The organism is Candidatus Brocadia sp. (assembly GCA_021646415.1).
In the GTDB taxonomy this organism is placed as follows: domain Bacteria; phylum Planctomycetota; class Brocadiia; order Brocadiales; family Brocadiaceae; genus Brocadia.
The window spans coordinates 1-115,343 of the sequence record SOEU01000011.1 but is presented as its reverse complement, the minus strand read 5'-3'; the positions used below and the strand labels follow the sequence as shown (position 1 = coordinate 115,343).

Genomic DNA, 115,343 nt, shown 5'->3' with positions numbered 1-115,343 from the left:
TGTTTGTCAGCCCTTTTCGATCTGATAATTAGAAGAATGATCAGGCGGATAATATGCAATAAAAGCGCCAATTATATGAGGTGTAAAATTACACAATGATTCCTGTTTCGGCAATTGTTGGATCTTCCTTTAATGCCTTTTTAAACTTGTGTTCCTTGTGCCAGGCATTCAGGCAGGGGATGATGAATACACTGACCAACGCCATGGCCATACCTCCGATGGAGGGAATCGCCATGGGTTTGGCCACCTCTGCACCGGCGCCTGTTGACCATAGGATGGGCATGAGCCCGATAAATGTGGTGGCAGCCGTCATCATACAGGGCCTGATTCTCCGTGTGCCCGCCATCAATATCGTGTCCCGTATATCCTGCACGCTTTTCATCCTTCTTTGACCAAACAAATCATTGATATAGGTGGTAATAAGAACGGAATCGTCATCCACAATGCCAAAGATGGAGATAAAACCTACCCAAACAGCGACACTAAAGTTATAACCAAACAGGTATTGAAGCCATACACCGCCTGCTATAGCCGTTGGAATCCCGGCAAAAAGGATAAACATCGTTTGTGGAAATGATTTAAATGCTATAAAAATCAGGATAAAGCCAACAAACATGGATAAAGGCACAAGGATTTGTAATCTCTTTCTTGCCCTGATCTGATTTTCGAACTGACCACTCCATTGGATAAAGTACCCATGGGGTAACATGACTTTTTGCGATACAACCCTGGATGCCTCTTCTACAAAACTCATGGGGTCTCTGCCACGGACGTTCATAAGGACGTATGCCCTCAGAAGGGCATTTTCGCTGCTGATCATGGCCGGTCCCATCACGTAACGGATATCAGCTACCTGTGTAATAGGGATAAGCTGACCAGTAGAGCTGGGGATATAAATCCTTTTCAGTGCATCAAAGTTATCCCGGAGTTCCCGAACATATCTGACCCGTACGGGGTAGCGTTCCCTGCCTTCTACCGTTGTCGTGATATTTTCACCTCCGATGGCTGTCTCAATAATATCCTGCACATCCCTGATGTTGACGCCGTAGCGGGCGATTTCCTCCCGTTTGATCTTATATTCCAGATAAGGTTTTCCTGTGATCCTCTCTGCATAGAGGTCTGCAACACCAGGGACATCACGAAGCGCCTTTTCCACATCAAGGGCTAATTGCTGTAATACGTTCAGGTCCGTTCCAAATATCTTGACTCCGACTGATGTACGAATTCCCGTTGCCAGCATGTCAATTCGGTTCACAATCGGCTGTGTCCATATGTTTGCAACACCAGGTATTCTTAATGCCTCATCCATTTCCCTGATGAGTTCCTGTTTGGTAATCATCCGTTCATCAGGCAAAACCCAATGAAAGACAGGATGAAGGAAGGATGGCACATAGTTTAAAAATTTGTATTCGATCTTCTTTTTACGCCATTCTTCTTTCGGTTTTAAATTAACAACAGTCTCAAACATCTCGACGGGTGCCGGATCTGTGGGGGTTTCCGCTCTCCCTAATTTCCCAACTACCATATCTATTTCTGGAAAGGATTTTATGATCATATCCTGTTTTTGCATGACCTTGAAGGCGTCCGTTAAGGCCACGCTGGGTAACATCACTGGCATAAACAGGATAGAACCTTCGTCCAGGGGTGGCATAAATTCCCTCCCGATCCTTTTTGCTACAAAGATGGATGAGATAACTATGACAAGCGGAATGGCGAGGAATGTCTTCTTATGATCAAGCACCCATTTGAGAACGGGCTGATAGCCCCGTAACAACGTCCTGGAAGTAAAATTATCTTCCATAGGTCTTAATTTGCCTTTGATCAGAAAGGTACAGAGTAAAGGTACCAGGGTAATTGCCATGACGACCGATGCCCCAATGGCAAAGGTCTTTGTCCACGCCAGCGGTTTAAAGAGCTTTCCTTCCTGCCCTGTGAGTCCAAATACCGGGAAGAACATAAAAACGGTGGTTAATGCTGCAAAGAAAATAGAACTACCGACCTCTTTAGAGGCATCAAGGATGATCTGTGGCCTGCTTTTCTTGCCCTTTTGTTCAATGAGGTTCCGGAAGATATTCTCCGTCATTATGATAGACATGTCGCTCACCTCACCAATGGCAATGGCAATACCCGTGAGTGACATAATATTTGAATCAATGCCCATAAAATACATACCCAGGAAGGAGATAAGTATCGATACAGGGAATCCAAGACAGCAGATAATGATACTCCGGACATGCAACAGAAATAACACTACCACAACAGAAGTGATGATAATTTCTTCAATCAGCGCCTCTCTCAGGGTGTCGATAACCCGATAGATAAGTCCTTCCCTGTCATAAAAGGGTACGATCTTTACACCCGGCGGCAACCCTGGTTCGATCTCTTTGATCTTATTTTTTATTCTTTTAATCACCTCTAAGGGATTTTGCCCCTGCCGCATGATAACAATGCCACCGGCAACCTCAGCACCTTCCTTATCCAGCGCCCCGCGTCTGAAATCTCCCCCCACTTGAACAACACCTATATTTTTGACAAATATGGGCACACCGTTATAACTGCCCACCGTAATGTTTTCAATATCGGTAACGTTCTTTATAAATCCAAGGCCACGGATGATAAACTCCATATTATTACTTTCCACGACCTTGGCACCCACATCAATGTTACTCTTCCGGACCGCTTCGTACACGTTTCCTACCGTTAAATTGTATGCAAGCAGTTTATTGGGATCGACATCGACCTGGTATTGTCTGACAAAACCACCTACCCCGGCTACTTCTGAGACGCCCTCAACGGCATTGAGCTGGTAGCGGACAAACCAGTCCTGAATGGACCGAAGTTGTCCCAGATCGTATCCTTCGCCTTCCACGGTATACCAGAAAATCTGGCCGAGTCCTGTGGCATCGGGACCCAACCTGGGTATAACGTCTTTTGGGAGTAGTGCCTGTACAAAATTTAATCTCTCCAGTACACGGGAACGCGCCCAGTAAAAATCGATCTTTTCCTGGAAGATGATAAAGATCATAGAAAAGCCAAATCCCGATTGGGAGCGTATGACCTTTACGCCGGGTACACCGAGGAGATTAACCGTTAGGGGGTAAGTGACCTGATCTTCAACATCCTGAGGGCTACGTCCCGGCCAATCGGTAAAGACGATGCACTGGTTTTCCCCAACATCCGGGATGACGTCCATGTTGATGTTCTTTAAACCAAAGACGCCACCAAATATTACCAGAAGGTAGAAACAAATGACGAGAAACCGGTTTCTGAGGCAGAGTTCAATGAGTTTGTTGATCATATTTATTTAAGTAATAGAAACCACAGATTTCACAGATTACACAGATTATTTCTTTTGTCTTCAAATCTCTTGAATTTGTTTTAATAATATTTAATTTTTAAACCTTCTATAACGAAGAGATTCCTCACCAAAATTTATAAGCAATCCTGTGCTATGGTGACTAATAATAAGACTATTTATTAACTGTGCTTCATCGACCTTCAATAAGGAGTGCTCTGCTTTTATTTCGACTAAAACTTCATTGTAAACAATGAAATCAGGAACATAGTATTTTTGTAATTTATGTTCTTTATCTGTGTAATCTGTGAAATCTGTGGTTTCGAAGCTTTTGTAGTCTATTTTTCTTCCTTAAACTCCATTGCCCCTCCATACAAGGCGCTTGCCCCACCGGTGAGCTGGCTCTGGGAATCGATGAGGAAGTTGGCGGATGTAACCACTTTGTCTCCTTCTTCAAGTCCTTCCAGGACAGGGTAATAATCACCTGCCTTGGGGCCGAGAGCGACCTCTTTCCCCACATATTGCCCGTTACCTTTATCGATATAGACAATCTTTCGTATCCCGGTATCCAATACCGCGGTAGCTGGTATGGCGAGTACCTGCATGGTTGTTTCAAGATTCATCCCACATTTGTTGCAATTCCCTGGTTTATCAGAAACAACCTCCGGATGCATGGGGCAGGCATAAGCACTGCGTTTCTTCGGTTCCATCTTTTTTACCTTTATACCCAGACCTTCTTTAACCTCCCATCGCCCCATTTGTCTTTTGCAATCAGGACACTCACCTGGCTTGTCTGAGGTCATACAAGCCATGGGGCACATGTATACAAATTTCTGTTTCTTTTCACCTGTAGGTGATGTTATCGTCACGCTTTTTTGTAATAACATGCCGCACATAGGACATTCCCTGGGTGCCGTAGCCGGATCCCATTCCTGGGGACAAATACACGTCAACTTTTCACCAGAAACTTCAACAGGGATCTCTTTTTTTTCGAGCTTCATACCACATTTCGGGCAATTCCCGGGTTCTTTTGCGCTATGACATCCCATGGGACATGCGTATTCATACTCAATTTCTCCTTGCGGTGAAGTTATACTGCTGGCAGCATCTAGCTCAATTTGAGTACGGGGTTTCTTCGCAAAGGGGATATTATCCTCAGGGCATATGCCCGGTCTGCTGGATTTTATTTCCGGATGATTGGGACAGAAGTAATCCAGTCCGCTCACGTAACGCCCATCTTCCTTTTCAAGTTCTTCAACAGGTATCCGTATGCGGGCATTGACATACATGGATGGTTTGAGTTTGAGTTGTTGATTAGGGATATCACAGCGAATCCTTACCGAGCGTGTCTTATCATCAAGGAACGGTTCTATAAAGGCTACTCTTCCTATAAAGGCCTCTCCCGGATATGCAGGGGTCGTGACTTCTACTTCCTGTCCAACCTTAACCCAGGCCATTTCATATTCGTAAATATTGGCCTTCATCCATACGTTCGAGAGGTCGGCAACCGTGTATATCATCTCACCTAGCATAACGTATTGGCCTTCCAGCGCCTTTTTCTCTATAACGATGCCACTGATAGGAGCGTATATAATTGTGTGTTGCTTTACCTTTTTATCTTTCGAAAGTCCTTCAATCTGTTTTTCCGTAACACCCCACCATAATAATCTCCTTCTGGAAGCATCAACGAGTGATTTTGCACCACTTATTACTTCAGGAAAAGGGCTTTCCTTTACTTTTTCAAGGGTTTCCCATGCCAAGAGATATTCTTCCTGTGTGGACACTAATTCAGGGCTGTATATCCAGACCATGGATTCACCTTTAACAACCTGCGTTCCGGTAAAATCGACAAAGAGTTTGTCAATTCTGCCTGGAACCCATGCCGAGACAAAGGCCTTGAGTCTTTCGTCATATTCAATTAACCCTACCGTATAAATATCCTTTGTTAATGAACGAAAACCAATGGTATCTGTTCTGACCTGGGCCAGTTTACGGGCGCGCTCACTCAGTTCAATAGTGGCCAATGCACCTTCTTCCTCAATACCCACCCCTTTTTCATAAACCGGAACAAGGTCCATGGCACAAATAGGACATTTCCCGGGTTTATCCATCTTCACAGAGGGATGCATACCACATGTCCAGTAGAGTATCTTCTTTTCTTTTGCTTCCTCAGCACTTGCGGAAGAAACAAGGCTGAATACGCCTTGTAGTGGCAAGGCGCGCCTTGCCACTACGCTATTCTGTACATAAATACTAAGAAGAATGCCAAGGATAACAAGCATGGGTCGAATCAGGTTATGCCATCGGCAACTATTTCTACTTGTATGTAGTGGCAATTCATGAATTGCCACTACAAGATTGAAATTTTTGTACTTGTAAAGAAGTTGTTTAAAGGACATAAATCACTCCATTCATAATTGATTGTGAAAGAAAGGAGAATGGTTGAGGACGGAGAAGTGGAGAAAAGAGTAAATTGTTACTTTTATTCAATTTCTCCATTTCTCCTTAATTTGTTTTCATATTCATTCGCGTAAATTCGTGACTGATTGCTGATAACAAAAGCTAACCGCTGGTTTATTGCGTCAGTTGCATACCCACAGCCTTTTCCATGTTTGCCAGGTTTTGTTCAAAATCAGTGAGTGCCCTGTAGTAAAGCAGTCTTGAGTTTAAAAGAACCCTCTGGCTATCAATCAGGGTAAGAAAATCCACCCGGTCTGCCTCGTATCCAATACGCGCGGCCTTTAAGGATTGTTCGGCCTGGGGGATTACGCCGGTCTTATAAAGATTTATTGTACTTTCTGAGGATTGTGTCTTGACCAGAAAATCTTTGACCTCAAAGAATGCCTTGTTGTTCATAAAACGGTAATCTGACTTGGCGGCACTTAGATCTTCTTTTGACTCTTTAACTTTTGACCGGTTCTTGGGCCAAAGCCAGGGGACGTTGATCGTGATGGCCGATGCCCATGTATCGGGTCGTCCATCCTCCTGCATATATTCCACCATCGGTTCAAAGTCAGAATAGTAAGAATCCTTTTTTGAAAGTTTTAAGTTTGCCTCATTCCGTTTAATGGCGTGGTCGAACCTTTTAAGCTCAGGCCGATTTTTCATAGCAAGGTCTTCCAATTCTTTTATTGTCAAATTGAGGGTGTGTTTCTCAAAGGGAGGTGGTTTGCCCAAGGGGGTCTGTGTAGGTCTGTTTAATAAGATATTTATTCGGGCAATAACGGATTCCCTTTCCTTGGTTAAAACAATCAGATTATTCGCTAACGTAGATAATTCGACCTGTGCTGCAAGCACATCTCTTTGAGTAGCTCTGCCTACGGAATATTTTGTTTCTGCGATCCTGGAAAATTTGCGCAGCAAATCCCTATTTTCCTCTGTAATGTCAATGGCACGGTCAATGTAATGGAGTTCATAAAAAGCCGATTTTACCAGAGCTATAATCTCTTGTATTTTAGACTGAAGTTCTTTTTCTACCATGTTGGACTCTTCAATGGCTATCTCACCTCTGAGACGCAGTTTTCCAGGGAAAGGTATTTTTTGTGAAACACTATATCGCTGCTGGAGCATCTCTGTTTGACCATTAATATTGATTGGATTATTGGACATATCATACGAACCGGCACGAATGGAAGGGTCGTCCAATGACTTAGCCTGAGAAATCTTTGCTTTTGCGGCATTTAAGCGTTTTTGAGCTGCAATGATCTCAGGATTGTGCTCCAGAGCCTCCTTGATTAACCATTTTAAATCCAAAGGGGCATCTGTCTCATTCATTTCAAGAACAACATCTTTGCCGTTCCTTTGTTTCTGTAATTTGCTGTCATCTTTTTCTCCCGCCATGATAGTGGCACCAGAAGAAATAAGAATGACGGAGAAGAATAAGAATTGTTTTAATGGTATTCTGTCCATGATAAACTCCGTTAGTTCTCTGGAATACGTGAATGTTCAGAATTGCTGCGTTATGGTTATCCGCATTGAACCATGTGACATACCCTTGTCTTACACCCGATTCTATCACTAGATGTAAAAACCTGATAAAACAAGGAAAGGCAAATTGTTACAACAATGAAAAGCGATAAAAGGCACGAAAGATACGAAGAAGTCCTGCCCAAATAGGGGGGTGCTGCCTGTGGTTCCAACAAACGCATAATTCGGTCCTCTGTAATCCTTTGCCCTCTGCTGGAAAACGGCACGGTGGAATACAGAGCAGCCAGGGTGTGGGAACTGGATAATTTCAGGAGTGCACTTGCAAGCTCTAGTGGCTCTCCGGAGATACTTGCCGCGGCATCATCTGCCGCCTTTTCACATACAGAAGAATACAGATTTAACAAACAACGATTGATTGGTAGAAAGAAATTGAGTACGCAAAGTATTTGTAAAACAAAATGCTTCAAAGGTGCATTATTCCTTATATGATGTGTTTCATGAAGGATTACGGTCCGAAGTTCCTTTGCAGTTAAATACGAACAAATGCCCGTGGATAAGTATATTTTCGGGTTCCAAAGACCTGATGTAAAGGCATACCGTAGCTCGCCGTTATCAAAAAGTACAAGTTGATTATAAAGATGTGAGTGAAACAGAACTTTATTTAATTCAGAGCGATTCTCAATGGATAGGGGGGTGATGGAACTTATAAAACGGTAATTCCAGGATAGCATGAGAAATACCTTGTGAATAGCCATACATATCCCGGTAAAAAGTATTGCAATGCAGATCCAGGGAAGCGCCGTAGCAAGGGTTCGTAGGGTAAAAAAACATCTTGAACAGACACTTCCACAACAGGTAACAGCTTCGTAGGCGAATTTAGTATCAGAGATATACCCTTTTATGCCAATAGCGACGCCTGTAACGATTACAAAAAAGATTATAAGGTTAATAAACACTATCAACAGAAAATATAATTGTGCCTTTCCCTGTTGACTTTTGATTACGTGCTTCATGTTTTCTTTGTATTCTTAGCGTTTTTTTACCAATGGTTGTCTCTTAGATTCAATCAATTTGGAAAAGTATTCGATTTTTTCCGGGTCCATTTGTGACATGTAATCCACAAAGTGCACCATTGCCGATTTGAGTGAAAATCCAGAAATTCCTTCTACGACTTTTTTTGATACAATTTCAAAAAATTGCTCTCTATCATAAATAGGGTTATAAAAGTAAGCCTTTCCCACCTTTCTTTTCTTTAGGAGCCCTTTCTTGGTCATTCGATTGGTAACAGTAATCACTGCAGAATATGAAATATTCCTGTCGGCGGGGAAAGTATCCAAAATGTCCTTTACCGATGACTCTCCACGCTTCCACAATACCTCCATAATATCTTTCTCCAATGTCCCTAAGACATGGTTCAATCCTTCTTTGAAAGGATTGAAATTGAACTTTAATTCTTTACTCATGTTCTCCCTTTATTTCGAAAATACACAATATCTTTTACTCTTATCCATTTAAAACAACTTTGTTGCACACGACTGTTGCATCAAAGCAGAATAGAATTTTGATAACAGTTTAGTTTTTTGAAAACGTCAAGAGTTATAAAAGGTCTTTGTGACAGTATGGAGTTGCAATTCATGAATTGCAACTCCAGTGCATAATAATCACATTATTGCTGGAATTTTTCAAAAAGCTAAACTGTTACCGAATTTGTTATTTTATTATATTCTACATATTGTAGAATTTGCAAGTCTAATTTATCGTTTATACTTGTTGATTCATAAAATATTTATGCTAAAATAAGAAAGCTTTTTTCCCTGGTTTGTTGTGTTTCAATTTTCTTCGATTCTATAAGTATTTTCATGTCATTCAAGGAAAATAAGGAAATTAATGAATAATTCTGATACCATCATTGTTACAGGAGGCGCCGGTTACATCGGTTCTCACACCATTATTGAACTTCTTGAACAAACGGATTTTAAGGTAATTTCCCTGGATAATTATTCCAACTCCACCGAAGACACCTACAGAAGAATACAGGAAATAACGGACAGGGGAAATCGCCTGATGTGGTTCAAAGTTGACCTTTGCAATAAAGAGGAACTGATCTACATTCTCAAACAAGAAGAGTCAATAAAGGGCATCATTCATTTTGCTGCATGTAAGTCTGTACCGGAAAGTGTGGCTGATCCCCTGTTGTATTACCATAATAACCTGGAGAGCCTTGTAAACATACTTTACCTGTGCAGGGAGAAAAAAATCAGGAATTTCATTTTTTCTTCCTCCTGTGCTGTGTACGGCAACATTAAAACACTGCCGGTTACAGAAAAAAGTGAACTGCCCGAAGCTGAATCGCCATACGCCCATACCAAACAGATGGGTGAAGAAATGGTGAAATCATTCACGAAATACACTCCGGAATTCAAATCTGTTTTACTCCGCTATTTTAATCCTGCCGGCGCTCATCCGAGCGCAAAAATCGGTGAACTGCCGCTGGGACCTCCTACAAGCCTGGTGCCTGTGATTACCCGAACCGCTGCAGGACTTATCCCTAAAATGTACGTCCACGGCGGTGATTATGAAACCAGAGACGGCTCCTGCATCAGGGATTACATACATGTCAGCGATATTGCAGATGCACACATTAAAGCGCTTGATTTTGTGCTGAAGGATAAAAATCCGGAGGCTTGCAGCATATTCAACCTTGGCACCGGAAACGGCATTACGGTTTTTGAAGCAATCAAATCCTTTGAAAAAGTATCGGGGAAAAAGCTGAATTACGAGGTTGGACCAAGAAGAAGCGGGGACGTCATGGCAATTTATGCCAATAACGATCTCGCGAGGAAGGAACTCGGCTGGCAACCTAAGTACGGATTAGACGACATGATGCTTTCGGCCTGGAAATGGCAGCAGAATATTTCAACAATTAGCGAAAAGCCGTGACCTCCTCGGTTGGCCTTTTCTAAAATATTCCCATATGTTTACAAAATTACAAAATGGCTTGTTCAATGTAGCTGATAAAATAAATAAATCCTGCACTTTTCTTTGTTTTTGCTAAACTAACCCCCCATAATGGGAAAAGGCAGTTTCCCATCATCAACTTACATAGTTTTCAGTAATGATGCTTGGACGAAGGGCTTTTTTATTTAAGGAATTTATTCTGGAGGGATAGGAGATGAAGAAGATTTTAAAGAGTGTGTTGTGTATCGGCGTGATTGTGCTGGCATGCATGATGCCGAAGGTGTTTGCACTTGAAGATACCGCTGAAAAAATGCTTAGACCCACTGTGAGCAAAGACCAACGCAAGGAAATTGAGGCACTTATGGCTCCTATACGCCAGCAATTGGATAAGGCTTTGGAAAAAAAAGACCCAGCTTTGTACAAATCCTATTTGGCAGACCAAAAAAAACTCTTAAAAATCACAGACCCTAAGGAACTAACAAAAGCCATAAAAGCTATGGATGCTAAATATTTGGCTTTTGTAACCAAAGTTTATAAGGCGGCAAAAATTGATGAAAAGGCATTTCAAAATAAAGCCAAAAGTATTTTAGGTATATCTGCAGGCAAATTTAGATTTGGCGATTTTATGTCAATCATTGGCACAAATGTTACGACCTTTTCCCCTTCAGATGATTCGGGATGTGAGGAATATGTTTGCCCTTTTGAGGTAACAAAAACGACAAGTAGTGGTAGTCTTATTGACTTTGGATCTGCTTTTATTGATACTGACAAATGTGGTGGTTTTCTACGTGGATTTACTACATTAGCCGGGGGAGGAGAAAAAACCATACGATTGGGCAAAACGGTAAGCGTTCCTGCGAATATGAGTAGAGTGGATATTACCCTTGAAGAGGACTATAGCATGGATGGTAAAATATATTCTGTGATAGGGGGCGGATATGGCGAAAGCCAAATAGCTATTTCTCTGAAAGGTCCTGGTGGATTAGATAAGGTAAGCAACAAAATCACACAATGGGCAATAGCACCCGTAATTTGGTACACTTATTATGAATCAACGGCAGAACATGAGGTACTTACTGCTTCATTTACACCTCAAAGTTCAGGGGGAGATTATACTATCCAAGCCTTTGCAAAAGTCTATGAATTTACTGCAGCGCTTGTTTCTGGGACATTTGTCAGTTCTAGTATAGATAACATTCACAAAATGAAAATCTGTTTTGTGAAATAAAACAGGAGAAAGAAAGGAATGATAGTTGTAGCCCGAAACAGCGTTTCGGGCTACATTTGTTATTACATATTCATTCGGTACCGCCCGCCCACTTGATACCAAGCACTTGTAATTTGTCTCAAACAAAGCAATTTCACACCAGACGAACAACCGCTTGATGAAACTGAAACTTTTTGCAAGATGAATTACCTTTTGACATAGGGATTGTTTGTCTATCTTCTGCCATTTCTTGTGGACTCTTAATATACTTCATTCGTTTCGATGTATTTTCATGGAAATGATTTTGTATTGATTTGTTCCTGTAAAGTGCTATCATACTTTGCCAGTTACCCTTGAAAAGGGGTTTCCCTGTCTCTATTACAAACCAATTGTATCGCATATTCACCGTAATCATGGTAAATTGATAATCAAGAACGGAAAGATCCTTCAGTTAAACACATTGTGTATCTTCCGATATACATGTGTTATTTTTAAAGTATTTTTAATCTTCACCAACAAGATGCTTATGATAAGAGAATAAAAGAATGGCCATAAAAAAATCTGAACTGTACAGTTCACTCTGGGCGAGTTGTGACGAACTCCGCGGAGGTATGGATGCCTCTCAATACAAAGACTATGTGCTGGTACTTTTGTTCATCAAATACATCTCTGACAAATATGCCGGAGTGCCCTATGCGCCCATTACTGTGCCCAAAGGCGCCAGCTTTAAAGACATGGTTGCCCTTAAAGGTAAGCCCACTATTGGCGATGACATTAACAAAAAAATCATCGGGAAAATTGCCGAAGCCAACAAACTTACCGGCACTATCGATGTCGCCGACTTCAACAGCGCCGATAAACTGGGCAGCGGCAAAGAGATGGTTGACCGCCTCTCCAATCTCATCGCCATTTTTGAAAACCCGGCGCTCGATTTCAGTAAAAACAGGGCAGAAGGGGATGATATCCTTGGCGATGCTTACGAATACCTGATGCGGCACTTTGCCACTGAGAGTGGGAAGAGCAAAGGACAATTCTATACCCCTGCCGAGGTAAGCCGTGTTATGGCTAAGATCATCACCTTTCACTCGAAAACAAATCCCTCAACAACGGTGTATGACCCCACGTGCGGCTCAGGGTCATTACTCCTCAAAGTGGCTGATGAATCCGAGTCGGGCATGTCCATCTACGGCCAGGAAAAAGAGGTGGCAACGGCGGCGTTGGCAAGAATGAATATGATTTTGCACAACAACCCTACCGCAGAGATCAGGAAAGGACAAAGTACCCTTTCCGATCCGTTGTTTCTGGACGAAAGAGGCAGGCTCAAAACCTTTGACTTTGTGGTGGCAAATCCTCCCTTCTCATACAAGGCGTGGAGCAGCGGTTTTGCCGTTCAGGAGGGAACCATATCCGATATCCACGATCGTTTCAAAGATTACGGTATACCCCCGAAGAAAAATGGAGACTATGCCTTTCTTTTGCACATCATCCGTTCCTTAAAAAGCAAAGGCAAGGGCGCCGTGATCCTTCCGCACGGGGTATTGTTTCGCGGAAATGTCGAAGGGGAAATCCGGAAAAATATCATTCGCAGGGGATACATGAAAGGCATCATCAGCCTGCCTCCCAACCTGTTTTACGGCACCGGCATTCCCGCCTGCATTATTGTGCTGGATAAGGAAGGCGCCGAACACCGCAAAGGCATTTTTATGATTGATGCCAGCAGGGGTTTTGAGAAAGACGGCAACAAAAACCGCCTGCGTGAACAGGATATACACAAGATAGTAGATGTATTCAACAAACATCTGGAAATGGAAAAATACAGCCGCATGGTGCCGGTAACGGAGATCGAGGCCAATGAGTTTAACCTGAACATTCCCCGCTACATTGATAGCCAGGATGCCGAGGACATTCAGGATATCGAGGCGCATTTGCTGGGCGATATACCCAATGACGATATTGACGCCTTGCACCCGTATTGGGACGTTTATCCAGCCCTGAGAAAAACATTATTCACGACGGGAAACCGTGTCAATTACAGCAAGCTGCTTATTGCCCATGATGCCGTAAAACCCGCCATTTTTTCTCACCCGGAGTTTACTGCTTACAGCAAAAAAGTAGATACCGTATTTAGCCAATGGAAAGCCAAAAACATGCCAAAACTGAAAGGCATTGCCGTTGGTGATAAACCCAAAAAACTGATACACGAAATATCGGAAGATTTATTGCAAGCCTTTTCCAGCTTAAAGCTGATCGACAAATATGATGTCTACCAGCATCTCATGATTTACTGGTCTGAAACCATACAGGATGACGTGTATGCTTTGGTAAGCGATGGGTGGGAAGCAGGAAAGGAAATAGAAAGAGATAAAAAACAATGGGAAGGACGCCTCATACCCAAAGGGCTTATCATTGCCCGCTATTTTGTGACAGAGCAAAAGGCCATTGAAAATTTAGAGGCCGACCGCGATGCGATTGTCAGGCAAATGGAGGAGTTGGAAGAAGAACACGGCGGGGAAGAAGGGCTAATGGCAGATGCCAAAAATGATAAGGATAAGATTACCAAAACAAGTGTGAAGGATCGCCTTAAAGAGATACAAAACGAAAAGGAATCGGCAGATGAGAGAAAAGTGTTGCAGGATTGTTTGAAACTGACAAAACAGGAAGCAGAAGTCAGCAAGAAAATAAAAGATGCGCAGGCTGCTCTGAAGAAAAAGGTCTTGGAAAAATACAAAGCCCTTACCGAAGCCGAAATAAAAATTCTAATGGTGGAAGATAAATGGATGGCCACACTGGAAAGAGATATCAGAACAGAGATGGAGCGTATCAGTCAGCGGCTTACGGGACGCATTAAAGAACTGGCAGAACGCTATGAAGCTCCATTGCCTGCTATTACTGCCGAAGTGGATGCATTAGAGAAAAAGGTACACGGGCACCTGAAGAAAATGGGGTTGGTATGGAGATAGTAAAAAAAGGTTACAAAAAAACTGAGGTAGGTATAATTCCAGAGGATTGGAATGTTCAAGCAGTTTCTCAATTTGGAGAAGTAAAACGAGGCGCTGGATCACAATATATTAGGTATGTAAACAGTAATGGAATAAGGTTAATCAGGATCAATGATTTCTTCGAAGACAATCCAGTATTTGTATCACCAACTGATGAGATAATGAGGTATGCAATTAACGAACAAGATGTGCTATTTGCTGGAACAGGTGCATCAGCAGGAGCATCATATATTCCTAAAAACGCTTGGATTGGCTTGCCACACAGCTATAATGCTCCAAGAATCAGAGTTTATAAAAATCAGTTTAAAGAATATTTACTTTATTCTTTGCAATCTGAATATGTCGCCAAACAACAAAAAGCATGGTTCGTGGGCGCAGCCCAACCCTTTCTTGATACTACCGCGATATCAAATTTTAAAATCGCTACTCCCCCCACCAAAGCCGAACAAACCGCCATTGCTGCTGTATTAAGTGATGCCGATGCACTCATTACCCAATTAGAAAAGCTCATTGCCAAAAAGCGGAACATCAAACAAGGGGCTATGCAACAACTCCTTACCGGCAAAAAACGCCTGCCGGGGTTTAACGGGATGTGGGAAGTGAAGAAATTGGGAGAAGTTTTAAAAGTCAGACATGGAAAAAGTCAAAAAGAAATTGTTGATGAAAATGGTGAATTTCCAATTTTGGCAACTAGTGGCGTTGTTGGGAGAACAAGAACATTTATATACAACAAGCCATCAGTTTTAATTGGTAGAAAAGGAACAATTGATGTTCCTCAATACATGGACACACCATTTTGGGCAATTGATACAATCTTCTATACAGAAATTATGGACAACGCTTTTCCAAAATTCATTTTCTATAAATTCAATTTGATTGATTGGTATTCTCACAATGAAGCTTCTGGAGTTCCGAGTTTAAATGCTAAGTCAATTGAAAAAATAGAATTGCTATTTCCTCCAACAAAAGAGGAACAAACCCTTATTGCCCAAATTCTTTACGATATGGATGCCGAAATAGAAGCCCTGGAAAAGAAGTTGGAGAAATACAAAATGATAAAACAGGGGATGATGCAGAATTTATTAACCGGGAAAATCAGGTTGGTATAATGGAAAAATTCAAAAATAGATACCGCATACCATCGGCACGGGCGCCGTGGTGGGATTATTCATGGCGCGGGTGTTATTTCATCACCATTTGTACCGCACATCATGAATGTGTCTTTGGCAAAATTCGCGACGGACAAATGCAACCATCGCCCATGGGCGAAATCGTTTTGCGGGAATGGGAACAATCGTTTCAAATTCGGGCGGAATTATTTTGCGATGCATTTGTATTGATGCCCAACCATCTGCACGCCATTGTGCGAATTGAAAATTCCGACCCAACCACATCCGTACAGACGCACGGCCGTGCGTCTCTACAAACGCCCACGAACACGGGAATTGCCCATCGTTCGATCCGATCCATTTCATCATTTGGGGGGGGATTCAAATCATCTGCAACCAAACGCATCAACGAATTTCGTAATACGCCCAAAATACCTGTGTGGCAATCCCGTTTTCATGACCACATCATCCGCGACGAGGATGAATACCACCGAATTGCAAATTATATCAGAACCAATCCCGAAAAATGGGAAAAAGATACATTCTTTAAACAGGAAATACCATGAGCAACATCGGCAAAAAAGAACGTGAAACCCAAAACAGGATAATTGCCTTGTTCCATAAAGAATTGGGCTATAACTACCTGGGCAATTGGGAAGACCGCCAGAACAACAGCAATATTGAAGAAGCAATCCTTCGTAAATATTTACGTGAGAGAAAACGCTACAATAATACCCTTATCAACAAAGCCTTATATGAACTCGGCAAGGCGGCTAATAACCTGAACGATGGTCTATACAGCGCCAATAAAAAGGTATATCAACTGCTGCGTTACGGCGTAAAAGTCAAGGCAGAAGCCGGTGAAAACTATGAGACCGTTGAACTTATTGACTGGAAGCACCCGCTTGAAAACGAATTTGCCATTGCCGAAGAGGTTACTATCCGGGGCAATCACGAAAAACGCCCTGATATTGTGCTCTACGTAAACGGCGTAGCACTTGGGGTGCTGGAACTGAAACGAAGCACGATTTCCATAGGCGACGGTATCCGGCAGAATATTGTCAACCAGCAGAAAGAATTCATCCAGTCCTTCTTTACCACCATTCAATGGGTGTTTGCCGGGAATGATACCCAGGGGCTCCGCTATGGTACTATTGGGACACCTGAAAAATATTTTCTGACGTGGAAGGAAGAAGGCGAGGGAGAAAATCTCTTCGATAAATACCTTGTAAAACTGTGCGATAAAAGAAGGTTTCTTGAAATCATCTACGACTTTACCCTGTTTGACGGCGGCATGAAAAAATTGTGCCGTCCGCATCAATACTTTGGCGTCAAGGCCGCACAGGAGCATGCGAAAAGGCGAGAGGGTGGAATTATCTGGCATACGCAGGGCAGCGGTAAAAGCCTGGTAATGGTGTGGCTTGCCAAATGGATTCTTGAAAACAACCCCCATGCACGCGTGGTAATTATTACCGACCGTGACGAGTTGGATAAACAGATAGAACGCATATTTACCGATGTTGGGGAAAGCATGGTGCGTACCCGCAATGGTAAAGACCTGATGGACCAACTGGGCAAGGCATTGCCCCGCATGCTGTGTTCGCTGGTGCATAAATTTGGCAGGAAGGGAGTCGATAATTTTGATGCATTCATTGAAGAATTAAAAAGGAGTCCCATCCATACCGTTGGTGAATTATTTATCTTTGTAGATGAGTGTCACCGTACCCAATCGGGCAAGCTGCACAAAACGATGAAGGCAATTTTAAAAAATGCCATCTTTATTGGCTTTACCGGAACCCCACTCTTAAAACAAGATAAGCAAACCAGTCTTGAGGTATTTGGTAAATACATTCATACCTATAAGTTCAACGAGGCGGTTGCGGATGAAGTGGTGCTTGATTTGGTGTACGAAGCCCGTGATATCGACCAGAAAATATCATCATCTCAAAAGATAGATGAATGGTTTGAAGCCAAGACCCGTGGTTTGAACGACTTTCAAAAATCTGAGCTCAAGAAGAAATGGGGTACGATGCAGAAGGTGCTGAGTTCCCGTTCCAGACTGGAAAAGATCGTAAGCGACATCGTGTTTGATTTTAATGTAAAACCGCGTTTGAACTCGGACAGGGGAAATGCCATTCTGGTGGCATCAAGTATTTATGAAGCATGCAGGTATTTTGAACTGTTTCAAACTACCGAGTTGAAAGGCAAATGCGCCATTGTTACCTCATACAATCCATCAACAAGGGATATAACAACGGAAGATACCGGCGCAAATACAGAGACGGAAAAGGAATATATCTATAACATCTATAAATCGTTGCTGGGAAACAAGCCCACCGAGAAATACGAAGATGAGGCGAAGGAAAAGTTTATAAAAGAGCCGTCAAATATGAAACTGCTTGTCGTGGTTGATAAACTCCTTACCGGTTTTGATGCGCCACCCTGCACCTATCTCTATATCGACAAAAGCATGCAGGATCATGGCTTATTCCAGGCTATTTGCAGGGTCAACCGGCTGGACAGCGATGACAAGGAGTTTGGTTACATTGTTGATTATAAAGACCTGTTCAGAAAGGTTGAAAATGCCGTTGCTGTGTACACGTCGGAACTGGATTATGATACGTTTGAGAAAGGGGACGTGGATGTGTTATTAAAAGACCGCCTGGAGAAAGGCAGGGAACGGCTGGATAATGCCTTGGAAGAAATGGCCTTATTATGCGAACCGGTAGCGCCGCCAAAAGACTCACTGGCGTACATCCGCTACTTCTGTGGTGATCCGGAAAACGAAGAAGACCTGAAGTCCAATGAGGTAAAGAGAACGTCTCTTTATAAACAAACGGTGGCACTCATAAGGGCTTATGCCAATATCGCGGCGGAAATGGAAGAAGCAGGCTATACCCAGGCAGAGATTGCAGATATCAAAAAGAAAGTGGATTATTATTTGAAACTCAGGGAAGAGATCAGGAATGCCAGCGGCGAAACGCTCGATATGAAGACCTACGAAGCTGATATGCGGCATTTAATTGACACTTACATACAGGCGGAGGAACCCAGGACAATTTCTCCTTTTGCGAATATGTCGTTGCTGGATTTACTCGTTAATTCCGGCATTGCTGATGCCATCAACAGTTTGCCCGAAGGGATTAAACGCAATAAAGAAGCAGTGGCGGAAACTATTGAAAACAACGTGCGGAAGAAAATCATACAGGAGCATTTGATAGACCCTGCTTACTTTGAAGAAATGTCAAAGCTTTTACATGAAATTGTTAAAGAGAGAAAGACAAATGCCATCAATTATGAAGCATATTTAAAGAAGATCGCTGAATTGGCAAAGAAGGTAAATAATCCCGCAAGAGATAATTTGCCGGCAAGTATAAAAAACAGTAACGCCAGACGGGCATTATACAACAACCTCAATCACGATGAGGAATTGGCCGTTGTAATGGATGAAGCCGTCAGATATGTAAAGAAGGCTGACTGGCGTGGTAATGATGCTAAGGAAAGAGAAATTAAAAAAGCGCTTTATGATATTTTAAAGGATGCCAATGAAGTTGAGCGTATTTTTCCGATCATAAAACAGCAGAATGAGTATTGATATGCAGCAAATCCAATTGAGTAATTTACCTATTGATGTAATTCAAAAGGATATTAAGAATATTCATCTGGGTGTTTATCCGCCAATAGGGAGGGTAAGAATTTCCGCTCCCTTACGCATGGACCTTGAAACTATTAGGGTTTTCGCTCTATCAAAATTAAGTTGGATAAAGAAACAGCAGCAAAAACTGCTCAGTCAGGAACGAGAAACCCCAAGGGAATTTTTAACACAGGAAAGTCATTACTATCTGGGCAAGCGATACCTGCTGAAAGTTTTTGAGCATAACGCTGCTCCAAAAGTTATATTAAAGCACAGCGTTCTTGAATTGTATGTAAGACCTGGCGCAAGCATAGAAAAAAAACGGGTTGTTTTGGAAGAATGGTATCGCCAGAAACTGAAGGAAATTGTTCCCGAATATATTGCTTGTTGGAAGAAAAAGATGAGACTGGACGGTGTTGAGTATGCCATAAAAAAGATGAAGACGAAATGGGGTACGTGTAACAGAGAGGCAAAAAGGATCTGGTTAAATCTTGAACTGGCCAAAAAATCAAAAGAATGTATTGAATATATCATTGTGCATGAAATGGTGCATCTGTTAGAACGTCATCATAATGAAAGATTTATCGCCTACATGGATACGTATTTGCTAAAGTGGAGATTTTACAAAGAGGAGTTGAATAAAAGTCCTTTGCGCCACGAGAATTGGAGTTACTAGCCACAATGAGAAACCGCCACCAAATTGAGCAGTGTAGTGAGAGGGAAGCGGGGGATTTTAGAATTTGCCTATGCTATGTAAAATAGCAATTTTAGAATCAAAAAGAAATAAAAGGAACCGACAACAGTTATAGTCAACGACAAAAGTAAGTTGTCATTCCTGCGAAAGCAGGAATCCAGTCTTTCTGCTATTCTTCTGGATTCCCACTTGCGTGGGAATGACATGAAGTGATAATAATATCAACTTCTTTAAGACGCTCACTATAGTCTTAAACACCGGGGGGAAAATTGAAGGAAAGAAAAAGAGAAAAGATTTCTGAAATGGTTGCAGATTTTGCAAGGGAATATCTTGCTCTCGGCGAAGATAGGGAGCATAAGCAACAACTCTTAAATAGCGCTGTTTCCGCATAGAATATAGCAAGTTTAAACGAAAAGGTTTTCGATAGATCAAAGTATGGACATCAGGCCTTCCTTTTCCCGACTGGGTGGGCAACATTTATCCTGCCAATGTTAAAATGGGGGATATCTATAATCTGAGATGGGATAAGGAAATTCAGATAAGGAATATACTAAAAAGGTAGGGTTTTGAAGAATAACCAATTAGAGAGGGGTGAAAAATCCCCTCTCTAGGCAAGCTCCACGATCATCGCGATGGTGTCAATCGGGGATACTTGCCCGACATCTGAGGATTTATGATGGTCTGGTACAGGGAAAATACCCTATTCGTATAGGGTCTGCAACCTTAACTTTATTGAGATTTTTCAAAAAACTAAGTGAATACGGAAAACAAAAAATTATCGTTTTGTCCACTGGAAGCTCTTTCTTGCTCCCTTTTTGCCATATTTTTTCCGTTCTTTCATTCTGCTGTCTCTTGTTAAGAAACCACCCTCACGCAAACTATCAATAAAGGAAGGGTCCGATTTGGAAAGCGCACGTGCAATGCCAAGGGATATTGCACCTGCCTGTCCGGTTAAACCTCCTCCCTGTACGGTTATCAATACGTCAAATTCCCCTAATGTTTTCGTGGTCTTCAGGGGAACCTGTACCATACCTCTCTCCCGGTCTATAGGAAAGTAAGTGTCCAGATCCTTATTATTGACCAGGATTTTCCCCAATCCCTTTTTTATTCTTACCCTTGCAATAGATGATTTACGCCTGCCTGTACCCCATATATATTGTTCTTCTGCCACTTTCTCCTCCTTGAATTAATTACGAATAACCAACTCTTTGGGTTGTTGTGCCTGATGCGGATGCTCTGCACCTGCATAAATCTTTAATTTTCTCAACATATCCTTTCCCAGCCTCGATCTGGGCAACATTCTTCTTACTGATCGGCTAAGTATCTTTTCTGGCGCAGTTTCCAAGGTTTTCCCAACCATTCGTTTTCGCAGACCACTTTGAAAACCAGTGACATAATAGTGAACCTTCTCCTGCATCTTTTTCCCAGTAAGCTTTACCTTACTCGCATTGGTAATAATAACAAAATCCCCTACGTCAACGTGAGGCGTATATTCAGGTTTATGCTTACCTTGAAGAACCCTGGAAACTGTGGTTAACATTCGCCCCAATATTTTATCGTTGGCGTCTACTATGTACCAATTTCTTTTCACATTCTCTTTTTTTGCCATAAAAGTATTCATTGCATTGTATTCCTTAAACGATGAAAATCAAAAAGCGCCTTATCATATAAGGCGCTTTTTGAGTTATAAAACCATTAAATTAAAAATTTTAGGATTCTTAGTGTTTACAAATACAAGGATCCGTTTTCCCCTTTTCACAACCCTCTTTACACTTTATATCTTCTGGGCAACCACAAGGCGCAGCGTAAATTGTAGTGACACATGCACCGATCATTAATGCACCCACAAAAGCCATCGTAATACCAATCTTCTTTAACATTTTCAATCTCCTTTCGGATCATTTAAGGTAATGAGCTTGTGTACGGTACTTAATTATTTGCAACAACAATCCTTGGCTTTGTTTAAACAATGACCGCACGGGCAACCTTCCGAGCACTGGCATGTACCAGCAATTACTGATTTTATAAGAGTCGGTACATTTACTAAGCCGATTCCAAACGTTAGCGTACCAAATACCATAAGTGAAACATATAATTTTTTCACTAGCATCACCTCCTTGTTGCAAACATTGCAAAAAACTAAATGCTACCCACGAGGCCACCAAGAATTTTTCTCCAAAACAGACACTGTTAAGTTTTATATCAAAATATATTGTAGTTGTCAATTATATTTTTTGCTGAATGTTTTTCTTGCTCTATGAGATTTTCATTGACACGATAACGAATCATTATTAATATTTTGAATCAAACAAAATAGTGTGCTTTATTTGCCGGTTTTTACAAATAATTTTCTCGTGTATCATATGCCACAGGACATTTTAACTGATTTAAACAATTTGGATTTAAATAAACCGACAGTGGGTATCGAGGCTATTCGTGCCGTCATACCGCACCGATATGAGATGGAACAATTGAGCGGCATTATAAAATTTGATCCTGAAAATAAAATTATAATAGGTTATAAAGACATTTCGAATAGTGAATTTTGGGTGCAGGGACACATTCCTGGCCGTCCCCTGATGCCTGGGGTAATTATGCTTGAAGCGGCCGCACAGTTATGTACCTATTATTACAAAAAAACCACACAGGACGACCGCTTCCTTGGCTTTGGTGGTATCGATAAAGTAAAATTCCGTGGAAAAGTTATCCCTGGCGACAAACTTATTCTCATTGCAAAAAACAAGGAATTGCGTTCACGCAGGGCCGTCTTTGATACTCAAGGTGTGGTAAATGGAAAACTCGTATTTGAAGGAGTCATTATTGGGATGGTAGTGTAGTAATAGGTCTCCTTAAAATACGCTAAATAGGTAAACAATTCATGATTTTTAATTCTAAAAGGTCTTTAATATGTTTGATAGAATAATCAGGTTTGATGTATTTAGAAGGCTCTTCTAGATATGCTTCAAAATGTCTTCCGTGTTTCAACATCACTGTAATCATCCCCAAGGACTTGCTAGCGGTTAATTCATCATCTATCTTATCTCCCACGCAGATAATTTCTTCAGGATTCAAATTATGTCGCTGCATGATTTCCCGGAAGCAATCCTTTTTTGCCTGTCCATTATTTCTATCCGTAATCAGAATCTCATCAAAGTAACCGTTATTTAAACCCAGCAGATCGATCTTCGTTCTTTGTATTTGTTTCTCCCCGGAAGTAACGAGAATGAGTTTGTAGCCTTGCACTTTCAGTTGTATCAGGGCGTCTGTTACGCCAGAAAAGAGGGTAATATTGGAGATATCTACATGAATAAATTCTTCTAACAATTCTTTTGCGTATGCATATGGAAGATTGTAATGTGATACAATATTTTCGTAGATGCTATCTTTCTTTCCATACGTTTTCTCCATTTTCAATTGCAGGTTATATGCTTCGTCTTCAGAGCAGTTGATTATCCTGGCAATCGTTTTAGCAACCTGCCTTCGACCCCGTAATACAAGTGTACCGCTGCAGTCATAAAGGGTATCATCCAGATCAAGGATGATTGCTTTAATTTTTCGGGAATTTTTTTGCATACGTTTATCTGCAAACGATCGGGAGTGGTGACGGCAAATTGAATGCTGACTACTGTTAACTGAACACTTCCATCTATCTTATATAGGCTTCAGTCACATACCGGCGCATCATGCGATGGGTATTAAAATAATATGCAATTTTACCAATAGAATTTTTCATAATCTTTATCCACTGATTTTTGTCTTTATAATACATCGGAATAATGATATTTTCCAATTTGTTATACAAATCCTCAGCGTCTGTCATATCGTTAACATTTGTAAGAGACGATTCTAATGGCTTGGGACCAATAGACCACCCGGTAATTCCCTCAATGTGCCCCTCAATCCACCAACCATCCAGGATACTAAAATTGATTACACCATTATGAGCTGCTTTCATGCCGCTAGTACCTGATGCCTCGCGCGGGCGTAAAGGTGTATTAAGCCAGACATCCACTCCGGAGACTAATTTTAGGGCTTTTTCTATATTGTAATCCTTTAAAAATACAATTTTTATTTTATCATCAATTTTTTTTGCAAGTTCAATAATTTTTTTTATGATGTCTTTGCCAGGAATATCTTTTGGGTGAGCCTTTCCTGCATAAATAATTTGAAACTTTTCCTTTTCGCTCACTTTTAAAAGCCGTTCCAGATTTAAAAATAGTAAATCGGCCCTCTTGTATGAAGTAAATCTCCTTGCAAATCCAATGGTTAAAATATCCGGACTTAACTCGATAGCAGTTACCTCCTTTACATAGTTAACTAAGTCCTTTTTAGCGCGAAAATGAGCATCCCACAGTTCATCATCGGGAATATTTTCGGCACGAACAAATAACTCTGGTTCATTGGCCCAGCTGGGGATGTATTTGTCGTACAATTGCTTAAAACTTTCACACGTCCATGTAAATGAATGGACACCATTGGTAATGGCATTGATCTCGTAACCAGGGAATAAGGTTTTAGAAACTTCACCGTGCTTTTTGGCAACGCCATTAACATATTTACTCAGGTTCAATGCAAGGAGCGTCATATTCAGATAGTGTTCACCTCCAAGTCTTTTCAATAGCTCTAATGGGACAATATCGCCCAGAACTTTATTTACGAGGTCATAAGAAAACCGATCATGACCTGCTTCGATGGGGGTATGGGTCGTGAACACACACAAGTCTTTCACGGTATCTGTATCCCAGATCCATCGTTCGTCCCAAACACTTTCAACATCTTTCTTGTGCATCAAAAGCAATTCCAGAACCAATAAGCTGGCGTGCCCTTCGTTCATATGGTATTTTTTGATATGGAATCCAAGGGCATGGAGCATGCGCACCCCTCCAATGCCGAGTACGACCTCCTGTTTAAGCCGGTAGTGCACATCGCCTCCGTATAAAAAGGCGGTAATCTCTCTGTCTTCTTTTACGTTCTCCTCAATATCTGTATCGAGATAGAGGACATCCACTTCTCCGCCAGTAATACTTCGCACACGGTAGCACCAGGCTTGAACAAAAACGTTGCGATCTTCAATTTGAACCTTAACTTTTTTAGGCAGCCGTACCATAAACTTAGATGGATCCCAATCTATAGGAGATTCAATTTGTTTTCCGTCGCTGGCGATGTCTTGACGAAAGTATCCTTTTTTTGAGATCAGCGTGACGGCAACAAGTGGTATCTTGAGATCGGCACTTGATTTTATGGTATCTCCGGCAAGGACACCCAGGCCGCCGCTGTAAGTTGGTATGTCATTGGAGAGGCCGATTTCCATGGAAAAATAGGCAATCTTTGCTTCATTATTCATTGTAATGGTTTCTTATTTATAAATGTATTGGTTTATCAACAACTGCATGGGCAGCTTCTGAAATGGCCTCGGAGAGAGTGGGGTGGGGAAATATAGTATTCCTTAACTCAATGGCCGTCCCTTCCAGAATAGTTGCAAGTGACATACCCCACATCAATTCACCCACGTTTGGTCCTATGGCATGCATTCCTAATATCTCACCGTATTTTTCATCAGAAACGATTTTTACAAATCCATCTTCATATTCACCGTCAATAATGGCTTTACTGTTAGCAATGAGTGGAAATTTTCCTACTCTTATTTTGTATTCTCTTTTTTCTGCCTCTTCTTGTGTGAGTCCTATACTTGCTACCTGTGGAAGGCAGTACGTCACTCTCGGTATATTCTGATAATTTATCGGGGTGGTTTCTTTGCCAGCGATGTGAGAAACAGCCAGTACCCCTTCGTGCGAAGCCTTGTGGGCAAGAAGGGGGGGGCCTTTAATGTCTCCAATAGCAAAGAGTCCGCTTAGATTGGTTTCCATAACCTCATTGGTTTGCAGATATTTTCCTTTAAAATGTAATGACAATTTTTCTATCCCAATATCTGCAAAGGCAGGCATTCTGCCCAATGAGAGGAGTAAACGATCCGCTTTTATAAATTCTTTATTTTCAGTTTTCGCAGGGGGGGGAGATGTATTGTTTTTTCTGCTTATTTTTACACGAACGCCATTATCGATTATGACTGTTTCTAAAGAGGTATTTGTCAGGACATCGATGCCTCTCTTATTGAAAATTTTTCTTAAAGTGGTACTAATTTCCTTATCTTCGGCAGGAAGGATATCATCCAGGAGTTCTATAATGGTTACCTTAGTTCCAAGGCTATTAAAAAGGTGGGCGAATTCCACTCCGACAGCACCGCCACCTGCAATGATAATAGATTTCGGGATTTCTTCCCATAGTAAAACATCATCACTGGTAAGCACGTATTTTCCGTCGCATGGGATATTAACCGGAATGAGCGGAACCGACCCCGTAGCTACGATAACATTTTTTGTAGTTATTTTACCAACGTCCGTTCCATTTTTTTTGATTAAGACGTTGTTTGATGATGTGAGCTGTCCTTCACCAGAAAAAACTTCTACACCATTTTTTTTGAGGAGAAATTGCGTCCCTTGAAATAGTCGTTTAACAACTGCTTCCTTTCGCCGATGAAATTGTGGATAATTAATTCCTATTTTATCAACGACGATCCCGAATTCATTTGCCTTGAGAAATTGCATGTAAAGGTCCGCGGAATGGAGGAGTACCTTTGTTGGAATGCAACCCTTATGTAAACACGTACCACCAACCTTATCCCTTTCGACGAGAGCGGTTTTTATTCCTAGCTGAGCAGCTTTTATAGCCGCTACATAACCACCTGGCCCGCCACCAATGATTGTAAGATCAAAGGTAGAGTTTCCTTCAGGCAATTACCCCTCCTTTTTCCAGGTAAATAGAATAACGAATATAAGTGCGATGGCGATAACCATAATCGCTTTTGGGCTAATATCCGGGATAACTGATTTTTCCATAGACAGAGATAATAATTTACCTATCATGACTTTTACCTCCTTTTTGAGCTAAATTTTGTTATGCAAATTTAATATAGTTCCTTTAATTTTATTGAAACTCCAGCAACCAACTCAAACTCTTCATCAAAGCTATAATATCCAGCTTCCCTTCTGCCATGATGACAGACTGTAACGATTTCTGTAAATGGATCAATAAGTATCACTCTTTTTCAAATTCCTATAAAGATCCATTACTTAAAAGATACTTATCAGAATGTGTTACTCTATGTAGTTCCATAATATTTATTATCTTTATCTTTAGTTGATACTCTTCTTGCGGATATTCTTTTTCAACCATTTCTAACTCAGGTGCGTAACCATTCAAAACAGCAACGACACTCTTTGAAATTGCCTTACCAATAATTTGGTAACCCGTATCAGACTTTGCATCATAAATGGCAATGGATATATTCGGGTTTTTTTGAATATTTTCAATCGTTTTTTTGCAAAACCACGCCTTAAAAGCTATGTGTTCCGTATCAGGTAAAAAAATCAAATCCTTCGCTACAGCAAGATGTACCTCTCCCTTTTGATTAGAAGTTGCCACATAAAAGAGTTCTACTCGTTTGACAAAATTTTTAATTCGGTCCAGAATATCTTTCACTCAATTCCCCACCGAACATAAAATCCATAACACAAAGGCACATCAAATGCATAAAAATTGATGTGCCTTTGTAAACTTCTTATTCAGGAATACATAATTTGTTTGTATTATGTAGTAACTGCTTCCATTATGGGTTTTGAAACAGGTACCGCACTTGATTTGTAATAATCTTTATAATAATCACCTGAGTCATACAACTCTTTTAAATTCTGCAAGACCTGTTCAAAGACCTGTTTCCAGTCAGAACCTACCCTGAATGCAAACATGGAATTTCTCGGATTTTTCGTTGTCTTAATAGAATTTCTGAAACGTGTTCTTAGGTTATCACCTGCGTAAACATGATCATAAACATATTGCATACCTTCGATAAAGCCTTCTAACGTCATGTCTACGAAACGATGAACCACATGAGCAGTATCATAGTATTGCCAATCTTCTGGATAATTTTTCCTGAAGATCCTCTTTTCTGAATCCAGTCTGGCATAAAGTTGAGTCTTGGGGAATGGGCAGTTAATACCAAAGGTAAGAATATCAATATTATTTTCCAATATGAACTCAGTCATTCTTTTAAAGGAGTCTTTATCATCTCCATCGGCTCCAAACACTACTGATCCCCAAACAACCAGGCCGGCATCGTGTATCTTTTGGATACAATCAAAGTAACTATCTGTACCCAGCTTAAGGTTTACCCGCTTATTCATCTTCTGTAAAACGGCCTCATTGGTAGATTCGATACCGATAAGCATACCAAAGCAGCCACTCTTTGCCATATAATTTAATGTCTCAGGATCCTGAGAAATATTTAAAGCAGTAAATCCTAGCCAATCTTTGTGGATGCCGCGCTCCACCATGCCCTTAAAAAGATCCCGTGCCCTCTCGTTTGACTTTTTCCCATGACCGTAAAAATTATCCTCTGCCAGCATCAAACCCTTATAATCTGTTGCGGCCATCTCTGCGAGAACATCTTCATAAGGTCTCTCCCTGAATTTTCTTCCCTGGAATGTGGGGACGCTGCAGAAATCGCAATAGTTCGGGCATCCCTTCGTTGTGACAATGGAAGAAAATTTATAGTCATATTTTTTCTTCATGAGCTCCCGATTAGGATATACCTTTTTCATCAGGCTGAGGGGAGGCAATCCTCCCTGATAAATCTTCTTGAGCTTTCCGTCTTCAAAATCTTTGATTACCTGTGGCCATACTTCCTCTGCCTCACCCACAAAAACAGCATCGACGTACTTTATGGCTTCCTCAGGCATTACAGACGCATGTATTCCACCCATGATTACGGTCATACCCTTTTTCCTACAGGCAGTAGCAATCGTGTAGGCCCTGGGAGATTGATAGGTAACTGCTGTTATACACACAAGATCTACGGGTTTAAAGGTAATTTCACCGTTATCATCTATTGCCAATTCGAGATTTTCGTCAATAACGTCAAATTCCCAATCGCCTGGCGTAAGGGCGGCAACATAAGCAAGATTCAAAGGCATCTGGACGATTACGGTAATACTCTCTTCGCCATGCCTACCCGGCTTGTGTGGGTTAATCAACATCATTTTTCTTTTCATAAATTTACCTCCAATTCTCCTTCTCCATAATTAAATTTGCTACACCCCATCCAGAAGAAACAACAGCACAAATTCCAGGACCAGGCCTTGTCCAATGACCAGTCAAATACAGATTATCAATCGGCGTCTGATGGGGAAGTCTATTATCCCATATTTGATCCACACTGACCTCCCAGCCGTAAGCGGCTCCATTGGTATTTAACGTGTACCGCTCCAGAGTTTTCGGGGTAGCCGCATCTTTTACTTCGATATGTTTTTTTATATCAGGGACGTATTCTTCCAGTCGATTTATTGTACCTGATATCATACTTTCTTTAAAAGATTTCCAATCAGTAATATCATTATATTTTTCTTTCTCCATGTAAACAACCGCAGAGATTATCTGCTTGTTTGGCGGGGCAAGTGCAGGGCTTATCTTCGTTGGAACCGACACATACATCCACTCGTCATTTACATATCTTGCATCTGTGGCAGTATGATAAAATCCTCTTTTTAATTCACTTAAATCTATGCCTTCACCTACTCCCAAGTATAAAAGGCAAAAGGAACAACTTTCCTTCATTTCTCTAATTCTTTGAAGGAATGGTGTATCTGATTTACCTTCTAATAATCCGAAAAAGGTCTGCCGGGCATCAATGTTTGAAACAACAACGTCCGAGGATATCTCTTTCCCTTCCTGCAATTTTACACCAACGGCGGTTTTGCCGGTACATAAAATTTTTTCGGCTTTGGATGATAGCATAATATGCCCACCAAAATCAATAAATTTCTTAAAAATTGCATTAGCAAACTCTTGCGTACCACCCGCAGGAAAAAAGGCGCCGTCTTTGAGATAATTGATCATCATCTGGCACATGCCTATAGCAGAAGCTTGGGTAGGGGGGAGCCCTATATAACCCCATTGACCAGAAAGTATCATCTTGAGCTCGTCATTTTTCAAAAAAGCATTCAACATTTCAATATACGTCTGATTTTTATATTTATCTATAATTTGGCTTTTCTCATTATTGAATGTAGCGCGATAGAGCTTTAAAAAATCCTGAAAGAAATGCTTGACGCTATCCTTTTCCGATGGGTAGCGACCCTGTAAACGTATGATATATTCGTCCAAATCGGCTGGAATTTCTATGGTAAGGTTGGGGAAAATCAAATGGTCCATTGGATCGAGAGGATAAAAATCCAGCTCTATCTCCAGAATTTTAAGGCAACGCCCTACAATACCCCATTTTCCACAACCCCCAATATGGTGAACTGCCGCATCGAAATTGAAACCTTTCCTTTTAAATGAAGTGCAATAACCGCCAGGGATGGAATGCTGCTCCACAATGAGTACCTTTTTCCCGATCCTGGCGAGGAATGCACCGCAAACCAGACCAGCAATACCTGCACCAATCACAATTGCATCATAAGAAGGATAAAGACTATCCTTTTTAGTGGATTGAATGCACCGGTTGGAAGATATCATGAATTACTGCTTGTATTTGGAGATAATTAAGGCCGAATTATTTCCCAATCGTGAAAAGGTGTTGATTAGGACATTTTTGACTGGTAAGACCCTGGCGATATTGGCAACATAATCTAAATCACACTCAGGGTCACGTTCCTTAAGGTTAATTGTCGGTGGAACTGTGTGTGTGTTCATGGACATTGCTGCGGCTATTGTCTGCAATGCTCCCGAGGCATCATAACATTCACCTGTCATAGATTTTATTGCGGTAACAGGAATAAGATTTGCTCTCATGCCGAAGACTTCTTTAATAACTCTGGTTTCCATTGCATCGCCATAAACACCAGAATAAGCATTGGCAGATATGTAAGAAATATCATTCAACGTCAGACTGGCATCATGAATGGCACCCATGATAGCCCTTTTGTTGCCGTCTATCTGATAATCCCTGCTAACAGCCATTTCAGGGTCAAATGCGGTTCCGTAACCCTTGATTTCTGCATAAATATGTGCATTTCTCCGGAGCGCATCTTCTAAGGTTTCGAGGATGACTAATGCCGATGCTTCACCAATGACCATCCCATTGCGTCTTTTGTCAAAGGGTGCACAAATTTCCTGAGTCCCATCCTTACTTCCCGATAATATTTTAGAATTATGTGCTCCCCAAAAGATGTCATGAGTTAATCCATGCACGCCTCCGGCAACTACAGCCTTTACCCGACCCATCCGAAGGAAATCAGAGGCATAAATAATCGCATCGATGCTGCTTGTTACACCATTTGAAATGGTTGTATTCAGCCCTGTTGCCTTACAAAAAATAGAGGCACGGCTTGCTGGTGCATTCAGCACGGTATTAGGAAAATCCATGGGATTCACATAATTAGGACCTTCACGCAAAGACTGGAAATCGAAAGAACTGATACTATCAATACTGCCATACGTAGAACCAACGACAATACCTAATTCATCACCACTGTAGGTATTATTCTCTAAATTGGCATCCTTAATGGCAAGAACCGTCGCAGATGATACAAGAAGGGATGTCCTATCAATATGGCGGATTCCCTTTTGGCCAAGGTAGACCTTTGCGTCAAAATCAGAAATCTCACCGGCTTGTTTACTATGAAATTTACTTACATCAAACAAGGTAATGGGTTTAATGCCTGATACACCATTGGTTAAATTATTCCAAAAAACTTCCTTATTACTTCCAATGGATGAAATAACCGAAACACCGGTAACAACTATCCTCGTTTTTTCCATTACAAACCTCTGTTATAGGCGCCTAATTCAGTTCCGGAGAACTGTTTGTTTTTTCACGTTCTGCCTGTAAATTTTTTAACGACTAAACAGCTATTATTGCCACCAAATGCATGAGCGTTATTCAGTGCGATATTTACCTTTTGTTTTCTTGCTACATTAGGTACATAATCCAGATCACATTCAGGATCCGGTGTTTCATAATTAATCGTCGGGGGAATGATATCGTTTTGGACAACCAATGCACAGGTAATGGCTTCTATTGCACTGGCAGCACCCATGGTATGACCAATCATTGATTTTATTGAACTAATTGCGAGATGCTCAGGTTTATCCCCAAATACCTTTTTAATAGAGATCGTTTCGGCTTTGTCATTAGCAGGAGTTCCTGTTCCATGGGCACTGACATACTGGACGTCTTCTGGTTTTAGATTTGCGCATTTTAAGGCTTTTTTCATAGCGGAGATAACGCCTTCCCCATCGGGATGAGGGATAGTTATATGATAGGCGTCACAGCTAAGGCCGTAACCAATGATTTCGGCATAAATATTTGCATTCCTCTCCATCGCATGATCAAGTGATTCTAAGAGAAGCATGCCTGCGCCTTCACCAACCATCATGCCTTTTCTGTTTTTGTCAAATGGTTGACATATCTCTGGAGCGATGGCGCCCAATCTGGCAAATCCTGTATAGGCAACTTTCGAAAAAGGGTCTGAACCGCCAGCAACCATCATAGCCACCCGTCCGAACTTAATCAAATCATAAGCATACCCAATTGCATAATTACCCGCTGCGCACGCTGTGGGAATAATAGTATTGGGACCTTTGAAACCAAACTCAATGGCAATGTTAGCAGGAATATTATTACATGGATGCATGAGAAACAAATCGGGGTCTACTTTATCTTCTCCCTCTTTGTGTCGTATATAATTGACTTTTTCCAGGATTTGTATTTCTCCCGCAGTAGTTCCAACAGAAACTCCAAGCCTTTCTAAGTCAACGGCACGGATGTTAAGCTTGGCATCATCCAGAGCAAGCTTTGTTGCCGCAATCGCAAATTGCGAACCTTTACCAATTTTTTTAAGGATGCCATTTTTTATATAATCGGAATACTTGAAGTTTTTTACTTCGCATCCTTTATGTACCTTATATCCGGAAGTGTCAATACACGTCACATCATCAACACCAGATACCCCAGTAATTAGGGCACTCCAGAATGTGTCCTTTCCCGATCCGATAGGGGTGATCATACCTACGCCTGTTATAACCACACGTTTATTCATAAATATAATTTTATCAACTCGATATTAATGCGCTTTTATCTGCAATTCCAAAAGTCAGCGTTGCCTTAGCAACCGCTTTTTCATCAGCCGTTACTGCAGCTTGAACAATAGCTCCCTTAGACACAATTTTTTCTACAATGATTTCTATGAAGAGTTGGTCGCCAGGAAAGACGGGTTTTGTAAACCGAGCGTTATTTACTGATGCCAATAAAAAAACCGTATCCCTGTCATTTTTTGGGGGAAGGCTCTTCTTGAACAGGACGATAGAAGCCTGTGCCATTGCCTCGATGATTAAAACCCCGGGCATAATGGCAAAGTCAGGGAAATGTCCGACAAAGACTGGTTCATTACCTGAGACATTTTTTACACAAACAATTCTTTTTCCTTCTTCAAACTCAATAGCTTTATCTATAAATAAAAAAGGATATTTTTGAGGAAGAAGAGATCGGATTTCCTCAAAAAGCATCATTTACTGTAGCCCATCGTCTCGTTAATCAGAATAATATTACCTAACACAATATACAATTCTCACCCTGTTATTTGGAGCTTTAAGATGAAAGTTTTCCGCTTTCTGCCAAAACAGATTTTGTTAAATCAATGGTGGCACTTAGGGATGTAATATCAACAAGCTTTTCTTCGGGGATTTGCACCTTGAATTTCTTCTCAATAAGCGCAAGAATTTCTAAGGCCAAAAGGGAATCAATCTCGAGGTCTTTAAAGAAATTTGCATCTCTTTTATCCCAAATTTCTTTTTCATCTAATTCTGTAACCTCAGCGACTATCGCGGTTACACCTTTTTCAATTTCTTCAGCGTTCAAAATCGTCATCCTCCATAATAAACTGCTCAAAACAATAAAACAACCATCGTTGCTAAAACTCAGGGCAACATAGTAGCAGACGTAATTTCTATTGTCAATAATATTTTGTCAATAAATTTACAACGTCTGATAATGTATATTATGTTACAATATCAAAAATCCTCCCAATATTTTCCCATTCACGATTATTTAGCCCTTCTCAGCGTCCTCTTCTCTTGTCTCGCCTCTCGTCGTCTATATTTAGACAATTCTCTCAATGCCTTATATATTTGCATTTCTAACATTGTTTCATATTTAGATAATTCAGCGATTCTGTTTTTGTTTTCGATAATTTTTAATGCCTTTAATTGTATCAGTTCTTTGCCAGTCCTTTTCCTGGTTCTAAAAAATCCTTGCTCATATTCCTGAATGCATGACGTCTCATACTCCATCATCTGGCTTTCAATTTTCAAGCATCGTTTTAATCGCCAGACACTTGAAACGATACGATCCACAATAATTGATTCTATTTCATCTGAGGGTTTCAATTCTTTTAGAAGCCTGCTCCTAACCTCATCGAGGTCGGACTTGTTTTCGCCTTCTATCAATATTTCACTGCTAAAGAGATATTGTTTTCCAGCACCTTCCATTTCCGTTGGTTTTATTGATTCTGATGCTACCTTACTTTCTACACTCTCCATTTTTGCATGATGTGGTGCCTCTATTGACTCAACTATGGTATCCATTATTTTATCTACTTTTTCTTTACCGGAGGTTTCCTTATTTTTCCCCCGCAAAATATCTTCTTTTAATATTGCAGTCATTGTTCTTCCCTTTCTTCTCTAAAAAATCTTTCCTGTTTCATTATCTAAGAAACAAGATATTCATCCACGTACCTTTCTCTCTTTTTTCTCCGTAAGAAAATGAATCCCTAAAAATTACCACGACGGTGTAACCTGTACTTCCGGCGTTGTTACTTTTCAGGCGTTGCCTCTTCTTTTGGAGTTGCAATTTCTTTTGGTGTCGCCTCTTCTGGTTGTGTTATCTCTGCCGTTACTGGTATAACTTTTACGTTGAGGTATGCTTTAAGGTCTTCAGTCATAAACCTAATAGTAGCTGGCTCTTTTTTGGTTTCCTGAATACCCGCTACGGTAAAGACCGCCTTACCACTTGCGTCGGTTAATTCTGCGGACGGCGAAAGGTCTATCTTACCACTGCCAACCTGGACGATTGCATCCACTTTGGCATCCACAGCAGGGCTACCGTCTTCGCATATCACCTTTACCGTGACCTGCTTACTCTTTCCCTGTTCAAGTACTACCTTCTGATCGGGTTCTATCTTCATTCTTCCTGGCTTACATTCGGTTCTTCTGACCTTTACCGCCAATTTTGCGGCAAGCTTCTCTGCCGTAAATTTAATCTCTGCAAGTTCCTCTTCTGTTTTTCTGTTGCCCGTAATGGTAAAAACTGCTTTGCCATCTTTGTCTGTTACAGCACTTACAGGAGAAAGTTCTATGGCCTTTTTCCCTTTCAGTGTAGCTGCTTCAACGGTAACGCCGGCAGCAGGAATGTTACCTTTGCCCATCACCTTTACAACGACATTGACATCTTTTCCTCTTGCAACCGTCACCTCCTGCCCTGGAATAGTTTGTATTGCCTTTGGCACTAACTGTGTCGTTTCTGTGCCTTCCTCTCCTGCAACTGATTTGACTTTTACATCCACTTCCGCTTTAAGGTCTCCGGTCATAAACCTGATTGAGGCAGACCCTTTTTTGGTCTCCTGAATACCCGTTACGGTAAAGACCGCCTTCCCGCTTGCGTCGGTTAATTCTGCCGATGATGAAATGTCTAACTTATCGCTGCCAACCTGAACAAGTGCATCTACCTTGGCATCCACAGCAGGGCTACCGTTTTCGCATATCACCTTTACCGTGATCTGACTGCTTTTCCCGGGCTCAAGTACCAATTCCTTCGCGGGTTCTATTTTGATATTTCCAGGTTTACATTCGGTTCTTCTGACCTTTACCGCCAATTTTGTGGCAAGCTTCTCTGCCGTAAATTTAATCTCTGCAAGTTCCTCTTCTGTTTTTCTGTTGCCTGTAATGGTGAAAACTGCTTTGCCATCTTTGTCTGTTACAGCACTTATAGGAGAAAGTTCAATGACCTTTTTCCCTTTCAATGTAGCAGCTTCAACCGTAACGCCTGCGGCAGGAATATCACCTTTGCATTTCACCACTACCGTAACATTAACACCCTTCCCCCTTTCGACTACTAACTCCTGCCCAGGAATGGTCGTTATTTTCTTTAACACGCATTCTGCCGTTACAGTGCTTTTTTTATCCTTGTTTTTTTTCTCCTTTGCAATCACACCATGGGGAATAGCTACTATGGTAAAGCCGCATAAAATTAAAGTTGTCAAATAAAACGGATGCTTAAAATTCAACCATTTCATGTATATTTCTCCTTAATTTTCATGAGGGTCTTTTAAAATACAGAGACTCTATCATAATCTTCTGCATTATTAGTCTCACGCGGTATTATAAATTTTATATTTCAAAATACAACTCTAAAGTAATTATTATGACGCAAGGTTGTGCCCTGAAACCAGGAACCTGTCTTAGATCTTTCACCGGTTTTTCAGTAATAGTTTTCCTTGCATTAAATCCCGGAAATTATTTAGAATTATGTATAAATCACAACCAAATAAAATCGGGAAGTATCGATGCGCCATATTTCAGAAAAGTATTTAAAAGAGTTTGTTGCTGCCTGCCATCGGGTGGCGTCCCATGGATTGGCACGTTGTAGCAGCGGGAACTTATCCTGGCGGGTAAATGAAGAATATATGCTTATTACTGCAACCTGCTCATGGATGGCAGAGATGAGCAGAGAGCAGATTGCAATTTGCCGGATTTCAGATGGCACTGTCCTGAACGAAAAGAGACCTTCTGCAGAGAATGATTTCCACTTTGGCATATTCCGTGAACGTTCTGATGTTAATGTGGTTCTGCACTTTCAGTCTCCCTTTGCCACAGCGGTCGCCTGCAATAGCAGGAATCCTGAGAATTTTTTTGTTATTCCAGAAATTCCTTACTATATTGGCTCAATTGCGGTTGTACCTTACCTGAATCCCGGATCAAATGATCTTGCAAAAGAAGTCATTTCTGCCGCGAAGGGACACGATCTAGTGATTTTGAAGAACCACGGTCAGGTCACCGTGGGAAGAAGTTTTGATGACGCAATTCAAAAGGCAAGTTTCTTTGAATTGGCTTGTGAGATTATCCTTTATGCAGGCAACCAAATTCAATTTCTTTCTCCGGATGCTATTGCCTATCTGCGTCCGCAAGAAGGCAAAAAACAGCCTCGTACCGTATAACAAGGGCGTAGTATCTTCCAAAGATAATTTTGACATTTTAGCAAAAACATGAATAAAATTCATAAGGGTAGTTTCAGACATTCACTGGCTCTTTTAGCACTTACGCGGGTTTTTGACTTGTGGAATGGAAGGCCTTAGGAAAATTGCAGGGATATCACGTGAAATGTAGAATAGGATGTGGCGCCTGTTGTGTTGCACTATCAATTTCATCTCCAATTCCCGGTATGCCGAATGGTAAACCGGCCGGTATTCAATGCCAGCAACTCAGTTCGGATAACCGCTGCCTCCTCTTTGGCAAACCGGAAAGGCCGGCAGTTTGTTTGAGCCTTCAACCCTCGGAAGAGATGTGCGGACAAACGGCTGAAGAAGCATACGCATATCTAGAATTTCTCGAACGATGTACTGCCCCTCTGCTCTTCAAATTACAAGCTTCTGAATAAGTTGGTCAATCATAATGGGTTTTCAAATTTCAAACAGATAATTTCCAAATTGACAGGAGGCTCGTTGAAATGCTATAAGAAGTATCATATAAAGAATATTTGGACATTTTTAGCAAAAATATGAATAAAACTAACCCTGTCAGGGTTGACTCACAAATTTCGTGCTTCGGTTTTTGTCTTTTTCCGACTCGTTCGAACCAGGTAAATATGACTAATATTTTTACCTTGTATTATGTATTTTCATAAACTTAATCAATTTTATAAGGAGGCAAGATGAAGACTGTTCAATATATTTTTTTAACGTCTGCTTTTGTGTTCCTTTCCTTTATTGCAGCAACATCTTTGTTCGCTGGCGTTGGTGAGCACATTCCTTCCGACCATTGGGATTACGAAGGTGAACAGGGTCCCGATCATTGGGGTGAACTAAAACGAGAATATTGCAAGTGCAAAACCGGAGACATGCAATCACCGATCGGTATTTCTATAACCGAAAAGGCCAAAATGGAAAACATAATTTTTCATTATTACCCAACTCCGTTAAAAATCATAAATAACGGTCATACTATTCAGGTCAATTATGGGAAAGGAAGCTCAATATCAATAGGCCATAAAAGGTTCGAACTTATACAGTTTCACTTTCATACGCCGAGTGAACATATAATACATGGAAAACATTACGATATGGAAGCGCATCTCGTGCATAAAGGGGAGCATGGAGAAATAGCAGTTGTTGCTGTACTCATTGAGGCAGGTAAAGAAAACGCATTCATAAAAACCCTGTGGAGTAACTTCCCAAAAGATGTGGGTAAAGAGCATATAGTCTCTGATATAAGGATATGTGCAAGCCAACTCCTTCCAAAGAATGCCACAGGATATTATAACTACACTGGTTCACTTACCACCCCCCCTTGCAATGAAATTGTGAATTGGTTTATTTTAAAGACGCCGATTGAGGTATCAAAAGCAGGGGTGGGTAAATTTAGTTCAATATTCAAGTATGATGCAAGGCCGATTCAACCAGTCCATGGTCGGGTTGTCAAGGAAAGTTACTAAGCCGGTTGCCTTCTGTAGTTTTTTGTTATAAACCAGACGCTGAGCCACAAAGAAAAAATTAGTGCCCGGTAAGAAATAATTGCATGGCCAAACTAAAACTCGATCTACACGACATCTGTAAAAAAGGGGATTTAATCGAAAAAGAACTCAATCGTGTTATCTTTGAAGCCGTCGAGAAAAGGATTGCGATGGTGGAAATCATTCCCGGAAAAGGAAGTGGGCAGTTAAAGAAGACCGTCTTGCGTTTTCTCAACCGTCCTGACATCAAAAAGTTATATCATCGTATAGATAAAGACAGTGAAAATTTTGGAAGACTCTTTGTACGTTTCCGGCACTAGCAATGATTGTAGAGTATTGACACGAAAATACCCCTCACCCAGACTCTGCCCGAAAGGAGCATGGGAACACTCCTCCACTTGAAGACGGGTTTGGGTTTAACATAGCAACAATGTAGTTGTTAAGAAAAGAAAGGCATAGAGAATGATTAATATATTCCGAAAAGGTACGGTATCAGATGAGACCAGAGATAAAACTGAAGAAATGATCGAACCAGGAAAGGAGACTGAAATGAGTGGAGAAAATATAACGAATTTAACATCGGATGTTGAAATCAAAGGTACAATCAAGTTTAGCAGTATCATGAAAATTGACGGAAAGTTTGAAGGGGAAATGATAACAGATGACGGAGAGCTCGTTGTTGGCAAAACGGGTAGTATTAAAGCAAATGTTAAGGTGAAAAATGCCATTATTGAAGGTCATGTGGATGGAAACGTTATTGCAACCGAAAAAGTTGAACTCAGAAAACTGGCACAACTCATCGGTGATCTCAAAGCACGAACCCTGGTTATCGAAGAAGGGGTTGTTTTTGTCGGAAATTGCAATGTGAATCCGGATGGATTCAAAACAGAAACCACAAATTCAAAGGAATGGAAAAAGGAACCAAAAAAGAATCTGGAATAATTTTTCATCGAGGTCACGTTATAATAGAATTGATTTATGAATTCGAAAGCAAACGAACTGCATGGAACCAGAGATATTGTATGTCCTTATTGCCAGCATAATCTCACCGTATCGGTCCATTGTATTTCGATACCATGCCGTCATTGTAATCGGTATATCGATGTTAAAGCGATTCTCTCACCACCCGAAGAAAAGAAAAAACCTTCGAGGGGAGACCGGCGGATTCTTTGTTACAAGTGTGGAAAAGAAATTTTTACAAATGCGAAGGCTCAGGCGGTAACATGTTGTTATTGCTATCACCACAATGACCTGAGTGATTATAAGATAAAAGCCGTTTTGGGGAAAAATATTGAGACACACGGCACATTGTATTTAAAAAGAAAAGGTGTCATAGAAATCTCAAGTATTCGGGTTGGGAATGCTATTATAAAAGGCAAAATTCATGGTGACCTTTATGCAATGGGGACTGTTGAGATTTTAAAGCCGGGTGAAATCTGCGGTAAAATTACGTGCCGTAAACTAATCGTAAAAAAGGGTGGGATATTTAACGGGAGTGTACAGATGCTAAAATCAAACCCACATTTTTCATAAACCGCACGATACTGTCTGGCACATCTTTGAAAGATGGGGTAATTGAAAAATTCAATCTTTTTTTAATTTTCGTTTATATTTTCCAACGGTAGAATGAAAGTGAATTGTTCTCTATCGCCCATTTCTTCAGCACGATGGTCTGGACATAGATGTCTTCCTTCATCGACAATGTGCCCTGAGCGCCCTTTTTCTCCATCTCCGACTCAAACAGGTCGATGAATTTTCTGACGACATCCTTTTTCAGATGGAGACCCCTTTCCGTCTCAACAAAATCGTCCCGACCAACAACCTTCAGATTGATCAGACGTATGATAAACCGGTCAATCCTCGCCCTGAACAGCTCTTCAATATCGCACACAAGGGATTCATAATTATCCTGCGGATTGTGCAAAAAGCCCAGGTAGGGATTCAGGCCAACCGCCCTCACCGTGGCATTGATGCGGGAGAAGAGGAGGTAATATCCAAAATTTAACAGGGCGTTCATGCGGTCTGGGCTCCGCCTGTCCCGCTTCAGAATACGAAAGGCATCGTCATCGATAAAGTTATTCAGCCTCTGATAAATCTTCTTTGCCGCCGCACCTTCCAGGCCGCGCACCTGCGCAACGTCACCTGCCTGATGCATCTGGCAGATCACCCCCTCCAGTTCATCGATAAACCGGTACTGCTCCTTAAGAAATCTCTGCTGAAAAAGAGCAATGTAATTTTGTATCTTGCCTGCAGCAAATTCCTTTGCAATACAGAGCACTTCGGTCTCAGAGAGTGAATAATACTTCTTCCCGTGTTCGTAAGAGACATCATAGTATTTTTTTGAATCCGGCTTCACCGTTGTGATGTAATACCCGGAGCCCAGAGCAATGGTGAGCGGGATATTGTCCTCCGTGCATTTCCTCAGAAGGGCGGTGGAAAAAACGGACTCCATTTTTGTTTGGATAATCATCATGATTCCACTCTTTATCATCTTTTAAAGAGCCATCTTTTAATCTCATGGAAAAACATCCCTGCCCAGTTCCTGCACTTCCAAAAATCTTATCCTCCTATGTTGGAGAATCAGGCTTTCCCGACTCAACTGCTTTCAATGGTTTTTGGGCCTGCCAAGTGGAATCTTTAGGGGAATGGGGACAGCGCTATTTCCCATCCCTGCAACTACGTAATTCGGTAATGGGTTTGTGCCGATGAGAAGAACCAGGTTTGTGAAGGTATTCATTGATGATTCCTTTGCGTTAGGTGGTATGCAGTAATGAACGCATACATCAATTCCCCGAATCTATTGTCGAATTCTATATCTATTGTGACAAAAAAACAAAACAAAAATCGATAAATACCTTTTCTTCATTAAAAAGACCTCATTTTCATTATCCCGGAAATCCCTTCCACAGATTACGTTTGACATCTTATTCAAACATGTGATACCTTAAGACTTACTATTTTCTAAAGAAAGATAGCCGGGTATTTGTTTTGACAGAGCGGATCGTGTATGTTCGCAAAAAGACATCTGTTGATAATGGGCACTTTAAGTGCTATTTTCATGTCTTGTTCCTGTGGGTCATGGGCATCCACCCCGGTTAATCAAAATCCCCTGCCTTCATACTCTGCAGGTGAATTAACAAGAATTTTAGGGCAACAGAACACTTCTGGTGATACAGCGAAAATAAATTGTCAGGGCTTCCCCTCCATCCGATGAGTTTTATCTGCCTAACAACAAATTTAATGGAAAATCACTTGGAAAGTTTTGAAAAGGAGTAGAGAAATGAAGTACAAGAATATATTCATCACCGCCGTTCTGTTTCTTTTCTGTTTTATTATGCCAGTTGGATTGAATTACACGAATATTTATGGAGATTATAGTCGGGACAATCATGGTGATCATGATGACCATGGCAATACGCATGGCAGGGGTAAAACCGGAATACGAGGTGTGGTAAGCTCGGTTTCCGGGTCAACAATCTCAGTCCTCGGCATGGATATAGATGCAAGTGCCGCAGAAATAGTATTAAGGGATTGCGATTCCTCACTGAGCGTTGACGACATTATAGAAGGCGATATGATTGAGGGAAAAGGGAATATAAAGGATGGATCGTTTGTTGCCAGTATAATTAAAATAGAGGGAGCCGGGAAGCTGGAGGGAATTGTGGAGGCAGTGGACAACGATTCTATCACACTCCTGGGCAAAGAGATTGATATTACTTCTGCCAGATGCATCAAAGGAAAACCCACGGTAGGGAAAAAGGCCAGGGTTTACGTGAGAAATTCGGATTCTGGTTTAACAGCCCTTGTCGTCAAAGCTACTGGGATGATGGGACGCTAATAATGGATTATATGTTTTTCGCTAAGAAATTCCCTGGTTTTATTGTTGTAACACAGTAAGTAAAGGGTTAGAGGCATTGTTACCTGGAAACAGAAAGGAAGAATACAAAGGGAAAGGTTACTACTTCTGCGCGGAACATTGTAAAAAGATCTTCAAAAAAGCCCCCCTGCATCTTATAGAAAAGAAAAACAATAATCTGGTGAAAATTCAGATAGAGTAAATAAGCCTGGCAAAACGAGTATAGTGTAAGGGTTAAAATTTTTTTCTAAGGACAACGTATAATGGTTGATATATCATGGCATACGATGCGGGCTGAAGAGATCATAGAGAATCTCGGTACCAATACCGACAGCGGACTCAGTCATGTTGAGGCAGAAAACAGGCTTATAAAATACGGATACAACCAGCTGGAGGAAAAGGAAGGTGTCTCCCCCCTCATACTCTTTTTGGGGCAGTTTAATGACTTTATCGTCTGGATACTGATTGTTGCGGCTATAGTCTCCGGATTTTTGGGAGAATGGATCGATGCATTGGCCATTGTTGCCATCGTTATCATCAATGCCATTATTGGATTCATTCAGGAATACCGTGCCGAGAAATCCCTTGATGCCTTACAAAAAATGACAACACCTTTTTCAAGGGTGTTGCGTAACAGTGAGGTCCATTCCATTCCATCCCGAAATATTGTGCCGGGTGATATTGTGCTGCTTGAGGCTGGAGATTGTGTCCCTGCGGATGGCAGATTATACTCTTCTTTTGGTCTGAAAACCCAGGAGGCCTCTCTTACGGGAGAATCAACACCGGTCAGCAAATCCACAGAACCACTCCAAAATCCCTTATTACCAATAGGCGACAGGGAAAATATGGTATTTATGGGCACCTCAGTAACAAGTGGCAAAGGGATATGTGTTGTTATATCAACCGGAATGCACACTGAGTTGGGAAAGATTGCAGGTCTCATTCAGGAATCGGGAAAAGAAGAGACCCCCCTGCAGCGTAAGCTCGAGGTGTTTGGAAAAAAATTGGTCTATCTGTGCTTAGGAATCGTGGCAATCGTATTTCTTTTAGAGTTATGGCGGAAAGACCCGTTATTGGAAGCATTCCTTATGTCGGTGAGCCTTGCCGTTGCCGCTATCCCGGAAGGTTTGCCTGCGATAGTAACTATTGCCCTGGCTTTGGGGGTGCAACGCATGGTGAAACGCCATGTATTGATTCGAAAACTGCCGGCGGTAGAGACACTTGGATGTACAACGGTCATTTGCTCAGACAAGACAGGTACTCTAACCCAGAACGAGATGACTGTGAGAAAGATATTTGTCAACGGAAAAACTATTGACATCTCAGGAACAGGTTATGCCCCGGAGGGAAATTTCACTTTCAATAACACGCCTCTTTCAGAAATTGATAAGCGGATGGTGACGTTTGTTCTGGGTATAGGTGTATTATGTAACAATGCCCATTTGAAAAGAGATAATACTACGTGGAAGATTCTTGGCGATCCTACCGAGGGTGCCATTTTGAGCGCTGCTGCCAAAGCAGGTATCTGGAAAGAAGGTTTACAGAAAAAATTTCCCCTTGCTTCTGAGATCCCCTTTGATTCTGACCGGAAGAAGATGTCCACTATCAGGAAAACACCGTATTCAGTTCAGCTTGTTTGTGAAAAAGGAGCAGCGGATGTTATCGTAAAGGATTGTACGAGGATCTCTATTGGCGGAGAACTGCGGGACCTGACAGAGGATGATATTCGCGTTATAGTAAACGAAAACAACAAGATGGCTGATGCTGCCCTGCGTGTGATCGGTATAGCATTCAAACCCGTTGACATTGAAACTATCAACCCTGATCCCGATAGTCTAGAAAGAGATTTAATTTTTGCGGGTTTATTGGCCATGATTGATCCACCCAGACCCGAAGTCAAAGATGCCGTTGCGACCTGTCACAAAGCAGGGATAAAGACCGTTATGATTACCGGGGACCATAAGAATACGGCCAGGGCTATTGGGGAAGAATTGGGATTTCTTCGTAACGATAGAAAGGCTATCGATGGGATGGAACTGGATACACTCCCTGATGAAATTTTAGAAAAGGAGGTATCAAAGATAGCCGTATATGCACGCGTTTCAGCTGAACACAAGCTCAGGATAGTGAAGGCATGGAAGAAACAGGGCGAGGTTGTAGCCATGACCGGAGACGGTGTAAACGATGCACCCGCCGTAAAGGAAGCAAGTATCGGCGTATCAATGGGTATAACGGGTACGGATGTTACAAAAGAGGCCTCCGATATGATCATAACGGATGACAATTTCGCCTCCATAGAAGCGGCTGTCGAAGAAGGAAGGGGAATTTATGATAATATAAAAAAATCAATTCACTACCTTCTTTCGTGTAATGCCGGTGAGATTTTTACGATGCTCTTTGCCTCAATATTCAACCTCCCATTGCCATTATTCCCTATACAGATATTATGGATTAATATCGCAACGGACGGATTGCCGGCGCTGGCGCTGGGTGTTGATGCTGTAGATCCGGATATCATGAAAAGGCCAGCCCGAAGGTCAACTGAACAGATTATAGACAGAAATCTTGGCTCACTGATCGTTTTTCAGGGTTTCCTCATAGCCTTGAGCACGTTGCTGGCTTATTTGTATGTTTTATACTATACAAGCAGCGTGAAACCCGGTTATTTACATTATTGGTTTCTGAATAAATTGATACCCTGCTGCTTCGGTGGCCCTCTCAGTGGCGATCTTGAGAGGGCAAGGACGGTTGCCTTTAGTGTAATGGTTATTTCCCAATTGTTTCACTCTTTTAACTGCCGAAATGCTCATCGTTCATTATTCATGATCGGTGTTTTCACTAATAAAAAACTCCTGCTGGCAACTGGATTTTCTTTAGCCATGCAAGTAGCCATAGTCTATATCCCTTACTCTGAAAATATCTTTAAGGTGATACCTTTAGAATTAAAGGACTGGATTGCTATCTTTGGATTTTCCACTCTCGTTTTTATTATTATGGAAATAATCAAGTGTTTTAAGAAATCTTAGAGGAATATAAAAAAGGATGTTAGTCTCGGTGACCGTGACGGTAATTGAGATACTAATTGGTTAATCATAAATGCAAAGGAGGTATCTTCGATGAAGTTACTACTTGTTTCCCTGTTTTACTTTATCTCAATGGGTATTTTTGTTGCGGAAATACTTGCGGAAGAAGAACGGCCAGACACTATGCCGGCGATCATCAGCGAGCAGACACAACTCTGTGTATTGTGTCATAAAAAATACACTCCGGGAATCGTAGAAGACTGGTTTACAAGTAGGCATTCAAAAGTCACACCGGAAATGGCTTTGGCAAAACCTGCTCTTGAAAGAAGGATTTCAAGCGATACAATTCCGGAGACCTTCATATACGTTGTTGTTGGCTGTTTTGAATGCCACGGCCAGAACGCACCAGCTCACAAGGATAACTTCGAGCACTTTGGATTTAAGATCAATGTTATTGTTTCACCAAACGATTGTAAGACATGTCATCCTGTAGAAACGGAACAATATTCTGTGAGTAAAAAAGCCCATGCCCTGGACATTCTGCAAAAAAATCCTTTATATCATACCTTTGTCGAAACGGTTCAAGGTTTAAAAGAGATCAAAGATGATAAAATAATTCCTCTCAATGCATCAGATAATTCAAAATCTGAAACATGTTATGCCTGCCATGGCACTCGTGTTACGGTGAACGGAAAGAAAAAAATATCAACCGATATTGGAGTTATTGAAGTTCCTGACCTCTCCAACTGGCCAAATCAGGGGGTGGGAAGGATTAATCCCGATGGAAGCCTCGGCGCCTGCACCCCATGTCATGCAAGACATAGCTTTTCTATCGAGATCGCCAGGAAACCATACACATGTTCCCAATGTCATCTCGAACCAGATGTGCCGGCATTTAATGTGTACAATGAAAGTAAACACGGAAACATTTTTTTTTCAAAACAACATGAATGGAACTGGACGAATGTCCCCTGGAGGGTTGGCAAGGATTTTCAGACACCAACCTGTGCCACCTGCCATAACAGCCTTTTAACTACTCCCGATGGAGAGGTTATCGCACCAAGAACTCACGATTTCGGGTCAAGATTGTGGGTCAGATTGTTCGGACTCATTTACTCGCATCCTCAACCTAAGGATGCAAGAACATATCTGATCAAAAACAAAGACGACCTTCCCCTTCCAACTGCTTTTACCGGCGAGCTGGCCTCTGAGTACCTGATCGACAAAGACGAACAAATGCGGCGTCAAAATGAAATGAAGAAGATATGCCGCGGCTGTCACAACATTGACTGGGTTAATAAGCATTTTACCAGGCTTGATGCCACTATAGCAGAAACAGATAAGATGAGCCTGACCGCTACCCAGCTTATTTTGAAAGCATGGAATGAGGGATTGGCGGATCCGTCAAATCCTTTTGATGAAATGATCGAACATAAATGGATAAAGCAGTGGTTTTTCTATGCCAACTCGATTCGGTATGCATCTGCTATGGGTGGTCCTGATTATGCCACATTCAAGAATGGGTGGTGGTATTTAACAACAAATTTACATGAAATGCTGGATTTAACAAAAGTTCAAAGAGATAGGAAGTACTGATAAGCATTGATTAATAATTAAGTGAAAATAAATTCATTGACAATTTTGATAGGAAGGGTTAATAATATGTTTTACGTACGCTAAAAGTTTTTATTACCGAGGGTCTTCGGTTCTTTCAAATTAAATCTTTGATTACACTTCGATTTTGCTTGTGACGAAGTCATTCTGGCGGAGGATACAAGATACATTTAAACTTTTTTACTTTTTGAAAGGAGGTAGGGAAATATGTTGCATAGGAAATTTTTAGGAGTGGTTTCTGGTATAACTTTCATTGGCTTGATGGTATGCACGAATAATTTTATTTATGCCGGAGAAGAGGTGCGCAAACAAGAGACACACAAACATAGCGAAAAGGCATTGGCACCGGTACATCCAAGTGTTGATGAATTTGTTTGTCCCTCTTGTAAGGAGGTACGTGTGAGTCCGGAAAAGGGAAGGACGCTTGCTACCATGAAAATGGTTTGTCCTGATTGTAAAAATGAAATAAAAGAATTCGCAGTTCATCATTGTGATAAGTGTGGAAAAGATGTCCTTGTATGTATGATGTGCCAAGAGGCCTCTGCTAAGTTGAAAGCTGCAACGATGGAAGGAAAGTGTCCCAAATGTAAGCAAGTAAGAAGAAGACCTGTCAAGGGAAAGGCCTTGGCAGGATGGGAAATGAAATGCCCTGAATGTAAGAAAAAGACAGAGGAATGGCTCGTTCAGCATTGTGATGAATGTGGAACAGAATTCTTGTCGTGTCCAATTTGTTTGAAGGAACAGGAAAAAGCAAAATAATAAATCAGATAGTATAGGAAAAAAACAACTCTCTTTTAACGGAATTTTTCAGTTAAATTTTTATAGAAGAGAATAAATATTGTAGGGGCGAACAGTCGTTCGCCCCTACGGAAAAGATTTTGTATTTTTCTCTAAGAATACTGTAGTTAGAGATTTATCTTAATGTGAAGAAGCCGCACCATGGGGTGGGTACATGCTTTTGCCTGCCTCATATTTTTTAAATTGGTTGAATTCCTCTTCTGCCTCGGCGCTCATTCCTTTTAACAAATAGACGACACCGAGATAATTATGTGCTGTTCCTAGCTTGGGATCCAACTCCAGTGCTTTTTTGTGTGCATCTATGGCCTCGTCTAATTTTTTCTGCTTGCAATACGTTAGCCCAAGTTCGTTATAAGCGTTGGCAAGGTTGGGATTTAAAGACAAGGCCTTCGTCTGCATCTTGACTGCATCTTCAAATTGTTCATTCATACGGTAGACAACGCCCAGGCTATAATATACCATTGGATCATCTGGCTTCAATTCCAGTTCTTTCCGATAGATCTCTCCAGCTTTATCAAATTTTCCTTGTGTGTAATATGCTTTTCCAAGCTTTTCATAAGCATTGATCATCGTTGGTTCGAGTTCCAGTGCTTTTTGCCATGCTGCAATCGCTTCTTCAAAACCGCTTTTTTTGATACTTTCCAATCCGTAGTTATAATATTCTGCTGCAGTCATTTTTTCTGGCAGAACGACCTCATTCTTGACTTCCGTGGTATCAGTGCTTTCTTCATGTACGACATCCCTATTCGCGACTTCGGCATTTTCATATGCCTCTTTTTTGCCACAACTATATAAGAATAAACATACTATTGCACCTGCAACTGTTATTATCGGTAAATTTTTTCCAATTATTCCCATCTTCTTTCATCTTCTCCCACATAACCATAGTTACTATAGAGTCAATAATGAATACGTAATTTACACAATACTATCAAAAACCCCGAAAATCCTTATCAAGACATCCGCTGTGCCATGAAAGATGCGATCTCTTTGAATACCATTTTGTTTTCTACAGGAATCTCGTCAATTGTTTTATAAGCCTGTTTTACCAAATCTTCCGCATAATCCTGGGCATATTTTACGGCATGATATTTTTTATATGCATCCAGCACCCATTGTATATCGCTATCTGTTGTTTCGCCCCTGGGTTTTAACATGATCTCGCGCAAATGTTTCTTATCTTCCACGCATGCAACCTGTAATGTGTATGAATATAAAAAGCTTGCTTTGCCTTCTTTCACATCGGAACCGATTACCCCCCCACGTCCCTTACCATGGGTCAAATCGATTAAATCATCACGGATCTGAAACGCTGGTCCCATTGTCTTTCCAAGCGTCCATATTTTTTCCACAACCTGTTCCGAAACACCAGATACAATAGCCCCACCAACCATTCCACAGGCAAGATAGTATCCTGTTTTCAACTCCACCATCTTCATATATTTATCGACTGAAAAATCTTCAGCAGCCCTTGCGTTAATGTCAAGCGCCTGGCCTTCCACGGTTTTTTCGTAGGTTGACGTAAGCACCTGTAATAATTTTATCTTCTTTTCCAGTGATATTGGGCTTGCCAATGTAGTTTTATAGGCACACGCAAGGAGATAATCTCCTGCATTAATCGCATTCGCGGTACCATATTTTACCCATACCGTAGGTTGATCACGTCTTACCGTGTCACCGTCCTCAATGTCATCATGGATAAGGAACATATTGTGCAAGGTCTCCACGGCAAGGGCAAAATATATAGCCTCATCAGGATTTCCCCCTAACGCCTCGCAGGTAATCAAACAGAGTGCTGGCCTCACCCTTTTCCCCCCCGTCTGCATGTGATGCCATATAGGTTCACTCAAATAATCCTTTCTATAGGGTGGAATAAGTTCTTTTAACAGTTCATCTATCTTTGCACCGTAATTCTTAATAGATTCCTCTATGCGCATATCTGCCCCTCTTATAACACGGCATGGCCGCAATCAAAAAATAATAGGTAGTAGGTAATAGGCAGTTGACAGTAGGCAATTGGCAATGGAAATTTATCTCCTTCTGCCAACTGCTTGCTGCTAACTGATACCTATTCCCTGCCAAGAAACTCACCTGTTCTCGTATCTACCTTGATTACCTCGCCATTATTGATGAACAGAGGAACCTTTACAACAAGCCCTGTCTCCATTTTTGCAGGCTTATAAACATTCACTACGGTATCTCCCTTCATGCCCGGATCTGTTTCGATAATTTTTAAGGCAACCGACGATGGTAATTCCACCGAAATCGCCTTACCCTCATAAAAGGCTATCTTCGCCTGACTGTTTAAGGTCATATAAGGGATGGCATCTGCGACAGCCTCTTTCGGCAATAATACTTGCTCATAATTTTCTGTATCCATAAAGCAATAATTATCTCCCTCCTTATAGAGGTACTCCATCACCCGGTGTTCCAAGAATACATCCTCTACTTTGTCAGTAGACCGGAATCGCTTCTGAACTACACTTCCTTGTTTCAGGCTCTTCAGCTTTGCCTGTACCATGCCTCGCCAGTTTCCCGGTGTCACATGTTGATAATCAACCACCAAATACAATTCGCCATCCATTTTTATAACGGTACCCCTTTTAATTTCTGTAGCACTTACCAATTTCATAACTCCTCAATAAAATTTTAAAAACATAATCTTATACAAATTCCGTCATTACCGTGTCTGCAATGAATAAGCCTTTTTCTGTAAGCTTCAGCCTTTCGTCTTCATAACTGACGAGACCATCCTTTACTAATCTGTTTATTTGATTTCCAAATTGTTCATCCAGCTTGTAACCAAATCGTTTGTAGAAATCGGTATTTGATATGCCTTTACGTAACCGCAAAGACATAACTACCGTTTCTGATGCAAACTGTTCAGGTTGTAAGCATTCACCAAAAGATTGTACATTTTTGTTTTCATGTATCCCGGTGATGTATTGAACCACGTCTCTTGTGTTCGAAGTCCTGCGGCCATCAATAAAGGAAAATGCCCCCGCCCCTACCCCTGTATAACCCTTGTTTTCCCAGTAAACATGGTTATGAGAACACTCATATCCAGCCTTTGCAAAATTTGATATCTCATAGTGATTATAACCAGCACCTGTTAAATGACATATGGCTGTTTTATACATCTCTAATTCAACGGATTCATCTAGTTTGTGAATAACCTCATTCTCTAAATCCACCGTGAGTGGTGTCCCTTCTTCATACATGAGGGAGTATGTTGATATATGTTCCGGATTCAATTCAATCACTATCCTCAAATCCTTTTCCCAGTCATCGGGAGACTGGGTCGGACACCCGAATATTAAATCAATATTAATATTTTCAAAACCGCTCGTCCTTAATAAAACGAAGGCATTTCTGGCCTCATCACCAGAATGAATACGCCCAAGAAGTTTTAATTGACTATCCTGAAACGACTGAACACCCAAACTGATGCGGTTCACAAAATATTCTTTTAACAATGCAACCTTGTTTCCGGTCAGTGTGCCGGGATTTACTTCAACGGTATACTCCTGTATCTCTGAAGCCGGGATATAATGAACAACGCTGTGAAGCAGTTTTTTTAACTGAGTTTCGGTCAGTATGCTTGGCGTCCCTCCTCCAATATAAACCGTTTTAAATACATATCGCCGTTGCAGAGCACGTAATTCCTTTTCAAGGGCATGAAGATAGTGGTCAACTATTTTTGTTCCCGAGACAATCGAATTGAAATCGCAGTAATTACACTTTCTTGTACAAAAAGGGATATGGATGTAAAGGGCATGGGGAAGAGCATCTTTTTTTACTATCATTGTACAACTATAAAAACTTTAAAAATATCAATACCTTACGGTTTTCTTTGTTCTGCGCACAGCGACATTCTTTTGTTCCGTATCTGCAAGCTCTTTTCGTATAATATTTTTATAATACAACAGCCTTGTTTCCGGGTCTTCCAAAACACCTGCAAAATGTTTTGTGAGATCGTTATAGATTAGTTTAACAGGTATTTCCCTCACCCGCAATCCCCTCTTCCATGCCTGTATCCATAATTGCAGTGGCATACCATATCCATATTCCGTCACATGCAATGCCTTCAATTTTTCGACCTTATACGCCTTAAAACCACAAAAAGAATCCGTTAAACCAAAACCAGTTATGCGATTTAAAATACCGGTAATCCTTTTATTAATAAGATACCGTTCTATCGGTACGTCTGCGCCTACTCTGATGGGGAAAAGGTATCTCGACCCCGATATGATGTCATAATCATAAAAGGGAATTTCTCTTAAAAACAGAGAAATCTCTTCGGGTTCATGTTGCCCGTCTCCATCAATTGTTAATAGGTAATCATATCTATTTTTCATTGCATACGTGAATGCATCTATGATCGCTTTGCCATAGCCAAGATTTCTCGGATGTACGATCATACGAATGTTTTCGACGTTTATTAACCCCTTGCGAAGACTATAGGTTGAACCATCATCTATTACTAATACATCAAGAGAAAAATTTTTAACCCTTTGAATAATGTTATACACGGCGATTTCATTGAAGACTGGTATGGCAATAAGGATATTATTTCTGTGCATAGCGGCTAAATATTTGTGTAAGATAGTTGTGCAAAGAATGAAAAAGAACAAGTCTTGTTCTTCATTTACAATCCGATTATTATAGAAAAACTGATAATTATATAGCAAGGAAAAACCCCTTCAGCCTGATATTTTCAGTTGACATTAAAATATTGACATCACTCATTATAACTGCTAGAATTAGCCACAATTGATAAGAATAAAAAGAGGTTAATGCAGAGGCACGCCCGAAAGCAAAGCATGGCAAGCCATAGTCAAATAGATTTTTACCATATTGAGACAGCTCAATTATCTCAGGTAGTTCAGGTAGTTATTGTCAAGAACAAACGTTCGTTCCCCCCCACTGGAGTTTTTCATGATAAAGTTCCGAGGTAACTATTGAGAGTAAAAGTCGCTAAAACAGCTGGGTTTTGTATGGGTGTCAGGCGGGCTATGGACATCCTTTTGGACGCGGCAAACGAAAAAAACGAGGATGGTAGAGTATTCACTGATGGGCCACTGATTCATAATCCACAGGTACTTGAATATTTAGAAAAGCGGGGAATCCATGTCGTTAACGGACAAACCGATCTTTCTAAGAGCACCGTCGTTATCAGGGCACACGGTGTTACACCTACCCGCAGAAAAGAAATTGAAAGTACGGGTGCAAAGGTCTGTGATGCCACTTGCCCCCACGTAATGAGAGTTCAATCCATTATTAAAAAATATGCCGCACAAGGATACTCAACCGTGATCGTGGGTGATAAAGGGCACGCAGAGGTTATAGGCCTATTAGGGTATGCGGAAGGTAAGGGACACGTTGTGCAGGAACTGGAAGAAATAGACCAACTTCCCCCGATGGACAAAGTGTGTATTGTCGCTCAAACAACACAAGACAGGCGTCTGTTTAAGGAGGCTATCCAGAGGCTTAAAAAACGGTATTCAAACTGCGAATCATTTGAAACTATTTGCAGTTCCACTTACAAACGACAGGATGAGGTCATAAGTCTCAGCAAATCCGTGGATGCCATGATTGTTGTTGGCGGACGGGGAAGCGCCAATACCACCAGACTGGTTAAGATATGCGAGTCTCAGGGAACGCCAACATTCCTTGTTGAAACGGATGCCGAGTTAGACCTCAGTAAGCTCAGAGATTATGATACGATTGGTGTAACCGCGGGCGCTTCTACCCCCAACTGGATGATCAAAAGGGTTGTTGAAAAGGTACATTCTTATAAAGTAAACAGATACGGAAGGCTTTTCTTTGGTTTAAAAAATATCGCTAGTTTTTTCATTGGAAGTTGTATGTATGCGGGCTTAGGGGCAGCGAGTTTAAGTTATGCATGCGCTGTATTGCTGGGAGTTCAACCCCGGTTAAGCTTTTGTCTGATTGCCGCACTCTTTATATTTTCGATGCAGGTTCTGAATCACTTTGCAAATAAAGAAGCCGTGGCGCTCAATGAACCGGCAAGGGCTAAATTCTATGAAAGGAAACAAACCCTCTTCATTGGTCTTGGTATTACCGGAGCGATGGCATCCTTTATTCTGGGATTTATCCTGAGTAAATCCATTTTTTTCTGCATCTTCCTCGCCAGTCTCTTTGGCATTTTTTATCGATTAGAGATCATACCAAAGGGTATGTCCCGTGTGATCCGTTATAGAAGTCTTGAACAAATACCTGGCTCAAAAGAGATCTTTTATAGCATTGCGTGGGCCGTCAGTACTGCGTTAATACCTTTCCTCGGGACCAGAAAAAGTTTTATGCCGTCGCTTGCCATTGCAATTGCCTTTGCATCCAGCCTCGCATTTATCAGGGCGGTGGTCCTTGATATACGTGATATTCAGGGTGACCGTATTTTAGGGAAAGAAACGATCCCTATTGCGATTGGAAAGGAACGAACAAAGACAATTCTTATTATCATCACTGCATTAATCGCTGTTCTGTTGTCCGTAAGTCCGTTCCTTGGATGGACAAACTCATTGGGATATTATCTTCTCCCCTGCATTGCTTATGCCTGTGGGTATCAATATCTGTTCCAGAAAAAAATTATATCAGAAGGTCTCTTACCTGAAACTGTTGCTGATTTTAACTTTATATTTGCCGGTATAATGGCCTTTGTTTGGAAATCAAGCTACTTTTAGACTGGTGATAGTTTATGGAAGAAAAAAGGTACGGAGTGTTCACTCATTTTAAAAAAGACGTCAGAAAAAGGATGTTGACAGGCCTGTTATTAATCCTGCCTGTCTATGTAACCTTTTTTGTTGTAAAATTTCTCTTCAGCTTCGTTGGCGGCACGCTCGCTCCAGTTATCAAAAAGTTCTTGCAATTCTTAGGTGTTGCCCTGCCAAAGACCTCCCTTGATGAATTTATTATTACCTTTTTGGGGCTTATTCTCACATTCCTCGCATTGTACTTTATTGGCATATTTGCAGCCAACTTTGTTGGTAAGGCCATTATTAATTATTTTGAAAACCTCTTAACAAAAACCCCCGTTATTAGAAACATATATTCGTCCGTAAAACAGATCATTAATGCAGTAAGCTTACCTGGCAAGCAGTCTTTTAAGCGTGTGGTTTTCATAGATTTCCCAAAAGAAGGTACAAAATCTATTGGGTTTGTAACAGGTGCGACGCAGTATAATAATGAACACAAATTTATCAGCGTATTTATACCAACCACACCGAATCCAACAACAGGATTTTTAATCTATACCACTGAAGATGCTGTTATCGATACGAATCTTACGGTAGAAGAGGCATTTAGAACACTCCTTTCAGGTGGCGTTCTGACGCCTAAGGATATCAAATCGCCATTCAAGACCGTTGGTACATAAAATTTTGAATTGGCGTGAGTCCCAAAAATATCGCCGTACCTTTGGCTAAAAGCAGTACGAAATAGTGTGGGAGTGCATGTCGGCTGGTGTCGGCGACGGACTTCAAATCCGGTCTGTCCCGCTTTTAGCGGGATAGGTGGGTTCGATTCCCACACGCTCCCGCCACTATATTTTATATATCAAATATTTAGGACTTTTGATACCCCTAAAAAATCGTCCCCGATTTATTATTGGAGAGATAAATCATGAAAGTTGCGATAACTGGTCTGACAGGGTTTCTGGGTCATTATGTAGCAAAAAAACTCTTTGAGAGAGATGTTTCCATTCAGGCCCTTATACGAAATACCAGCAACACCTTACACCTTCAAGATTATCAGAAAAAGATCACTTTTCTACAGGGTGACATGACCGATAAAAAGACTTTGAAAAAATTTGTACAAGGCGCCGATGTGGTCATCCATATGGCCTATGAAAGGGATGGGGCTTCTTTTCGTGAAGCAGCCAATAAGGACATCAAACGATTTGTAGAGGCTAATCTGTTGGGCAGTATAGAACTTCTGGACGCCTCTAAACAGGCAGGTATCAAACAATTTATCTTTATCAGTTCCTGTGCGGTATACGGGTACATTTTTCCCCGTATCAGGCTGGATGAATTACATCCTCTCATACCCGATTCAAATTATGGCGCCTATAAGGCATCCGTTGAGGCATTTTGTCATCCATATTACTTGACAAAGATCTTTGATACAACCATCTTTCGTCCCGTAGGTATGTATGGCATAAATCCACACCTGGCCCACTCTGCCTGGTATAATATCGTGAAGGACATTAAACAGGGCATAAACGTTGAAGTTTCAGGTGGCGGAAAGGTTGTACATGTAGAAGATGTAGTTCAGGCAATAGACTTAGCAATGAGCAACAAAGAGGCCTCAGGGAAAATTTACAATCTGGTGGACTTTTATGCTGATAACATGACAGTAGCACAAATAACCAAAGAACTCTGTGCTTCTCAATCCAACATCAGTGGCACTCCCAAACAATCCATCCACACCATAGATAATACTCAATCTAAGTCCTTAGGCCTACGTTACGCCGGGATTGAGGGTTTAAAACGATATATTCGAGAATTACTAAACCTCACTTAACAAAACCTTCACACATCTTTTTTCCGACAAAATTGCTTTTTAGAGACGAATGCTCCGCTAGCCAGTCCGTATCCCTGACTCGGTTTCCTGATTTGGCATTTAGCAACGCTCTCATATACAGATTGAAAATCCTCCAAACAGACCCTACCAATTATTTGAATAATAGCTTCTGCGATCATTCTCTGTAAATGGCAGAAACTTATTCCTGCCGGGGACCGCACCTCGAATAATTCACGCCATTTCTTTATTGATCAAACGCAAGGCAGGGGCTTATCACTCATTCAGACCTTTTCTACGCCGACCTCTCACCCAGTCATGCTAGTCTTCTTCGTAAAAAATACTAAATACCTTCTAAATTTATTTTTTATTATTCCGATAATCCGAGGTAACAAATGCAATGAAAAGGCAATATATGCAAAGAGGTAAACGTTTATGCAAAACCCTAATATCATGACAATAAAACAAGTCGCAGAATATCTTAAAATAAGTCCCCGCACAGTATATAAGTTAGTGAAGGAAGGGGCAATCCCTTCCTTTAAGATAATGAATATGTGGCGATTTGAGCAGTCTAAAATTGATCAGTGGATACAAGAAAAAAGTGAAATTAATAACTTCAACGTAAACGGAGGTAAGGAACATGCCAAAAGTGCTCATAATTGATGATTCGGCGGTCATGAGAAAGATTATTCAGAGAAACATCCAACAATCTGGCCTGATCGTGGATGAATTTGTCGAGGCAGGAGACGGAAGGGAAGGTCTTGAAAAAGCCATTTCCAATAATATCGACTTAATCCTCTGTGACTGGAACATGCCAAACATGACAGGAATAGATTTTGTCAAGGCCTTCAGGGGGTCGGGCCAAAAGAGCAATGTTCCAATTGTAATGGTGACCACAGAAGGCAGCGAGACAAAGATTGAAGAGGCAAAAAACAGCGGTGCAAATGGTTATCTGACAAAACCGTTCACACCGGAACAATTGAAGTCCAAATTAGGAAATTTCTTACTCGTAAAATAGTAGCCACATCGCTTTTTATGCGTACTTTGAAAGTTTAAAAACTCAGATAAAGAAAAGGAGAAAATATATCATGGCGTTAGAAAGTATGATGGAAACCATCGCATCGGATATTACCGAGTCTACAAAGACACTATTTGAAACGATGATTATGATGGATTTGAAGTATGACGAGGCCTCATTGGTAGACGATACACAAATAAAAACGGATGTTATCGGCATGGTAAGCTTCACCGGTAAATATCACGGTGTTATTGCCCTGTTTTGCTCAAAAAGGTTCGCATTAAAGGTCGCATCAACTATGTTGATGACAGAACTGACCGAATTTTCGGGCGAGGTTAAAGATGCCATCGGTGAAGTATCAAACATGATCGCAGGAAATGTAAAGACAAAACTGGCGGCCCAATATGGTGACATGCATCTCTCCATACCAATTGTAATCGCAGGAGAAGGTCTTTCTATCACCGCTGTAAACAATCACCCTGTTGTAGCTGACACAACACTTTCCTGCTTCAGTAAAGATCCCTGGCTCATGACACCCTTTATCTCCAACAACGAAAAGTTTAACATCGGCTTATTGCTCAAAGAATCAAACAAATAGATATTCAATAGTAATAAAAAATGGAAAAATCCCCAAACAAAAAGACATCTTCTAAATTAGAGGAAACTCTCGTAAGTACATTTCCGCGGATTTGTACCGATTGTGGCAAGCTGACGAACAAACAGTTTTTCCTGACAAATCCCATGCTACAGAATACAACGCTAAACTCATTTATTAAAAAGATCAATACAAGTCATGTAATGGCAAAGCTGGCAATAGAAGAGTTTTACGAAGGAGAATTGTATTTAATCTTTGCGGTAAAGGAGGCTATTACCATTGGAAGTCTCTTGTTAACCCTTGAAGATGCTGTAATCAGAGATAATGCAAACAAAGGTCTTTTTGACAGTGATTGCGCGGACGCATTTAAAGAATTTACAAATCAGGTCTGCGGTATGCTGGATAATGAATTAAGACCGAAACTACCCAAACCCATCCATCTGAAATTAACAAGTACAGTTCTCATGGACAAAGAAAACGCAAGCACCGGGCTCAGTGAAGAAGCCTTGAATGAAGAATGTCTTATTCTGACGGCAACGATGCGCATTCTGGGTTTTGATGACGGTCAATTCATACTAAGCGTGTCAAAACTGGTCGGCGAAGAGTTTTTTTGCGAGGTAATCGAAGAGAACAAAAAGCAGTTCAAGGGTACTATACTTGCCGTAGACGATTCAAACACAGATTTACGAATTATCCGGAAACTTTTAAGCAGTGAATATAAAGTATTGGTCACTGACAATCCAAATAGCGCTCTCTCTCTGCTTCAAAAAGACCATGTCGACCTTGTGCTGATGGATATTTATATGAACGGTGTTGATGGGATAACACTCTGTGAACGTATTAAAAGAAACGCCATGTCCAGCACGATACCGATCATTATGTGTTCCTCTGCTCCAACACAGAATAATGTAATACAAGCCATCCGCGCAGGTGCAGTAGATTTTCTTGTAAAACCTTTTACAAGACAAAAATTAATTGAAAAGATCAATAAACACATAGTTGACAATAACATACTTTTAAATTCCTCGTAAGTTATTACTTTAACCTGATGAAAATACGGATACCACAGATTCCACAGATGATTCTGTGATTTCCTTTAAAACTTGATTTATGAGGATACAGAATATGGAAGACAATATAAATTTTATGGACGATGTTGAAATTGTTAAAGAATTTCTTGCCGAATCTTGTGATCACCTGGAGGATGTTGAATCTAAGATACTGCAGTTAGAAGAAAACCCGGAAGATATGGATATTATTAACGGTATATTCCGTCCTATTCATAGTATGAAGGGCAGCGCGGGCTTCCTGGGTCTGAAAGATATCGGTAAAGTAAGCCATGAATTAGAAACCCTTTTGGACGAAGCAAGAAAGGCAAAAATAAAAATCACATCAGAAATTATTGAAATCCTGTATGAAGGCGTAGACATATTAAAAAAACTGAGAGAAACTATAGCAAATAAAGTAGATAACAAAGATACTTCAACAGAGGTAATTGACTACCAACCACTTTTATCAAAGATATCCGCTATTTTAGGGGGGAATCAAAATTCATCTTCACAAAAAGATAATGATACTCATTTTCCAAAAGAAAAGCATATCGGTGAAATATTACTTGAAACCGGTGATATTAGCAAAGATCAGTTGGAACAGGCATTAGAAGAACAGAGATGTAGAAAAAAACTGGGTGAAATATTACTCGAAAAAGGGATAACCACACCTGAGAAGATTACCAACGCACTTAAGATTCAGTCGGTAATTGGCAAGCCATCGTCTGAAACCGTTAAAGTGGATACCCAAAAGTTGGATAATCTTGTTAACCTTGTGGGCGAACTGGTAATTGCTAACGCCCTCATCAGTGAGACATTTGGTAACACCAGCAATGGCACAAATAAAAATCTTTCCCACCTTAACAAGATCGTCAAGGACATACAGGACCAGGTTATGTGCATGAGAATGGTGCCTCTGAAATCAACATTCCAAAAAATGGCCAGACTCGTGCGGGATGTTTCTGCAAAAGTGGGCAAGAAAGTACGGCTGGAAATTTCCGGGGAAGATACAGAATTGGATAAGACAGTGATTGAAGAAATCGGTGACCCGCTTGTACATATTATTAGAAACTCGATCGACCATGGAATCGAACCTCAGGAGGAACGAACAGCCAGAGGGAAATCTGCTGATGGTCTTGTGCGATTAAATGCCTTCCATCGGGGTGGTAATATCGTTATTGAAATCGAAGACGACGGTAAGGGTCTTTGTAAAGAAAAAATTTTGAAAAAGGCTATTGAAAAAAGACTGATCGATGAAGATGCCACACTCTCCGATCAGCAAATCTATAATCTCATCTTTGCTGCCGGGTTTTCTACGGCAGACAAGGTGACTGATGTCTCAGGGCGCGGTGTAGGCATGGATGTGGTAAAAAAGAACGTTGAACGTTTGCGGGGGAAGATAGAAATTTTTACGGTTGAAGGAAAAGGCACCAAAATTTCCATCAAACTACCCCTTACCATGGCGATCATCGATGGCATGATTGTACAGGTGGGGCCGGAAAAATATATTGTCCCCATGCTCTCTATTGAAGAATCCATTCGTCCGAAAAAAGAAGACGTTTCTACCGTGCAACAACGCGGAGAATTGATTAATGTACGAGGCAATTTGTTACCTATGGTGCGACTACACACCTTGTATAACGTTAAACCCAAAAAAATGAATCCCTGGGAGGCCCTTATCCTTATCGTTGAAGGTGAAGGGCGAAGGTGTGGGATACTCGTCGACGACCTTCTGGGTCAACAGCAGATAGTTATTAAGAGTTTGGGAGAACAGTTCCGCAATATTCAGGGAATCTCCGGCAGCGCCATACTTGGAGACGGACACGTAGGTCTTATCCTTGATGTGGGGGGTATTATGAGTATTGCGTTGAATTAACTATCAGCTATCAGGTGTCAGGTATTGAGGATTGGGGGGGGATGAACAATGTCAGACAATATCAGAAGTTCCTAGAATTTGGAGGTTTGGCAAAAGGCGATGAATTTAGCTGTAGAATGCTATGGGATAACGAGAGTCCTCCCTAAGAATGAATCATACGGCATGAGTAGCCAATTACAGCGCTCAGTTATTTCTATTTCATCACACAGACTCTAAGAAAGGAGGTACCATACAAACAAGTGCAACTGAGCTTCTAAAACTACGTATAGGCCATTATATCACTGATCCAAAAAGAAGGGGGAACTGCGTGAAGATGAACTTAAGTACAAAGATTATCTCATTATTTATTATTGGTGGCTTAGTGCCTTTGATTGCAATTGGAGTATTGAGTTATTATAGTTCCAGCAAAGCATTGGAAAAACAGGCGTTTAACCAGTTGGTTTCTGTGAGAAACATAAAACAAGCCTTTATTGACGAGTGGTTTTCAAAGAGGAAAAGCGATGCCGTTACTCTTGCAAAAAATGAGATGGTCATTAATGCCGTAAAGGAATTTAAAAATGCATTTAGCGTTGTAGGAGCAGAAAAGGTGCGGGATTTGTATATTACCAAAAATCCATTTCCAGCCGGCAAAAAATTGGAATATTTTGACGCACAGGATGGCAGCAATTACAGCAAGTTGCACGCACGTTTCCATCCCGTCTTTAAACAATATCTCGAAGAATATGGATATTATGATATTTTTCTCGTAGATGCTGAAACAGGAAATATCATTTACACGGTTTTTAAAGAACTTGATTTCGGCACTAGTTTAATTTCTGGACCTTATAACACGAGCAATATTGGAAGGCTCTATAAAGAGGTTAACGCTGCGAATACCGGCAATGATCGTAGCTATTCAAAACTGGCTGATTTCGAACCGTATGCCCCTTCGAATGGAGACCCAGCTTCTTTTATTGCCAGCCCAATTTACGACGGTGGCCAGAAGGTCGGTATACTTATCTTTCAGATGCCTATCAATAAAATTGATACCGTCATGCAAGAACGATCGGGTCTGGGTGAAACGGGAGAAACGTATCTGATAGGTGCAGATAAATTGATGCGTTCCAATTCGAGATTCTCAGAAAAACCCACAGTTTTGGTTAGTAAGGTTGATACAGAGGCTGTAAAAGAGGCCATTGGAGGTAAAACCGACTGTAAAGTTATTAATGATTATCGTGGCGTACCTGTTTTAAGTGCATATGCGCCTTTTAATGTATTCGGCATGAATTGGGCAATTATAGCCGAGATCGACAAGGCAGAGGCGTTCAAGGCTGTTGATGACTTACGGAAATGGATGATTATTATTGGAATCGCTTCGGCTGGTTTTGTAGCAGGATTAGGCATCCTGGTTGTCAAGATTACCAGCAAGATATCGGGACTTTTCAGGGCGCTTTTAAACGATCTGACCGAGAGTTCCACACAGGTAGCCTCTGCTTCAGAACAGATCTCATCATCAAGCCAGAGCCTTGCCCAGGGGGCATCAGAGCAGGCTGCATCTATTGAAGAGACTTCCTCATCTATGGAAGAGATGTCTTCCATGACCAAACAGAATGCAGAGAATGCCCATAAGGCATCCGAATTAGCAACCTCTTGCTATCATTCTGCGCAGACTGGCAACGAGTCCATCACAAAGGTAAACGATTCAATGCAGGAAATCAACGAAAGCAGCAATAATATCGTAAGCATTATCAAGGTCATAGACGGAATTGCCTTTCAGACCAACCTCCTGGCACTCAATGCTGCCGTAGAGGCTGCGAGGGCAGGCGAACATGGAAAAGGCTTTGCGGTAGTTGCTGAAGAAGTGCGAAATCTTGCACAGAGGTGCGCCAGTGCGGCGAAGGATATTACCCGACTCATTGAAGATAGCGCAAAGAAGGTTACTTCAGGCACAGATCTTGTCAAACAATCGAGCGAAATCCTCAAAGAGATCGTTACGAAGGCAAAGAAGGTTACCGATCTTGTAAACGAAATTACAAACGCTTCGAAGGAACAGGCGGATGGAATAGACCAGGTCAGCAAGGCCATTACCCAGATGGATCAGGTTACACAACAAAACGCTGCGAATGCTGAAGAAACCGCTTCGTCCAGTGAGGAACTCTCAGCACAGGCGGAAAGCCTGAGAACGCTTGTGGATAGAATCGCCAGAGAGGTTGGCACTGGCAAAGAAAATGCCGTGGTTTCAAGGAAGGAGAATATGCAAGTAACGAAAAAAGAAGTATTTGTTCCTTCAAGCAAAAGAACCTTATCCGCCCGGAAAAAGACAGATCACCGTATTGCGAGAGGAAACAAAGACGAAGCTAGCATCGGGTCCAGTCACGATATACTGGACGAATCTTTGCAAGAAGAGAACGGGAAGAAACATGCCATGTTGGCCACCAAATCTAATCGCATAATCCCCATGTCAGATGATGAATTTAAAGATTTTTAAGCAAGGTGTAAATTTAAGCCTTCGGCGACTTTCTCAATGTAGAGTGAAGAGACCTTTCGCTCTACAGCCGAGGCTTTGAAATTCCTTAGGATTTAAATTATGACTTGGGCAACTAAATATTCCCCTCCCTCTGGTGGGAGGGGTCAAGGGAGGGTAATCGTTCTTTTCTCACCCCGCCTAATCTTTCCCATCAAGGGGGAGGAACTAATTGCCTGTAAAACTAAACGTCAAAAAAGGAGGAAAAATGGCAATCCAATGGACTGAAAATTTGGCTGTGGGCGTAGACATGATTGATAATCAGCATAAAGGAATATTTAGCAGGGTAAACAATCTGCTGAGCGCAATGGCACAAGGGAAGGGACGGGACGAAGTGGGTAAAGTAATAACATTTTTGGCAGATTATGTGGTAAAACACTTCCGCTCGGAAGAAGAACTCATGATCAAAAATAACTACGATGGCTACCCGTCGCAGAAGAAAGAGCACGCTCAGTTTATACAAGACTTTTCTGGTTTAAAAAAAGAATTCGAAACAAGCGGTGTTACCTCACATTTGGTAATACAAGTTCAGCAAAGGTTATGTAATTGGTTGACGAATCACATCGGGAACGAGGATAAAAAAATTGGTGCGTTTTTGAAGGAGAAGGGGTAACTCTCAACATAAATGGAAAATTAAATATCAAAATGCAGATACAAGGTGTAGGGTGGGTTAAACAAAGCGAACCCACCACCATGAAGGTGGATCCGGCGCAGGAAACTGCACCTTAAACATTAAATTATTACATTTAACAAGTGAAAGGAGAACCACATGCAAGCAGTAATGGAAAAGGGAAAAAAATCAGGTGCCTCGGAGGCCCTGTTGTATGAAGGAAAATACCTGACCTTTGTGTTGTGCGGTGAGGAGTATGGCATAGAGATACTCAAGGTGAGGGAAATTATAGGTATTATGAATATAACACCCGTGCCTCAGACACCCATTTACATGAAAGGGGTGATTAATCTCCGTGGAAAGGTAATTCCCGTAGTAGACCTAAGGCTAAAATTCGGATTTCAGGAAACTGACCATACAAAAGAGACATGTATTATCGTGGTGGAAGTCAAAAACAAACTCACAGGAGTCCTTGTAGATACAGTCTCGGAAGTACTCGATGTTAATGGTGAGGATTTGGAGCCTGCACCTCATCTTGGAGAAGGTATTAATACTGAAATCTTTTTGGGCATGGCAAAGATAAAAAACAAAGTGAAAATTCTCCTCGACATAGACAAGGTTTTAGGCACGGAAGAGATTAATATGGTCGAAAGTTTAACGAGTGTAAGCTAATTTTGTTTTTTTCCATAGAAACAGTGACTTTAGCATAAATGTAAAAAAGTAACTACTTAGGGTTTAGGGTTTAGGGTTTAGGGTTAGAGAGATGAAGATTGAAAGGTTTGAAGATATTGAGGCTTGGCGCTTGGCACGCGAATTAACGAGGAAAGTACACCGTCTGACAAAAAAGCCGGAATTTGCCAAGGACTACGGACTCAAAAGACAGATACAAGAAGCTTCGGGGTCATCGATGCATAATATCGCCGAAGGTTTTGATTCTGCTACAAATGCCGAGTTCATCCGGTTCTTACGGTACGCTAAACGGTCTTGTACGGAGGTTCAGAGCGAACTCTATGTTGCCCTGGATGAAGAGTATATATCCTCCCACGAATTCAAAGAAGTCTATGGGCAAGCGGGAAGAAAACGCGCTGCCGTCCATGGATTTATCAAATATCTTAAGAATTATGAAAAAAGTAAAACAACCAACCCCGAACCTGATAATCCAAGTAGTTACGCAAAAAGTATAACAACCGAGGAATAACATAGAAAAATGAAAAAAACGGGAGGAAAAAAATGATTGGTAAAATGAATATGATGACAAGACTCATTGTTACGATTATCGCTGTCATTGTGGTCTCGACATGCATTTTGACGTATATCAACACAAAAAGACAAAAGGCACAGATGTTGGCGGAGGTACAAAAACAGGCAAGAATGGCAGCAGATCAATTAATTTCTGCGAGAAAGATAATTGCGGAAAAGCAAAAGACAATAAACACGGATTCCAAAGGCAATTTTGAATTCAAGGGCGTGATTCCGGCAGTTTTAGGACGGGAGATCTCAGAACATTTCAGTCAAACAACCATCTTTAAGATGAAACAGACGAGTATTAAATACAGAAACCCGGCAAACAAGCCTGATGCATGGGAGATCCACCAGTTAGAAAGATTTGAGAGAGAGCCTGGTTTAAAAGACATCTCAGAAATAGCGAAATTAGAGAACGGCACGGAGGTCTTCCGATTAATGGTACCCCTAAAGATCGAAGAAGCATGCCTGAACTGTCATGGAGATCCGTCAACGAGTCCCACCAATGATGGTAAAGACCTGGCGGGCAGACAAATGGAGAATTACAAACTGGGAGATATTCGTGGCGGAATAAGCGTAACTGCACCGATGGCCGCCGTAAATGCAGCAATTTCCTCGAATAGAAATTTCAACATCATAGGAAATGGAATTTACGTGATTCTGATAGGGACGATAGTCTTTTTTATCGCCAGAAATATCACATCTTTGCTTAAGAGACTGGTTTATAACTTAAAAAATGGCGCCGAAGAAGTCACTTCAGCAGCAAACCAGATTTCTTCTTCCAGCCAGTCTCTTGCTGACGGGGCATCACAACAGGCCTCTTCAATAGAAGAGACCTCTGCTTCAATTGAAGAAATGGCCTCAATGACAACAAAGAACGCTGATAACGCAAAGGAAGCCAATCAACTTGCAATCAAGACAAAAACATCTGCTGAAAGTGGAAATGAGGCCCTGGATACCCTGCAGACAACTATGCGGGATTTAAATTCAGGCAATGACAAAGTCCTTTCGATAATCAAATCAATTGATGAAATAGCATTTCAAACGAACCTTTTGGCTCTTAATGCGGCAGTTGAGGCAGCAAGGGCAGGAGAGCATGGAAAAGGATTTGCCGTTGTTGCAGAAGAGGTGCGCAACCTTGCACAAAGGTGTTCCGTAGCATCTAAGGAAACTGCGGACTTAATCAATTCGAGGGTGGTAAGTACCGAGAATGCTGCAAAGATTGCCGATAAATTCGCAGCCAATCTTAAAGAAATTGTAACCGAGGCTAAGAAGGTAACAGACTTAGCAGGGGAAATTGCCGCTGCCTCGCAGGAACAATCGGATGGAATTAATCAAATATCCAAGGCAGTTACAACAGTGGACACGGTTATACAACAGAATGCGGCAAATGCAGAAGAGTTAGCGTCATCGAGTGAAGAATTATCCGCACAGGCTGAAAATCTGAAGGCTATTATACAGGAGTTGGCTATGGAAATCGGGAATATTGACGACGATTTGAAAACTTCTGAAAAAGCACAACTTCATACGTATTTCGAAAAGAAATCTCAATCATCAAGAAAAGATGTCTCTTGCAATAAAAGTAAGCAAACGACTCAGATTAAAAAAGCCGATAACTCTTCAAAGCCGGTTGATAAGGCGAACGGTAATGGCACTGCAAGAGGTGAGAGGGTACTAGCCAGGACGCCGGAAGAATTAATACCTCTCAATAACGATTTCAAGGATTTTTAGTGCCTAAAAAGTGTAACTATCCGGTGTTAGCCGCAAAAAGGCACATAATGCACAAAAAAAGTTATAAAATGAAAACACATGACTGATTTTGCGCATTTTTGCGGCTAACCCGAATAATTAAATCGAGAAAGGAATTTTCCGGTGAACAATACTCAGTGTATGATTACAGTTGGTGTTGGCGATCTAAAGATTGCACAAGCGCCTCATGTATTAAAGACATTGCTCGGTTCATGCATTGGAGTTGTGTTACATGATCCGGTAAACAAGATTGGCGGACTTCTGCACATAATGCTGCCAAAAAAAAATGGTACTGATTTAAAGATTACTAAATACGCGAATACTGGACTCCCCTATTTTATCTATCAAATGGTTACCTATGCAGGCGGTTCCAGAAGCGCTCTTTACGCTAAGATCTTTGGCGGTGCAAAGATGTTCAATGCTAACGGTCTGCTGAATATCGGTGAATCAAATGAATTAGAAGTACGACGGATATTGAAAGAAGAAGGAATCAGGATAGTTGCGTCGCGAACTGGTGGTACAAAAGGATACAATATTATATTTGATACGAATACTGGTGATGTGACATGCCGCATATTTGGTGAATCAGTTGTGGTCTATTAGTATTGCCCTCTTGGTTATAAGTGCCAAATAACAAGCTCCAAACAACAATTTGTTATTTATCTGTGATTTGGAATTTGTGATTTAGAATTTTTGATTACGAGCCTTCGTACCCTTTGTGTCTTTGTGGTTATGAAAGTTTGATAGAAAGAGGAAGGTAAAAAATGAATATTACTCAAGATCGCCTAAAAATATTGGAAATTATGTCAAGCCTCAGCATTGATCGCGCATCCAGGGCATTATCAAAGTCACTGAGGACAGGCGCAAGAATTTCCCTTTCAAAAGTATCCATTGCTGATCTTAGTGAGGCTACAGAGAAGATGAATGAAGATCAAAGAGAAATGATAAGCGTTATGGTTAATTTTAAGGGAAACGAGGGTTGCAGGCTTTTATTCATGTTGCCCCTGGAAGGATCATTAATCCTTACAGACCTATTTCTTCGACAACGCATTGGAACCTCAAAAGAATGCGATGTTTTTACGGAAAGTGCGGTACAGGAACTCGGAAACATTCTCGCCAGCCACATCAGCAATGCACTAGTTTCGGATTTTAATGCAAAGTTAATTCCACAACCACCACAGGTACATAACGATTATGCAGGGGTCATATTTTCGAACCTTGTACTAGAACAAGGCATGGTGGATGATAAGCTCTTACTGATAGAAACAATATTTGAAATTAGTGGTACCGAACTCGAATGTTATCTGTTTTTGGTTCCTGAAATGACATCGTTTGCGAAATTGTTAGATTCTATAGGAGTAAAAACATGAAAAAGATATTAGTAGTAGATGATGCAAAAGTCATAAGAATGATAATCAGGCAAGTTTTGACGCGCCATGGATTTGAGATTGCAGGAGAGGCCGGTAATGGCAGGGAGGCATTAGAAAAGTACAAGGAATTGAGACCCGATGCGGTAACCATGGATATTGTAATGCCAGAAGTTGATGGAATTCAAGGGCTCAAAGAGATTATTGCCTTTGATAAACAGGCAAAGGTCGTCATGATTTCCGCCATTGACCAGCAAGACGCATTAATGGAATCCATCCGGCATGGGGCAGCCGATTACGTGGTCAAACCATTTGAAGATGACCGTATGGTAGCATCACTTCGGAATATATTTGGTGAAAACAATAATGTTTCGGTAGGCAGTAGGCAGTAGGCAGTAGGCAGTAGGCGACGGTCTCTTAAAAGGATATTTTGCCCTTTTATAACAAAAAATATCTGAGGAAAACAGGAAGGCAAGAAAATGGGACTTGAATTTAAAAAATTGACAGATGATATCATTGTTCGTTCCTATTTGAAAGCAGTTAGACAAAGACACGGCTTGATCTTAAACTATGCAAAACCAATTTTGGAAATCAAAAGAGTAATTTTTACAGAATAATATTCCTGATCTTCCTGCTTTCTTTAGATGCTATTTAAGGTTTTTAAGGAAAATACCTATGGACATCGATATCAACGATAAAGAATTTTCTCTTTTCCAGCGCTTAATCTATGACGAAAGCGGAATAAATCTTACCCCGGCAAAAAAAGAGTTGTTGAAATCCCGATTAATGAAGCGCTTACGAGAAAGATCGTTGACCTCATTTAAAGAATACTATAAATACGTTACCGAAGCAGATACAACGGGTGAAGAACTGATCAGTATGCTTGATTGCATCTCTACAAACCTCACGGAATTTTTCAGAGAAGCAGCACATTTTGATTTCCTTTCAGAAAAGGTAATTCCTTTCTTAGTGGAAGATAAAAGAAAAAAAAAGGAAAAAAAGATCAGGATATGGTGCGCAGGCTGCTCAACCGGTGAAGAGCCATACAGTATTTCAATGATACTGGCAGAATGCATAAAAGAGCTCTACGAATGGGATATAAAATTATTAGCTACCGATTTGTCGACCCGGGTTTTAAAAAAGGCCATGCAGGGAATATACGCAAAAGACCGGTTAAAGGGTATTCCCCTTCAAATGCTAAACACCTATTTCGAAAGGGGAGCACACAATTTCAAAGATCATTATCAAATAAAAGATTTCTTAAGAAACCTGATCGCATTCAGGAGGCTTAATCTTACCGATAAAACCTTTCCTTTCAAAGGACAATTTGATTTTATATTTTGCAGAAATGTAATGATCTATTTTAATAAACAAACCCAGACTGAGTTGGTATCAAAATTTTACAAGCACCTTACCCCTAATGGGTATCTTTTCGTAGGTCATTCTGAAAGCCTTGCCGGCACTGAAACCAGATTCCGGTACGTACGACCCACAATTTATCAGAAGTAACTCAATTTCAAATCAAAGATGCAAGTAAGGAGGCTTAACATGCTAAAAAAAATAAAGGTATTGATTGTGGATGATTCAGCTGTGGTCAGAAAAATATTATCTACAGGTTTAAGCAGGGATCACGGAATTGAAGTCGTGGGAACCGCAGCGGACCCATTTATTGCCAGGGACAAAATCATAAATCTAAAACCTGATGTAATTACCCTTGATATAGAAATGCCCAGAATGGATGGCATCTCCTTCTTGCAAAGATTAATGACATACTATCCGTTACCGGTCATTATGGTTAGCTCATTGACACAGGCAGGTTGCGAAACTACGTTGAAGGCTTTAGAAGTAGGCGCACTGGATTTTGTCGCGAAACCATCACTGGATGTTTCACACACTCTCTATGAGATAGTAACCGAATTAGCAGAAAAGATAAAAGAATCAGCAGGAGTTAAAGTTAAGAAGAAAGAATATTTTAAAAATACCGGCAGTAAAAATACCACTGCCATGCACACAGAGACGAGCCATGCATTGATCAATAGCACGCACAAGATTATTGCAATTGGGGCGTCTACAGGTGGAACGGAAGCGCTCAAGACGGTGCTGATGCAGATGCCTCCGAATGCGCCGGGAATATTGATTGTGCAGCATATGCCACAATTGTTTACAAAATCATTTGCTGACCGTTTGAATTCTCTTTGTTCTGTCGAAGTGAGAGAGGCTAAGGATGGCGATAGTATTATTCCTGGCCTGGTGCTGATTGCGCCAGGAAATTATCATATGGAATTACGAAGAAATGGCGCCCGATATTATGTGACGACAAACCAGGAACCGCCTGTTCGTCGTCATAGACCCTCTGTAGAAGTCTTATTTGATTCAGTTGCAAAATATGCAGGGAGCAATGCCGTCGGTGTAATTATGACTGGTATGGGTGATGACGGTGCAGGTGGTCTCCTGAAAATGAAGGAGGCGGGTGCTAAAACAATGGCTCAGGATGAAGAAAGTTGTGTGGTATTTGGCATGCCCAAGGAAGCAATCAAATTGGGTGCGGTCGATACGATTGTTCCGCTTCATAAAATTACCCCTTCCATTTTATCATTGTTAACCAAGATGTGATTTATTTCATGAAGATGAAAAACTAAGCACTTCCCATAAAGCGTAAAAAGTGTTTCACAAGTCCAGGATCAGTTGCAAAGTGGACGTGGGTATAAGAACCCAGCACCCTGTCAGCAATGAGACCATCAAACCTTGATTTTTTGTCATTGCATTTAGAAATTGCATAAGCAAATCGTGTATCTTCGGGCACATGCAGTGATGACCAGTGAAATTCGTGGGCCTTAAATCTATCACCTTTTTCACACAGGAGATTATCGTGTATCGCCTGAACTGTAATGTAGCCCAATCCCTGCCTCTTGTTCTCCATTTTTGTCATCCCTTTCAGTATTCCACACATCTCGTATGTCTTCTTTTTAAAATCTATCAACTGTTCAAGCAGATACATCATTCCTCCGCACTCTCCATAAATAACCACACCATTCTTGTGCGCTTTTCGTATGGATTCTTTCATAGTGGTATTCGATGCAAGCAAAGCGGCATGTAATTCAGGAAAGCCACCCCCCAGATACAAACCATGAATGCCCGCAGGCAGATATTTATCATACAGTGGACTAAAATACGCTAGCTCAGCCCCGTATAACTCAAGAAGGTCAAGATTGTCCTGATAATAAAAATTAAATGCTTCATCCACAGCAACGGCAATTCTAAAATTAAATCGCTCATTAATCTCAGAGAATACCGTCTTCTTAAATGAAGGAAGATTATTTGGGGAGGACGCAATACCGATCAGTGTATCGATATCCACAGTGGTCGACAACAAATTCCCGATTTTTTGATACGCAGCCTTTGAGAACTCCTGTTCTATTGACGGCACTAAACCAAGGTGTCGCTCTGGCAGTAGTATTTCTCCATCAAAAGGCAGATATCCCAATACAGGGATATTGCAATTGTCTTCAATAGATTTTTTAAGAGACGTATAGTGCCGCTCACTCCCAACTCTGTTCAGGATTACTCCTTGTATTTTTACATCTTTATCAAAATGTTTATACCCCAATACAATTGCACCTGCACTGCGTGACATCCCCTTTGCGTCCATTACCAATATCGCAGGCACATCCAATATCTTGGCAAGATGCGCTGTGCTCCCAAATTCCGACCCATCAAGACTGCCGTCATATAACCCCATCACTCCCTCAATCACTGCCATATTCGATCCCATAAAGGCATGTTCGAATAATTCCAGACACACATCACGATTCATCAGCCATGTATCCAGGTTACGAGACGGTCGTCCTGTAATGGCCATATGATGCGATGGATCGATATAATCAGGACCGACCTTAAAGCCCTGTACCTTGTATCCTTTTTCCTCCAAGACAGACATTAAGCCAAGGGTAATGGTCGTCTTACCCACACCGCTATGCGTACCAGCTATCAGTATCCTTGGATAATAAGACGAAGTTTGTTTCATAGCCTGAATAAATTTGCCAAATAAGAAAACATCATAAACGACTGGCAATAAACAAAGAGATTTCTGATTAACTCAAAATTGTATATTGTTACTCAATATTGGTCAAGTATTTCGTCTTAAATTAGACCTTCGGTAATTTTTTGCCACCAAGCGCAAAATTTGGCGCAAGGATTACACCCGAGATTGTCGCCTCCGCAAAGGATCGTGGAAGGCAACATTCGCCGTGGGCATAAATAGTTTTACAGGTAAAGACTAAAAATAAAAGAGCTATAGCCGAAATTTTCATACATACCTTTTTCTTTTTTTTATTAAGCGCATGATAGCGTGATTGCAGTGGAATTTTATTTAAACAGATTTTCAGCATTTACAGAGAGGCGAAGCATTTACTGTTATTACCTCGCGCAGCATGGCCGCAACCAAAAACAACCGCCCCTCTTTCCCCTCCTTCGCAAGGAGGGGATGAAAGGGGAGGTAAAAATAATAAATAATATTTTCTTGTTCCTCCTTCGCATGGAGGGGACTTCGTCGTGAGTGCTCAGTCGAACGATGAAGGGGATGTAAATACTTACCAAAAAAGAAGCAAGTTTGTCCGTGCCACCCGACGTCCCCCTTTAAATACAAGGGAGTTTCTCTCTCATCACCTTGCCGGGGAGATGCAGTACTCTCACAAACCATAGAAGCCCCGCGGTAACAGCATTAGTGATTATGGCCACCGTGCCCTCCATCACCTCCGTGTCCTCCATGATTGCCGCCGTTGCCACCTCCCGGCCAATATCCCGCGACCGGCAGAAATTCATCAATTGCTTCGTCGGAAGGATATACGCTAATCTCAAATCCTTCGCCACAACCCTCAGGGAGGGGATTCTTTTCCAGGTCTCTTACAACCCTCAGATAGGGCCAGAAACCCACCGATACGACGTCCGGATCATTAAATTTTTCTGTTAAACGACCCATCCATATATCGGCGCGGTCATCGTCATTTTCATTCTTAGATTTTGTGCAATAGTTGGCAATGGCAATGTATACGGTCATCGCCGTTGCGCAGGAATCTGCTTTAAACACAGGAAAGGTTGCACGCCATGGGATAAGCCCCGTAAAACCATCCTTTAATGAGCCGTTTGTGAAGACAAATGCCCTGACATCCTCCGTTTTTTCCTCACCGTGTGAGATAAAGGACGGGACGGTTCCGACCAGTTTGTTGATTTTTTTGAAAAGGCTGTTTACGGCAGGACTTGCACCCATCACAGCGTTGCCCGTTATATGGTCCGAAAGAGTTACTGACTCTTTTGTGTCTGTGCGTTCGGCAAGAGAGTCTGCTCCATTGGGGAACACAATGCTCATTGCCCTCACGGGTTGACCATCACAGCCGTGAGGGATACTAAAGTTGTTGAGGCCCGTCGTTCCTTCAAGCTCGTCGCGGGAGCTGTAATTCGTAGGGGTATTTTTTGACATGACCGTTGTATGAGCCATAACATTTCCTGAAGTTATCATTGTTCCAATCATTGCGATAATGGCAAGGTAACCTTTACGATTTATCATAAGTTCATTTCTCCATTTTTTTAAATTATAAAATTCCCGGTGTTCATCTCACACTTTACAATCAATTTACAAGGCAGCTCACGGAAGGCGTTTCCGTCATGAATGATGGAGAATCCGCTAAACAAAACGGCTCTTTGCCTGCATGATCTTTTCCCTTAATACATAAATCGTTGAGCAAATTGATTGAGAGTAAACGCTTAAATTATGCCTTCGGCAACTCCCCCCCTGTCTCCCTCGCTTAAGGGAAGATTATGGGGGTAATTGAAATTCCCATACGTTAAAGAAGCCGACAGGGGATAGCATTCCGAGGAACAACAAAGCAAATCGTAAAGCGGAGTTTTTCGTGCTAATATCCCCGGATACAGCGCCTATAAGCGTTTACTTTATCTGCTGGTTGGACTTTATACGGGACAGCGCGGGGGTTTTTCGGGAGGTGATACCATAGGTTCACAGATGTGCACCATGATATCGCTGGCAAGAAAATACAAAAATGCTATTTGGGGAATTACAAAATCATCTTCCAGGACATATTTCAGTTCGGTGTTTATCACGCTGATTCCATCACTACCGGATTTACACATCAGGCTGCTGATGAATGATTGAAAGCCGTTTTTCTGTTTCTTTGCGTCATGGTGAGATTTTGCATAATTTCCCTGTGGTGAACAACAGCAATTCGTCCTGCAATCAGATGCCGATTTACAGCCACACTCGTGATCTTTACAGGGAAATTCGCCGGATTTCACTGAAACATTGAAGTTGATGCCACTGCCACACAATGTGTGGCTGAGAAAAATGAGGATTTGAATACAGGCAAGAATCTTGTTCGTATTGCTCACAGCTATATGCGCTTAAAAAGATTGATCACAGAAATTTCACCGGAAAAATTGGGAATACGCCTTCAAAGACCTCACTGGTTCAACCGTCCTAGGTTGAACCGAAATATTTGGTATAATTTCTTCTCTATCGTTTCTCTTTTTTATTCTATAGGCCGATTATTGATTCTGCAATACGCGCAAAATCAATTCCTTTTTTTAAAACAATTTGCCGTCTCCTTTGTAAAACATTTATATTATTAGGGCTATAAAAATTATCTGCACTGAAATATATCGGGAGATCCAGTCTTAAAAGTTTCTTTATTGAAATACACAATGCAATACTGGAATAAATCAGGCAGAAATTCAAATATCAAAAAGTGGCATCCATGATCCCTGGTTATCATTCTTACTTTTTCATGTATTGAATGACTGGCATTTACCATCCCAGCACATAAGCAAAAATGAGTGGCGCAACGATGGTAGCGTCTGATTCGATGATGAACTTTGGGGAGTCCTTGCCGAGCTTGCCCCAGGTAATCTTTTCATTTGGCACTGCGCCAGAATATGATCCGTAGCTTGTCGTTGAATCGCTGATTTGACAAAAATATGCCCAAAGTGGCACTTCAGGGCGTCTCAGGTCCTGATGAAGCATCGGCACCACACAGATGGGGAAATCTCCTGCAATGCCACCGCCGATTTGAAAAAAGCCCAGTCCCTTCGGGACGATCTGCATGTACCATTCGGCCAACAAGACCATATACTCTATCCCCGTTTTAACCGTGTGGATATTCCTGATTTCACCGGAAATACAGTGTGCGGCGTACATGTTACCGAGCGTTGAATCTTCCCAGCCCGGGACAAAAATGGGTAGATTTCGGATCGCTGCTTCCATCAGCCAGCTATCTCGCGGGTCGCTTTGATAATATTCCCTGAGCTTTCCACTCAGCAGAACCTTGAACATAAACTCGTGCGGGAAAAAACGCTCACCCCGACAATCGGCATCGGTCCACTCTTCAAGCATTGCGTTTTCAATACGCCTCAACGCTTCTGCCTCAGGGATGCAGGTGTCGGTTACACGATTCAGATGTTGCTTAAATAAATTTTCCTCGTCTCCGGGGGTTAACTCACGATAGTTTGGAATACGTACGTAATGGTTGTGTGCAACCAGATTGAAGACATCTTCCTCAAGATTTGCACCGGTACAGCAGATACCGTGAACCTTATCCTGACGAATCATCTCCGCAAGGGAAAGTCCGAGTTCGGCGGTGCTCATTGCACCGCCCATTGTTAAAAACATCTTTCCACCATTTTCAAGATGCCGCTTGTAAGCCCTGGCCGCATCTATTGTGACTGCGGCATTAAAATGCCGGTAATGATGACTCATAAATTGAGTAATGGGGTCCTTTGTCGTTTCGTACTTATCTTCATGTGCTATTGTGACTTTTGTCAACCCTGGCCGGATAAAGTCTGTTTTCATAATATGATATGTTCCTTTTCGTTTATCAAATGCTGTATCACATTCGTCTCCCTTGTTTCATGCCCTGAATTTTTCAAAACACAACTGACACTCGATATAGTTATCACTATTCCGCAGGTTTGGTAAAATACTGCTTTCAAATGAACGTATGCCAGCTTCGGCGGATTGATAAATCACCTTGACATTGTTCGTATAGACTTTAAACTTTTCATCGTAACCACAATTTGGACATACAATGAACTTACATGACCTCAAGTATAATATCCTCCTATTCGTGCATTTTTGCAGAATATAAATGAATGAAACTTCTTATACAATCGGGTTGTTTACTAAGCCCGTTACAACTGAAAGACGCACAGGAAATACCGAAAAAGCAGCGAAAATATCGCACAGATAGCAAGAGTGTTATCATTAACATATTCGTGCTATCGCCAGACAACAGTGATGACACTTCTCTATTCTTTTGCCGAGACATCGATCCTTGGTGAAGAATGATTGCAACCAAACAAGGGCTGGAGCTACCCGGTGAAACGAACGACGAAGTATTCCCGATTCTTAACTGAAAAAAAGCTGTTCGAGAATAGTATTACTTTATATGGGTCTTTTTACCGCAAATAGGAGGTTTTCGTAATGCACTCCCGAACAGCATAGGTATTATCTAATTCCGGATACTTACTTTACCTCTTCAATTTCTGTACAAACCTTTGTCTGGTCTGCAGAATATGGGCAGGCATCAGAACAGTTCTGTGGCTGAAGCCAGCAATGCCCGTCATGTCTGCATTGGCATATCTTCAATTCATTCCGTTTGAGCTGATTAGGCCACAACTTAAAGAATGGCAAGAGGGCTTCGCTCAGTGACGCGAATGCCTTTTGTGCATCCTGAATATCTCGCGCCTTCCTCATGTCCTCAGCGCCTGAAAGTACGTGCTTCATCATATGCCGGCCGCCGCCGTCAGGTTCGGTCCGGGTAGCTTGCCGTGCTGCATCAGACAATTTTTGGGCCAAATCGGTAATGCCATTCAAATCCCTCTTTACTAAACGATGATAAACCTCCCGGTAGGTTGACAGGATTGACTGAAAATGAACAACGGTCTTCTTCCCGATGGTAATCACTGCTTCGTGAGAGTGACCCTCATGGGCGGAAATATTATGACCGTAAATGAAAGAACAATAAAAAAACACCACGGTTATCACGCATTTTTTGAAACTACTATTTTCAAACATCGTTACCTCCTTGTAATTTAACGTACAGGAATTTCAAAGTTTACCCCGCTCGTTCCCAAACTCTGTTTGAGAACGAGCGGGGTAAGAAACTCTGTTTCGAGAAATCAATTGATAAGTTTCAGGCGGTTAAGCAGACGTCCATGAAACAGAGTTTCATGGTAACCTGATATTCCCAAACAGAGTTTGGGAACAAGCAGTCAACACACCCATAGCCCTCGTTCGACTGAGCGCTCACGACGAAGTTTCAAGAGGGGAATAATGAACTCCCCTTCCCGTGGAACCCACCCCTTAAATCCCCTCCCGGAAGGGGTGGGTTCTATGCCCTTTTCTATAATAGGTTGCCGAAGTCCTGATTTAAAACGAAACTGAGCACGTAACGATTGCCCGATACTCTTCCAGACCTTCAGCGCCTTGCTGTTCGGATTCGTTGTTCAGGTCTTCCCATGTCGGCAATTTTATCAGCATTCCAATGCTAACGTGTTTGCCAAATGTTGCCCTTAAACCCGGTGATAGATAAAGAATTGTCCCGCCTGTCGCATCATCTGTTTCGTTCTCTTCATCCTGATCTTTGGTAAGATGGAGCACGTTCGATTCTGCAATAATATCAAGCCGGGAGAGAAACCCGTTCTTTTTTTCATATATTTCGTAACCGCCTGCTACGTTGAAGCGAATTTCGTTGCCTGGCTTGCCATCGTTGTGCTCAGTAAATGTCGTAAGCGATGTATCCCCCGTCAGGGTAAAATGAGGAAAGATCATCTTTGAGGCGATAAAGCCAAACTGAAAAGTGGGGGCATCAAAACCCGGCTGCATCCCCATATCAAAAATATCTCCCCTATTATCACGATTCGATGTTTCACCGGTGGGCACGGTGAACCCAGCCTGCAGGGCCATTTTTAAGTCATCCGTGCTGTATTCGGCTCCATAGGAGTCTTCCGGACCGTAGCCGTATAAACCACGAATACCATCTCTTTCACCGAACTTAAACCCATACTGAAAAATGAACCCCAAATCTCCAATCCCGCTCGATGTGCCCAGGCTATCCTGTTCCTTTATCGCCACCGGTAATATGGCATAGACACTGATGGCGTCGGTAAAGCCATATCCAATAAGGGTATTTAAAAAGGTAAAGGTATCGATATTTTCCGGCTCTGCATGGTTTTTGTGTTCGAAAGGCACGTATTCAAATTTTTCGTAGATTAGAAAAGTCCCCTTCCCCAGAGCCAACGGAGAAGCCGTTTCAATGGGCGCACCGGGCCCAAACGCCGTAGAAACGCCTCCATGATGGGCAAAACTGCTCGTTGTATTTATGAGAAAAATAAAAGCGAACAAAATAAAGCATATAAAATAATGACTGTGTCTTTTTTCCATTAACATGATACCTCCGAATCCTCCAGTTAAACACTGACAAACAAAGTTTGTCCAAGCCACCCAGAAATCTATAAATAAAATATATGATTACCACACAAGCAAAAGTTGTCATTGCGAGTGTACGACATGTGCGAGATGTCTGTGCAATCTATAAGCGTATAGAGTTGCTTTATTGCTCGCAATGACAACTATCAAAAGCTAAAACTTGCTCAATGGCATCTCAGAAAGTAACAACAATATACCGATGGCACTTATACAATATACGTGCTACCAATATCCAAAAAAATATTTATCTTCTCACCACCTCCATCCCATATTGTTTTAATGTATCTTCATCACGTACCAATTCATCAGTGGTTCTATCTGCTACGATCCGTCCCTTGTTCATGAGCACACAACGTTGTGTGACTTCCGAAATTAAATACAAATCATGCGATGCCACCATAACTGCTATCGATAAACCTTTCAGATACGTAATCAATCTGCGCCGGTTCCTGTGATCAAGATCGTTTGCCGGTTCATCGAGGATCAGCAATTGTGGTTCCATAGCCATTGCTGCGGCCAAAGCAACACTCCTTTTTTGCCCGCCCGATAAATGATGCGGAGGCCGATGGCTTACTTCCTTCAATTCAAAATATGCCAGCCATCGTTCAACCGTTTCGTGTATCTCTTGTTTTTGCCAGCCTAAATTTCTAGGGCCAAAGGCAATTTCTTCCCGGACAGAAGAACAGAAGAGTTGATCATTTACCTGTTGAAAGGTCAGCGCCACGTGACGTCTGACTTCATTGATATTCTTATGTTCAGCAAGTGGACGGTCTAACACCTCTACACATCCCGAATTGGGTTTTAACAAGCCGTTTAAATGCCAGAAAAAAGTAGTTTTACCGGCCCCGCTTGGTCCTATCACCCCTACTTTTTCGTGCTGATGAACAGATAACGACAAATCAGACAGCGCCAGCCCTTCATTTTGATAACTGAAGGATACATTCCGCGCACGGATGACACAGGACATCGCAAACTACTCCAAACCAGACAATACTTGTAAAGAGAAAGAGAGAAATCAAACTGACATAGGGCACTGCAACGACATCTTTATCGTCAACAAGGTAAGGGAACGTCCCGCTAAAGCCACGGGACTGCATGGCACGTTCGACATTTTCAGCCTGCTCAAAACTTGCTAACAGTAAACAGCCAACCCCTCCTGCAAGGTTACGCAATTGTAAAGGATGTATGCCTCTTTTCGCCCCACGGGAGGCCTGGGCGGCAAGCATCATCTTTAACCGTTCTGATAAGATCGGCAGAAACCGTGCAGTAAATGCTACTATGTGTATCAAAACCGACGGCACCCTTAATTTTTCAAAGGTTAATAATATCCGTTCAAAACCAACCCAGGTTATCCAGATTACAACCCACAACCACATAACCAGCATCTTTGCTATCAGGACAGGGGCAAGGGAACGCCCCTCCTCTGTCCACAGCAAGGTGGCACCCGTTAGGAAAAAAAAGATCAGCACCCCTTTACAACGCCATGCGGTAACAAACGCCTTTCTCACTACCAGCCCAGCCAACACAGTAATAATCAAAAAACACAGGAGAAGAGAAAACAGATTGTCAAGCAACCCAAGCCCTGTCAGAATCAACAATATAAGCACCGTTCCCAGTTTTGTTGAAGGGGGAGATGTACTCATTTTGGATTTCGGATTTCGGATTTCGGATTTAACAGGCGTTTTATTAAAAAACCGCCTCCCACAAGGACGGTAATCCCAATTGCAATACGGACGCCGAAATAGTCAAAGAAGCCTTTTGAAGTTCCTTGTAAAACTTCTTGCCATGCGATCCGCATAAGATGCCCACCTGGTGCCTCGACGATGACAAATTTTGGCTCCCCCTCTATGTCTTTTGGCAACGTCCACATACCTTTCTCATCCATGGTATCCCTCATAATTACAATGCCATCCTCATCCACAACAGTAACCACAGCACCGGAGGCCGGAGAATGATCACTGAAATTGGCATGCAACTTTCCTCCTTCAGAGGATAGATAAAGTCCATGGGCATTCGCCAGGGAAGGCACTAAAAGAAATACAGCAAAAGTATAAGAAAGTATAATTTTCATATTGTAACCTCACATCATCTTGGTTAATCTCCCAAAGCCGAACAAGTCGGAAAAGACAAAATCCGAAGTACGAAATTCGTGAGTCAACCCTGTCAGGGTTTAAAACCCTGACAGGGTTAATTTTATTCATAAATTTTGCTAAAGTGAGAATAATTACAACCCCCACTATCCCCCTTTTCTAAGGGGAACTTTCAGGTGTTTTTACCTCAATTATTTGGTATTGACACCCCCAGTAATGATGGTTTCACTTTTTGCAGAAAATGTACCAGCCAAAAACTGATAATACCTTCTACGATGGCGACAGGAATATGGCCCAGAAAAACCAATTTGGCCAGAGGCATCAGCGCCGTATGCGTCGTAGATAACGTCACATAGAGTAAAATAGCCGAAATCAAGATTGTTCCCCCACCGGTAAGCGATCCTATCCACGGGCGTTTTTTGGGAGAAGCCTGCTTCATCGAATAACGTCCAAGCACCCCTATAATGGCGCCAGGCAAGGCCATGACAGAAATATTGACACCCAAAACTGTCAGTCCACCAAAACCGATGAACAGCGCCTGCAGAAACAGACCTACAGTAACTATGGTTAAAGCGCCCCAGCCAAGCAAGAGTCCAGCCATACCGCTGAGCACAAGGTGCATGCTGAACGGACCGACAGGTACATGGATTGTCGAGCCTGCAAAGAAAGCTGCCGCAACCACCCCATACGTGCCGACCTGGTCAGTTCGTAACCGGCGAACGGACACCCCTAATACAGGCAGGGCTATTGCCCATCCTATTCCAACAACATAGGGCGAGAGTACCCCATCGCTGATATGCATAAAATTCTTCCCACCAGATAAAAACCAGAGTATGATGCTATCATTATAATATTTGTGCTACCATTATGGCAAAAAAACACACAGCTTTATCAAAGTATCTCAGTTCCCGTTGTCGTCATGGAAAATCCCCCGTGTTTTACCCCTTTTGCCGACTTTAATTTCCTGTATAATTCTTCGATTTCCTTCGGCCTGCCTTTTATTACAATGATTTCCAGGCAATTATCATCGTCCAGATGGATATGTTGGGTGGAAAGGATCGTGTCATGATAATCGTGCTGGATATCGATAAGAAGATTGACCAATTCCCTTTTGTGGTGATTATAGACAAGCGTGATTGATCCGGCTACTTCTTTACCCTCCTGCCATTCTTTTTTTACCAAATCTTCCCGAATCAGATCGCGTATGGCCTCAGAGCGATTGGTGTATTTCTTTTCTTTGATACACTCATCAAACCTTTGGAGTAATTCTCTTTCCAGAGAGACCCCGAATCTGACCAAACTTGACATGCAATCTCCCTCAATTCCATTGTGTTACAAACGATGGAATTATAGCACGAATATTTCTGTTGTAAAGGAAATACTGTTTTTTTATCGTTTCCTTGGGATTCAATTGGCAGTACAGACTTCGGAGTATGCGTTACATATGAAGTGAAAACATCCATGTGTTGTATGTTCTATTAAAATATGTAGTTACGGTTTATTGTTAAACTTTTCTTGAAATATGCCAAATATATAAAATATAATTGTTATGAATCAACCTTATAAAACGATTCATATATTGAGTGGAAAGTTATGGATAATAATAAAGAGCACGAAGCAATAAAAATCCGCAAGATACTTAACGAGTATGCGACTTCCAGTACTTGCAAGCTAAATCCGGATACGAAAATTGTGGACAGGGTGGTTAATGGGTTACTGATGCGTAAAATCAAATTCGGGCACGCATACTGTCCCTGCCGATTGGTTACAGGGGACATGGAAAGAGATAAAAAGATCATTTGTCCCTGTGTGTATCATCTTGAAGAAATTGAGCGTGACGGAGAGTGTCATTGCAATCTTTTTGTGAGTGCAGATTATCAGGCACAGATGGAGAAAGGAGAAGAATATGTCTGAAGATGTCGCCGTAATTACCGATGCAAATTTTGATGCAGAAGTATTAAAATCAAATATCCCGGTGTTAGTAGATTTTTGGGCAGCCTGGTGTGGTCCTTGCAGGCAACTGGTTCCTGTAATAGACGAACTGGCAAAGGAATACAAAGGAAAGGCCAAGATAGGAAAAATGGACACGGAAGAAAACACCAACACCCCTGCTAAGTTTGGAATCACCGCAATACCAACGATTATTCTGTTTAAAAATGGACAGGCAGTGAATAAGATGATAGGCGTGAAGTCGAAGAAAGACTTAAAGACAGCACTGGATGCCCAACTGCAATAATTATGGGATCCCTAAAAGTTCATGGAGCTTGGTTGGTATATCATCACTTTTCATCAGGGTTTCTCCGACTAAAATAGCATGGACGCCGATGTCGGTCAATCTCTTCACGTCCTCTCGTGATTTGATTCCGCTCTCGCTTATAATAATTTTTTCGTCAGGGATCATAGGCCTTAGGCGGAGAGTGGTACCCAGGTCGGTCTTAAATGTCGTGAGATCACGATTATTGATACCAATAATCGTGGCGTTTGTTTGTAAGACCTTTTGTAATTCCGTTTCAGAATGGATTTCTACCAGGCAATCCATACCCAATTCTCTTGCCAATCTTAAAAAAGACTGGATTTCCTCTTCTGAGAGGAGTGCAGCTATGAGCAGGATGGCATCAGCCCCGGCAGACCGTGCCTCATAAATTTGATACGTGTCAATGATGAAGTCCTTTCTCAGAACGGGCAAGTCTACAGATTTCTTCACATCCGTCAAATACGATAATCTACCCTGAAAGAATTTTTCGTCCGTAAGGACAGAGATGGCTGCAGCTCCTCCTGCCTCGTAAAGATGGGCAATTCCGATTGGGTCGAAATCATTCCTGATAATACCAACGGATGGAGAGGCCTTTTTGATCTCTGCGATAATGCTAATACCGATGTCTGCTTTTAGCGCCCTGCCAAAGGGTTTCGTGTTTTGGCTTTTTTGAATGTCATTCTTCAATACCTCAACAGAAATCCGCTTTTTATTTTCTGTTACCTCAAGTAACTTGTATCTGTAAATTTTATCTAAAATTGTCATAAGCGTTTTTGTTTCACTAAAAGTTCCATAAAACGGTTGCTTTTATCCGGAAAGGTGTTCGTTGCAATAAGCATTTGCATAGAAGGAACAGACTGGATGAGACGAAAGGATATCCAGCTGCATAAGGCCAGCCGCAAGGTAAGATACGTGGTGTGATGAACAAAGAATCTGAAAAGAAAATTACACGAAAGAATCATAAACAGACCGATCGCGGCATAAAGACAATATTTATAACGGTAGCGGATGCCGTATCCGAGCCCAATCATGAATAATCCTATGGTAATAGAGCTAAACCCATAGCCACGTTGGGCAAGTCCCTGGCTAACGGTAAATGCCAGGATACTCAGTATAATACCTAATATGCCCAGAAAGATTACCAGGTTCGCCACCTTTCCAACACGTTGTGAGTGATTTATCAGGTGTTTTTCGGTCATTTAGATTTTACCTATAAGAATAAGGATTCCGATAATAATAAAAGCAATCGCTGCACCCACCTTAATGAAACAGATAGGCAAAAATTTCGTTATGCCCCCCCTACGAAAACACCTATAACGGTAACTACAGCAAATGCAAGCATAGTACCAATAAAAACCAGCACTGGTTTATTTGTCTTACTGGTCATCAGGATAGATGCCAGTTGTGCTTATCCCCTAGCTCTGCTAAAAAGATAGTGACAAATACGCTCACGATAATCTTCCAATTCATAAATTAATATTACCCCTGTTCTGCATGGATCTCTTAATAGTCAGCCATTAAATTAAGTTTTGTTTTGCAAGGCAAAACGACACTGCCTTTCCCCGTTTCCACGAGGACAGGTTTCTGTCATCCCTGTGTAAACGGGAATCCAGATAAAAAAAACGCCGGGATTCCCACTTTCGTGAGAATGACATGATAAGAACAATCTATTTTGAAATTCCTATACATAAAGATATACTTTACGCTGCTCAACGCTGCAGCTTATGTAAATGTGTATATCAGAATACAATCAATGAGTCAACCGAAAATACCAGTGAATTTTAAATAAAAAACCTCCTGCATTGAAACGCAATGCAGGAGGTATTTGTAAAGAACCCTTTGAGTTTAAGAAGAAAAATTTAGTGATGCTCCTCTTCAACTATAAATTCCACTGAATCTTCATAAGCCTGTTTTCGATATCCAAACAGGGACACGATTGTTCCCGCAGCGAGTCCCGTAATCCACGCAATAATAAATGTAATAAAGACACCCTTAATTTGCAATCCCGGTACGACATTTTGTGCTATAAAGATAGCTGCCAAACCGCCTAACATGCCAGGCATTCCGTGGAGATTATGGACACCACAAGTATCAATTCCTTTTATTGCTCTTTGAAGGCGTGGTTGAATAAGGGCAAAACCAATGACACTTAAAATACCGGCGATGAAACCCAATATCAGTGAAGCCCTTGGAGTGGTATGAGCACAGGAAGAACCAATAGCTACGCCACCCGCCAGGGCTGCATTGGCCATATCTTCTATACCGATTTTTTTCCGAATCATTGTACTTGTGATGTAAGTAGCTACCGTTGCACCACAAAGCGAAAGAACAGTGTTGACTGCGGCAAGGGGCATTTTTGATATTTCTGCTGGTGCAGAACAAAAGGATGGCCAGAATATCCATAAGACCATACTCCCTAGCATCGAAAATTGATTACTGATCTTATCAGATTCGATCTTCTTGTTAAAATCCTCACTCGTGGTCATTCTTACAATCACACCTAATCCAAAATAAGCGCCAAATTGATGAATAACGATAGAGCCACCCGTATCTATCAACTGGCCTTTTGGGATAAGACCCATGCCATTTTCTAACATAATCCATTCATTCAGCATATAGGATGGAACAAATACCAATGCCATAATAATATATTGGGACATCTTCAATCTACCCAAGAATGCCCCTGTGGCAATGAGTATACTTGCTGCACAAAACTCGGCAAGGATCAACCGATCCATTGTTAATTCAGCCGGTTCCCCAAATATATCCATTTTTTTAAGAAACATATAATAAGGAATAACAATGCTTACTGCAATATAGGTAGCAGTAACGGCACCATAACCGTATCTTTTTACAAAGACCATTAAAAATCCGAAACCGACCATCAACATTGCCATGACATGGATGGCCTTACCATATTTCGTTAACTCGATAAAATCTTCCATTGCTGATGTGATTTCGCCGGTATGTTCAACCTTAGAAGGAACTGACTCACTTTTTGCTGGTGTATGAGATTCCACGTTGTTGCTGGCAAGGAGAATTTTATGGTTTTCAGAAACCGCATTGGGATCAGGGTCTAGTGAAGACCATGCGTTCCAATCGTTCTGGGTGTCATGTATTGCGGGCAATGCCTGATTCACCAATTGATTTTTTTCTCCACTTTCTAACGCTTCAGTCCCGCCAGATACTTTTGGCATCCCTAGCAAGGGAATGCATAAAAGACCGATACATATAACAACGTACAACTTCAAAAACCTTTTCATTGCCATCTACCTGCCCTCCTTTTCTCGTATTTAAATTGTTGTGGGAATTAACACATTACTTGCATGGTAACAAAATAAACCCTGATGAAAATTTTAACTTCCGGAACAATTTAAAATGCATGATACCAGCCACAGAGGTGGCTTGTTTTCGCATTTTATGAAACAATGTCAGTGAGAATTTTATGACAAGTATTCATTGTTTTGCATATATTTTTAAAATTGTAAATATCTTTCTTTGTTGTTTCATATTGATATTTCAGGGGATATATATATTCCATTTGAGATAAAATATCAAGTGAAAAGTACCATTTGCTATAATTTTGTTTTTCAGCAAAAAGCCTTGTAAAATAAGGGCAAAACATGTGCCAGAACAATGTTTCTGAAATGCTGCGTGAAGTAACTTTAATGATACAGGGTATGGAAAATCTGGAATAGTAATTGAGGTGTGATTTAATTGCCCAACAATTGTGCCTTCTTAAATTCGTAGTCTTCTTCGGAAATAAGGCCTTGCTCCTTTAATTCATTGAGTTCTGATACCTTTTCATTTTTAATTTCATTTCCAGGAGAAATCCCAGGGGAAGAATTTTGTGTCTCTGCTCCCGTCAGTTCCTTGAGTTTAAATGCATAATCTTCTTGTGTAAGGAGTCCCTCATCATAGAGTGCTTTCAGCTCACTGATTCGTTCGTCTTCGATGGTATCGTTGGATGGCAGAGAAGACGCTTGCTCTTCATCTCCGGGGATTTCTGGAGATGGGTCCTGCGCTTCGGTAAGTTCCTTCAACTTATGTTTATAATCTTCTTCCGTAATGAGTTCCTGATCGTATAATTCCTTAAGCTCCTGGATACGTTCATCACTATTTATGCTTTCGGCTACCGTTGCCCCGCTTTCTTCTCTTTCGGGTATACCCACCAGTTCTTTTTTCTTATCTGCATAATCCTCTTCAGTGATCAAATTTTCCTGCCTCATTTCTTCCAGGATCTTTAGTTTATCCTCCAAAGATTCTTTTTCTTCTGATGCAACTTCATGTTCTGCCGGTTCGCTTTCATCAACCAAATCCGGTGTGCCCGGCACCGTATCCTGATTTTCATCGGAGATATCATTGTTGAGAAGAGCCTGATCCAAAACAGATTCATCTTCCACCGGCATTTTCCCTTTTGCGTGACCTTTTAATTCCGGGAGGTCACCGATATCCCGACCTCCCACAAGTGCATCCTTTTTTTCCTCATATTCTTCAGCAGAGATGGTTCCTTCCTCCCTGAGTTCCACTAATTTTGCAAGCTTTTCATGCACATCTTCAAGGTTTGTTGCGGGTTCTGTGACATCTGCTATATTTTCTTGTTTCTTTTTCCCTTCTTGCGGCGATATCTTTCTCGAGGAAAGTGATGGCTTTTCAGCATCATAATCCCATTCTTCAGGGACAGGCCTATTCAACTTCTTTACTGCAACTTTATCTGATTTAACCATAGGTGTCCCGATTTCTTCTGCGTCATCTTCTTTGTTTGTATCTGAGACAACTCTTTTTTCTTCAGTCTTTTCAGGTTTTTTCGTGGCGAGTCTTTTTTCTTCTTTTATATGCCTGCCAGCTTTTTTCTTTTCCTTGATAATCTTTTCGTCTCTCCCGTCAAATGGCGGAGAAATAATAGAAACGGCCATAAATTGCTCACTGCCGGTATTAAGGAATTTATGCACCGTTTTACCGGGAACTTGCAGGATAGAACCCGGTTTTATCAGATATCGTGTACCATTGAGGGTGGCAATTCCACTCCCCTTTTTAACATAAATAACTTCATCATGACGTTTGTGGTAATGAGGACGCAGTTCTCCATTCTCACGGACCTGGATCAGGTGCATACTTGAATTTTTATTCTCACCCACATCGGTAATCTTCACATCTTCGTCTTCACCAAGTGGATTTTTGTTTGCAATCTCTTCAATGTTTTGGACATCGGCGGAGAAGACTACAGGAAATTTGGTGGGATGCTGGAGTGATTCTACAAAATTGCCGGGATAATATTTTACCGTTGTACAACCGCTAAACACTAATACCAGGAAAGAAACTGAAAGACAAAAAAAAGGTTTAATATGACTCATGATCATTGATTAAAGGTAGCGCGTGTGAATCTATAGTGCCTTTCTGTTTCTGACAAGGCATACCATTACAGACGTGTTATTTCCGGGAAGACTTTTAATAGCATTTCTTTATTAAAACAAAATATAGGGGGTATTGCAAGGAAGTATTTAAAATTGCCAGAGTGTTTACCCACAAATTCCATGGTGTTTCTTACTGATAACTTTATTGACTTTTTATGAGATTGCTTTTATGATAAATCCTATAAATCTATCAATAATTTATAAACAAAACCACTGGCAATATGGTAAACACTTTATCCCTAAAATTTTAGCCGCTGGAAATTGCCTTTAAACAAACTATTACTGCTTGTCCCAAACTCTTATTGGGGAACACAATCGAAGAGAAATTGAGTTTCTCGTCCATTACACATCCAAACAGGAGTTTGTGAGTGAGCAACTGAAAGATATCTTTCAGAAAAAATAAATTAATACCTTTTCCCTTTTAACAGACAAATGATGAAAATAAACGAGGAAAGAAGATTATTTCTTAAAAAAGCTTTACTGACGGGAAGCGGTATTTATGCTTCTTCAATCATTGGGAAATGCCTGACGAATACCTCCCTTATTACGTGGGGAGAAGATATATCCACGATTAACCCTGCCACGGTAGTAATTGCACGTGATGACAACTTGTTTACAGAAACAAGGAATTTAAAAGAGTCATTCGTTTCGGGATTACTGCATAAAGCAGTAATGCAGCTGACAAACGCCGTGTCACAAGAAAAGGCATGGCAAGCCCTTTTTAAACCTAACGATATTGTCGGCATAAAGTTAAACTGCCTATCAGGCAAGACGATGTCTCCTCATGTTGCGGTTGTGGAATCTATTATTCAAGGTCTAAAGCTAGCGGGCGTTAAAGATAAAAATATTATTGTTTTTGAGCGTTTTGGCCGGGAGCTTGAGACCGCTGGATTCCGTGTCCGCCGCAAGACTGAAGGAATCCAGTGTTTCGGCACAGATGAAATCCCTGGCGGTGGTTATGAGGCAGAGCCACAATTGGCAGGTAGTGTAGGAACGTGCTTTAGTAAGATAGTATCGCGTTTCTGTACAGCTATTATTAATGTTCCCGTCTTAAAAGACCATGACCTGGCCGGGATAAGCGTGGCAATGAAGAATTTTTTTGGCGTTATTCATAATCCTAATAAATATCATGGGAATAACTGCAATCCGTTTATTGCTGAATTGAATACACATTCGTATATTGCAGACAAGGTAAGGTTGATTGTATGTGACGCAATTCTTGCACAGTACCAGGGGGGGCCTGGTTACAAACCGCAGTGGACATGGAATTACAACGGAATTATCGTAGGCAGAGACCCTGTGGCCTTAGATAGGGTATGCCATACTATTGTCGAAGAAAAACGGAAAGAGACGAAACTTCCGTCACTAAAACAGGCAAATCGAGAGCCCAAATATATCTCCACTGCTGCCGCGCTGGGATTGGGTATAGACGAACTTTCCAAAATTAACGTGATTCACGTATAATGAATACACTGTGCCTTGTAAATGGGATATCAGCAAGTAAAATCTATTGAATAATAATCTATCGTTTGTTATTATTTTCCAATAAGTAACGATTTTTTGGTTTGCAATAATTTTGCTTAACTCTCGATGAAAAACTAATTCCCAAAACTAAGGCCGAGGTTATGTCATATACCATGACATGGCCTTTTTTATAATATTACCCAATAAAAACTTCTTTTTTGTGTAAGTTTTTTACCTCCCCTTCATCGTTCGACGAGCTCACGACGAAGTCTCCTCCTTGCGAAGGAGGAACAAGGAAAGATTATTTATTGTCATTTACCACCCCTTTCATCCCCTCCTTATGAAGGAGGGGAAAAAGGGGTGGTTATCGTTGGTTGCGGCTATGCTGCGCTATGTTATGTTACGTCAGAAAGTATGTAATAATTTAAAAGACGCGATTCCATATATTTTTAATACTTTTAAAATGCTTAATACCTAAGGAAACAAGATGTCATCACCATTTACAGAAGAACAGATAAAACGTTATTCACGGCATATCATCCTCCCCGAAGTAGGTGGAAAGGGACAGCAAAAGCTTTTGAATGCCAAGGTTTTTTTGGTGGGTGCAGGAGGACTGGGCTCTCCTGCTGCATTTTACCTTGCCGCAGCCGGTATAGGAAAGATCGGCCTTGCCGACAGTGATTGTGTGGATCATTCAAACCTGCAACGGCAGATACTCCATTCTACCAAAGATGTGGGGCGCTCTAAGGCTATCTCAGCCAAGGAAACCCTGGAGGCATTAAATCCGGATATAAAGGTAATTCCTTATACAGAACGTTTAAATTCAGACAATATCATGGATATCATCAAAGACTATGATGTCATCCTTGATGGGGCTGATAACTTTCCTACGAGGTATCTTGTTAATGATGCGTGTGTATTCCTCAAAAAACCGCTGTCACATGGTTCCATATTCAGATTCGAAGGACAGGTCACTACCATTGTACCGTTTGATGGACCATGTTACCGCTGCTTATACGAAACACCACCTCCACCGGGTCTGGTACCGTCATGCCAGGAAGCCGGGGTCTTGGGGGTTTTGCCCGGCGTGGTTGGTTCTATCCAGGCCACAGAAGTTGTAAAACTTATCCTGGGCAAGGGGCAAATATTAAAAGGGAAATTGCTTATTTATGACTCCCTGAACATGGATTTTAAAAAGGTCAAAATACATAAGAATCCCAGTTGTCCGGTATGCAGCGATAAAGCTACGATTAAGGAACTCATTGATTACGAAGAGTTTTGCCACGCCCACGTCGGATCTTAAACAAAAATAGTAATAGTCACACCGCAGAGGTCGCAGAGGTCGCAGAGAAACAAATAAATAAGGAGTGTTTCATGGATATGAAAAGAAATTTACGTAAGGTAATAGTTTTATCTGTGGGTGTAATCTTATTTTTAAGCACAGTTACCGGCATGCTCGGTTTTAAAAAACTCCACGCTGAGGAAGGCAGTACAAAAACACAAACAGAGGTAAGGAATATCTCTGCCAGGCAGGCCAAGGAATTAATCGAGAAGGAAAAGGATGTGTTCATACTGGATGTGCGAACGAAAGAGGAATATAATGAAGCTCACATTAAGGGTGCCAATCTCATTCCGATCCAGGAACTGGAAGCAAACCTCAATAAAATTCCCAAAGACAAGAAAGTGATTGTCCATTGTGCAAAGGGAAAACGCAGCGCCAGGGCATGTGAGATACTGAAAGACAAAGGATTGAAAGAATTGTATAATGTTGAAGGGGGTATTAATCAGTGGAAGTCAGAAGGCTATTCAGTTGAAAAACCTTAGTAATTTGCAGATTGATTATTGGGCTTAATCTGCAGGCTGGAATATCAAAAATTAGCATTATTTTACACTTCTTTTTTAATAAGTTTCTTGCGTATTCACACCCCTCTACCTGCTAAAAACGTCAAAGTTGGTAGCTGCAGCTATAACCTGCAGAACATTGTTCTTCTAAAAGTTGTGGCTACCAGATGTCCTGAAGAACTGCGTAACGCAGCGAAGCCGCAACCCAAAACCACCCCTTTTCCCCTCCTTCATAAGGAGGGGATGAAAGGGGTGGTAAATGACAATAAATAATCTTTCCTTGTTCCTCATTCGCAAGGAGGGGACTTCGTCATGAGCTCAGTCGAACGATAAAGGGGAGGTAAAAAACTTACATAAAAAAGAAGTTTTTATAGAGTAATTGACTGTAGAGTATATTTTCGTGCCAATACTATAAATACCCAAGTATATGGCTATCTGTATTTTTATAAGACAAAATTTTTATAATGAATAATCTCTCCAAAACCAAAATTGTTTGTACTATTGGACCTGCCTGTAATTCCCCATTCATGATTGAGGAACTGATACATGCGGGCATGAATGTAGCGCGGTTAAATTTCTCTCATGGCACATTACCAGATCACAAAGATATTATTAAAAATATACGTCTTATTTCTGCACAGTTAAAAAAACCAGTTGCAATTATCCAGGATTTATCAGGTCCAAAAATCAGGATAGGAGCGTTATCCAGGGAATCCGTTACATTAAAAGCCAATGACTTATTTACACTTACAAACAAAGTTTTAGAAGGAAATGAACAGATAGCGTCTGTTACTTACCCACTTTTACCCGAGTATGTTTTTACAGGAGATACTATCTTACTTTGTGATGGAGAGATTGAATTAAAGGTCGTTCATAAAGATAAAACTAATATTCTCTGTCAGGTTATTGTTGGTGGCGTATTGAGCGCCAGAAAGGGAATCAACATACCAACAAGAAGCCTGCCCATAACCTCTCTCACCGAAAAAGACAAAAAAGACCTTGACTTTGGAATTGAGCATGATGTGGATTATGTGGCACTGTCTTTTGTTAAAAACGAGGATGATATCTTACAGCTTAAGGAGCTTATCCATCAGAGGAATAAAGACATACCGGTTATCGCCAAGATTGAAAAACATGAAGCGCTTGATCATCTTGAGGATATTATAAAAATCGCTGATGCTATTATGGTGGCAAGGGGAGATTTAGGAGTAGAAATACCCATGGAAAGGATCCCCCTTGTTCAAAAGAAGATCATTCGCATTGCTAACAGTTATTGTAAGCCAGTCATTACCGCCACACAAATGCTGGAATCCATGATCAACAATTACAGACCTACCCGTGCAGAAGTGACTGACGTAGCCAACGCCATTTTTGATGGAAGCGATGCAGTCATGCTCTCGGAAGAAACGGCCAAAGGTCGCTATCCCATCGAGTCTGTACGTATGTTATCGAAAATTGCCAGAGAAGTTGAACCTGGACTGATCAAAAAAAATAACTTAGAAACGGTTCGAATACCGGGTAGCACAGTCACAATACCCGATGCTATAAGCAGTGCGACCTGTCAGGTTGCTGATGACCTTAATATTAAAGCCATTATTACCTGCACTCAAACGGGAAGCACAGCACGGTTTGTTTCCAAACACCGGCCCAAACAAATCATCCTTGCCGTTACTCCATCACTCAATACCTATAGAAGGCTTGCGCTGGTATGGGGCGTCATCCCCATACTTACCGAACCTATGCAAAACACCGACGATATGATGAAAAAGGGTATCGAGGCCGCCAGGCAGGCTGGTTATATCAGCAAGGAAGAAACATTAGCCATCACTGGTGGCGTCCCCGTCTGGAAACCAGGTTCCACCAATCTCTTGAGGGTTTATTAACTCTGTACCTCTCAATATAAACAAACTTATTATAAATTTTTATTTTCCCTTACATAAAATCTCATAAAGAGTATCTAACCACGTATTTCGCGTAATATCCATCCATTTAGGGCCAGAAAAAGACTGTTCCTTTTCGCTTCCATCTCTAAACTCTACCCGCATTTCAAGAACACGATACCTTCGTCTGGAACAATCTATTTCCCGAAGAGTCTCCAATTCTTTCGTTAGAGAAGTTGATGCCTCAGAAGTAGTCGTTTTTTCCCATACCCTAACAATATTACCGGAGATATATACTACACTTTCCGGATCGTAATAATGCTTCGTACGGTCCTCACCAGTTGCGTAATATTTCCATTTCCCCTCTTTGGCATTAATATTGAGAGAAAAGAAAATAATACTCAGGAGTAAAGATAATAAGGTAAGATATTTGATTAATATGTTCATGAGTCAAAATGAGGCTGCCTCCGTCAGCGACTTTTAAATACACGGTAAATACCGGTTAAAAACAACCCCCTCGCCCCCTTTATTAAGGGGGATTTCCTCAAGTCCCCCTTAAAAAACCAGGAGGATCAAGGGGATTATAAAAACTCACACAAAAAGAAGTTTTACAAAGTAACGCTATAATAATCTATCAAACAAAAAATAGAAAGAAATTTATGATAGACGAATCGAACAAAATACATTATAAATTGGGTTCGATTTTAAAAGACAGAACCCAACGATTTTTCTTTGAAAATGGACTAGAGATACAAAATTTGCGTTTCTATAATTTTTAAATAGATATTTTTCGCAACAGCGGTCCACCCCCTCACCCCCGCCAGCGGGGGACAGTTGGTTGTCCCCCTTAGTGAGGGGGATTAAGGGGGAGGAACTAAAGTTTGAAAATTCCTCAACATCAAGATAGAGAACCGGAAGCATGGAAAAGTCATTAACCCGTGAAGAGATGCGGGAGTTGGATAGAAAGGCTATTGAAGAATACAAGATTCCGAGCATTGTTCTTATGGAAAATGCAGGCAGGAACGTGGCTGAAGAAGTTTTGAAATTAATACAGAATCCACAAAAAACAAAAGTGGCAGTTTTATGTGGAAAAGGGAATAACGGCGGTGATGGGTTTGTCGTAGCACGACACCTTTACAATCATTGCATTCCATTGGATGTCTTTCTTGTTGCACGGATTTCTGATATTTTAAAAGGCGGAGATGCGGGTATAAACCTACAAATACTCGTAAATATGAAAATCCCCGTTAGAGAAGTACTTGATATCACAGGAGTAACCAATGCCTTAAAAGAATTAGGTAGTTATGACATCATCGTCGATGCATTGTTTGGGACAGGACTTTCGGGGGAGGTACGAGAACCGTTTAAAGCACTCGTTGAGGGCATTAATAACCTAAATAAACCCATTGTATCTGTGGACACACCGTCTGGTCTCGACTGCAATAACGGCAACATTTTGGGTACTGCCATGAAGGCTACAAAAACCGTAACATTTGCAGCAAGGAAAAGGGGGTTTTCTCTGGGAGATGGACCAGCATATACGGGAGAGGTTATCGTAACCGATATCAGCATCCCTAAGGAATTGTTACTGTAAAATGAAATATTTGCAATATCTTCGGGTTTAATTTATCCATCCGGCTTTACCGATACACAATTCTTGCCAGAAACCTTACATTGCTCCATTAAACGGTTTATTCTTTTAAGCAAAGTATCCACAGAATCATTTGGTTGTACCATGGTCGCACAAACAGAAACTGTAACATGAACACGATCAGCTCCAACGGAAAAACCTGATTGCTCTACTAAAATACGTATCTTATTTGCAATTTTATACAGATGGTCTTCACTGGCATTGGTAGCAATTACCATAAATTCCTCACCACTCCATCGACCTACCATATCTGATGCTCTTACACTATTTGACAGTGTTTTGCTGACCATCTTTAACACGTTGTTCCCGATATCATACCCATATACGTCATTTATTCTTTTAAATTCATCGATATCCACGAAAAAAATCCCATACGACCAACCATGTCTCTGCATCACACTAAACACAGACCGCAAGTTCATTTCCAATCCACGTCTTTTCATTAATCCTGTAAGGGGGTCAAGTAAGGCACACTTTTCAAGTTCCTCAATCTTATGAACAAACTCAACCTTCGAAGAATTATCGCAAAGTTCCTCAACTGCACCAATAATCTGCCCGTTTAAATTCCTGACCGGTGACGTGCGCACTAACACAGGCATCCGATAGCCATCTTTATGCCGGACATACACCTCCATACTCCGTGAGCGCCCGTCAGCGATTGATTCTACAGCCATGCATTCTTTCTCACAGACGTCCCTCCCCTGCTCATCCACAAACATCAGAATATTCCCTCTACAACACTGCCCCACCACCTCGGAGTTCTTATAACCGGTAAGAGTCTCTGCACCTTTATTACCGTAAGTAATTACCCTACCCTGATCGACAACATATATTCCATCAGAGAGGCTATCCAACAAACTTCTGTATAAATCACCGTCGTTCATCGCTGCATTTCCCCTTAAACTCAGTACATCAAAAAAACAACCTCAATATACAGCCTTATTTTATCATAACATTATCGGCCAAATATGAAAATATTTGAGCTGAAAAACGAGTACAGGTTATACAAAATTCCTTTATTCAGCAAAAATGTTATTTGATTGCATCTTTGCATGATAGGAACTTCGCACAAGTGGTCCTGATTCTATGTGATAAAATCCTAATCTCTCCCCTTCTAACTTTAACAATTCAAACTCATCGGGGGTATAAAAACGCCGAATCGCCAATGCATTCCTCTTTGGGCTCAGATACTGTCCAATAGTAAGCATATTGCATCCTGTATTCCTTATATCATGCATGGTATTGATTATTTCATCCCATTTCTCACCCAAACCTACCATGAGTCCTGATTTTACTGTTAAAAAAGGATTTTTCTCACGTGCATTCTTTAACAATTCCAGGGAACGTACATAACTGGCCATAGGTCTCACTTGTGGATAAAGGTGAGGTACCGTTTCTATATTGTGATTTAATACGTCTGGTCTGGCATTGATCACTGTTTCCAATGCTATTGAAACCCCGCCAAAATCAGGTATCAATACTTCTATTCTGCAATCTTTTACTTGTTCCCGGATACATTTGATTGTTTTTGCATAGGCTGATGCACCGCCATCGGGAAGGTCGTCCCTTGTTACAGAGGTAAGTACGATGTATTTTAATTCTATCTGTTTAACGGCCTCGGCGATCCGACGGGGTTCGCTCCTATCTGTCCCGGAAGGGCTGCCCTTCTTCACAGCACAAAATCCACACTGTCTGGTACAGGTGTCACCAAGTATTAAAAATGTCGCGGTCCGTTTTTCAAAACATTCTCCGATATTTGGACAGATTGCCTCTTCGCATACCGTGTGAAGCCGTTTCTCCCGCAGAACACCTTTTATCTCATGGTAATTTCTTCCTGCTGGTAACTTTACCCTTAGCCAATTTGGACGCATAGTATAATTTCTGATCCTTAATACACACACCACCAAAGAACACCGATTTCGACATTTGAATAGTGGCTATTTTTTTCTTCTCAATATATTTTGCACTTCCTCTTCCAACCCTTTCCGCCACTCTCTGTATTTCCGGGGAAATGGTTTGTCTTTTTTCAGCATGTTATATAAATAATTTATCCTGGACTCCACCATTACTTTGGCGAGTTCTGTATTATCGTGTATGTACTTATCTATTAAATTTAATATCGTATCTTTGTTTGCATAAAACTTTTTTATTAATTCCACGATATGCGACATATCGTGAATAACATTTCTGCTAAAGAAAATTATTATCGAATCTGAAAATGACAAAATATCCTCATTTTTATCAATAATGAGACACGCATTGTTATCGATAGCATGTAACTTATTATCGTCGGTAAACAAAACATTTCCCAGGTGCCTGTCGCTATTCCCAATTACGAAATCAAAGACCTTAAGTCGTTCAAAATCTTTCCTCTCTTCATCTGAAAATTTATTTATCTGATAGCCATCTTTTGCGTCTTTAATCCACTCCTGAACTGAGCCATCATATCGCACGTTACCGAATGTATCGTCAATTACCATCGTTTTTGGCACCAATCCAAGCCCTACGACCTTGTCGATTTGATAAACAATTGCCTCCCGAATTGCTGTATCAGGATTGCTGGCCATCCAGTAATGCCGAATATCGCACTTAAATATTACGGCGCTTCCATCTTTAAATGTTATCTTTTCCGGTCCACGGGGTCCTCCCATCCATCGGTCATAATCCACATGGTCTATTTCCCTGCCTTTTATGCTGCCAAAGATACCTTCTTTTGTGCCTTCTTCAAGGATCTTGCTTCGGTTATTTTTTGTATTTTCTAGTTTAACCATAAAATGTCATTATTTTATGAATTGTCACCTTCAACTTTATTTGTATATTTACATGGATCTTCCACAAACTGAATCCTCTGAGTCATCACCTTCATTTGAATAGGCATCATCTGTACTTGAAATACATTCGCATAGTGATGCGCAAGTTTATTATAGACCTCTTCAATTTTTGTGCTCTCGTTTAATAATTCCTGTATAGAAGTAACCCTCATCCCCTGAATTCCACAAGGAGTAATAAAATTGAAAGGCGAAAAATCATTGTTTACATTGAGAGAAAAACCATGCATAGTGTAACCCACCGCAATCCGAACACCAATAAACCCGATCTTTGCCTTCTTTACCCAAACCCCTGTGTATCCCTCATTTCGTTTGGCCACAATATTAAAGTCAGATAATGCCCTTATCATTACTTCTTCCAGCATCCGCAGATATTGATAATAATCCTTTGTATAAGCACCCATATTTATTATAGGATAGCCAACTATCTGGCCTGGGCCATGATAGGTAGCCAATCCGCCCCGATCGGTTTTATACACGGCAAAACCATTGCTCTCGTAATATTCCTTATTATCTATCAAGTTAGCTTCTTTATATCTGCGTCCGAAGGTAAAGGTCGGTGGGTGCTGAAGCAAGACAAGACAATCCTCTATCTTGCCAGAACTCCTTGCTTCCAGTAACGTCTTTTGAAACTCCCAGGCCTCACCATACTCCACTATATCCAGTTGGAGGAGCAGTCCTCTTCGCCTCATGTATTGAAACCTCCCATCCTTCCAGAATATCTTTTATTTTACGAAGAAACATATCGGCATTGGCCCCATCCATAACCCGATGATCAAAGGAAAGGCTGAGATACATCATGGATCGAATTGCAATTGCATCATCTACTACAACCGGTCTTTTGATAACAGCCCCCACACCCAATATCGCCGCCTGCGGTAGCAGTATAATGGGTGTTCCCAATAGGCTACCATTGAGGCCATAATTTGTGATAGTAAACGTACCCCCCTGAACTTCTTCCGGTTTTAATTTTTTTGTACGTGCACGCAAGGCAATATCCTGGATATTCTGGGCTAATTGCAACAAGTTCATTTTGTCCGCATCCCTTATTACCGGAACGATCAATCCATCTTCAAGGGATACTGCAATCCCGATGTTAATATAGTTTTTCTGAATGATGCCTTCATCCGTCCATGAGGCGTTCACTATGGGATGCTCTTTAAGGGAACGAGTTGTAGCAAGGGTTATAAATGGAAGATAGGTAAGGTGGATACCCTCTCTCTTCATAGCATCCTGATTTAGCTCGCGATACTTTGCAACCTTTGTCATATCAACCTCAAATACGGTTGTCACATGGGCGGCTGTCAGCTTACTCTGTACCATCCTATCAGCGGTAATTTTTCTTTTTGGACTAAAGGGGAGGAGAGTTTCTCTCTCCAAAACCTTCTTTTCGGCCTCTGCCGGTGGTGTAACAATACCCGCTTTTGAGGCCACGTAATCCATAATGTCCTTTTTCGTAACCCTCCCCCCTTCACCAGTACCCTTTACTTCATCTAAATTAACGTTATATTCTTTAGCCAATCTTCTTACCAGAGGGGAATACCTTTTTTCTCCTTCTTCCGTTTCCACAAACTTCTCGGTTGGCTTTACAACCGCTTCAGTTTCTCTTTCCTTTACAACTTCGGGTTTTTCTGGAGATACGATTGCACCTTCTTTTCCTTCAACGGTTTCAATTTGAGCAATCACTGTCTGCACAGGAATGGTCTTACCTTCGGGATAGAGGATCTTTTTCAGAATGCCAGTAATCGGTGACGGCACCTCTGTGTCGATCTTGTCTGTACTGATTTCAACAATAGGTTGTTCCTTTTCAACTCTATCCCCTTCGTGCACGAGCCATTTGGTAATGGTCCCTTCCGCTACACTCTCACCCATCTGTGGCATAATCACATTAACAGACATACATCAACCTCCTCATTAATAACGCATTAATTTTTCTACTGCAGAAATGACATTCTTCGGCTGTGGAATAAAGGCTTCCTCCATTTGCGCACTATAGGGTACCGGAGTATCAGGGGCAGCAACACGGATAATGGGTCCATCCAGATGGTCAAAGCAATATTCACTGATTAAGGCAGAGACCTCTGCCCCTACGCCACCCGTTTTGGTCTGTTCATGCAAGACAAGAACTTTGTTTGTCTTTTTTACGGTAGTAAAGATTGATTTTTTGTCCAATGGCAGGATGGTTCTCAAGTCAACAATTTCGCAGGAGACTCCATATTCATTCAGTGCCTGTGCCGCCTCAAGGGCAGTGTGAACCATTGCACCGTACGTAATAATTGATATATCCTTGCCTTCCAAAGCAATTCGGGCCTTTCCTATGGGGACAATATAATCTTCTTCAGGAATGGAATCTTTAATGCGTCTGTAAAGATATTTATGTTCGCAATAAATGACCGGGTCATTATCACGAATGGCCGCCTTTAATAAACCCTTGGCATCGTAAGCCGTAGAAGGTGCAACGATTTTTAATCCTGGCACATTAAAAAAGAATCCCTCAATACACTGTGAGTGGTATGCCCCGCCATGTATATTTCCACCGTATGGGGCACGCACAACGATGGGAGTAGCCGCCCCCCACCGGTAATGATTCTTTGCAGCCACATTCACCAGCTGATCAAACGCACAGGAGATAAAATCAGCAAACTGCATCTCCACAATGGGACGCATACCAACAAGCGCTGCACCAATAGCGGCGCCTGTAAAGCCGGATTCGGATAAAGGAGTATCCAGGACGCGCCACTCTCCGTACTTTTCATAAAACCCTTCCGTTGCACGAAACGCACCTCCATAAACCCCAACGTCTTCACCCAAAACAAATACGCTGGGATCACGTGACATTTCTTCGTCCATCGCCTCTTTAATCGCCTCAAGATAGGTAACCTCTTTCATATCCTCTCCTCCACTTCTCTGTTTTTTCTAAGGACTTTTTACATCTCTTCTCCGGGTGTTGCGTAAACACCCTTCAAACCATCTTCCGGGGTGGGATACGGGCTTTCTTCTGCAAATGCCTCTGCCTCTTCTATCTCTTTTTTTACACGCGAATCGATACCTTCCAATTCATCTTTTCCGTCAATAGTATTTTCCAACAAATATTTTTCCATATTTGATATGGGATCTTTTTTCTTCCATTCTTCCAGGAGTTCTTTCGGAACATATTTGGCGCTGTCATGCTCTGAATGGCCATGCATCCTCATGGTCTTACATTCTATAAATGTGGGCCCACCACCATTCCTGGCAATCTCATACGCCTCCTTTGCAGCCGTATAAACTTCCACGATATTGTTTCCGTCAACAATCTTGCTGGGTATGCCATAAGCCAGGGCACGCTCAGCGACATCTTTAATGGCCATCTGCAATCTTAACGGAGTAGTATAAGCATACTGGTTGTTGTTGCAGATAAAGACAATGGGTAATTTTCTTACAGCAGCGAAATTCATTCCTTCGTGGAAATCACCGCGGCTCGTCCCACCATCTCCTGTACATGCAGCTACGACCCTCTTTTCACCTCGCATTTTAAAGGCAAGGGCAGCGCCTGTTCCCACGGGATAATTATCTGCCAGATGGCTGGGGAAAGCAAAGACACCAAAGTTCAAATCCCCAATATGGACATTTCCTTCCTTACCGCCGGTAACACCTGTCTTTTTTCCCAAATACTGCGCCATAATACGTTTTGCAGAAATCCCCCGAACTAAGAAGGCCCCCATATCTCTGAAATATGGTGCTGCAATATCGTTCTTTTCAAGGGCATAACCATACCCTACAGAAACAGCTTCCGTACCGTTACTTGTCCACGCCCCCCCTAATATCTTTCCCTGATGATAAAGCGATGTCACCCTGTCTTCCAGTCTTCTTGTTAATTTGAGATAATAATACAATTGCAATAAATCTTCTCGCTTAATATCCATCGTTTTTCCCACCTGATATCACTATTTGATTTCAGAAATTTAAAAATGAAAGATAAAAAATTAAAATACCTAGCAAAATGTAAAATTGTCCCTTTGAATTTTGCTTTGCTATTTTACACTTTGCCTTTTTATTTTTCACCTTTTGATTTAATATTTTCGCGGCGCTTTTGTTTTTCCCTGCGGTAAATTATCAGATATTTACAGACCCCCGGTAATGGCCCGGTCGATCTCCATCTGGGCCTTGAGTTCCATGACGTGGTTGGTTAACTCTTCTATGTGCCCTTTTTCCCACTCTGCAAGGTTTAACAGCATCTTACGTGTAGCAGGCTTTGCCGCTTGTAAAGCTGCTCGATAGTAATAATCATATGATTCCTGTTCCCGCTTAATTGCCTCCATGAGGACTTCCATTATGGTGACAGGTTCCGGTGTGCGACCTATATTCATAACATCCCCCTTTCCAATTAAAAAAATATTACTCACCGCTGAAACTCACGGAATTACACCAGTTCACATTTGCTTTTGCATATGTTAATCTTTTTGTGATTTTTCGTGCCTTTCCGTGGTTAACTGTTACTCATTGTTACTGATTGTAACGGCCTTAAACTGATTAATTGGGGATTTTCGATATTTTTATGCTGAATTAATACCTTGAAAACTTCTCCCATCCCCTCAGGATGAAAAAGGTTTTTCACTTTTAATATCGTCTCAAGATTGTTATGTGTACCATTTAATTTTTCCAAAACCCCCAGGGCAATTAAATAATGGGATTGCTTTGTAAAACCTGTGACATCTAATCCAACTAACCGCCCGGCATTTATCAGGTTTGTGAAATCCACATGGGCAGTGATGTCTTGTTCCCCCAATCGTTCATAGTAATCCCAATTGATAGTATGTTTATAATAACACCTGACGGTGCCTCCAGTATTGCTTCTACAACAGAGTCCCTCTGCCGTATCGCCATAATCAATTGTTATGATAAATCCTTTATTTAATTTTTCTGAAACATGCTTTAGCCACTCTTCAGTGCCTAAATTTATCTCATATTCCTGGCCTTCTTTCAGATATATTTTATTGGCTTTAAGGTAATCTTTTAAAGCTGACACGGATATCTCATCGTCTATTTCGTAAAAATTTGTTGCATTATAACTTACATATACCTCTTTTAAAATCTTATTTTTTACCTTTAGGCGGTGGACCGGCAAGGCGTCAACAAATTCGTTTGATAAAAAACATCCCTGAATTTTATCGAAGGAAAATCCATCCTCTGAGTAAGTATGCCACGATACCTTTCCATCTGATCTGTCAGACAAAGGATTTTTTACTACTTCATCCAAAAGCAGCTGATGTTTTTCCCTTGCGTAAGGATTTGATTCTACAATGATGTAATGAAAATTATCATAAAATCTCGGATATTCTTTCCTGATACATTGAACAATGTCATAACATAACCATCCTCTGTTGGCACCCAGCTCAACAACAGTGAACTCCTCTTTCCCCATAATACTCCACATCTCTTCCAGTTGTTTTGCAATGAGTTCCCCGAAAATCCTGTGAACAGCAGGGCTTGTATAATAATCACCAAATTTTCCCACCCTTTCCGTATCAGTGTTATAATAGCCATGCTGCGGATGATAGAGTACCATTTGCATGAACTCTGCAAAGGTAATCTTTCCCTTTTTATTTATATTTTCTATGACCAAATCTCTAAGTAACTGCATAAAGTGTATATCTTATATAAATTATACAAATGAATGAATTGTCTTTTTATCAACTTTCCTATTTATGAGATTGCTTCGTCGTTCATCCGTTACAGTGACGGCACAACTACCTCATGTAACCGAGAGACTACCGTTTACTCCGTTTTTTGCTGATTTTTCAATGTCGCTTCTAATATGAGAAATAATCCTTTTACCCTTTTGTCAATCACATCGAGGATATTTTCACACCTCTCAAATCTATCGGTAAGTGAACTATCCACGAAGGCTTCTTCTGCCTCCTCAATGGCCTTTATAACTTCAGTTACTTCTTCTTTTTGTTTTAGTTTGTCCTTCCCTATTTCCTTTGCCAGGAGCAGTATTCCCAGGGAGAGTTTCCTGATTTCAGTGAGTTTATTTTCGAGTCTTTCAAGTCTATCCTCATCTGGCATATCAGTATACATTTTCTGCTACCTCCTTTATTAGCTGGCTATAGCTCTCCAATATCCTCGTTCCAAAGTTCAGGATTTTTCCGGATAAAATCTTTCATCAATTGTTTGCACTCATTAAGGTTTAAATCAACGATCTTTACCCCATGTGATTCCATAAATTCTTTTGCACCAGCAAAGTTCTCTGACTCCCCCACAATGACCTTCTTAATTCCAAACTGGACAACTGCACCAGCACAAAGATAGCAGGGCATCAAGGTAGAATAAAGGATCGTCTCACGGTATCTGCCAATCCTCCCGGCATTACTCAGGCAGTTAATTTCAGCGTGCATGATCGGATTATTTTCCTGCACACGTTTATTATGCCCTCTTCCGACAATCTTTCCGTCCATAACAAGAACAGAACCAATGGGAATCCCGCCCTCACGCAGTCCGAATTTTGCCTCATCGATTGCGGCCTTCATAAAGTTATCCATAAATTTACCCTCCTGCCAGCATCTTATGAAAAATATTTTGACATTTTTAACAAAAATATGAATAAAACTAACCCTGTCAGGGTTGACTCACAAATTTCGTGCTTCGGATTTCCTCCTTTTCGACTCGTTCGGGTCAGGTGTTATCGCAAAAGGAGATTTCACTGGTTATTAAAGTCTGATGCAGCACAGCCACAACCAATAGACCACCCCCTTTCCCCTCCTTCGCAAGGAGGGGGTGAGAGGGGAGGTAAAAGATAATAAACAATCTTTCCTTGTTCCTCCTTCACAAGGCGAAGACTTCGTCGTGAGTCTGCGGCGCGAGTTCAGACAAACGCTCAGTCAAGCGGTAAAAAACTTCCTTAAAAAGAAGTTTTATGGAGCAATCCTATGAAGCGGATTCTACAGCGGATTATATTTGCATGCAAGGAATATGTTTGTTTAAATTATCGATGAAGATAATTAAGCAGTTTTTTTGAGTGGCACGGACTTCGTCGTGAGCGCTCAGTCGAACGACAAACTCAATTTGTCTGTGCTTGACTTGATGTATGGAATTTTCAAACAAAAATTTCCTCCCCCTGTCCCCCTCTAGAAGGGGATAAAGGGGGAGGTTTCCCCTCACCGCGGGGGACAACCAACTGTCCCCCGCTGGCGGGGGTAAAGGGGGTGGACACCTGTCATGAAATTTGTAATTGCAAGTCGCTGAAGACCTAAATAAATATCCTATCGAGGAACTTTAGAAACCGGAGGTACGCGTTATGGGTGAATTGAGCGCATTTGGCAAGATTTTAATAGGCCTGGGCATTCTTATGATCATCATCGGTGGGCTTTTTGTGGTCGGGGGCAAGATCCCTTTTCTAGGCAGACTTCCCGGCGATATCGTCGTTCAAAAGAAAAACTTTAGCTTCTACTTCCCCATCACCACCTGCATCATCATCAGCATCATCTTCTCCCTGATCATGTGGTTATTGAGCAGGAGATAAAGCGGGCGGGAAGTCAGACCACAAAAAAGAGAACAGATACGCCGGAACACCATTTTTCTTTAGGAAGAAGGTTTTCATAGATTCACGGAAGGATTGAATCTCTATATTGTCAACCGGGGGACGGTTGACCTACCACCACCGATAAAAAGCCATTTGTAGGTGGTATAATCCTTTGCAAGGTCTACTTGACGGGATTTTCTATTATATATGTACACTATAGCCCTGTATTCTGACTCGTGGCTCTTCATGTTCCGATGATAAAGACATGGGATTCTTTATTTTTCACCATTGACATCAGACGTATGATAAAATAATATATATACGTCATCAGGAGGTATATCATGACTACAAAACTAACTCTGCGATTAGATGGTAAATTGATCAAACAAGCAAAGAAAGCGGCACAGGCCAAAGGAGTCAGCCTGTCACGCATTGTGGAGGATTATTTCAGGACACTCACGCTTCGGGAAAGGAAGGGAACGACGGAGTCTCCGGTATTATCGGAAATATCAGGCGTCCTTTCAGCCTGGGCAGGCACAAAAAAGCCCCGTGAGGAATACAGAAAACATCTTGAGGAAAAATATCGTTGAAATCCGCCCTCTGCGATATCAATTTCTTTCTCGATATTTTCCTTAAGCGCGAGCAGTTTTACTTTCCGGCTGCGGGGGTATTTAAAATGATCGAAGAGAAGAAATTGAAGGGATATATCTGCGCCCTCAGTTTCCCGACTCTTTACTACCTGCTCTCGAAAGAACTGAAGCGGGAGAAGTCTGTAAAGATTTTAGAAAAGGTCAGGATCGTCTTTCACGTAGCGGCGGTTGATGAGCGCGTGATTGATCTATCACTGACGTCAAATTTCAGGGACTTTGAAGATGCCGTGCAGTATTATTCGGCGGTTTTAGCAAACGCTGACTGCCTTATTACCAGGAATAAAAGCGATTACAAGGTTGATAACCTGCCGGTTTTAACACCGGAAGAATTTCTGGCGATTGTAGAAGCATAGATGACTGCGGTCGAAATACTGCCGTAATGCTTACTCCCGAATACTGACTTTCTGTGTTACGAACGTATTGCTGATAAAGACAGGGACAGTTTTATCATTAGTTTTGCCCTGTCATATTTCATAATACAGCCGGTCCCGATACCCTCTAACACTTTATCGGGAGATTAATCCGTATTTTTTCATCGAATTCCCAATCACTCTTTTTGTCCTTCCGAACGGGGCCAATGTACCGTTGTTTGACGACTTCCCTGATATGAGCAAACCCTTTTATTATGCAATCTGAAATCCTTTCTTTGTTGATTTTTGTTCCGGACAGTAGTGCCTTTACAAATGAGGCATGAAATGGGAGCAGATCTGATCGAGCCGGTTTGTGATGCATGTCCGCGCTTCTTCTCGTGAGCCATGTTTGTCGCATACTTTTGCGCCACCTGCATCAGCTATTATGGTGAATAGCATCCGCCAGTGTTGAGATAACTGCCACCATATCCACCCCACACAATCATCTGTGTGCCCGTCCACACCGTCGTGTGATAAATTCTGGCAGATGGAGTTGAATATGCAACAGATGCTGCAAGCCAGGTATTTGGCAGAGGGGCTAGGGATGCTGTTGCAGCAATTTCAGGCATACGGTAGGCAAATTCCTCCCTTTTCTCCACTCCATCTCATGATATGCACCTTTCATCTCCTTCATGTCCTCTATCCTGCCGAGCGATTCCACCTTTCTCATCGCTTGCTTCTTCAATCTCCCGTGAAACCGCTCATCGAAGGCATACCAGTCGTGTATGAGTCTTTCCACCAACGTCTGCCTGGCCAAGACCTCCGCTATCAACTGCGGATCATTCCCCAGTGCCACCCATAGTTCACGTAACATATCGGGATTCCTGGTTGTCTCTGCCATTCGCTCAAGCTCCGCCTGGAGATCGCTTCCTGTTACCGGATGATGCCATACCTCTTCCAGAGCCTTTGACTTCCTCAGCGTCTCCGTGACCTTCTTTCTCAGCTCGTCTTCAGATATGACCTCGCTAAAAAACCGCCTTACTGCAAAAGATGATCTTTGAAAAAACATCTTCGGCAGTAAGGCTGCCTTTCTATTTTCCTGCGTTTGCAGGAAAAACGGTTTAAAGACCCTAAAATACTGAATATTAAGAATTTATGACTATAACATGACAGGTATAAATAGCAACCCATTTATTCAAAAGAAGCGCATACAATGTGTCATGGCACATTGTATGATATGAGAAGCAAGGGCAATAATAAAAGGGCTTCCGAATCCCAATGACTATAAACAAAAATAGTCCGATATGCCATTTCTGACATACCAGACTATTGTTTAAACTCCCTCATATCGTTTTACACCCCCCTTTCTCTAAATCCAAACTCACCTCACAAAGATGTCTATTAATGTTATACCCATGAGTCCAACGCTGATAATTCCATTCACGGTAAAAAAGGCCGTGTTAATTTTTGATAGGTCTTTGGGCCTTACGAGGGCATGTTCATACAACAGCAAAGCGGCAATGATACATACCCCAAACAGATAAATCATACCCAAATCGGCATATCGGGATAACGCGAGCAGCACTAATACCATAAAAAGATGCAATACCCCGGAAAGTATTAATGCCCCCCTGATGCCTAATTTCTTAGGAATGGAATATAATCCTGTCTTTACGTCGTGTTCCAGGTCCTGACATGCATAGATAATATCGAACCCTGCTGTCCACAATACTACTGCAAAGGCCAGCAGGAAAGGTGTCGGTGCCAGTGTCCCCTGAATCCCCACCCATGCACCGATAGGTGACAATCCTAATGCAAGACCCAGGACAAAATGAGATAAATGGGTAAACCGTTTTGTGTATGAATAACCAAAGATGACAAGGATGGCTAAGGGGGCCATAAAGAATGCCAACCGGTTAAGTAACCATGCACAGGCAATAAAGAGTATGACGCAGAGAATGGTAAATATCCACACAGAGCTTCTGCCGATTTTCTTTTGCAGTTCGACACGATAAGCTGTGCGTGGGTTGTAGGCGTCGTAAGATGCATCAACCAACCGATTAAAAGACATGGCTGCACTACGTGCTGCTACCAGTGCTGCAATGATTAATAATAATTGTTTTATACCTGGCATGCCTCCTGCCGCAAGGAATGCACTCATCACTGCAAAGGGAAACGAAAATATCGTATGACTGAATTTGATTAAATCGAGTATCGAAGTAATTTTTTTCAGCAGGTCAGAAAAACCCATTTTGACGTTTTGTGTTTCATTCATATGCACTATCAAGACCTGGTACTAATTACTAACGAGGCGAAGCCTCAGACCAATTAAAAACAAGATGCAAGTTTGGCTGATGAGATGAATGGTTAAATGGTTAAAAACTATCTAGCCATATAAACATTCAGCCATTATCATGCATCGTGTTGTACGTCCAAACATGGCTCATAAGTAAAGACAAATCGCAGATAACGTATTTAAACTGCAAGATTATAGTAATAAACGACGTATTAATCAAGGATGAGATGGGAAATATCTAGAGCAGATATGTCTGCCGGAGTGACAGCAATAAAAATTTATTTGCCCTAAAAGTGTCAAAATGACAACGACAAAATCGTGTTGATTAGTAAAATAAAAATTTGTAAAATAAATTCAAACCTAAATTTTAAATGAAGCCTTAAGTGGTTGCTTTATGAAGCAATAGAGCTGTTTTTGTACTACCCTCAATTATCTGATTCCCTGAATGGCAACCAGATAGATATCTTTGGGGAATTTGTGATGATTTTATTGGTATATTATTTGCTAAATATTTCACAAAAGTAGATGAGGATTCAATATGATGGCATTATTAGATCCGCGCGCAGGGCACTATTCGCTTCTTATAACTGATGACGATGAATCCTGCCGTGACAGTATAAAAGACGTATTTAAACCCAAGGGTTACACAACATATCTTGCGAGTTGTGGACGAGAGGCTGTTAAGATAGCCAGAACAGAAGAGGTACATCTGTTAATTCTGGATGTACACCTTCCTGATTATAGTGGTCTTGAAACATTTAAGATTATAAAAAAGGAAATCAGTCTTACCATTCCTTGCATCTTTATGTCAGGAGAAATAACAAAGGAACTTCAAATTGATCTTATAAGTGAGGATGTGTATACCCTGATACCAAAACCGATTAACATTAATATATTACGGGATTCCGTGGAGCAAGTTATTGCGAAATACTATTGGAAATAGTTCTGTTAAAGAAAGGAGTGATTTGAGTTATGAATGTAAGGCCATTAGGTGAAAAAATATTAATAAAGAGGGTCGAAGCGGAGGGAAAGACTGCCGGCGGTATTCTATTACCCGATACGGCGAAAGAAAAACCAAAGGAAGGTAAGATTATTGCTCTTGGAGACGGGAAATTATTAAAGAGCGGAGAGCGGGCGAAGTTTCAGGTTGCGAAGGGTGACAGGGTACTATTCAGTTCTTACGGTGGTACCGAAGTAAAAATCGATGGCGAAGAATATCTGCTGATGTCTGAAGATGATATTTTGGCTGTAATTGACTAATATTTCAGGAGGTAGTGATGGCTGCAAAAAAGATTCTCTATGGGTATGACGCCAGTGAGTCTATAAAAAATGGTATCAAGAAGCTGGCGCAAGCCGTTAAGGTTACGTTGGGACCGAAAGGCCGCAATGTCGTTATTGAAAAGAGTTTTGGCTCCCCAGTTGTAGTTAATGACGGTGTTACTGTTGCAAAGGAAATTGAACTGGAAGATCCCTACGAAGATATGGGAGCTAAAATGGTGAAAGAGGCTGCCTCAAAAACGAATGATATGGTAGGCGATGGTACCTCTACGGCTACGCTTTTGGCGGAAGCTGTCTTTGAGGAAGGTCTTAAAAATATTACGGCAGGCGCTAATCCTGTAGATATTAAGCATGGGATAGAAAAGGCCGTGGATGCCCTGGTAAAAGAATTAACCAGGATGAGCATTAAAATATCAGATAAAAAAGAGATTGCGCAAATTGCTACAATTGCCGGTAACAATGATGAAGAGATCGGCAACCAAATAGCAGATGCCATGGAAAAGGTCGGCAAGGATGGCGTCATTACGGTGGAAGAGGGGAAAAGCCTGAAAACCTCCGTCGATGTCGTGGAAGGGATGCAATTCGATAAGGGTTATTTATCACCCTATTTTGTTACCTCACCTGAAACCATGGAGGCAATATTTGAGAACCCCTATATCCTGGTACATGAAAAGAAACTATCTGCCATCAAAGACCTCGTTCCTTTATTGGAAAAGATTGCCCAATCAGGCAGGGCATTAATTCTTATTGCGGAAGATATAGAAGGGGAAGTGCTTAGTACCCTCGTAGTCAATAAACTCCGTGGAACCCTGCAATGTGTTGCAGTTAAGGCGCCGGGGTTTGGCGACAGACGGAAGGCAATGTTGGGTGATATTGCTGCTCTGACAGGAGGCAAGGCACTGTTTGAAGATTTGGGCATACAACTCTCCAGCATACAACTCAGCGATCTCGGCAGAGCAAAGAAGGTAGTTGTCGACAAGGATACCACAACGATCATTGAGGGGGCCGGTGATAAAAATGAAATTCAAGGCAGGATTTCGCAGATCAAGGCAGAGATAGATACAACTACCTCTGATTACGATCGTGAAAAATTGCAGGAGCGGCTTGCAAAACTTTCCGGTGGAATTGCACAGATTAACGTCGGAGCTGCCACAGAGGCGGAAATGAAGGAAAAGAAGTACCGTGTTGAAGATGCAGTACAGGCCACCCGGGCGGCAGTTGAAGAAGGTATCTTGCCGGGCGGAGGAGTTGCCCTGATAAGGGCATCGAAGGTATTGGATACCATATCAGTCAAGGGCGATGAAAAAATTGGTGTAAATATTGTCAGAGCGGCTGCAGAAAGGCCAATTCAGTTAATTGCTGAGAATGCCGGACTGGAAGGCGCAGTTATCCTGCAAAAGGTAAAAGAAGGTACCGGCAATTATGGCTATGACGCTTTTGGTGAAAGATATACCGACATGGTCGAATCAGGTATCGTCGATGCCGCAAAGGTTGTAAAAGTAGCGTTACAAAATGGCGCAAGCATTGCCGCCCTGCTTTTAACGACCAATGCAGTTATTGGTGAACTACCAGAGGAGAAAGAAGAGACAGGTTCTGCTCCCTGCGGACACAGACATTAACGACCAGGACATGGATTCCTTCAAATGAAACGAACATTAATGTTGTATTTGTAAAATTCTCATAATCTGTGTTTGAAAGCAGAAATTTCTAAATAAAAAGGCGTTGACTGTTCAAGTACAACGCCTTTTTTATTTCAGTTTGATTTTTATCCTTTTATGATTAGAATACCTGTTTGCCACCAGGACTCCGGGGTGCAAAACAATAAAAATGATACCAAAAAACCAATACAACAAATATCAATCTCCACTTTCTGAACGATACGCCAGTAAAGAGATGTGCTACATCTTTTCTGATCAACATAAATTTAGCACCTGGCGGAAACTCTGGATTGCGCTTGCTGAGGCACAGCAAGAACTCGGACTAGGGGCTATTACCAGCGACCAGATCGATGAAATGCGACGCTTTCAGGACACGATCAACTTTGATGTAGCAAGAGAGTATGAGAGGAAACTCAGACACGACGTTATGTCGCATATCCACGCCTACGGTGAACAGTGTCCAAAGGCAAGGCCAATCATCCATCTCGGTGCGACCAGTGCTTACGTACAGGACAATACCGACCTTATCCAGATGAAGGAAGGATTACTTATTGTCCTTGCGAAGCTGGTAAATATCGTAAGCATCCTTTCAAATCAGGCAATGAAATACAAAGGGCTTGCAACCTTAAGTTTTACTCATTTCCAGCCGGCCCAACCAACAACGTTAGGAAAACGTATTTGTTTATGGATACAGGATTATATTTTCGATATTGAGGAAATTGAGACGAAGATCAGGGGTTTACGGTTCCACGGTGTAAAGGGTACCACAGGTACACAGGCCAGCTTTATGTCACTCTTTCACAATGATACAGAAAAGGTTAAAAGACTGGACGAACTCGTCACAAAGAAAATGGGATTTGATGGGTATTATCCTGTAACAGGACAAACATACAGTCGGAAAATTGACAGCCAGATAGCTTTTGGCCTGGCAGGTATTGCACAATCTTCCCAAAAGTTTTCCAACGATATGAGATTACTTCAACATCTGAAAGAGGTAGAAGAGCCCTTTGAGGAAGAGCAGATCGGCTCATCGGCCATGGCTTATAAGAGGAACCCTATGCGTTGTGAACGGATTGCAGCCCTTGCACGTTACGTGCTCTGTAACTGTTTAAATCCGGCATTTACTGCTGCCTCCCAGTGGTTTGAAAGGACGCTGGATGATTCTGCCAACAAAAGAATTTCTGTTCCCGAGGCATTTCTTGCCATTGATGGCATATTGAATATTGTTTTGAACGTTGCATCCGGATTTAGCGTCTATCCCTCTGTTATCAGCCTCCATCTTGCAGATGAATTACCTTTTCTGGTAACGGAAAACATCCTCATGGAAGCCGTAAATGCAGGTGGAGACCGCCAGGAGCTGCATGAAAAGATTCGCAGACACGCAATGGACGCCACCCGCAAGATAAAAGAAGAGGGAAACAAAAATGACCTTTTAGAGCGAATCACACAAGACCCTTCCTTTTTTAAGATTAAATCAAGATTGAAGGAAATTGCTGACCCGGCCAAATTAATTGGTAGGGCACCGCAACAGGCGGAAGAATTTATAAGTCAGGTTGTGCGCCCTCTTCTAAAACGGAACAATAATCTTATTGATAAGAAATTAATACCTTCGCTGAATGTTTAATTATAGGTAACGATTCAAATTCCCCCCCTGTTTTATGTGGTAGAATGACTAAAGCGTGATCTTTAAAATTTTTACGCTTCAATCCGCGGATAGGTTCAATGAAAGACAATTGTAGGGACACGGTGCTCCGTGTCCCTACCAGGGGTGTTTCAATTCCTTATAGGTTCAATGAAAGCAAAACGTAACTTTTTGGTTTTTAGGAGGTATCTAGTTTCAATTCCTTATAGGTTCAATGAAAGTTTTCAATTAGTCCCCTCCTGGGAGGGGTGTAGGGGTGGGTTTCCTCTGGGGGGGAACAAATTAACCCTGTCAGGGTTTGAAACCCTGACAGGGTTCTTGGGTGCCGTTCTGGAGATTTTTGGGGCATGGTGGGCAATGCCCACCCTACTTGATTAGATGAATAGCTTGATGATTATGGAGATGATACCGGCAATGACAAAGCCCAGCATCCATTTGACGAGATTTATTTCAATTTTTAGGACCTTCACTTCTGCTTTCAGGTCTGTTAAATCAGATTCGATATGGGTAAAATGTTTTTCAAAGTCGGCAATGGCGCTGGCCGCTGCCTTTGCCTTCTCTTCCGAGACGCCGGCCTCCTTGAATGCCTCATATACCTCGGTGATCATGGTAGTCATAGCGACAATTATAGCAGATATATCACGATAAACAATGAAAATTCCCTTGGCATCGCCTTGCCAAAAGGTAGGGATGCCCACCCTACTTGACTGACGACCACCAAACCCGTTTCAATTCCTTATAGGTTCAATGAAAGATTATTTCGGATTACAAACCTTGCCGGCTGAATCGCGTTTCAATTCCTTATAGGTTCAATGAAAGATGTTACCATTGAGACAATTTTGCAGCGATGATCTGTTTCAATTCCTTATAGGTTCAATGAAAGTTGGTCTGTGCCGGAACTCACCATTAAGGTAAACGTTTCAATTCCTTATAGGTTCAATGAAAGGGTAGTCGAGGGGAAATAGATTAATTGCTCAACCAAGGTTTCAATTCCTTATAGGTTCAATGAAAGCATACGGTAATCCCACCAACGCCTCCAACACCAACGTTTCAATTCCTTATAGGTTCAATGAAAGGGAAAACGAACAGAGCGTTACCTTAACCTCCGCAAGTTTCAATTCCTTATAGGTTCAATGAAAGGCCTCATCACGTATTGCATCTATTACCTCATTTTTCGTTTCAATTCCTTATAGGTTCAATGAAAGCATTTTCCACTCCTTTCAGCCCGGATTAACGGCTCGTTTCAATTCCTTATAGGTTCAATGAAAGAGAAACCTCGTTGATGTGTTTCAGGTTTGTATTGAGGTTTCAATTCCTTATAGGTTCAATGAAAGGTGATAACCGTTATTTTTTTTAATGAAAGGGGGTTGTTTCAATTCCTTATAGGTTCAATGAAAGCCCATCGCCAAAATTCCGCTTTAGTAATGCAAGGGTGTTTCAATTCCTTATAGGTTCAATGAAAGTTCTCGCCTGGGGGCTTGCCCCCATAAGCGCTAACTTGTTTTATTGACAAATTTTATTCATCATGGTATTTTTATAACAATTATCCCGCTACTTATAGGAGAACAAAGCCATGATGAATGAAGATTGGGATCTTCTCAAAACCTTTTT

Annotated in this window: 111 protein-coding genes, 1 tRNA gene, 1 pseudogene and 1 CRISPR repeat array; of the genes and pseudogenes, 53 read left to right on the top strand and 60 right to left on the bottom strand. The window is 41.4% G+C overall.

Going from position 1 to position 115,343, the window contains the following annotated elements; all coding sequences use genetic code 11:
• Positions 1 to 88 precede the first annotated feature (88 nt).
• From E3K36_10570 to E3K36_10545, 6 genes are all read right to left on the bottom strand, one after another.
• A complete protein-coding gene (locus tag E3K36_10570; protein MCF6155677.1) occupies positions 89 to 3,298 on the bottom strand; it encodes an efflux RND transporter permease subunit in 3,210 nt (1,069 codons plus the stop codon).
• A 90-nt stretch (positions 3,299 to 3,388) separates the two neighbouring features.
• A complete protein-coding gene (locus E3K36_10565) occupies positions 3,389 to 3,637 on the bottom strand; it encodes a GxxExxY protein (protein MCF6155676.1) in 249 nt (82 codons plus the stop codon).
• Positions 3,634 to 5,694, bottom strand: a complete 2,061-nt coding sequence (locus tag E3K36_10560; protein ID MCF6155675.1) for an HlyD family efflux transporter periplasmic adaptor subunit — start codon at positions 5,692 to 5,694, stop codon at positions 3,634 to 3,636. Before E3K36_10560 ends, E3K36_10565 begins: the two co-directional genes overlap by 4 nt.
• Positions 5,695 to 5,869: 175 nt before the next feature.
• Positions 5,870 to 7,204, bottom strand: a complete 1,335-nt coding sequence (locus E3K36_10555) for a TolC family protein (protein MCF6155674.1) — start codon at positions 7,202 to 7,204, stop codon at positions 5,870 to 5,872.
• 56 nt (positions 7,205 to 7,260) lie between these two features.
• Complete coding sequence (locus E3K36_10550) at positions 7,261 to 8,235, bottom strand: hypothetical protein (protein ID MCF6155673.1); 975 nt, start codon at positions 8,233 to 8,235, stop codon at positions 7,261 to 7,263.
• Positions 8,236 to 8,250: 15 nt separating this feature from the next.
• Positions 8,251 to 8,685, bottom strand: a complete 435-nt coding sequence (locus E3K36_10545) for a hypothetical protein (protein ID MCF6155672.1) — start codon at positions 8,683 to 8,685, stop codon at positions 8,251 to 8,253.
• A gap of 424 nt (positions 8,686 to 9,109) precedes the next feature.
• On the opposite strand from E3K36_10545, the gene galE reads away from it, so the two are divergent.
• The 7 genes from galE (at position 9,110) to E3K36_10510 (ending at position 19,805) form a co-directional block, all read left to right on the top strand.
• The gene (gene galE / locus E3K36_10540; protein MCF6155671.1) at positions 9,110 to 10,162 is read left to right on the top strand and encodes a UDP-glucose 4-epimerase GalE; all 1,053 of its coding nucleotides are present in this window, start codon (positions 9,110 to 9,112) and stop codon (positions 10,160 to 10,162) included.
• Between the two features lie 232 nt (positions 10,163 to 10,394).
• Positions 10,395 to 11,408 carry a hypothetical protein gene (locus tag E3K36_10535; GenBank protein MCF6155670.1) on the top strand — a complete coding sequence of 338 codons (1,014 nt, stop codon included), beginning with the start codon at positions 10,395 to 10,397 and terminating at the stop codon, positions 11,406 to 11,408.
• A 524-nt stretch (positions 11,409 to 11,932) separates the two neighbouring features.
• Entirely contained in the window at positions 11,933 to 14,347 is a 2,415-nt protein-coding gene (locus E3K36_10530; protein ID MCF6155669.1) for a type I restriction-modification system subunit M, read from the top strand.
• Positions 14,338 to 15,495, top strand: coding sequence for a restriction endonuclease subunit S (locus E3K36_10525; protein ID MCF6155668.1), 1,158 nt, complete (start codon positions 14,338 to 14,340; stop codon positions 15,493 to 15,495). The genes E3K36_10530 and E3K36_10525 overlap by 10 nt, the downstream gene beginning before the upstream one ends.
• Positions 15,495 to 16,061, top strand: coding sequence for a transposase (locus E3K36_10520; protein MCF6155667.1), 567 nt, complete (start codon positions 15,495 to 15,497; stop codon positions 16,059 to 16,061). Before E3K36_10525 ends, E3K36_10520 begins: the two co-directional genes overlap by 1 nt.
• On the top strand, positions 16,058 to 19,090 hold the full coding sequence (locus E3K36_10515) for an HsdR family type I site-specific deoxyribonuclease (GenBank protein MCF6155666.1): 3,033 nt from the start codon (positions 16,058 to 16,060) through the stop codon (positions 19,088 to 19,090). Before E3K36_10520 ends, E3K36_10515 begins: the two co-directional genes overlap by 4 nt.
• A gap of 1 nt (position 19,091) precedes the next feature.
• Positions 19,092 to 19,805, top strand: coding sequence for a M48 family peptidase (locus E3K36_10510; GenBank protein ID MCF6155665.1), 714 nt, complete (start codon positions 19,092 to 19,094; stop codon positions 19,803 to 19,805).
• Positions 19,806 to 20,598: 793 nt separating this feature from the next.
• Here E3K36_10510 and rpsI read toward each other — a convergent pair.
• Positions 20,599 to 20,994, bottom strand: coding sequence for a 30S ribosomal protein S9 (gene rpsI / locus E3K36_10505; protein ID MCF6155664.1), 396 nt, complete (start codon positions 20,992 to 20,994; stop codon positions 20,599 to 20,601).
• Between the two features lie 15 nt (positions 20,995 to 21,009).
• Entirely contained in the window at positions 21,010 to 21,444 is a 435-nt protein-coding gene (gene rplM / locus E3K36_10500) for a 50S ribosomal protein L13 (protein MCF6155663.1), read from the bottom strand.
• A gap of 742 nt (positions 21,445 to 22,186) precedes the next feature.
• Here rplM and E3K36_10495 point away from each other — a divergent pair.
• Positions 22,187 to 22,660, top strand: a complete 474-nt coding sequence (locus E3K36_10495) for a beta-hydroxyacyl-ACP dehydratase (GenBank protein MCF6155662.1) — start codon at positions 22,187 to 22,189, stop codon at positions 22,658 to 22,660.
• Between the two features lie 22 nt (positions 22,661 to 22,682).
• On the opposite strand, the gene E3K36_10490 is transcribed toward E3K36_10495, so the two are convergent.
• The 12 genes from E3K36_10490 to E3K36_10435 all read right to left on the bottom strand — a co-directional run bounded on the left by E3K36_10490 (position 22,683) and on the right by E3K36_10435 (position 36,169).
• Positions 22,683 to 23,396 (bottom strand): HAD family hydrolase, encoded by a 714-nt coding sequence (locus tag E3K36_10490; protein MCF6155661.1) that lies wholly within the window; start codon positions 23,394 to 23,396, stop codon positions 22,683 to 22,685.
• A 73-nt stretch (positions 23,397 to 23,469) separates the two neighbouring features.
• Complete coding sequence (gene glgP / locus E3K36_10485; GenBank protein ID MCF6155660.1) at positions 23,470 to 25,167, bottom strand: alpha-glucan family phosphorylase; 1,698 nt, start codon at positions 25,165 to 25,167, stop codon at positions 23,470 to 23,472.
• 16 nt (positions 25,168 to 25,183) lie between these two features.
• Positions 25,184 to 26,617, bottom strand: coding sequence for a dihydrolipoyl dehydrogenase (gene lpdA, locus E3K36_10480; protein MCF6155659.1), 1,434 nt, complete (start codon positions 26,615 to 26,617; stop codon positions 25,184 to 25,186).
• Between the two features lie 319 nt (positions 26,618 to 26,936).
• Positions 26,937 to 27,362, bottom strand: coding sequence for a pyridoxamine 5'-phosphate oxidase family protein (locus tag E3K36_10475; GenBank protein MCF6155658.1), 426 nt, complete (start codon positions 27,360 to 27,362; stop codon positions 26,937 to 26,939).
• 107 nt (positions 27,363 to 27,469) lie between these two features.
• Positions 27,470 to 28,930 carry a radical SAM protein gene (locus E3K36_10470; GenBank protein MCF6155657.1) on the bottom strand — a complete coding sequence of 487 codons (1,461 nt, stop codon included), beginning with the start codon at positions 28,928 to 28,930 and terminating at the stop codon, positions 27,470 to 27,472.
• A 4-nt stretch (positions 28,931 to 28,934) separates the two neighbouring features.
• Positions 28,935 to 30,395 (bottom strand): NAD(P)/FAD-dependent oxidoreductase, encoded by a 1,461-nt coding sequence (locus tag E3K36_10465; protein MCF6155656.1) that lies wholly within the window; start codon positions 30,393 to 30,395, stop codon positions 28,935 to 28,937.
• 3 nt (positions 30,396 to 30,398) lie between these two features.
• Entirely contained in the window at positions 30,399 to 31,640 is a 1,242-nt protein-coding gene (locus E3K36_10460; GenBank protein ID MCF6155655.1) for a beta-ketoacyl-[acyl-carrier-protein] synthase family protein, read from the bottom strand.
• Positions 31,641 to 31,693: 53 nt separating this feature from the next.
• Positions 31,694 to 32,920 (bottom strand): beta-ketoacyl-[acyl-carrier-protein] synthase family protein, encoded by a 1,227-nt coding sequence (locus tag E3K36_10455; protein MCF6155654.1) that lies wholly within the window; start codon positions 32,918 to 32,920, stop codon positions 31,694 to 31,696.
• A 13-nt stretch (positions 32,921 to 32,933) separates the two neighbouring features.
• The gene (gene fabZ / locus E3K36_10450; protein ID MCF6155653.1) at positions 32,934 to 33,389 is read right to left on the bottom strand and encodes a 3-hydroxyacyl-ACP dehydratase FabZ; all 456 of its coding nucleotides are present in this window, start codon (positions 33,387 to 33,389) and stop codon (positions 32,934 to 32,936) included.
• Between the two features lie 79 nt (positions 33,390 to 33,468).
• Positions 33,469 to 33,747 carry an acyl carrier protein gene (locus tag E3K36_10445; protein MCF6155652.1) on the bottom strand — a complete coding sequence of 93 codons (279 nt, stop codon included), beginning with the start codon at positions 33,745 to 33,747 and terminating at the stop codon, positions 33,469 to 33,471.
• 176 nt (positions 33,748 to 33,923) lie between these two features.
• The gene (locus E3K36_10440; protein MCF6155651.1) at positions 33,924 to 34,541 is read right to left on the bottom strand and encodes a hypothetical protein; all 618 of its coding nucleotides are present in this window, start codon (positions 34,539 to 34,541) and stop codon (positions 33,924 to 33,926) included.
• A 149-nt stretch (positions 34,542 to 34,690) separates the two neighbouring features.
• Positions 34,691 to 36,169 carry a hypothetical protein gene (locus E3K36_10435; GenBank protein MCF6155650.1) on the bottom strand — a complete coding sequence of 493 codons (1,479 nt, stop codon included), beginning with the start codon at positions 36,167 to 36,169 and terminating at the stop codon, positions 34,691 to 34,693.
• Between the two features lie 270 nt (positions 36,170 to 36,439).
• Between E3K36_10435 and E3K36_10430 the strand changes: the two genes are divergently transcribed.
• The 6 genes from E3K36_10430 (at position 36,440) to E3K36_10405 (ending at position 40,134) form a co-directional block, all read left to right on the top strand.
• Positions 36,440 to 37,090, top strand: a complete 651-nt coding sequence (locus E3K36_10430) for a class II aldolase/adducin family protein (protein ID MCF6155649.1) — start codon at positions 36,440 to 36,442, stop codon at positions 37,088 to 37,090.
• A gap of 158 nt (positions 37,091 to 37,248) precedes the next feature.
• A complete protein-coding gene (locus tag E3K36_10425) occupies positions 37,249 to 37,530 on the top strand; it encodes a YkgJ family cysteine cluster protein (GenBank protein ID MCF6155648.1) in 282 nt (93 codons plus the stop codon).
• A 273-nt stretch (positions 37,531 to 37,803) separates the two neighbouring features.
• A complete protein-coding gene (locus E3K36_10420; GenBank protein ID MCF6155647.1) occupies positions 37,804 to 38,583 on the top strand; it encodes a carbonic anhydrase family protein in 780 nt (259 codons plus the stop codon).
• 83 nt (positions 38,584 to 38,666) lie between these two features.
• A complete protein-coding gene (locus E3K36_10415) occupies positions 38,667 to 38,921 on the top strand; it encodes a DNA mismatch repair protein MutS (GenBank protein ID MCF6155646.1) in 255 nt (84 codons plus the stop codon).
• 142 nt (positions 38,922 to 39,063) lie between these two features.
• Entirely contained in the window at positions 39,064 to 39,543 is a 480-nt protein-coding gene (locus E3K36_10410) for a polymer-forming cytoskeletal protein (protein ID MCF6155645.1), read from the top strand.
• A 36-nt stretch (positions 39,544 to 39,579) separates the two neighbouring features.
• On the top strand, positions 39,580 to 40,134 hold the full coding sequence (locus E3K36_10405) for a hypothetical protein (protein MCF6155644.1): 555 nt from the start codon (positions 39,580 to 39,582) through the stop codon (positions 40,132 to 40,134).
• A 73-nt stretch (positions 40,135 to 40,207) separates the two neighbouring features.
• Here E3K36_10405 and cas1 read toward each other — a convergent pair whose 3' ends face one another.
• Positions 40,208 to 41,092: a CRISPR-associated endonuclease Cas1 gene (gene cas1 / locus E3K36_10400; GenBank protein ID MCF6155643.1), complete on the bottom strand. Its 885-nt coding sequence runs from the start codon at positions 41,090 to 41,092 to the stop codon at positions 40,208 to 40,210.
• Positions 41,093 to 41,881: 789 nt separating this feature from the next.
• Here cas1 and E3K36_10395 point away from each other — a divergent pair.
• From E3K36_10395 to E3K36_10375, 5 genes are all read left to right on the top strand, one after another.
• Positions 41,882 to 42,439 (top strand): hypothetical protein, encoded by a 558-nt coding sequence (locus E3K36_10395; protein MCF6155642.1) that lies wholly within the window; start codon positions 41,882 to 41,884, stop codon positions 42,437 to 42,439.
• A 28-nt stretch (positions 42,440 to 42,467) separates the two neighbouring features.
• The gene (locus E3K36_10390) at positions 42,468 to 42,659 is read left to right on the top strand and encodes a YHS domain-containing protein (protein ID MCF6155641.1); all 192 of its coding nucleotides are present in this window, start codon (positions 42,468 to 42,470) and stop codon (positions 42,657 to 42,659) included.
• Positions 42,660 to 42,720: 61 nt separating this feature from the next.
• Positions 42,721 to 45,483, top strand: coding sequence for a cation-translocating P-type ATPase (locus tag E3K36_10385; GenBank protein ID MCF6155640.1), 2,763 nt, complete (start codon positions 42,721 to 42,723; stop codon positions 45,481 to 45,483).
• Positions 45,484 to 45,573: 90 nt separating this feature from the next.
• Positions 45,574 to 47,076, top strand: a complete 1,503-nt coding sequence (locus tag E3K36_10380; GenBank protein MCF6155639.1) for a hydroxylamine oxidase — start codon at positions 45,574 to 45,576, stop codon at positions 47,074 to 47,076.
• Between the two features lie 225 nt (positions 47,077 to 47,301).
• Positions 47,302 to 47,853, top strand: coding sequence for a hypothetical protein (locus E3K36_10375; GenBank protein MCF6155638.1), 552 nt, complete (start codon positions 47,302 to 47,304; stop codon positions 47,851 to 47,853).
• A gap of 159 nt (positions 47,854 to 48,012) precedes the next feature.
• Here the strand turns inward: E3K36_10375 and E3K36_10370 are convergent, their stop codons facing one another.
• The 5 genes from E3K36_10370 to E3K36_10350 form a co-directional block, all read right to left on the bottom strand.
• Positions 48,013 to 48,750: a tetratricopeptide repeat protein gene (locus E3K36_10370; protein MCF6155637.1), complete on the bottom strand. Its 738-nt coding sequence runs from the start codon at positions 48,748 to 48,750 to the stop codon at positions 48,013 to 48,015.
• Between the two features lie 95 nt (positions 48,751 to 48,845).
• The gene (locus E3K36_10365; GenBank protein ID MCF6155636.1) at positions 48,846 to 49,829 is read right to left on the bottom strand and encodes a polyprenyl synthetase family protein; all 984 of its coding nucleotides are present in this window, start codon (positions 49,827 to 49,829) and stop codon (positions 48,846 to 48,848) included.
• Between the two features lie 131 nt (positions 49,830 to 49,960).
• Complete coding sequence (efp, locus tag E3K36_10360; protein MCF6155635.1) at positions 49,961 to 50,518, bottom strand: elongation factor P; 558 nt, start codon at positions 50,516 to 50,518, stop codon at positions 49,961 to 49,963.
• 37 nt (positions 50,519 to 50,555) lie between these two features.
• Positions 50,556 to 51,698, bottom strand: a complete 1,143-nt coding sequence (gene hemW, locus E3K36_10355) for a radical SAM family heme chaperone HemW (GenBank protein ID MCF6155634.1) — start codon at positions 51,696 to 51,698, stop codon at positions 50,556 to 50,558.
• Between the two features lie 27 nt (positions 51,699 to 51,725).
• Positions 51,726 to 52,583, bottom strand: coding sequence for a glycosyltransferase family 2 protein (locus E3K36_10350; GenBank protein ID MCF6155633.1), 858 nt, complete (start codon positions 52,581 to 52,583; stop codon positions 51,726 to 51,728).
• A 270-nt stretch (positions 52,584 to 52,853) separates the two neighbouring features.
• Here E3K36_10350 and ispH point away from each other — a divergent pair, with 270 nt between their 5' ends.
• From ispH to E3K36_10250, 20 genes are all read left to right on the top strand, one after another.
• Positions 52,854 to 54,596 carry a 4-hydroxy-3-methylbut-2-enyl diphosphate reductase gene (ispH, locus tag E3K36_10345; GenBank protein ID MCF6155632.1) on the top strand — a complete coding sequence of 581 codons (1,743 nt, stop codon included), beginning with the start codon at positions 52,854 to 52,856 and terminating at the stop codon, positions 54,594 to 54,596.
• 14 nt (positions 54,597 to 54,610) lie between these two features.
• Positions 54,611 to 55,288, top strand: coding sequence for a DUF502 domain-containing protein (locus tag E3K36_10340; GenBank protein MCF6155631.1), 678 nt, complete (start codon positions 54,611 to 54,613; stop codon positions 55,286 to 55,288).
• Between the two features lie 68 nt (positions 55,289 to 55,356).
• A tRNA-Sec gene (locus E3K36_10335) sits at positions 55,357 to 55,453 on the top strand.
• Positions 55,454 to 55,533: 80 nt separating this feature from the next.
• Positions 55,534 to 56,433, top strand: coding sequence for an NAD(P)-dependent oxidoreductase (locus tag E3K36_10330; protein MCF6155630.1), 900 nt, complete (start codon positions 55,534 to 55,536; stop codon positions 56,431 to 56,433).
• 432 nt (positions 56,434 to 56,865) lie between these two features.
• Positions 56,866 to 57,093 carry a DNA-binding protein gene (locus tag E3K36_10325; GenBank protein MCF6155629.1) on the top strand — a complete coding sequence of 76 codons (228 nt, stop codon included), beginning with the start codon at positions 56,866 to 56,868 and terminating at the stop codon, positions 57,091 to 57,093.
• Positions 57,071 to 57,448 carry a response regulator gene (locus E3K36_10320; protein ID MCF6155628.1) on the top strand — a complete coding sequence of 126 codons (378 nt, stop codon included), beginning with the start codon at positions 57,071 to 57,073 and terminating at the stop codon, positions 57,446 to 57,448. The genes E3K36_10325 and E3K36_10320 overlap by 23 nt, the downstream gene beginning before the upstream one ends.
• Positions 57,449 to 57,518: 70 nt before the next feature.
• A complete protein-coding gene (locus E3K36_10315; GenBank protein MCF6155627.1) occupies positions 57,519 to 58,046 on the top strand; it encodes a chemotaxis protein CheX in 528 nt (175 codons plus the stop codon).
• 20 nt (positions 58,047 to 58,066) lie between these two features.
• On the top strand, positions 58,067 to 59,074 hold the full coding sequence (locus E3K36_10310; protein MCF6155626.1) for a response regulator: 1,008 nt from the start codon (positions 58,067 to 58,069) through the stop codon (positions 59,072 to 59,074).
• A 79-nt stretch (positions 59,075 to 59,153) separates the two neighbouring features.
• Positions 59,154 to 60,968: a chemotaxis protein CheA gene (locus E3K36_10305; GenBank protein MCF6155625.1), complete on the top strand. Its 1,815-nt coding sequence runs from the start codon at positions 59,154 to 59,156 to the stop codon at positions 60,966 to 60,968.
• A gap of 99 nt (positions 60,969 to 61,067) precedes the next feature.
• Complete coding sequence (locus tag E3K36_10300) at positions 61,068 to 61,184, top strand: four helix bundle protein (GenBank protein ID MCF6155624.1); 117 nt, start codon at positions 61,068 to 61,070, stop codon at positions 61,182 to 61,184.
• Between the two features lie 91 nt (positions 61,185 to 61,275).
• Positions 61,276 to 63,435, top strand: coding sequence for a methyl-accepting chemotaxis protein (locus E3K36_10295; protein ID MCF6155623.1), 2,160 nt, complete (start codon positions 61,276 to 61,278; stop codon positions 63,433 to 63,435).
• Between the two features lie 244 nt (positions 63,436 to 63,679).
• The gene (locus E3K36_10290; protein ID MCF6155622.1) at positions 63,680 to 64,084 is read left to right on the top strand and encodes a bacteriohemerythrin; all 405 of its coding nucleotides are present in this window, start codon (positions 63,680 to 63,682) and stop codon (positions 64,082 to 64,084) included.
• 168 nt (positions 64,085 to 64,252) lie between these two features.
• Entirely contained in the window at positions 64,253 to 64,753 is a 501-nt protein-coding gene (locus tag E3K36_10285; GenBank protein ID MCF6155621.1) for a purine-binding chemotaxis protein CheW, read from the top strand.
• A gap of 91 nt (positions 64,754 to 64,844) precedes the next feature.
• The gene (locus E3K36_10280) at positions 64,845 to 65,279 is read left to right on the top strand and encodes a four helix bundle protein (protein ID MCF6155620.1); all 435 of its coding nucleotides are present in this window, start codon (positions 64,845 to 64,847) and stop codon (positions 65,277 to 65,279) included.
• 32 nt (positions 65,280 to 65,311) lie between these two features.
• Positions 65,312 to 67,054, top strand: a complete 1,743-nt coding sequence (locus tag E3K36_10275; GenBank protein MCF6155619.1) for a DUF3365 domain-containing protein — start codon at positions 65,312 to 65,314, stop codon at positions 67,052 to 67,054.
• A gap of 159 nt (positions 67,055 to 67,213) precedes the next feature.
• Positions 67,214 to 67,675: a chemotaxis protein CheD gene (locus tag E3K36_10270; GenBank protein ID MCF6155618.1), complete on the top strand. Its 462-nt coding sequence runs from the start codon at positions 67,214 to 67,216 to the stop codon at positions 67,673 to 67,675.
• A gap of 161 nt (positions 67,676 to 67,836) precedes the next feature.
• A complete protein-coding gene (locus tag E3K36_10265; GenBank protein ID MCF6155617.1) occupies positions 67,837 to 68,442 on the top strand; it encodes a hypothetical protein in 606 nt (201 codons plus the stop codon).
• On the top strand, positions 68,439 to 68,831 hold the full coding sequence (locus E3K36_10260; GenBank protein MCF6155616.1) for a response regulator: 393 nt from the start codon (positions 68,439 to 68,441) through the stop codon (positions 68,829 to 68,831). Before E3K36_10265 ends, E3K36_10260 begins: the two co-directional genes overlap by 4 nt.
• 283 nt (positions 68,832 to 69,114) lie before the next feature.
• The gene (locus E3K36_10255) at positions 69,115 to 69,948 is read left to right on the top strand and encodes a protein-glutamate O-methyltransferase CheR (GenBank protein MCF6155615.1); all 834 of its coding nucleotides are present in this window, start codon (positions 69,115 to 69,117) and stop codon (positions 69,946 to 69,948) included.
• Between the two features lie 39 nt (positions 69,949 to 69,987).
• Positions 69,988 to 71,052 carry a chemotaxis response regulator protein-glutamate methylesterase gene (locus tag E3K36_10250; protein MCF6155614.1) on the top strand — a complete coding sequence of 355 codons (1,065 nt, stop codon included), beginning with the start codon at positions 69,988 to 69,990 and terminating at the stop codon, positions 71,050 to 71,052.
• Between the two features lie 22 nt (positions 71,053 to 71,074).
• Here the strand turns inward: E3K36_10250 and E3K36_10245 are convergent, their stop codons facing one another.
• The 12 genes from E3K36_10245 to nikR all read right to left on the bottom strand — a co-directional run bounded on the left by E3K36_10245 (position 71,075) and on the right by nikR (position 82,329).
• Positions 71,075 to 72,463: a cobyrinate a,c-diamide synthase gene (locus tag E3K36_10245; GenBank protein MCF6155613.1), complete on the bottom strand. Its 1,389-nt coding sequence runs from the start codon at positions 72,461 to 72,463 to the stop codon at positions 71,075 to 71,077.
• 357 nt (positions 72,464 to 72,820) lie between these two features.
• On the bottom strand, positions 72,821 to 73,138 hold the full coding sequence (locus E3K36_10240; GenBank protein MCF6155612.1) for a hypothetical protein: 318 nt from the start codon (positions 73,136 to 73,138) through the stop codon (positions 72,821 to 72,823).
• 21 nt (positions 73,139 to 73,159) lie between these two features.
• On the bottom strand, positions 73,160 to 74,002 hold the full coding sequence (locus E3K36_10235; GenBank protein MCF6155611.1) for a hypothetical protein: 843 nt from the start codon (positions 74,000 to 74,002) through the stop codon (positions 73,160 to 73,162).
• 401 nt (positions 74,003 to 74,403) lie between these two features.
• A complete protein-coding gene (locus tag E3K36_10230) occupies positions 74,404 to 74,838 on the bottom strand; it encodes a hypothetical protein (GenBank protein ID MCF6155610.1) in 435 nt (144 codons plus the stop codon).
• 415 nt (positions 74,839 to 75,253) lie between these two features.
• Complete coding sequence (locus E3K36_10225) at positions 75,254 to 76,294, bottom strand: deoxyhypusine synthase (GenBank protein ID MCF6155609.1); 1,041 nt, start codon at positions 76,292 to 76,294, stop codon at positions 75,254 to 75,256.
• Positions 76,295 to 76,966: 672 nt separating this feature from the next.
• Positions 76,967 to 77,518 (bottom strand): DUF3347 domain-containing protein, encoded by a 552-nt coding sequence (locus tag E3K36_10220; protein MCF6155608.1) that lies wholly within the window; start codon positions 77,516 to 77,518, stop codon positions 76,967 to 76,969.
• A gap of 354 nt (positions 77,519 to 77,872) precedes the next feature.
• Entirely contained in the window at positions 77,873 to 78,892 is a 1,020-nt protein-coding gene (locus E3K36_10215) for a hypothetical protein (GenBank protein ID MCF6155607.1), read from the bottom strand.
• Between the two features lie 283 nt (positions 78,893 to 79,175).
• Positions 79,176 to 79,898 (bottom strand): ABC transporter ATP-binding protein, encoded by a 723-nt coding sequence (locus E3K36_10210; protein ID MCF6155606.1) that lies wholly within the window; start codon positions 79,896 to 79,898, stop codon positions 79,176 to 79,178.
• Positions 79,849 to 80,574, bottom strand: a complete 726-nt coding sequence (locus tag E3K36_10205; GenBank protein MCF6155605.1) for a hypothetical protein — start codon at positions 80,572 to 80,574, stop codon at positions 79,849 to 79,851. Before E3K36_10205 ends, E3K36_10210 begins: the two co-directional genes overlap by 50 nt.
• The gene (locus tag E3K36_10200) at positions 80,571 to 81,002 is read right to left on the bottom strand and encodes a hypothetical protein (protein ID MCF6155604.1); all 432 of its coding nucleotides are present in this window, start codon (positions 81,000 to 81,002) and stop codon (positions 80,571 to 80,573) included. The genes E3K36_10205 and E3K36_10200 overlap by 4 nt, the downstream gene beginning before the upstream one ends.
• Before the next feature lie 206 nt (positions 81,003 to 81,208).
• The gene (gene cbiM, locus E3K36_10195) at positions 81,209 to 81,823 is read right to left on the bottom strand and encodes a cobalt transporter CbiM (GenBank protein MCF6155603.1); all 615 of its coding nucleotides are present in this window, start codon (positions 81,821 to 81,823) and stop codon (positions 81,209 to 81,211) included.
• 89 nt (positions 81,824 to 81,912) lie between these two features.
• A complete protein-coding gene (gene nikR, locus E3K36_10190) occupies positions 81,913 to 82,329 on the bottom strand; it encodes a nickel-responsive transcriptional regulator NikR (GenBank protein ID MCF6155602.1) in 417 nt (138 codons plus the stop codon).
• A gap of 285 nt (positions 82,330 to 82,614) precedes the next feature.
• On the opposite strand from nikR, the gene E3K36_10185 reads away from it, so the two are divergent.
• Both E3K36_10185 and trxA read left to right on the top strand, forming a co-directional pair.
• Positions 82,615 to 82,935, top strand: a complete 321-nt coding sequence (locus tag E3K36_10185) for a ferredoxin:thioredoxin reductase (GenBank protein ID MCF6155601.1) — start codon at positions 82,615 to 82,617, stop codon at positions 82,933 to 82,935.
• Positions 82,928 to 83,257, top strand: a complete 330-nt coding sequence (gene trxA, locus E3K36_10180) for a thioredoxin (GenBank protein MCF6155600.1) — start codon at positions 82,928 to 82,930, stop codon at positions 83,255 to 83,257. The genes E3K36_10185 and trxA overlap by 8 nt, the downstream gene beginning before the upstream one ends.
• Here trxA and trpC read toward each other — a convergent pair whose 3' ends face one another.
• The 5 genes and pseudogenes from trpC to E3K36_10155 all read right to left on the bottom strand — a co-directional run bounded on the left by trpC (position 83,258) and on the right by E3K36_10155 (position 88,635).
• Complete coding sequence (gene trpC / locus E3K36_10175) at positions 83,258 to 84,040, bottom strand: indole-3-glycerol phosphate synthase TrpC (protein MCF6155599.1); 783 nt, start codon at positions 84,038 to 84,040, stop codon at positions 83,258 to 83,260.
• A complete protein-coding gene (locus E3K36_10170) occupies positions 84,037 to 84,474 on the bottom strand; it encodes a hypothetical protein (protein MCF6155598.1) in 438 nt (145 codons plus the stop codon). The genes trpC and E3K36_10170 overlap by 4 nt, the downstream gene beginning before the upstream one ends.
• A gap of 89 nt (positions 84,475 to 84,563) precedes the next feature.
• Positions 84,564 to 84,745, bottom strand: a pseudogene (locus tag E3K36_10165) (hypothetical protein).
• A gap of 389 nt (positions 84,746 to 85,134) precedes the next feature.
• Positions 85,135 to 86,544 (bottom strand): ammonium transporter, encoded by a 1,410-nt coding sequence (locus tag E3K36_10160; protein ID MCF6155597.1) that lies wholly within the window; start codon positions 86,542 to 86,544, stop codon positions 85,135 to 85,137.
• 444 nt (positions 86,545 to 86,988) lie between these two features.
• On the bottom strand, positions 86,989 to 88,635 hold the full coding sequence (locus tag E3K36_10155) for a cupin domain-containing protein (GenBank protein ID MCF6155596.1): 1,647 nt from the start codon (positions 88,633 to 88,635) through the stop codon (positions 86,989 to 86,991).
• A 486-nt stretch (positions 88,636 to 89,121) separates the two neighbouring features.
• Here E3K36_10155 and E3K36_10150 point away from each other — a divergent pair, with 486 nt between their 5' ends.
• From E3K36_10150 to pyk, 4 genes are all read left to right on the top strand, one after another.
• Positions 89,122 to 90,153: a DUF362 domain-containing protein gene (locus E3K36_10150; protein ID MCF6155595.1), complete on the top strand. Its 1,032-nt coding sequence runs from the start codon at positions 89,122 to 89,124 to the stop codon at positions 90,151 to 90,153.
• 487 nt (positions 90,154 to 90,640) lie between these two features.
• Positions 90,641 to 91,456, top strand: a complete 816-nt coding sequence (moeB, locus tag E3K36_10145; protein MCF6155594.1) for a molybdopterin-synthase adenylyltransferase MoeB — start codon at positions 90,641 to 90,643, stop codon at positions 91,454 to 91,456.
• Positions 91,457 to 91,527: 71 nt separating this feature from the next.
• Positions 91,528 to 91,977, top strand: coding sequence for a rhodanese-like domain-containing protein (locus E3K36_10140; GenBank protein MCF6155593.1), 450 nt, complete (start codon positions 91,528 to 91,530; stop codon positions 91,975 to 91,977).
• 479 nt (positions 91,978 to 92,456) lie between these two features.
• Positions 92,457 to 93,878, top strand: coding sequence for a pyruvate kinase (gene pyk / locus E3K36_10135; GenBank protein MCF6155592.1), 1,422 nt, complete (start codon positions 92,457 to 92,459; stop codon positions 93,876 to 93,878).
• Positions 93,879 to 93,917: 39 nt separating this feature from the next.
• Here pyk and E3K36_10130 read toward each other — a convergent pair whose 3' ends face one another.
• Positions 93,918 to 94,322: a hypothetical protein gene (locus E3K36_10130; protein MCF6155591.1), complete on the bottom strand. Its 405-nt coding sequence runs from the start codon at positions 94,320 to 94,322 to the stop codon at positions 93,918 to 93,920.
• 472 nt (positions 94,323 to 94,794) lie between these two features.
• Between E3K36_10130 and E3K36_10125 the strand changes: the two genes are divergently transcribed.
• A complete protein-coding gene (locus E3K36_10125) occupies positions 94,795 to 95,469 on the top strand; it encodes an NAD(P)H-hydrate epimerase (protein MCF6155590.1) in 675 nt (224 codons plus the stop codon).
• 32 nt (positions 95,470 to 95,501) lie between these two features.
• Here E3K36_10125 and E3K36_10120 read toward each other — a convergent pair whose 3' ends face one another.
• The 11 genes from E3K36_10120 to E3K36_10070 all read right to left on the bottom strand — a co-directional run bounded on the left by E3K36_10120 (position 95,502) and on the right by E3K36_10070 (position 104,878).
• Positions 95,502 to 96,410 carry a sensor domain-containing diguanylate cyclase gene (locus tag E3K36_10120; protein ID MCF6155589.1) on the bottom strand — a complete coding sequence of 303 codons (909 nt, stop codon included), beginning with the start codon at positions 96,408 to 96,410 and terminating at the stop codon, positions 95,502 to 95,504.
• Between the two features lie 132 nt (positions 96,411 to 96,542).
• Positions 96,543 to 97,397 (bottom strand): lipoyl synthase, encoded by an 855-nt coding sequence (gene lipA, locus E3K36_10115; GenBank protein MCF6155588.1) that lies wholly within the window; start codon positions 97,395 to 97,397, stop codon positions 96,543 to 96,545.
• Positions 97,398 to 97,463: 66 nt separating this feature from the next.
• Positions 97,464 to 98,297, bottom strand: a complete 834-nt coding sequence (locus E3K36_10110; protein ID MCF6155587.1) for a hypothetical protein — start codon at positions 98,295 to 98,297, stop codon at positions 97,464 to 97,466.
• A gap of 14 nt (positions 98,298 to 98,311) precedes the next feature.
• Complete coding sequence (gene lipB / locus E3K36_10105) at positions 98,312 to 99,019, bottom strand: lipoyl(octanoyl) transferase LipB (GenBank protein MCF6155586.1); 708 nt, start codon at positions 99,017 to 99,019, stop codon at positions 98,312 to 98,314.
• On the bottom strand, positions 98,997 to 100,253 hold the full coding sequence (locus E3K36_10100; protein MCF6155585.1) for a 2-oxo acid dehydrogenase subunit E2: 1,257 nt from the start codon (positions 100,251 to 100,253) through the stop codon (positions 98,997 to 98,999). The genes lipB and E3K36_10100 overlap by 23 nt, the downstream gene beginning before the upstream one ends.
• 15 nt (positions 100,254 to 100,268) lie before the next feature.
• The gene (locus E3K36_10095; GenBank protein MCF6155584.1) at positions 100,269 to 101,243 is read right to left on the bottom strand and encodes an alpha-ketoacid dehydrogenase subunit beta; all 975 of its coding nucleotides are present in this window, start codon (positions 101,241 to 101,243) and stop codon (positions 100,269 to 100,271) included.
• 38 nt (positions 101,244 to 101,281) lie between these two features.
• A complete protein-coding gene (locus E3K36_10090) occupies positions 101,282 to 102,259 on the bottom strand; it encodes a thiamine pyrophosphate-dependent dehydrogenase E1 component subunit alpha (protein MCF6155583.1) in 978 nt (325 codons plus the stop codon).
• Between the two features lie 198 nt (positions 102,260 to 102,457).
• Positions 102,458 to 102,703: a hypothetical protein gene (locus E3K36_10085; GenBank protein MCF6155582.1), complete on the bottom strand. Its 246-nt coding sequence runs from the start codon at positions 102,701 to 102,703 to the stop codon at positions 102,458 to 102,460.
• 119 nt (positions 102,704 to 102,822) lie between these two features.
• Positions 102,823 to 103,977: a methyltransferase gene (locus E3K36_10080; protein MCF6155581.1), complete on the bottom strand. Its 1,155-nt coding sequence runs from the start codon at positions 103,975 to 103,977 to the stop codon at positions 102,823 to 102,825.
• Positions 103,978 to 104,111: 134 nt separating this feature from the next.
• Positions 104,112 to 104,417, bottom strand: coding sequence for a hypothetical protein (locus tag E3K36_10075; GenBank protein ID MCF6155580.1), 306 nt, complete (start codon positions 104,415 to 104,417; stop codon positions 104,112 to 104,114).
• Between the two features lie 26 nt (positions 104,418 to 104,443).
• Positions 104,444 to 104,878 carry a nucleoside deaminase gene (locus tag E3K36_10070; GenBank protein ID MCF6155579.1) on the bottom strand — a complete coding sequence of 145 codons (435 nt, stop codon included), beginning with the start codon at positions 104,876 to 104,878 and terminating at the stop codon, positions 104,444 to 104,446.
• Positions 104,879 to 105,633: 755 nt separating this feature from the next.
• Between E3K36_10070 and E3K36_10065 the strand changes: the two genes are divergently transcribed.
• The 3 genes from E3K36_10065 (at position 105,634) to E3K36_10055 (ending at position 106,861) form a co-directional block, all read left to right on the top strand.
• Positions 105,634 to 105,858 (top strand): DUF2905 domain-containing protein, encoded by a 225-nt coding sequence (locus tag E3K36_10065; protein ID MCF6155578.1) that lies wholly within the window; start codon positions 105,634 to 105,636, stop codon positions 105,856 to 105,858.
• A gap of 341 nt (positions 105,859 to 106,199) precedes the next feature.
• A complete protein-coding gene (locus E3K36_10060) occupies positions 106,200 to 106,448 on the top strand; it encodes a hypothetical protein (protein MCF6155577.1) in 249 nt (82 codons plus the stop codon).
• Entirely contained in the window at positions 106,439 to 106,861 is a 423-nt protein-coding gene (locus tag E3K36_10055) for a PIN domain-containing protein (GenBank protein MCF6155576.1), read from the top strand. The genes E3K36_10060 and E3K36_10055 overlap by 10 nt, the downstream gene beginning before the upstream one ends.
• Before the next feature lie 145 nt (positions 106,862 to 107,006).
• On the opposite strand, the gene E3K36_10050 is transcribed toward E3K36_10055, so the two are convergent.
• From E3K36_10050 to E3K36_10035, 4 genes are all read right to left on the bottom strand, one after another.
• Positions 107,007 to 107,276 carry a hypothetical protein gene (locus E3K36_10050; protein MCF6155575.1) on the bottom strand — a complete coding sequence of 90 codons (270 nt, stop codon included), beginning with the start codon at positions 107,274 to 107,276 and terminating at the stop codon, positions 107,007 to 107,009.
• Between the two features lie 25 nt (positions 107,277 to 107,301).
• Positions 107,302 to 107,487: a hypothetical protein gene (locus E3K36_10045; GenBank protein MCF6155574.1), complete on the bottom strand. Its 186-nt coding sequence runs from the start codon at positions 107,485 to 107,487 to the stop codon at positions 107,302 to 107,304.
• On the bottom strand, positions 107,457 to 107,927 hold the full coding sequence (locus E3K36_10040; protein ID MCF6155573.1) for a hypothetical protein: 471 nt from the start codon (positions 107,925 to 107,927) through the stop codon (positions 107,457 to 107,459). Before E3K36_10040 ends, E3K36_10045 begins: the two co-directional genes overlap by 31 nt.
• A gap of 312 nt (positions 107,928 to 108,239) precedes the next feature.
• On the bottom strand, positions 108,240 to 109,109 hold the full coding sequence (locus E3K36_10035) for a 4-hydroxybenzoate octaprenyltransferase (protein ID MCF6155572.1): 870 nt from the start codon (positions 109,107 to 109,109) through the stop codon (positions 108,240 to 108,242).
• 583 nt (positions 109,110 to 109,692) lie between these two features.
• Between E3K36_10035 and E3K36_10030 the strand changes: the two genes are divergently transcribed.
• The 4 genes from E3K36_10030 (at position 109,693) to E3K36_10015 (ending at position 113,714) form a co-directional block, all read left to right on the top strand.
• Entirely contained in the window at positions 109,693 to 110,097 is a 405-nt protein-coding gene (locus E3K36_10030; GenBank protein MCF6155571.1) for a response regulator, read from the top strand.
• A gap of 29 nt (positions 110,098 to 110,126) precedes the next feature.
• Positions 110,127 to 110,414 (top strand): co-chaperone GroES, encoded by a 288-nt coding sequence (locus E3K36_10025; protein MCF6155570.1) that lies wholly within the window; start codon positions 110,127 to 110,129, stop codon positions 110,412 to 110,414.
• A 17-nt stretch (positions 110,415 to 110,431) separates the two neighbouring features.
• Positions 110,432 to 112,051, top strand: coding sequence for a chaperonin GroEL (groL, locus tag E3K36_10020; protein ID MCF6155569.1), 1,620 nt, complete (start codon positions 110,432 to 110,434; stop codon positions 112,049 to 112,051).
• Between the two features lie 208 nt (positions 112,052 to 112,259).
• Entirely contained in the window at positions 112,260 to 113,714 is a 1,455-nt protein-coding gene (locus E3K36_10015; protein MCF6155568.1) for an adenylosuccinate lyase, read from the top strand.
• A 392-nt stretch (positions 113,715 to 114,106) separates the two neighbouring features.
• On the opposite strand, the gene E3K36_10010 is transcribed toward E3K36_10015, so the two are convergent.
• On the bottom strand, positions 114,107 to 114,430 hold the full coding sequence (locus E3K36_10010) for a hypothetical protein (GenBank protein MCF6155567.1): 324 nt from the start codon (positions 114,428 to 114,430) through the stop codon (positions 114,107 to 114,109).
• Between the two features lie 27 nt (positions 114,431 to 114,457).
• Positions 114,458 to 115,195: direct repeats of the CRISPR family, unit length 29 nt; unit sequence GTTTCAATTCCTTATAGGTTCAATGAAAG.
• Positions 115,196 to 115,343: the final 148 nt, after the last annotated feature.

Excerpts from the sequence above, each read along its gene's own strand:
- E3K36_10570 (MCF6155677.1), bottom strand. The coding sequence starts at position 3,298 with ATGATCAACAAACTCATTGAACTCTGCCTCAGAAACCGGTTTCTCGTC.
- E3K36_10560 (MCF6155675.1), bottom strand. The coding sequence starts at position 5,694 with ATGTCCTTTAAACAACTTCTTTACAAGTACAAAAATTTCAATCTTGTA.
- E3K36_10555 (MCF6155674.1), bottom strand. The coding sequence starts at position 7,204 with ATGGACAGAATACCATTAAAACAATTCTTATTCTTCTCCGTCATTCTT.
- E3K36_10550 (MCF6155673.1), bottom strand. The coding sequence starts at position 8,235 with ATGAAGCACGTAATCAAAAGTCAACAGGGAAAGGCACAATTATATTTT.
- E3K36_10545 (MCF6155672.1), bottom strand. The coding sequence starts at position 8,685 with ATGAGTAAAGAATTAAAGTTCAATTTCAATCCTTTCAAAGAAGGATTG.
- galE (MCF6155671.1), top strand. The coding sequence starts at position 9,110 with ATGAATAATTCTGATACCATCATTGTTACAGGAGGCGCCGGTTACATC.
- E3K36_10535 (MCF6155670.1), top strand. The coding sequence starts at position 10,395 with ATGAAGAAGATTTTAAAGAGTGTGTTGTGTATCGGCGTGATTGTGCTG.
- E3K36_10530 (MCF6155669.1), top strand. The coding sequence starts at position 11,933 with ATGGCCATAAAAAAATCTGAACTGTACAGTTCACTCTGGGCGAGTTGT.
- E3K36_10525 (MCF6155668.1), top strand. The coding sequence starts at position 14,338 with ATGGAGATAGTAAAAAAAGGTTACAAAAAAACTGAGGTAGGTATAATT.
- E3K36_10520 (MCF6155667.1), top strand. The coding sequence starts at position 15,495 with ATGGAAAAATTCAAAAATAGATACCGCATACCATCGGCACGGGCGCCG.
- E3K36_10515 (MCF6155666.1), top strand. The coding sequence starts at position 16,058 with ATGAGCAACATCGGCAAAAAAGAACGTGAAACCCAAAACAGGATAATT.
- E3K36_10510 (MCF6155665.1), top strand. The coding sequence starts at position 19,092 with ATGCAGCAAATCCAATTGAGTAATTTACCTATTGATGTAATTCAAAAG.
- rplM (MCF6155663.1), bottom strand. The coding sequence starts at position 21,444 with ATGAATACTTTTATGGCAAAAAAAGAGAATGTGAAAAGAAATTGGTAC.
- E3K36_10495 (MCF6155662.1), top strand. The coding sequence starts at position 22,187 with ATGCCACAGGACATTTTAACTGATTTAAACAATTTGGATTTAAATAAA.
- E3K36_10490 (MCF6155661.1), bottom strand. The coding sequence starts at position 23,396 with ATGCAAAAAAATTCCCGAAAAATTAAAGCAATCATCCTTGATCTGGAT.
- glgP (MCF6155660.1), bottom strand. The coding sequence starts at position 25,167 with ATGAATAATGAAGCAAAGATTGCCTATTTTTCCATGGAAATCGGCCTC.
- E3K36_10470 (MCF6155657.1), bottom strand. The coding sequence starts at position 28,930 with ATGAAAAGAAAAATGATGTTGATTAACCCACACAAGCCGGGTAGGCAT.
- E3K36_10465 (MCF6155656.1), bottom strand. The coding sequence starts at position 30,395 with ATGATATCTTCCAACCGGTGCATTCAATCCACTAAAAAGGATAGTCTT.
- E3K36_10460 (MCF6155655.1), bottom strand. The coding sequence starts at position 31,640 with ATGGAAAAAACGAGGATAGTTGTTACCGGTGTTTCGGTTATTTCATCC.
- E3K36_10455 (MCF6155654.1), bottom strand. The coding sequence starts at position 32,920 with ATGAATAAACGTGTGGTTATAACAGGCGTAGGTATGATCACCCCTATC.
- fabZ (MCF6155653.1), bottom strand. The coding sequence starts at position 33,389 with ATGATGCTTTTTGAGGAAATCCGATCTCTTCTTCCTCAAAAATATCCT.
- E3K36_10445 (MCF6155652.1), bottom strand. The coding sequence starts at position 33,747 with ATGACGATTTTGAACGCTGAAGAAATTGAAAAAGGTGTAACCGCGATA.
- E3K36_10440 (MCF6155651.1), bottom strand. The coding sequence starts at position 34,541 with ATGACTGCAATATTAAAAGAAGATATTTTGCGGGGGAAAAATAAGGAA.
- E3K36_10435 (MCF6155650.1), bottom strand. The coding sequence starts at position 36,169 with ATGAAATGGTTGAATTTTAAGCATCCGTTTTATTTGACAACTTTAATT.
- E3K36_10430 (MCF6155649.1), top strand. The coding sequence starts at position 36,440 with ATGCGCCATATTTCAGAAAAGTATTTAAAAGAGTTTGTTGCTGCCTGC.
- E3K36_10420 (MCF6155647.1), top strand. The coding sequence starts at position 37,804 with ATGAAGACTGTTCAATATATTTTTTTAACGTCTGCTTTTGTGTTCCTT.
- E3K36_10415 (MCF6155646.1), top strand. The coding sequence starts at position 38,667 with ATGGCCAAACTAAAACTCGATCTACACGACATCTGTAAAAAAGGGGAT.
- E3K36_10410 (MCF6155645.1), top strand. The coding sequence starts at position 39,064 with ATGATTAATATATTCCGAAAAGGTACGGTATCAGATGAGACCAGAGAT.
- E3K36_10405 (MCF6155644.1), top strand. The coding sequence starts at position 39,580 with ATGAATTCGAAAGCAAACGAACTGCATGGAACCAGAGATATTGTATGT.
- cas1 (MCF6155643.1), bottom strand. The coding sequence starts at position 41,092 with ATGATAAAGAGTGGAATCATGATGATTATCCAAACAAAAATGGAGTCC.
- E3K36_10395 (MCF6155642.1), top strand. The coding sequence starts at position 41,882 with ATGAAGTACAAGAATATATTCATCACCGCCGTTCTGTTTCTTTTCTGT.
- E3K36_10385 (MCF6155640.1), top strand. The coding sequence starts at position 42,721 with ATGGTTGATATATCATGGCATACGATGCGGGCTGAAGAGATCATAGAG.
- E3K36_10380 (MCF6155639.1), top strand. The coding sequence starts at position 45,574 with ATGAAGTTACTACTTGTTTCCCTGTTTTACTTTATCTCAATGGGTATT.
- E3K36_10375 (MCF6155638.1), top strand. The coding sequence starts at position 47,302 with ATGTTGCATAGGAAATTTTTAGGAGTGGTTTCTGGTATAACTTTCATT.
- E3K36_10370 (MCF6155637.1), bottom strand. The coding sequence starts at position 48,750 with ATGGGAATAATTGGAAAAAATTTACCGATAATAACAGTTGCAGGTGCA.
- E3K36_10365 (MCF6155636.1), bottom strand. The coding sequence starts at position 49,829 with ATGCGCATAGAGGAATCTATTAAGAATTACGGTGCAAAGATAGATGAA.
- hemW (MCF6155634.1), bottom strand. The coding sequence starts at position 51,698 with ATGATAGTAAAAAAAGATGCTCTTCCCCATGCCCTTTACATCCATATC.
- E3K36_10340 (MCF6155631.1), top strand. The coding sequence starts at position 54,611 with ATGGAAGAAAAAAGGTACGGAGTGTTCACTCATTTTAAAAAAGACGTC.
- E3K36_10330 (MCF6155630.1), top strand. The coding sequence starts at position 55,534 with ATGAAAGTTGCGATAACTGGTCTGACAGGGTTTCTGGGTCATTATGTA.
- E3K36_10325 (MCF6155629.1), top strand. The coding sequence starts at position 56,866 with ATGCAAAACCCTAATATCATGACAATAAAACAAGTCGCAGAATATCTT.
- E3K36_10320 (MCF6155628.1), top strand. The coding sequence starts at position 57,071 with ATGCCAAAAGTGCTCATAATTGATGATTCGGCGGTCATGAGAAAGATT.
- E3K36_10315 (MCF6155627.1), top strand. The coding sequence starts at position 57,519 with ATGGCGTTAGAAAGTATGATGGAAACCATCGCATCGGATATTACCGAG.
- E3K36_10310 (MCF6155626.1), top strand. The coding sequence starts at position 58,067 with ATGGAAAAATCCCCAAACAAAAAGACATCTTCTAAATTAGAGGAAACT.
- E3K36_10305 (MCF6155625.1), top strand. The coding sequence starts at position 59,154 with ATGAGGATACAGAATATGGAAGACAATATAAATTTTATGGACGATGTT.
- E3K36_10300 (MCF6155624.1), top strand. The coding sequence starts at position 61,068 with ATGAATTTAGCTGTAGAATGCTATGGGATAACGAGAGTCCTCCCTAAG.
- E3K36_10290 (MCF6155622.1), top strand. The coding sequence starts at position 63,680 with ATGGCAATCCAATGGACTGAAAATTTGGCTGTGGGCGTAGACATGATT.
- E3K36_10285 (MCF6155621.1), top strand. The coding sequence starts at position 64,253 with ATGGAAAAGGGAAAAAAATCAGGTGCCTCGGAGGCCCTGTTGTATGAA.
- E3K36_10280 (MCF6155620.1), top strand. The coding sequence starts at position 64,845 with ATGAAGATTGAAAGGTTTGAAGATATTGAGGCTTGGCGCTTGGCACGC.
- E3K36_10275 (MCF6155619.1), top strand. The coding sequence starts at position 65,312 with ATGATTGGTAAAATGAATATGATGACAAGACTCATTGTTACGATTATC.
- E3K36_10270 (MCF6155618.1), top strand. The coding sequence starts at position 67,214 with ATGATTACAGTTGGTGTTGGCGATCTAAAGATTGCACAAGCGCCTCAT.
- E3K36_10265 (MCF6155617.1), top strand. The coding sequence starts at position 67,837 with ATGAATATTACTCAAGATCGCCTAAAAATATTGGAAATTATGTCAAGC.
- E3K36_10260 (MCF6155616.1), top strand. The coding sequence starts at position 68,439 with ATGAAAAAGATATTAGTAGTAGATGATGCAAAAGTCATAAGAATGATA.
- E3K36_10255 (MCF6155615.1), top strand. The coding sequence starts at position 69,115 with ATGGACATCGATATCAACGATAAAGAATTTTCTCTTTTCCAGCGCTTA.
- E3K36_10250 (MCF6155614.1), top strand. The coding sequence starts at position 69,988 with ATGCTAAAAAAAATAAAGGTATTGATTGTGGATGATTCAGCTGTGGTC.
- E3K36_10245 (MCF6155613.1), bottom strand. The coding sequence starts at position 72,463 with ATGAAACAAACTTCGTCTTATTATCCAAGGATACTGATAGCTGGTACG.
- E3K36_10240 (MCF6155612.1), bottom strand. The coding sequence starts at position 73,138 with ATGGTTTGTGAGAGTACTGCATCTCCCCGGCAAGGTGATGAGAGAGAA.
- E3K36_10235 (MCF6155611.1), bottom strand. The coding sequence starts at position 74,002 with ATGATAAATCGTAAAGGTTACCTTGCCATTATCGCAATGATTGGAACA.
- E3K36_10225 (MCF6155609.1), bottom strand. The coding sequence starts at position 76,294 with ATGAAAACAGACTTTATCCGGCCAGGGTTGACAAAAGTCACAATAGCA.
- E3K36_10220 (MCF6155608.1), bottom strand. The coding sequence starts at position 77,518 with ATGTTTGAAAATAGTAGTTTCAAAAAATGCGTGATAACCGTGGTGTTT.
- E3K36_10215 (MCF6155607.1), bottom strand. The coding sequence starts at position 78,892 with ATGTTAATGGAAAAAAGACACAGTCATTATTTTATATGCTTTATTTTG.
- E3K36_10210 (MCF6155606.1), bottom strand. The coding sequence starts at position 79,898 with ATGTCCTGTGTCATCCGTGCGCGGAATGTATCCTTCAGTTATCAAAAT.
- E3K36_10205 (MCF6155605.1), bottom strand. The coding sequence starts at position 80,574 with ATGAGTACATCTCCCCCTTCAACAAAACTGGGAACGGTGCTTATATTG.
- E3K36_10200 (MCF6155604.1), bottom strand. The coding sequence starts at position 81,002 with ATGAAAATTATACTTTCTTATACTTTTGCTGTATTTCTTTTAGTGCCT.
- cbiM (MCF6155603.1), bottom strand. The coding sequence starts at position 81,823 with ATGCATATCAGCGATGGGGTACTCTCGCCCTATGTTGTTGGAATAGGA.
- nikR (MCF6155602.1), bottom strand. The coding sequence starts at position 82,329 with ATGTCAAGTTTGGTCAGATTCGGGGTCTCTCTGGAAAGAGAATTACTC.
- E3K36_10185 (MCF6155601.1), top strand. The coding sequence starts at position 82,615 with ATGGATAATAATAAAGAGCACGAAGCAATAAAAATCCGCAAGATACTT.
- trxA (MCF6155600.1), top strand. The coding sequence starts at position 82,928 with ATGTCTGAAGATGTCGCCGTAATTACCGATGCAAATTTTGATGCAGAA.
- trpC (MCF6155599.1), bottom strand. The coding sequence starts at position 84,040 with ATGACAATTTTAGATAAAATTTACAGATACAAGTTACTTGAGGTAACA.
- E3K36_10170 (MCF6155598.1), bottom strand. The coding sequence starts at position 84,474 with ATGACCGAAAAACACCTGATAAATCACTCACAACGTGTTGGAAAGGTG.
- E3K36_10160 (MCF6155597.1), bottom strand. The coding sequence starts at position 86,544 with ATGGCAATGAAAAGGTTTTTGAAGTTGTACGTTGTTATATGTATCGGT.
- E3K36_10155 (MCF6155596.1), bottom strand. The coding sequence starts at position 88,635 with ATGATCATGAGTCATATTAAACCTTTTTTTTGTCTTTCAGTTTCTTTC.
- E3K36_10150 (MCF6155595.1), top strand. The coding sequence starts at position 89,122 with ATGATGAAAATAAACGAGGAAAGAAGATTATTTCTTAAAAAAGCTTTA.
- moeB (MCF6155594.1), top strand. The coding sequence starts at position 90,641 with ATGTCATCACCATTTACAGAAGAACAGATAAAACGTTATTCACGGCAT.
- E3K36_10140 (MCF6155593.1), top strand. The coding sequence starts at position 91,528 with ATGGATATGAAAAGAAATTTACGTAAGGTAATAGTTTTATCTGTGGGT.
- E3K36_10130 (MCF6155591.1), bottom strand. The coding sequence starts at position 94,322 with ATGAACATATTAATCAAATATCTTACCTTATTATCTTTACTCCTGAGT.
- E3K36_10125 (MCF6155590.1), top strand. The coding sequence starts at position 94,795 with ATGGAAAAGTCATTAACCCGTGAAGAGATGCGGGAGTTGGATAGAAAG.
- E3K36_10120 (MCF6155589.1), bottom strand. The coding sequence starts at position 96,410 with ATGAACGACGGTGATTTATACAGAAGTTTGTTGGATAGCCTCTCTGAT.
- lipA (MCF6155588.1), bottom strand. The coding sequence starts at position 97,397 with ATGCGTCCAAATTGGCTAAGGGTAAAGTTACCAGCAGGAAGAAATTAC.
- E3K36_10110 (MCF6155587.1), bottom strand. The coding sequence starts at position 98,297 with ATGGTTAAACTAGAAAATACAAAAAATAACCGAAGCAAGATCCTTGAA.
- E3K36_10100 (MCF6155585.1), bottom strand. The coding sequence starts at position 100,253 with ATGTCTGTTAATGTGATTATGCCACAGATGGGTGAGAGTGTAGCGGAA.
- E3K36_10095 (MCF6155584.1), bottom strand. The coding sequence starts at position 101,243 with ATGAAAGAGGTTACCTATCTTGAGGCGATTAAAGAGGCGATGGACGAA.
- E3K36_10090 (MCF6155583.1), bottom strand. The coding sequence starts at position 102,259 with ATGGATATTAAGCGAGAAGATTTATTGCAATTGTATTATTATCTCAAA.
- E3K36_10085 (MCF6155582.1), bottom strand. The coding sequence starts at position 102,703 with ATGAATATAGGTCGCACACCGGAACCTGTCACCATAATGGAAGTCCTC.
- E3K36_10080 (MCF6155581.1), bottom strand. The coding sequence starts at position 103,977 with ATGCAGTTACTTAGAGATTTGGTCATAGAAAATATAAATAAAAAGGGA.
- E3K36_10075 (MCF6155580.1), bottom strand. The coding sequence starts at position 104,417 with ATGTATACTGATATGCCAGATGAGGATAGACTTGAAAGACTCGAAAAT.
- E3K36_10070 (MCF6155579.1), bottom strand. The coding sequence starts at position 104,878 with ATGGATAACTTTATGAAGGCCGCAATCGATGAGGCAAAATTCGGACTG.
- E3K36_10065 (MCF6155578.1), top strand. The coding sequence starts at position 105,634 with ATGGGTGAATTGAGCGCATTTGGCAAGATTTTAATAGGCCTGGGCATT.
- E3K36_10060 (MCF6155577.1), top strand. The coding sequence starts at position 106,200 with ATGACTACAAAACTAACTCTGCGATTAGATGGTAAATTGATCAAACAA.
- E3K36_10050 (MCF6155575.1), bottom strand. The coding sequence starts at position 107,276 with ATGCGACAAACATGGCTCACGAGAAGAAGCGCGGACATGCATCACAAA.
- E3K36_10045 (MCF6155574.1), bottom strand. The coding sequence starts at position 107,487 with ATGCCTGAAATTGCTGCAACAGCATCCCTAGCCCCTCTGCCAAATACC.
- E3K36_10040 (MCF6155573.1), bottom strand. The coding sequence starts at position 107,927 with ATGTTTTTTCAAAGATCATCTTTTGCAGTAAGGCGGTTTTTTAGCGAG.
- E3K36_10035 (MCF6155572.1), bottom strand. The coding sequence starts at position 109,109 with ATGGGTTTTTCTGACCTGCTGAAAAAAATTACTTCGATACTCGATTTA.
- E3K36_10030 (MCF6155571.1), top strand. The coding sequence starts at position 109,693 with ATGATGGCATTATTAGATCCGCGCGCAGGGCACTATTCGCTTCTTATA.
- E3K36_10025 (MCF6155570.1), top strand. The coding sequence starts at position 110,127 with ATGAATGTAAGGCCATTAGGTGAAAAAATATTAATAAAGAGGGTCGAA.
- groL (MCF6155569.1), top strand. The coding sequence starts at position 110,432 with ATGGCTGCAAAAAAGATTCTCTATGGGTATGACGCCAGTGAGTCTATA.
- E3K36_10015 (MCF6155568.1), top strand. The coding sequence starts at position 112,260 with ATGATACCAAAAAACCAATACAACAAATATCAATCTCCACTTTCTGAA.